Here is a 115,343-nt window from a genome sequence, read left to right as displayed (position 1 = left end):
GCCTCCACCCCGGCCTTCCGGCGACGCACCACGAACACCGCACCCGCACCGGCGACGACGGCGACGCCGCCCACGAGGCCGATCACCGGCAGCGCCGAACTCGAACCGGTCTCGGCGAGAGAGCCGGTGGCGGCGACCTCGTTGACGTCGGTCAGGTCGGTCTTGCCGCCCTGCGGCTTGGCGTCGTTCGGGTTACCGGCGTCGGAGCCGGCGCCGAGGATGTTGAAGAAGTACAGCCAGCCGTTCGGGTCGTCGGCGATCCAGCAGCCCTGGTCATCCGCGTACTCGGCGAAGCCCCCGGTCAGACCGAGGGAGTCCGGCACCTTGCCGCTGACGCTCAGCCGCAGCTGGTACGAGACCGACCCGCCGGCGTCGAGCGAGAACGCGGGGAACGTGCCGCCCTCACCGGCCGCGTTCGCGATGGTCTGCCAGGTGTGGGAGGACTTGTCGAAGACCTGGACGGTGATCTTGCCCGAGTAGTCCTTCTCGTCGTCCCAGCCGATGGCGGCGACGCCGATCAGCGGCTTGATGTCCTTGATCTCGTCGTCACCGCGGTTGGACACGTCGAACGTGAACCCGGTCCAGCCACTGCCGGCGACGATCGTCTCGGGCAGCCCCGACAGGCCGCTGTGCAGGTCGGCGCTGAGCTGGGCGGTGCTGCCGTCGTCCTCGTCGGTGCAGAGCTCGGTGTCGGCGGGCGTGCTCGCGCTGACGCTCGGCGACGGGGAGGTGACCGGGGAGCTCTCGTCACCGGCCGGAGTGCTCTCGTCGTCCGCCGGGGTGCTCTCGTCGTCGGCGGGGGTGCTGTCGTCGGCCGCGGGGGTGCTGTCGTCCGCGGCCGGGGTGCTGTCCTCGGCGGCGGGGGTGCTGTCGTCCGCGGCGGGGGTGCTGTCGTCCGCGGCCGGAGTGCTGTCCTCGGCGGCGGGCGTGCTGTCGTCGGCGGCGGGGGTGGTGTCCCCGGCCGCCGGGGTGCTCGTCGACGTGGTAGGCGTCCCGTCCGTCGCGAACGCGACCGGAGCGGAAAGCAGGGTGATCGGGGCTATGACGGCGGTCGCCGCCGCTGCCACCATGGCACGACGAAGCTTCATGAAGACCTCGGGAATCCGAAGTGCCGCGGTCCCGCAGCACTCTTGGGGGAGGCCTCCGCGTGTGGGGCGCGGGAGCGGCCCTTGGTACGCCGTGTTTGATCCGTGAAGGGGCTGAATGGTTGCCTCCGCATTCACGGAATTTTTATGTGGCCTGAGTCACACCTGGAATCGCCTTGTGAATGCGCTTTCCCACCGTCTAGAACTGTGGGTCGTGTCTGACAAGCCGTCCGAGGACCCGTCCTCGACACCGGAGTTCCCCGACGACATCTGGGAACAGTTCGCCCGCGACACCGAACGGGACATTCGCGGCTCGGCCCCCAAGGAGCCCTCCGCACGCGCCCGTCTCGTGACCGAGCGGCTGCGCCAACAGGAGGCGCGGGGTGAACTGCCCGAGGGCTGGCGCACCGGCCCGCCGATCCAGGGGACGAAGGGACGCACCGGTCGGCGCCGCAGGCTCTGGGGCCTGATCGGTGTACCCCTCGCCGTCGCCCTGGCCCTCGTCGCGATGAAACCGTCGTTGCTGCCGGGCGACCCCTTCGGCTCGGAGCCGGACTCCATCGCGGCTTCCCCCCTGCCCGCGGAAACCGCGGCTCCGACCGGTGCCCCCGCCGCCGCGGACCCCGAAACCCCCACGCTGGACGAGCCCTTCGCCGGTTCCCCCGCCCTGCGGTGGGCCGACGGCGCGTCCGGCATCGTCCTGCCGAAGGCGACCGCCGTCGGCGGGATACCCGCGGACCGGGTCGAAAAGGCGCTCCAGCTGACCAGGACGCTGCTGGTCGAAGCCAACCTGGACCCGAAGACGGTGGGCGGCGCACGCCCGGAGGCCGCCCTCGCGGTACTCGACCCGAAGCAGCCGAAGTTGCTCGACGACCTGAACCGCTCCCTGCGCACGCCCGGCGAGGACGACGACCCGCTGAGCATGTTCAGCCGCTTCGACCCCGCCGACGTACGACTCGTCGGCGACGTGATCAAGACCCGCGGCCGGATGACGTTCAAGAAGGGCGATCAGGGAGGAGTGGGTGTGCGGGCGGACTACACCTTCGTCTACCCGGTCGTCCGCGCCGACGGTTCGGTCGAGGTCACCCGCACCATCGTGCGTCGCGTCCTGGAGGTCGAACTCCTCGACCCCGCCCGTTACGTGACCACTCCCGACCGCCTGGTCGTGGTGCGCCACGACCGGGACGTCGGCAACACGGCCTGCGGGATCCACGACGGCTTTCTGCACCCGCGGTTCCGGTCGGCCGAACCCTCGGGCAGCCCGGCGACCGGCCCGACCACGGACCCGTACGACCGCAGCCGCCCGCTGGGTGCCGACGGGACGCAGCCGTGCGGAACCGTGTCACGGACCTGACGCGAGTCCCGTGCCCGGGCCGGGAGTTCGGCCGGGCGAACGGGCGGGTGGTGCGGGCATGCGAAGGGCCCCGCGGGACGGAGCCGCGGGGCCCTTCTTTCGTCAGCACCGACGTCAGGGCAGCGCCGGTGCCTGGCAGCGGCGCCGGGGGGTAGCGCCGCTTGTCCGAGTGCCCTGGCCGTCCGAGTGCGCCGGATCGGCGACCGGGCGCGTGCGGGACGCGTGCTTGGTCTCGACCTTTGGCAGTGGGGCACTGCACTCATGCTGTTGTGGGGGCGGGACTTGGGGGCTTTCTACGCATCGTGCTGGATGGCAGCGGCCTCCGCAACCGTTTGACCCGGTCTCGCTGCTTTTCCAGTACTTCTCTGGCGCTTCTCTGGTGCTTCTCTTGCCATTCCGTCGGTCGGCCCCGGGCGTCCCCGGAGCCGGCCTTCTCTTGGGTGACCGGGCTGCTGTCCCCTGCCGTCCGGTCACTTACCTGGAGCGAGGTCCCACGACGCACAGCACGATCCGTACGTCTCATCGCTCCAGTGAGCCACGCGTGGTTCTTTCGGGCCCGCCCCTGGCTGGCACGGACACCACACCAACGAAGCGCCGCTCGTCCCGGTCACGCGCCGTACGGGTGAGAGGCGGCCCGAACTCAGATCCGACCCCGGCACAGTTCGAGCAGGGTCATGGCGAGCGAGGTGCCCGGCCTGCCCAGCGCCTCGCTGTAGTGGTTGAGGATGTCCATCTCCCGGGAGAGGTTCACCCGCCGGCCGCCGGAGGTGATCCGAGCCTCCTGGACGACCGCGGACACGGCGATCCGTTCCTGGATCAGACCGATGATCCGGTCGTCCAGCGCGTCGATCCGTTCGCGGGCGCCGGTGATCACCTCGGCGGCCTCGGTGGTGTGGGCGCCGGTCTTCTCTGCGGCGGTGGCGGTCATGTCGGGGCTCCTCGTCGGACGGGGCGGATGCGGCGCCCCGGAGCGGCACGACCCGGGAAACGACAGGCGCCCCGGGCCTTGTCGGCCCGGGGCGCCTGGGAAGTCGCTTGTCAGTTGCTCAAGCAGCACGACCATGGCATCCGGCGGGCCGGTTGCCATAGGTAAAGACGAAGGTCGGGTGCGCGAGCATGGGCGTCAGTATGCCACGGGCTCCGGACGGTGTCCCCCGCCCACCCCGTTAGAATCGGTAATCACAGACCCCCGCCCGACCGCCGGAAGGCACCCCGTGTCATCAGCGACCCCCGCCCCCGACACCGTCCTGGTCGTCGACTTCGGCGCGCAGTACGCCCAGCTCATCGCCCGTCGTGTCCGCGAGGCCCGGGTCTACAGCGAGATCGTGCCGAGCACCATGCCGGTGGACCAGATGCTCGCCAAGAACCCGGCGGCGATCATCCTCTCCGGCGGCCCCTCCTCGGTGTACGCGGAGAGCGCCCCCCGCCTCGACCGCGCGCTCTTCGAGGCCGGCGTCCCCGTCTTCGGCATGTGCTACGGCTTCCAGCTGATGGCGCAGACCCTCGGCGGCACCGTCGACAACACCGGCGCCCGCGAGTACGGCCGGACGCCGCTGCACGTCTCGAAGTCCGGCTCGACCCTGTTCGAGGGCACCCCGGACGAGCAGCCGGTGTGGATGTCGCACGGCGACGCCTGCTCGGCCGCCCCCGAGGGCTTCACCGTCACCGCGTCCACGGACGTGGTCCCGGTCGCCGCCTTCGAGAACGACGAGAAGAAGCTGTACGGCGTCCAGTACCACCCGGAGGTCATGCACTCGACGCACGGCCAGCAGGTGCTGGAGCACTTCCTGTACCGGGGCGCGGGCCTGACCCCGACCTGGACCACGGGCAACGTGATCGAGGAGCAGGCCGCCGCGATCCGTGCGCAGGTCGGCGACCGGCGGGCGATCTGCGGACTGTCCGGCGGCGTGGACTCCGCGGTCGCCGCGGCCCTCGTCCAGAAGGCCATCGGCTCCCAGCTGACCTGCGTGTACGTCGACCACGGCCTGATGCGGAAGAACGAGACCGAGCAGGTCGAGAAGGACTTCGTGGCCGCGACCGGCGTGCAGCTGAAGGTCGTCGACGCCCAGGAGCGGTTCCTCACCGCGCTCAAGGGGGTCAGCGACCCCGAGGAGAAGCGGAAGATCATCGGCCGGGAGTTCATCCGGGTCTTCGAGCAGGCACAGGCGGAGATCATCGCGGACGACGGTCCCGAGGTCGCCTTCCTGGTCCAGGGCACCCTCTACCCGGACGTGGTCGAGTCCGGTGGCGGCACCGGCACCGCCAACATCAAGTCCCACCACAACGTGGGCGGACTGCCCGAGGACCTCGAGTTCGAGCTGGTCGAGCCGCTGCGCCAGCTGTTCAAGGACGAGGTCCGGATGGTCGGCCAGGAGCTCGGCCTGCCGGAGGAGATCGTCCAGCGGCAGCCGTTCCCCGGCCCCGGCCTGGGCATCCGTATCGTCGGCGAGGTCACCGAGGAACGCCTCGACCTGCTCCGTGAGGCCGACGCCATCGCCCGCGAGGAGCTCACCGCGGCCGGCCTGGACCGGGACATCTGGCAGTGCCCGGTGGTCCTGCTCGCGGACGTCCGCAGCGTCGGCGTCCAGGGCGACGGCCGCACCTACGGCCACCCGATCGTCCTGCGCCCGGTGTCCTCCGAGGACGCGATGACCGCCGACTGGTCGCGGCTGCCGTACGACGTGCTCGCGAAGATCTCGACCCGGATCACCAACGAGGTCAAGGACGTCAACCGGGTCGTCCTCGACGTGACCTCCAAGCCCCCGGGCACCATCGAGTGGGAGTAGTCCCACCGTCCGACCGGGCCCGGGGACGGTTCAGGTCCGCCTGAGCGTGCGCACCGGCGCTCCGGGCTTCCAGACCTCGGTGACCAGATACCGCTCGTCCTCGACGTAGGTCCGCACGACCTCCGTCAGCTCGGTGCGGAAGAGGTGGAACGGCTGCGGCGGTTCCACCTCTTTCACGTACGCGCTCTTCGTCTCCGGGTCGTCCACCTCGATCGCCCGCCCGCTGATCCGGACGTCGCCGCCGCCCATGCCGGTGCCGTCGCCGGGGTTGGCCTGGAGCGCGAAGCGTGGGTCGCGGCGCAGGTCGAGTGCCTTGCGCGAGTCCGGCATCATGCCCAGCCACAGCTCACCCAGCAGAAAGCGCACCTCGAGGCCGGTGGTGCGTGGTGAGCCGTCCCGGCGCAGGGTCGCGAGGGTGTGGTGCGTGAAGGCGGTGAAGCGCGCCTCGACGGTCCCGGCGAGATCGGGTTCGGCGGAGGTGAAAGCGGCCCAATTCGTATGAGCGTTCATACCGGCCAGTCTCGCGTCGATACCCGACATCTTTTGTCGTGTATCGATCGGGCGCGTCATCTTTACAAATCAACGCTGTTCACTTGCACTGACCGAGGGTAACTTCCGCCCCGTAACCCCACCCAGTGCTGGAGGACGACCACATGCACGGGACGCCCGGACCCGGGCCCACACCGCCGACGCCGCTGCCGACCGACCGGCTGCGGTTCGCGATGCCGCCGATGCACGAGTCGCTGGACGACGAGCGCAGGCATCGCAAGGAACGGCTCGCCGGCGCGCTGCGGGTCTTCGGACGCCTCGGATTCGAGGACGGGGTCTCGGGACACATCACCGCCCGCGACCCGGAGTTCAGCGACTGCTTCTGGGTCAACCCGTTCGGAATGCCGTTCAAGCACGTCACCGTGAGTGACCTGGTGCTCGTCAACTCCGACGGGCAGGTGGTCCAGGGCGGCTACCACGTCAACCAGGCGGCGTTCACCGTGCACGCCCAGGTGCACGCCGCCCGCCCCGACGTGGTCGCCGTCGCCCACTGCCACTCCGTGCACGGCCGGGCGCTGTCCGCGCTCGGCGACCTCCTGGACCCCATCACCCAGGAGAGCTGCGCCTTCTACGAGGACCACGCCCTGTACGACGCCTACACCGGCGTCGCCGTCGACGCCGACGAGGGCCGCCGTATCGCCGCTGCCCTCGGCTCCCGCAAGGCGCTCGTGCTGCGCAACCACGGCCTGCTGACGGTCGGCGACTCGGTGGACGCGGCGGCCTGGTGGTTCCTGTCCCTGGAACGGTCCTGTCAGGTCCAGCTGACGGCGAAGGCGGCCGGACGTCCCATCCTGATCGACCACAAGATGGCGGTCGCGACCCGGGAGCAGTTGGGCGGCGACCTGGTGGCGTGGATCAACTACCAGCCGATGTGGCAGGACATCAGCAGGAGCGAGCCCGACCTGCTGTCGTGACGGGTGCTCCCCGGCCCTGTGCCGACCGCAACTCCTGTGCCGACCGCGTCAGAACCCGCGCAGCACCGCGGCCTTCGTCATCGCGAACTCCTCGTCCGTGAGCACCCCGTCTCGGTGCAGCTCGCCCAACTCCCGCAGGCGTCGCAGGAGTACGTCGTGATGGTCGGCCGGGGGCGGGTCGCCCGCCGCCGGCCGGGGCGGGGCGTCCCGCCGCTCCTCGTCCTCGACGTGGGTGGGGGCCGAGGGGTGCGGCAGCCTGGCCGTGACGGCGGCGGCGACGATCGCCGTGAGCAGGTCACGGCGGGCGCTGCCCCACAGGTCCAGGGCGTACGGGTCCTTCTCGGGCGGCAGCTCGGACATCGCGGTCTCGCGGGTCGCGAAGCGCAGGAAGCCGTCCTCGTAACCGGAGTTGGGCAGCCACTCGACCCGGCGGACGTCCCCGATGCCGATGACCCGTGGGCCGGTGGCCCGCTTGACCCGGTCGGAGGTGTCGGACCAGTCGATGCGCACCTGGGTGCCGTCGAAGGAGACCGTGCCGTCCGAGGAGCGCACCGAGACCGGGACCGGCGGCCCGGGCAGGAGATAGGCCTCGGCCGGTTCGGGCGGGACCTGGTCCAGCAGGAGGCAGTGGCGGATCTCCTCCGCCACGTACTCGGCGACACCGGACCGGTCGACGTCCACCAGCAGCCGGTACGGGTCGGCCGGATCGGGCAGCCGTCCGCCGGTCGCCTGGAGCAGTGGGTCGGCGCCCTCACGCAGCCGCATACGCAGCCGCCCACGCTTGCGTTCGGGTTCGAAGACGACGCCCGCGACGGCCTCCAGCGGCACGGCGATCTCCCCGTACGTCTGCCGGAACAGCGGCACGGAGCGGTGCAGACCCGGCGTGATCCGGACCGTGCTGCCGTCGAAGGCCCAGGTCCCGTCGCGCTGGATGATCTCGGCCATGCGGAAATTCTCGCAGCCGGGTCAACACACCGGCCCGCCCTTCACCCCGCGCTGACCACAGCGGGCGACCTCGGACGGCCAGGGGTAGGGCACAATTCGCTGTCGTCGTAGGGGAGTTGCGGGGCTGGGAAGGCGGGCGTCGGACGTGGCGGTGCAGGAGGCCAGACAGGGCGCGGCAGGGGGCGCGCGGACAGGCGCCCACGGTGGACACGGAGGCGGTTGTACCTGCGGGGACTGTCCGCACGGGGCACGCGCCGGACACCGGCGGGCGGTCGCCGCGTTCCTGCTGAAACGGGACGGGTTCGCGGTGGGGGAGGGGCTGCCGGCCGGCGTCGCCCACTCGGCCTCCGCCTCCCGGCAGTGGGTCTCGGAGGAGCTGACCCAGTCCGCGGAACTCGTCGCCGAACGCGGCCGGGCCGAGGGTGAGGCCTGGCTGGCCCTGCTCTGGCGCCGAACCGCCGTCGTGGTGTGGGCGCTGGTCGTCCTGCTGCTCCTGGTGCAGGCGCTGACCGCGATCGGCGCGGGCTGGACGACCGCGCGCACCGCCGGACTCGTCTCCGCCTTCCTGGTGGCCGGGGCCCTGACCGCCGCCTCCTGGTTCCACCGCACCCGCGGCGGCGCGCTGGCCCCGGTGATCGGCGAGGACAACCGCCTGTCCACCTCCCGTGCGGTGGCGGTCGGGTGGGTGCTCTTCGTCGCCTACGCCGTCCTCGTACTGGTGGCCCGGCTGGCCGCCGCCTCCGACCCCGCGGAACGCGAGACGCTGGTCTCGGGCCTCGAACTCGCCCGTGGCACGGGCGTGGTGACCGTGCTCGCCGTGGTGTGCGGCATCGCCGTGCTGGTGCGGCGTGTGGTCGGCCTGCGGGTCCTCGGGCAACGGCTGCAGAAGGTACGCGCCGACCGGCCGAGCGCGGCCGACCTGCTGACGGACGACGCGCGCCGGGGTTCCTTCGCCGACATCCAGTACGTCGTCATCAGCACGGTGGGTCTGCTGTTCGCGGCGGTACGGCTCGCCCGGCGCCCCGATCAACTGCCGGACCTGCCCTGGGGACTGGCGGTGCTGGTGCTGGTGTCGGCCGGGACCTACCTCGCCGGGAAGTACGCGGAGGGCGGCCGCCCGGTGATCCTGTCCGTGGTACGGGCCCGGGAGGCCGGCGACCTGGACGGCCCGATCCGCACCGGCGACGACGTCGAGATCCGCGGCGCCGGATTCGTCCCCCCGGGCGGCCAGCACGCCGACCGGTTGTCCCGCATGGTCGTCCGGATCGGCGCGGTCAACGTCCGCGTCCCCCTCGTACCGGTCACCGGAGGCTTCAGCAACCCGACGGACGCGGTGCTCACGGTGCCGGTGCCGGCGGATGTGGAGCCGGGCCGGGTGGCCGTCCAGGTCGTCACCGCGGCGGGAGTGGAGACCAACCGGTACGAGATCCAGGTGACCGAGTAGCCGCCGGGTCCGCCCATATCGGAGAAACTGGGTCAGGACAGGATTGAGTGTGACTCCCCCTGTCGTACGTATCGTCCTTCAAGGAGTCACTTCACGGCAGGCGAGAGGCGGCTTGGAGCGATGACTCACGGCATGCGGACGGACACGCACTCCCCCTACCTCGACGGCGGCCGCGACTGGCGGGACACCGCCACCCGTTACGCCCTGCTTCCCCTCCGGGTCTTCCTCGGCGTGACCTTCGTCTACGCCGGGCTGGACAAACTCACCGACAGCGCCTTCCTGAAGGATTCCGGTTCCGGTTCCATCGGCGACCTGATGCGTACCGTCCGCGACTCCTCCGCCATCCCGGCCCTGGTCGACCTGGCCCTGAAGAACCCCGTCGGCTTCGGCTACGCCATCGCGTTCGGCGAGATCGCCGTCGGCCTCGGTGCCCTGTTCGGTCTGCTCACCCGGCTGGCCGCGCTCGGCGGCGCGCTGATCTCGCTCAGCCTGTGGCTGACCGTGAGCTGGGGCTCCGACCCGTACTACTACGGAAATGACCTCGCCTACCTCATGGCCTGGATCCCCCTGGTGCTGGCAGGAGCCTCCGTGCTGTCCCTGGACGCGGCCCTCCGCTCCCGGCGACGACAGCAGTCGGGCGCCTTCCGGTAGCCGTAGCCGTTGTGGTTGTCGTGGGGCGGGTCAGTGCGCGGTGTCCGTCGGTGTCCCGGCGGGTTCGGTACGGCCCGCTCCCCGGCGTCTGCGCAGGGTCCGGGTCAGGGACCCGACCGCGCCCGCCAGGAAGAGGCCGCCCAGCACCAGCGGGATCACGACGAACCAGGGCGTGTCCCAGAGGCCGCCGGCGTCTCCCGCGTAGATGACGCCCGCGAGGGTCAGGAAGGATCCGGCGACCAGCCTTCCGGGCTGGAACTCATGACGCTGCACGGCTCACCTCCGCCTGTCCCACGCCCACCTGGAGGTCGAGGTCGATCGTGCCGGTGCTCTGGACGCCGGGGGCCGGTCTCAGGGTCAGCTGCTTGTACTTGCCCGGCGCCACGTCCACGTCCTTCTGCTTCTCGCCCGGCAACTGGATGTCACCCACTCCCACGTCGATGTGCAGCCTCACTGTCATGTCCGGGGGCACGATCACCCGCACCTGGCCCACACCCACCTCGACCTCCGACTCCGCCGTCCGTCCCTGGGCGAGCCGCAGCCGCGTCAGGTCCAGGGTCCCGACGCCGGTGCCCAGGTCGTACTTCCGCTGCAGGTCGGCCGCCGCGGCGGGCCGCCACGTGGTGCGCATCCACTCGGTGCCGATGTTCTTGGGCAGCGCGGCCGAGCCCGCCAGCAGGGCAGCCGTGACGATCGCCACGAAGACCGACCCCGCGCCCGTCCGCCCCAGGAAGGCGCTGACCGCGATACCGAGGCCGAGCACGGCGAGCGCGCAGGCCAGGCCGGTCTGCAGGCTGGTGCCGAGCGGCTGTTCCTCCCAGGTCGTCCCGGTGCCGAGCCCGGCCGCGAGGAGGGCGAGGAGGAAGACCCAGCCGCCGATCCCGCGGCGACCGCGCGGTTCGGCCGAGCGCGTGGGCGGGGTGCGTATGTCCTGGCCGTCGGCCCGCGCGGTGCCGAGGCTGATGTTGACGGCCGCGGCGATGTCCCGGTCCTGGGAGTCTCCCGGACCCCACAGATAGCCCGTGCCGCCCACATGGGTGCCGTCCTTGACGATGGGGTCCCGCCACCAGGACGGGTAGGCGGCGGGCACCGGCGGCGCCTGGGCCTCCGGCGGGGCGTCGGCGACGGCCTGCGCGGCCAGCGGGTCCGTGTCGGGAGCGCCGCGGTGCCGGGACCAGTAGCCGGCACCGGCGAGCAGCAGCGAGACGATGACGGCGAAGGTCAGCACACTGCCGTTGTTCAGCAGCGTCAGGAACACCCCGCACCCGACCAGCGCGAACAGTACGGCCGTCAGTGCCTGGCCGTCGACGCGGCCGGTGAGGAGCTTGTGGACCTCGTTCTCGTCATCGTCGTCGAACGGGACGAAGAGCCACGCGAAGCCGTAGAAGAGGAGGCCGATGCCGCCGGCGACGGAGAGCACCGCGAGGGTGATCCGGAAGATCACCGGATCCATGTCGCACTGCCGTCCGAGCCCGGAGCAGACCCCGGCGAGCATCTTGTGCCGCCGGTCGCGCCGGAACCTGCGGGGAAGCTCGGGAGGGACGGGGGCGCCGGGAGTGCCCTCCGCGTCGAACGGCCCGGCCCTACCCGGCTCGGCGCTCGCGTCCCGTGCGCCGGTCGCCGCTGTCCCGTCGGTCACGCTCGCCTCCCCGGCCGGACCCGCCCCGCCGGCCCCGTCCGCCCGGCCGCCCGCACCGCGCTCCGCCGGCGCGCCCGCCTGCCCGTGCGCGCGCGGGGCCTGTTCCGCGGCGGCTGCGGGATCGGCGTCGGACGCGGTGCCCTCGTCAGGCACGGAGTCCGCGGCGTGCTGGTGCTCTGTCATGTGTCCATGGTGACGGGCGAGCCCCCGCCGCGGCAGTCGGTACGACCCTGGCCGGACCCTGATATCGCCCCTGAGTCGATGCCCGGGAGGCGTTCGACGGCCCGCCCGGCGGAGCCGTCGAAGATCAGGGGCGTCTCGGGGGACAACCCTGATGCCCCGGCCCTCCCGTCGTGTGACCATCGTTGCCATGCCGGAAGCCGCAGCAGCGCCCCTCGTCGAACCGCGGCCGCCGCGCAAGCTCTACCGCAGCAGCGACGGACGCTGGCTCGGTGGCGTGGCGCGGGGGCTCGCCGGTCACCTCGGGCTGCCCGTGATCTGGGTGCGGCTGGTCTTCGTCGGCCTGTTCATGGCGGACGGCCTCGGGGCCCTGCTGTACGCCGCGTTCTGGTTCTTCGTACCCCTCGGCGTCGGCGGCGTCGCAGGGCAGAAGCCGCCGTCCCTGGTCACCACCGAGACCCTCTCGGACGGCCGCCGCAGACTCGTCGCCCGCCGACCGGACAAGGGCCAGATCGTGGCCCTGCTCCTCATGGTCGTGGTGGCCATGGTCTTCGTGGGCAACGTGAATCTCGGCAACGGCGCGAAGGCGTATCTGTGGCCGATGGTCCTGGTCGGCGCGGGCGTCGCCCTCGTCTGGCGGCAGGCGGACAACGCCCGACGGGCCCGCTGGGCAGAGGTCGGCCGCCGTCGGCGCACGCTCACCCTGCTGCGCGCGGGCGCCGGTGTCCTGCTCGTCACCGCCGGGGCCTCCGGCATCTTCGTCCTGCAGGGCTCCGCCGCCCACCTCGACTCGGTCCTCCAGGCGGCCCTCGCGGTCCTCGTCGGCATCACGCTGCTGGCCGGCCCGTACCTGGTGCGCATGACCCAGGACCTCTCCGAGGAGCGCCTGATGCGCATCCGCGCCCAGGAACGCGCCGAGGTGGCCGCGCACGTCCACGACTCGGTGCTGCACACCCTGACCCTGATCCAGCGCAACGCGGAGAACGCGGGCGAGGTGCGGCGCCTGGCCCGCGCCCAGGAGCGCGACCTGCGCACCTGGCTCTACAAACCCGAGGGCACCGGCAAGGACGAGGCCGACGAGCCCACCACCCTCGCCGACGCGGTGCGGCGCAACGCGGCGGAGGTCGAGGACAAGCACGGCGTCCCCATCGAGGTCGTGGTCGTCGGCGACTGCCCCCTCGACGACAGAACCGGGGCGCAGATGCAGGCCGCACGCGAAGCTATGGTGAACGCGGCGAAGTACGGTGGCGAGGGCGGCGCCGTCCAGGTCTTCGCCGAAGTCGAGGGAAGGACGGTCTTCGTGTCCGTCCGCGACCGGGGCCCCGGCTTCGACCTCGACTCGATACCCGCCGACCGTATGGGCGTCAGAGAATCGATCATCGGCCGCATGGAGCGCAACGGGGGCACGGCGCGACTGCGCGCGGTACCGGACGGCGGCACGGAGGTCGAGCTGGAGATGGAGAGGGCGGAGACGTCATGAGCGACCCGACCGAGGAGAACGGCACGGCGGGAGCGGCGGAGGCGACCGCGTCCGCGACAGGCTCCGGCGCGGGCGTGGACGCGCGGCACGTGCGCGTGGTCCTCGTCGACGACCACCGCATGTTCCGGACGGGCGTCCAGGCCGAGATCGGCCGGACCGAGGAGACCGGCGTCGAGGTCGTCGGCGAGGCCGCGGACGTCGACCAGGCGGTCACGGTCATCACCGCGACCCGCCCCGAGGTGGTCCTCCTCGACGTCCACCTGCCGGGCGGCGGCGGCGTCGAGGTCCTGCGCCGCTGCGCCCCGTTGATGGCCGACGCCGAGCAGCCCGTCCGCTTCCTGGCACTGTCCGTCTCGGACGCGGCGGAGGACGTGATCGGCGTGATCCGCGGCGGCGCCCGGGGATACGTCACCAAGACGATCACCGGCACGGACCTGGTCAACTCCGTCTTCCGCGTCCAGGAGGGCGACGCGGTCTTCTCCCCACGGCTGGCCGGCTTCGTCCTCGACGCGTTCGCCTCCACCGACGCCCCGCCCGTCGACGAGGACCTCGACCGCCTCACCCAGCGCGAACGCGAGGTGCTGCGGCTGATCGCCCGCGGCTACGCCTACAAGGAGATCGCCAAGCAGCTGTTCATCTCCGTCAAGACGGTCGAGTCCCACGTGTCGGCGGTGCTGCGCAAGCTCCAGTTGTCGAACCGGCACGAGCTGACGCGGTGGGCCACGGCGCGCCGGCTGGTGTGACCGGCTGGGACCTTCACCCCCGTGGCCCAGCTCCGGGGGCCGCCGTGATCGTCGGGGGCGAAGGTTGAGCCAGGAGCGTTGATCCGCGAGGGGAAGGTGGCGGGCCAGTGGATGAGCGCCGGCACGGCCCCGGCCGGATTCCTGAGGATCGCTCCGAAGGGTTCGGTGAGCGGCTGCTCGGGCAGCTGCTGGACCGGTCCCACGAGCTGCCGCCGCAGCTCATCGCTCCGCTGGTGGCGGAAGAGGTCGCCAGGATCGGAGGCCGCGACGTTTCGATCCACCTCCAGGACTACGCGCTGATCACGCTGGTGCCGCTGCCGGGCCGGGGCCTCACGGTGGGTGCGCCGATCGCCCTCGACGGCTCACCGGAGGGGTACGCGTTCCTCGGCAGGCGCATGGTGGAGGAGGTGCAGGGCGACGGAGTGCGCGCTCATGTGCCGCTGGTGAACGGTGCTGACGAGGTCGGCGTACTGTCCATCACTCTGGACACCCTGGACGACGACGACCGTCGGCTCCTGCGGCGACTCGCGGCCCTGATCGCGGAGATGCTGATCTCCAAGAGCCGCTACACGGACCAGTTCTTCATGGCACGACGCCAGGGCCGGCCGCTGAGCCTGGCCGCGGAGATCCAGTACGCGCAACTTCCCCCGTTGGCGATGCACACGCCGCAGGTGTCGCTCGCGGCTGCCCTGGAGCCGGCCTATGAGGTGGCGGGCGACGGCCTGGACTACGCCCTCAACGACGACATCCTGCACATGGCGATCATCGACGCGATGGGGCACGGACTGGAAGCCGCGCTGCTGGCGACCCTCGCCCTGGGAGCCCATCGCCGGGGCCGGCGCATGGACGTCGGGCTCCGCGAGCTGTACGGACTGATGGACCGGAGCATCGACGGCACGTTCGGGCTGGAACAGTTCGTGACCGCTCAGATGATGCGCCTGGACGTCTCCACGGGCCACCTCCAGTGGGTGAACGCCGGGCATCCGGCGCCGCTGCTGATCCGGGGGCACCGTGTCATCGACCGGCTGGAGAGCGCGGACAGGCTGCCCATGGGCTTCGGTCTGCCCGCCCCCGAGGCCGCCACGGCTCAACTCCGCCCGCAGGATCAGGTGTTGTTCTTCACCGATGGCGTCATCGAGGAACGAGGGCCCACCGGGCAGGAGTTCCATGAAGCCCGCCTGATCGAGGCGATCGAGCAGGTGGGGCACTCCAGCAAGGGTGTCATTCAGACCGTCCGCAGGCTCGCCACCGCCCTGCAACACGCCCGGGGCGGCGTGAGCAGTGACGACGCCACCCTGTTCCTTGTCCAATGGCTCGGCCGCGCAGCAGACCACCTCGCCGAGCTCGAACTCTAGGAGCACTCCCTGTGCGGCGGTTCGTGAACACGCCTGCCACCTCACCCCACCCGCGTCGCCCCCGCGAACGGCATCTCGTCGATCGGTGCCACGCGTACCGGGGCCGACGGGTTCGGGGCGTGGATCATCTGGCCGTTGCCCACGTAGAGGCCGACGTGGCTGATGCCGGAGTAGAAGAACACCAGGTCGCCCGGGCGTAGTTCGGAGCGGGAGACGCGCTGGCCGGCGCCGATCTGGGCGTAGGTCGTGCGGGGCAGGGAGACGCCCGCGGAACGGTACGCGGCGAGGATGAGGCCGGAGCAGTCGAAGGCGGATGGGCCCGTCGCGCCCCAGACGTAGGGGCTGCCCAGCTTGGAGTAGGCGAAGGAGACGGCGGCCGCGGCACGGGAGTTGGGTGCCTCGGAGGTGGCCGTCCCGGTCGCCGCCAGGCGTTCCCGTGTGGCGACGGCGGACCGTGCCGCGCGGGTCGCGTCGCCGCCCTCCCCGTACCGGGCCCGTTCCGCGGTGGGCAGAGTGGACAGCAGCCGTCGGGCCGCGGCCAGCTTCCCGTTGACCGTGTCCTTGTGCCGCTTCAGCTCCGCCTGCCGGGACTTCAGCGAGGTCAGCTCGATGTGCGCGGCCCCACGTAACCGCTCGATCTCCCGCAGCTGTCCGCGGACGGTGGCGACGGACGTGGCCTGTCGGCTGCCGGCCCGCTCGACGAACTCGGCGCCGTCCAGGTACTGGTCGGGATCGCCGGACAGCGCGAGCTGCAGCGCGGGATCCAGGCCGCCGTCACGGTACTGCGCCCTGGCCACCGAACCCAGCGACTCCCGCGCCGAGTTCAGCTTCTCCGTCCGGCGTGCCGCCTCGTCCCGCAGCGTCGAGAGGTGCTGCTCCGCGCTGTCCGCCTTCTCCTTGGCGCCGTTGTACTTCTCCGTCGCGACCTCCGCCTCCTGGTACAGCCTGTCCACCTTCGCCTTGACCTGCGCGGGTGTCAGCTGCGGCTCGGCGTGTCCGGTCCCGTCGAAACCTGTCGCCGTCGCCGCGCCCGCGAGGGCGATCGTCGCCGCCGTGCGGGCGGTGGTGCCGCCGACCGAACGCTGCCGGGGCTTGCGGTGCGCTGCCAACTGGACTGCACGTCCTTTCGTACGACCGCCTCATCCGTACGAACGCCAAGCGGAGCGGACGTACGGCCGCCCGGGGGCGGATCTACGCGTCCGGCGGCACCCCGCACAGGGGAAGCGGACCGCCGCCGGACCTTCTCGGCGGTGGTGGCCGACTGCCGCCCCTGGCCCGGGCGGCGGTGGGGAGCCGGTCACCTGGAGGTGGACGCTAAACCTGATCGTGACGGGACGGTGACGGGATGTACGGAAGTGCCGCGAGCGGACCGTCTGGTGACCGTATGTGAGCGTGATGCGGGATGGACGCCGTCCACTTCACGCAGAGCGATGACCGAGGTGGGGAAATCAGCGGCCCGGGGGAGTCGCCAGGTGCTATGGGCCGCGTACCCGCGAGATCCGGTGCGGTGGGGAGGGCCGGTGTCAGGTGCCTCCCGCACCCCTGATTAGGCTCCGGCCTCATGGACGTACTCATCCATCTCTTCGTCGGCCTGCACATCATCGGCATCGCCTCGCTGCTCGGCGGCTTCCTCACCCAGATGAAGGCGATGGGCCAGGGCACCGCCCGCTTCGTCCCGGCGATGCTGCACGGCGCCCTGACGATGCTGGTCACCGGCGCCATCCTGGTCGGCCTCAACCAGGCCGACGACCAGCACGTCAACAACATCAAGATAGGCGTGAAGCTGGCCCTGCTGATCGTGATCCTCGGGCTCGTCTATGTGAAGCGGGACGACGAGCGGGTGGACAGGAGCATGTTCGGCCTGGTGGGCGCGCTGACCACGGCGAACATCTTCATCGCGGTGCTGTGGACGTGATCGCCGGGCGGTCGGCGGCGTAGGCCGACCGCACCGCGCCCGCCGCGACGACGGCCCAGACCGCGACCGTGATCCACAGCAGCACCTCTCCGGGCGTCTCGAACGATGGAACGTCGGCGGCGGAGGCGTCGGCGACGGACAGCGCCGCCGCCGCGGTCATACCCATCGGGAACACGGTCGCCCAGCGCCGCACGTCGTAGCGCGGCCGCGGCCACCCCACCTCCGCCACGAGCAGCACGGCGTACCAGGCCAGGTCGAGCACCAGCAGGGCGACCGTCACCGCGCGTAGGACACCGCTGTCGTCGTCGTTCCACAGGTTCAGCCGGGCACTGTCGGCGGCCAGCAGCTTCGCCCCGGCGAGCGCCGAGATGGCCAGCGCCCCGCCCGCGACCCACTGGTCGCCCCGCCCCTCGATCACCTGCCGCAGGTCGAAGTGGGCGAGGGCGAGGCCGTACACGACCAGCCCCAGCCAGAACAGCACGAGCGCGGTGTGCGCGAGCCAGGCCGCCGTCTCGGCCGCGGCGAGCGTCGCGCCGAGCACCGCGAGCCCCTGCGTGGCCACGCAGCTCAGCAACACCGCCCCGGGCATCCGCCGCCGCCAGTGCCGTACGACGAGGACGAGCAGCATCGGCCACAGCAGCGCCGCCAGCGCCAGCAGCGCCTCGGCGAGGAGCTGCCGGCCGAGGTCCGAGAACCGGGTGCCCAGCACGGTGGTGGCGGCGACCGAGGTCAGTGCGCCCGGCGTCCCGGCCTCGGCCACCCAGCCGGTCCGCTCCCGCAGCAGCCCCACGACGAAGTGCGCGGCCAGCCCCAGCCAGCCGACGCAGGCCAGGGCCAGGGTGATCCGGGAGAGCGCCTCGTGACCCGCCAGGTGCAGTCCGACCGACAGGATGCCGGTCGCCATGACGGCGGCTCCAGCCGCCGGGGAGCGCCGCGTCCACCAGGCGCGGAGGAGGGCACGAGGGGAGCGGGTGAAGCGAGGGGAGGGGGAGGCGGGTGAGGGGCTGGAGGAGGCGCTGGGGGAGGGGCCGGCCATGGGGCCGATGCTAGGAAGCGCGACGCCCGTCGCGAGCGGGGCGCGCACGCGGGCGTGGGGAAAACGCGCGGGCGCAGCACACGGAGGGCCACCCCGCGTCGGGGTGGCCCAGTCCGAGGGTGGCTCCTGGTGGGGGCGGTCAGGCCGGTCGTACCACGCTGTGGATCGCCGACTCGCCGTCGTAGTAGATCGACTCCTCGCGGACGTACGCGCCCGGCTTCGGGGCGTGGATCATCATGCCGTTGCCGATGTACATGCCGACGTGGCTGATGTCGTCGTAGAAGAACACCAGGTCACCGGGTTGGGCGGCGGAGAGGGAGACCGTGGTGCCCGCGTTCACCTGGTCGTAGGTGGTGCGCGGGAGGGTGACCCCGGCGGCCTTCCAGGCGGCCTGGGTGAGGCCGGAGCAGTCGTAGGAGCCGGGGCCGGTGGCGCCCCAGACGTACGGCTTGCCGATCTGGGCGCGGGCGAAGGCGAGCGCCTTCTCGGCCTTGGTGGCGTACGTGGCGTCGGGCGCGGCCTCGGACGACGGGGCGGACGGGGACGCGGACGAGGAACCCGTCGAGGAGCCGCTGTCCTGCTGCTGGGCCGCCGCCTCCCGGGCCTTCTGCTCCGCAGCGGCCTGCTGTTGTGCCAGCTCGGCGGCCTTGCGCTCCGCCTCCTGCTGTTTCCTCTCCTCGATCGCGGCGAGCCGCGCCTTCTCCTCGGCGGTCAGCTGCGACAGCAGGGTGCGGGCGTCGGCGAGCTTCTTCTGGACGGTCGACTTGGCCGTCTTCAGGTCGCCTTGCGACTGGGTGAGCTCCTGAAGGCTCTCCGTGGCCTCCCGGCGCTTCTTCATCGTCGCGGACTGCTCGGTGACGTAGTCGTCGACCGCGCCCTTCTCGCGACTGGTCAGCCGGCCCATCAGCTGGGTCTGGTCGAAGTAGTCCTGCGGGGAGTCCGCGAGCAGGAAGGTCGCGGTGTCGGGTGCGGAGGCGCCGGTGCGGTACTGGGCGGCGGCGAAGGAACCCAGCTCCTCCCGCGCCTCGTTGAGCTTCTGGGTGCGCTGGGCGACGTCTTCGAGGAGGGTGTCGACGCGTTTGCGCTGCTTGCCCGTCTTCTCCTTGGCCGCGTTGTAGTTGTCGGTCGCCGACTCCGCCTGGCGGTACAGGTCGTCGACCTTCTGTTCGACCTCTTCGAGGCTGGGTTTGTCGTCTACGGGCGCGGCCTGCGCCGACTGGGACAGCAGGGCGACGGAGGTGAGGGCCGCCGTGGCGAGGGCGGGGGTCCGTATGCCTGCTACGCGCGTACTCGGGGGACGCGACTTGCGGTGCGACGCCAAGGGAGGCGACTCCTTCCACGTTCCGCCTACCGAGTTAGCTGTCGGGTTCGGGCGGGAGCTGCGGAAGGGTTGCCCTACGGCCTTGTCCCACTGGGAGTCGGGCCGATTCACCCCAAGTTCGGTGGGTCCCCGGTTCCGGTCGCGCGGCGGCGCTGCGGATTCGGCGGAGGCCGCGCGGCCCGGCGAGGTTCGCCGGTGGGGGTCGTACGGCCTGTCCGGCACGGTAGCCAACTCGTGTGGCCGCTGTGAAGGTTGATGTTCGATATGCCCGATACATTTTCGTGACCTTCAGTCAGGACGTCGCCGTTTGTGGTGGATTCGGAGAGATCTGTAGTGATCTGCAGTGATCTGCGCGTTCTGGATGATCTGAAAGATCTGTGGTGACTTTTGCGCATTTCTCGCCCTCTCTGCCTGATCGGTCGCGGACCGTGACGGTGCGGACCCGCAGGGTGGGCGGGTCCCGCGGGGTGGGCGGTGTGGCCCGCGGGGAAGATCCTCGGCGTCCGTGCCCGCCGCTGGATTCCCGCGATGTTCTCGGGGTGGCGGCGGGCTGTCAGTGGGGGGTCCTAGACTCGGAGTGCGATGAGCAGCCTCTTTGATGACAGCTTCCTGGCGAACCTCCAGGCCCCTCGCGGGCACGAGGAGGGCCCCCCGCCGCCGCCCGAGGACGACCACGTACCGGAGCCCGTCCCGGACGATCTCTTCGGCGGGAAGTTCGACGTGCCGCCGGACCGGGACACCCACTACCGCGACGGCGCCCCGCGCCCGGCGGTGGACCCGGCCGCGCTCCTGGAGGGGCTGAACGAGAACCAGCGCGAGGCCGTCGTGCACTCCGGTACCCCGCTGCTCATCGTGGCCGGCGCCGGCTCGGGCAAGACCCGTGTGCTCACGCACCGCATCGCGTACCTGCTCGGCGAGCGGAACGTGCATCCGGGCCAGATCCTCGCGATCACCTTCACCAACAAGGCCGCCGGCGAGATGAAGGAGCGCGTCGAGCAGCTCGTCGGCCCGCGCGCGAACGCGATGTGGGTGATGACCTTCCACAGCGCGTGCGTCCGCATCCTGCGCCGGGAGTCGAAGAAGCTGGGCTTCACGTCCTCGTTCTCGATCTACGACGCCGCCGACTCCAAGCGTCTGATGGCCCTGGTCTGCCGTGACCTGGACCTCGACCCCAAGCGCTACCCGCCGAAGTCCTTCAGCGCCAAGATCTCGAACCTGAAGAACGAGCTGATCGACGAGGAGGACTTCGCCGCCCAGGCCGCCGACGGTTTCGAGAAGACCCTCGCCCAGGCCTACGCGATGTACCAGTCGCGGCTGCGGGAGGCGAACGCCCTCGACTTCGACGACCTGATCATGACGACGGTCAACCTGCTGCGCGCCTTCCCGGACGTCGCCGAGCACTACCGCCGCCGCTTCCGGCACGTCCTCGTCGACGAGTACCAGGACACCAACCACGCCCAGTACTCCCTGGTCCGGGAGCTCGTCGGCACCTCCGAGCACCCGGTGGACGTACCGCCCAGCGAGTACGACCTCCAGCCCGCCGAACTGTGCGTGGTGGGTGACGCCGACCAGTCGATCTACGCGTTCCGCGGCGCCACCATCCGCAACATCCTCCAGTTCGAGGAGGACTACCCGGACGCGACGACGATCCTGCTGGAGCAGAACTACCGCTCCACGCAGACGATCCTCACCGCCGCCAACGCGGTCATCGAGCGCAACGAGTCCCGCCGTCCCAAGAACCTGTGGACCAACGCGGGCGCCGGCGCGCGCATCACCGGCTATGTCGCCGACACCGAGCACGACGAGGCGCAGTTCGTCGCCGACGAGATAGACCGCCTCACGGACGCGGGCGACGCGAAGGCCGGCGACGTCGCCGTCTTCTACCGGACCAACGCCCAGTCCCGTGTCTTCGAGGAGATCTTCATCCGGGTCGGCCTGCCCTACAAGGTCGTCGGCGGTGTCCGCTTCTACGAGCGCAAGGAGGTCCGGGACGTCCTGGCCTACCTGCGGGTCCTCGCCAACCCGGAGGACTCGGTACCGCTGCGCCGGGTCCTGAACGTGCCCAAGCGCGGCATCGGCGACCGCGCCGAGGCGATGATCGACGCCCTGTCCCAGCGGGAGAAGATCAGCTTCCCGCAGGCACTGAAGCGGGTCGACGAGGCCTACGGCATGGCCGCGCGCTCCACCAACGCCGTGAAGCGGTTCAACACGCTGATGGAGGACCTCCGTACCGTCGTCGACTCCGGCGCGGGCCCGGCGACCGTCCTGGAGGCGGTGCTCGAACGCACCGGTTACCTCGCCGAGTTGCAGGCCTCCACCGACCCGCAGGACGAGACCCGGATCGAGAACCTCCAGGAACTCGCCGCCGTGGCCCTGGAGTTCGAGCAGGAGACCGCGGAGGGGGAGGCGTCCGGTTCGCTCTCCGACTTCCTGGAGCGGGTGGCCCTGGTCGCCGACTCCGACCAGATCCCCGACGAGGAAGAGGACGGCTCCGGAGTCATCACCCTGATGACCCTGCACACCGCCAAGGGCCTGGAGTTCCCGGTCGTGTTCCTGACCGGCATGGAGGACGGCGTCTTCCCGCACATGCGTGCCCTCGGCCAGACCAAGGAACTGGAGGAGGAGCGCCGCCTGGCGTACGTCGGCATCACCCGCGCCCGGGAACGGCTGTATCTGACCCGGTCGTCGTTGCGGAGCGCGTGGGGGCAGCCGTCGTACAACCCGCCCTCCCGTTTCCTGGAGGAGATCCCGCCGCAGCACGTCGACTGGAAGCGGACCGGTGCCACGTCACCGGTGTCCTCCGGCCCGGTGTCCGCGGTGGCGGCCTCGCTGTCGTCGTCCCGCTCCCGCTCCTCGGCGTCCGGGGCGTCCGGCTTCGCCACCCGCCGGAGCTCGGAGAAACCGGTGGTGGCGCTGGCGGTCGGGGACCGGGTCACCCACGACCAGTTCGGGCTCGGAACGGTCGTGGCCGTCAAGGGCACGGGCAGCAACGCCGAGGCGACGGTCGACTTCGGCGAGGAGAAGCCGAAGCGGCTGCTGCTGCGGTATGCGCCGGTGGAGAAGCTGTAGCTCTCACGCCGTCAGCCCCCGATCCAACGGTCGGGGGCTGAGGCTCACCAGGGCACAGGGGAGCCGTGGTGCTTACGTGAGGGTGCCTACGTCGGGTTGATCCCGTGGCTGCGCAGCCACGGCAGGGGGTCGACCGCCGCGCCGCCACCGGGCCGTACCTCGAAGTGCAGGTGCGGGCCGGTCGAGTTGCCGGAGTTGCCGGAGTACGCGATCGGGTCGCCGGCCTGCACGGTCGTACCGGACGAGACCCGGTAGCTGGAGAGGTGGCAGTACCACGTCTCGGTGCCGTCCTTCGCCGTCAGGATCAGCATGTTGCCGTACGCGCTGTTCCACTGCGTCCGCACGGTGCCGTCGGTCGCGGCCATCACGGTCGTGCCGTAGGAGACGGGGAAGTCGATGCCGGTGTGCACGGACATCCAGTTGATTCCGGACTGTCCGAAGTAGGCGCTGAGCCCGTGCTGGGCGACCGGCAGCGCGTACTTGGGGCGCAGCCGCTCCTTGCGGGCCGCCTCCGCGGCCGCCTGCTTCTTCTGGGCCACCTGCTGGGCCTTGAGGTCGATACGTTCCTGCGTGCGGCTGACCCGGTCGCTGAAGTCGTCCGCCTCGGCGGAGAGGGTCCGCAGCTGGGTGTCCAGCTTGCTGTTCGCGGCGGCCGGTTTCACGGCGGTGACGTCCGAGGCGGTCGCCGACGCCTCCTGGTCGCCGCCGGTCAGTGTGCCGACGGAGGCGGCGGCGATCCCGGCGACACCCATCACGCACGCCGAGGGCACGGCCACCGTCAGCAGCGCGGACCGCTTGGCGGGCATCCGGCGGCGGGACCGTGACCCGCCGCGAGAGGCGGCGCGGGGCGACGGGGCCGGGGCGGCCTCTTCCTGGTCGTCGAGGAGAGGGGCGTGAGGGGAATCAGGGGAATCAGCGGAGTGAGGGGAGTGAAGGGCGTCGGACGCGGGCGACATCTCCGAACGGCCCGGCAGGTCCCCGGTGTCGGTGAAGTCGTCCTCGGCCGGGGCCTGTTCACCGTACGTGACCTGCTCGAAGGTCGCCGTCGCCTGCTGGTCGAAGGACTCGCCCTGCGGTGCGTACTCCTCGGCGCCGGTCGCGGCGTGCGGGCCGTCGGAGTTCCACTGCGTGGCGTCGTACGCCCCGGTGTCGAAGGCCTGGGTGCCCCATTCCCACTGCTGGGTCTGGTTGGCCGGGCCGCCGGACTGGTCGGGCTGGAGCCAGGCGTTCGCGTCCCACTGGCCGCTGGTGTCGGGACCGGTGGTCTGCGTCGGGATCGCGGAGAGCTGCTGGGGCTCGCCGGTCCAGCCGGTGGTGTCGTACGCGCCGGTGTCGTAGGAGGCGTGGTGCTGCGCCGCGTATATGTCGTAGTTCAGGGCCTGGTGACCACCCGTGGACCAGGCCGACGAGTCGTACGAGCCGCTGGCGTCGCCGGGAAGGCTGCCGAAGAGGGGGTCGGACGCGAAGGTCGTCGTGGCGTGGCCGCCGGCGTCAAAACCGGTCGCGTCGAAACCATTGGCGTCAAAACCTGTGGCGTCATAGCCGCCGTACGTGGTGAAGTCGCCGTACTGGGCTTCCTGGGCGCCGTAGGACGGGTGGTGCGTGGAGGCGGCGTCGGAAGCCGGAGCCGGGGTGGTTGTGATCCCCGACGGGTGACGGTCGTTCACCAACTTCTCTTTCGCCTCGACAACAGGGGCTGCCAGAGCAGTGCGGCGACTGTACCCGGCGGTATGCGGGCACGACAATCTTCGACGGGTTTTGCGCGCGCAGGAAACGGGCAATCGGCCGTGTTTCGGGGGACTGCGGACGCGGGTTTGGCCTTGTGTTCGAAGCCTGTTCGACGTTGATGTGTGGTCGGGCGACTGATTTCCGCCGTGCGGGGCGACTGGGGCAGTCGTGTCCGTTCCCTTGCGCCGGGTTATGCGACCGTCAGTCCGCCGGCGCGCGCGGCGGTCTCCTCGCCCGGGCGGGCCGCGTCCAGAACCCGCCGTATCCCGGCCGCGACGGCGGGGTGCACCGGCAGGGCGAGATGCCCGATCCCGGTCACATGGACGTTGTCCACGGTCAGGTCGGGGTGGTCGACACAGGCGTTCTCCAGCGGGTCCATCAGATGGTCCAGGTCGCTCCAGAAGCTGACGAAGTGCGTCCGGCAGCCGGGGGAGGGCCTGGTCAGCTCTTCGAGCAGCTCCGAGCCGGGGCGCATCTGTCGCACGATCGGGTGCGCGTTCGCCAGCGGCGCCACCCGGGTGCCGGAGTGCGGGGTGCCGAGCGTCACGAGGGTGCGCACCCGAGTGTCACCGCCGAGGCGTTGTACGTAGTAGCGCGCGATCAGTCCGCCCAGACTGTGTCCGACGACATCGACCTGTTGGCTGCCCGTGCGCTCGCAGATCTCCTCTATGTGCCGCCCGAGCAGCGTCGCCGCGGTACGTATGTCGCAGGTCAGCGGCGAGTAGTTGAGCGACTCGATCTGCTGCCTGCCGTGCTGGGCGAGGCTGCGGCGCAGCAGGACGAACACCGAGCGGTTGTCGATGAAGCCGTGCAGCAGCACGACCGGTGGCTTGGCCTGCCTGGGCAGCTGGGCTGCGCCCTCCTCCGGGACGGGAACGGGGGGCACGGGGACGCGGCGCTCCTGTGTGATGCCGTAGGGGTAGAGCAGGAGGTGGCCCGCGAGGATCGCGATCTCCAGGGCTGTCGCCTTCAGCAAGGTCAGGGAGAGGGCCGCCAGTCTGCTCGGAAGCAGCCGCTGGAGCGGAAGAAGGGGCAGCGCTGCCCTCGTGACCTTCATGGCCGACCTCCTGTCGGCGCGCGGGAGGACTGCTCCGTCCCCCGTGTGCCCTTGTGGGGAGACGTGGCGGAGGTCCTCGACGGGGCGCGAGCGGGGCGGGTCGGACCGACGGCCTGGTGAGGCTCCCTGCCGGTGCGGCGGGGAGGCTCCCGGGTGTCGTGCCTTACCTGCCCTGCGTGCCCTTCGTACCCTCGTCGATGCGCCTCACCGCCGCGGCGCGCGGTCCGCGCCGCGGCGGTGAGGCGACCTCGTTGCGGCTCCCGAACGTGTCCCACCTTGTATTTTCCCCTTCGGTACCCCTCGCGAAACTGTCGGCGGCGGGATACCGGCGATAACGTTCGTTCACTTTCTCGGCTGGTGCGGTACTTGTCGGTATGGATGGATGAATCGGTAGGGATCTCGGTAGGGATCGATGGAGTCGCTTCATGGAGGCAGTGATGGGTGTGGCAGCCGGTCCGATCCGCGTGGTGGTGGCCAAACCGGGGCTCGACGGCCATGATCGCGGGGCGAAGGTGATCGCTCGGGCGCTGCGCGACGCCGGTATGGAGGTCATCTACACCGGGCTCCACCAGACGCCCGAGCAGATCGTCGACACCGCGATCCAGGAGGACGCCGACGCCATCGGCCTGTCCATCCTGTCCGGGGCCCACAACACGCTCTTCGCCGCAGTGATCGACCTGCTCGAGGAGCGGGACGCGCAGGACATCCTGGTCTTCGGCGGCGGAATCATCCCCGAGGCGGACATCGCTCCGCTGAAGGAGAAGGGCGTCGCGGAGATCTTCACCCCGGGCGCGACGACGGCGTCGATCGTGGACTGGGTGCGTGCGAACGTGCAGGAGTCCGCGGAGGCCTAGGGAGTGTCCGTCGGGGCGCGCCGGTGGACAGGGGCGGTCGCTCCCACGAGCCTCGCCTGTGCCTGTGCCTGTGCCTGTGCCTGTGCCTGGGCAGGGGCGGCGGCTCTCAGCTCCGACCGGCCCGGTCCTCAAGCGCCGGACGCGGTGACGGGGCGCACCACCCCCAGTTCCTCCTGCATCGCCGCCCGCAGCCGCAAGGTCGTGACCAGGCGCTGGAACGCCTCCGCCCAGTACCCGCCGGCCCCCGGGCTCGCGTCCTCCGTCTCGTCCGGCACCGCCACCAGCCCGTCGAGGCGGCTCGCCTCGGAGGGGTCGAGACAGCGTTCCGCCAGCCCCATCACTCCGCTGAAACTCCATGGGTAACTCCCCGCGTCCCGTGCGATGTTGAGGGCGTCGACCACAGCCCGGCCGAGCGGCGCGGCCCACGGCACCGCACACACACCGAGCAGCTGGAACGCCTCGGACAGCCCGTGGGCCGAGATGAACCCGGCCACCCAGTCGGCCCGTTCAGCGGCGCCCAGCGTGCCGAGCAGCTTGGCCCGCTCGGCCAGGGACACCGCCCCGGGGCCGCCGGCCTCGGGTGCCGCGGGCTCCCCTAGCAGCGCCCGCGCCCACCCGGCGTCCCGTTGCCGCACCGCCGCCCGGCACCACGCCGCGTGCAGTTCGCCCTGCCAGTCGTCCGCCACCGGGAGCGCCACGATCTCCTGGGGCGTACGGCCCCCGAGCCGCCCCGGCCAGGTTCCGAGCGGTGCCGCCTCCACCAGCTGGCCCAACCACCAGGACCGTTCCCCCCGCCCCGCGGGGGACGTGGGTACGACACCGTCGCACTCCATGCTCGCGTCGCACTCGTGCGGCGCCTCGACCGAAAGGGTCGGTGTGTCCCCGGTGTGGTCGACGGCCACGCAGGCCCCGGCCCGCACCGCCATCCGCGCGGCGAGGGCCGAACCGGGCAGCGCCGACAACAACTCCGCCGCCGTCGCCCGTACGTTGCGGCTGCGGTCGGTGAGCGCCTGCTCCAGGAACGACTCGTCGTCCGCCGCCAGACCGGTGCGCAGGGAGTCGAGGAACATCAGCCGGTCCTCGGCCCGCTCCGTCGCCCAGGTCGTCGCGAGCAGTTCGCGTGCGGCGGCCGGCTCACGGGCACGGATCGCGGAGAGCAGGGCGACCCGCTCGGCGAACAGTCCCTCCTGCCACAGCTGCCGGGTCTTCGCGGTGTCCTCGGGGCGCGGCAGCGTGGTGCCGCCGCCCGGGGTCGCCCGCAGGGCGAACCGCCAGTCGGGGTTCAGCCGGGCGAGCCACACCGCGCGGGGTCCCGCGAACCTCAGCGCCGACGGCCGCAGGTCCGTCCGCCCCCGAGCCGCGTCCAGCAGGGCCGGCAGCTGCTCGGGGGGAGCGGCGAAACCGCGGGCGTTGGCGGTCGCGAGCCACTGCGGCAGCAACTCCATCAGGTCCGGTGCCGTACCCCGACGGCCACCGCCGCCCGTGCCGGGGCGGTCGGCCAGCAGCATCGCCAGTCTGCGGGCCGCCGCGGGCGGCAGCGGGGGACGCGGGTCCTCGGCCACCGGTTCCGGCAGGCCGGCCGCCCGCCCCGGCCGCAGGCCGGCCCGTCGCCGTACGGTCTCCGCGGCTGCCGCGTCCAGCAGGGCGAGCGGTGCGTCCTGGCCGGGCGGACAGCCCGGTGGGGTGCGCCGCTCCGTCCCGAGCAGGGCCGCCGTGACGAGTTCCTCCCAGAGGCCCGGGGCGGGAGCGTCCACAGGAGCGGAAGTCCTGGTCATGTGTTCCTTTCCGTTCCACTCACTGGGATGCCGGGAGCGGTTGAAGGGTCACCTGGTGCGGGTGTCCGGTGAGCCGGGAGTCATGCGGGGCGGATCGGGACACCAGGCGGGGGACGAGGCGGAGCCCCGGGTGGGGCAGCGATCCTGTCAGCACAGGGACACCGCCCCGCCGGCCTCCGGCCAGGCCGTGAGCGGGGTGAAGCCGCGGTGGCCGAACTCGCCGAAGACCTTGACCGGGGCGCCACCGGACAGGGAGACCAGCCGCCACAGGCCCGGACGTGCCCGCGCGGTGGACGTCAGCGGCAGCGCCGTCTTCCCGTCGGCGTCCGCGAGCTGCCAGGAGTCGCCGTCCGGGGCCGGCACGACCCGGTCCAGGGTCACCGGTACGGAGTCCAGCCACGGGTCGTCCCTCAGGGCCTCGCCGTAGCGCGCGGCAGCCTGCGCCGGTGTCATCCCGGGCGGGCGGGCCGCCGTGGGAGCGGGCGGGGCGAACTGCTCGCCCAGGGCCGCCCGTGGTTGTCCGGCACCCGGATACGCCGACACTTCGGCGTCCAACGCCAGCCCCATCGGCAGCGCGAGCTCCGGCGCGCGGCCCGCGGCACCATAGGACAGGAGCAGCGCCGTACGGCCGGACGTGGCGCCGTACAACCAGATGCGACGGGTCGTCAGCCGGGCGTCTGCCGTGTCGTACTGGGCGAGGACCAGCCAGCTGTCGCGCAACGGCGGGCCGTCCGCCGAGGCGGGCAGGCCGACCCGGGAGCGGACCGTCGCCGCCAGGTCGTCGGGCAGCCGCTCCCGACGCAGCCAACCCTGGTCGAGGAGGTGGAGGAGGGCGCATTCCTCCAGCAGGCGCACCGGCCAGCCCGGCCCCGACGACGGGATCGCCCCCAACTCCCGCACCCGCGCGGCGAGACCGGAGGCCTGGGCGTCGACCATCCGGGCCGCCGTCTCCTCCCACTGCCCGTACCCCGCCTGCTCCGCGCCCGCGAGGCCGCCGCGCAACAGGTCCACCAGCCGTTGCTCCAACTCCGTCGCACCCGCGGTGATCCGCTCGGCCCGGCGCTCCGCCCGGCGTCGCGCCGCCTCGGGATCAGCGGAGCCGGGCGCGGCACCGGTGGCCGCCGTCTGCTTCTCCGCCGCGCGTTTCCTTCTCCCCTCCAACCACTCCCCGGCCCACTCCGGCGGCTGTCCGGCCGGCACCGCGTCGGTCCCGCCCGACCAGAGCAGGAGCAGCCCGAGCGCGTGCTTGCACGGGAACTTGCGGCTCGGACAACTGCACTTGTACGCCGGTCCGGACGCGTCCGCGATGTCCACGACCGTCTGATACGGCTTGCTGCCACTGCCCTTGCACAGCCCCCACACCGTCCCCTCCCCACAACTGCCCGCCTCGGACCACGGTCCGGCCGCGCCGAGTTTGCTGCCCGCTTTGCGTGATGCGGCGTCAGGCGCCAGTGACAGCACCTGGTCCGCACTCCAGCGCACCCCCTGCTGAGTCATGTCTTCGAAGGTAGATCCCACCACTGACAATCGGCCTTGCGAGCGCGTTTTCGCAGGTCAGATCGCATTGTCAGTGGCGTGGTGCACGGTGGACACCAGATCCGAACCGGCCGAGCTGGAGGGGGACTCAGCCATGACTGTGTCTGCAGAACCGACGTCCGCCCAGGTGCGTGAGCAGGAACCGACCGAGGCGTTGCGTCCGCATGCCGAGGACGCCTTCGCCGATGAACTCGCCGCGCTCGCCGCGCAGGACGACCGCCCGCGCCCGGCGCGCTGGAAGCTGTCGCCGTGGGCCGTCGCCACCTATCTCCTCGGTGGCACTCTCCCCGACGGCACCGTGATCACGCCCAAGTACGTCGGACCGCGCCGCCTCGTCGAGGTCGCCGTCACCACCCTCGCGACCGATCGCGCCCTGCTCCTGCTCGGCGTGCCCGGCACAGCCAAGACCTGGGTGTCCGAGCACCTCGCCGCGGCGGTCAGCGGCGACTCCACCCTGCTCGTGCAGGGCACGGCCGGGACCCCGGAGGAGGCCATCCGTTACGGCTGGAACTACGCGCAGCTGCTCGCGCACGGCCCCAGCCGTGACGCCCTGGTCCCCAGCCCCGTCATGCGGGCGATGGCCGAGGGGATGACGGCCCGCGTCGAGGAACTGACCCGTATCCCGGCCGACGTACAGGACACGCTGATCACGATCCTGTCGGAGAAGACGCTGCCGATACCGGAGTTGGGTCAGGAGGTGCAGGCGGTCGGCGGCTTCAACCTGATCGCGACCGCCAACGACCGTGACCGTGGGGTCAACGAGCTGTCCAGTGCCCTGCGCCGCCGGTTCAACACGGTCGTGCTGCCGCTGCCGGAGAGCGTCGAGGCCGAGGTCGACATCGTCTCGCGGCGAGTCGACCAGATCGGCCGCTCCCTCGACCTGCCGGCCGCGCCGGACGGCATCGACGAGATCCGCCGCGTGGTGACGGTCTTCCGTGAACTGCGGGACGGCCTCACCTCCGACGGCCGCACCAAGCTGAAGTCGCCCAGCGGCACGCTGTCGACGGCGGAGGCGATCTCCGTCGTCACAGGCGGCCTCGCGCTGGCGGCGCACTTCGGTGACGGTGTGCTGCGGGCGGGCGATGTCGCCGCGGGCATTCTCGGCGCGGTCGTCCGTGACCCGGCGGCCGACCGGGTCGTGTGGCAGGAGTACCTGGAGGCGGTCGTCCGTGAACGCGACGGCTGGACGGACTTCTACCGGGCGTGCCGCGAGGTGAGCGTGTGAACGGAGCCGGGCGGGTGCCGCCGCGCGGGAATCCGGCGGCTGGTGGGGAGTTCAGCGCGCCGATCGCGGGCGTGGACACGGGCGCGAGTGTCGGCTCGCCGGGGTCACGGAAGGAAGGAGGACGACGTGACGGGCGCTGAGGAGACCGGGGGGCGAGAGGCCGGGGTGGCCGGGCCGCTGCTGCTCGGGGTGCGGCACCACGGGCCGGGTTCCGCGCGGGCCGTGCGGGCGGCGCTGGCCGCGGCCCGGCCGCGGGTGGTGCTGATCGAGGGGCCGCCCGAGGCCGACGCGTTGATCCCGCTGGCCGCCGACGAGGACATGCGGCCACCGGTCGCCCTGCTGGCCCACGCGGTCGACGAACCCGGCTGCTCGGCGTTCTGGCCGCTGGCCGAGTTCTCCCCGGAGTGGGTGGCCATCCGCTGGGCCCTGGAGCACGACGTCCCGGCCCACTTCATCGACCTGCCGGCCACCCACACGCTGGCGTGGGGTCGGGACGCGGGGGAGCCCGGGGCGGAGAAGCCCGAAGGGGAGATGAGCGAGGCGGCCGAGGCCAGGGGGGAGGACGCCGGGCCGGACGTCCGCGTCGACGTCCGGGTGGACCCGCTCTCCGTGCTCGCGGAGGCCGCCGGTTATGACGACGCCGAGCGCTGGTGGGAGGACGTCGTCGAACACCGGGGGCCGGGCTCGGCGGACCCCTTCGCTCCGTTCGTCGCGCTGGAGGAGGCCATGGGGGCGCTGCGGGAGACGTACGGGAGCGGGGGCCACGACCGGGACCTCGTACGGGAGGCGTACATGCGGCTCCAGATGCGGGACGCGCAGCGCCGGTTCGGGGACGACGTGGCCGTGGTGTGCGGCGCCTGGCACGTGCCCGCCTTGCGGCGACGGACCACCGTCGCCGCGGACAGGGCGCTGCTGAAGGGACTGCCCAAGGTCAGGACGGACATGACCTGGGTGCCGTGGACGCACCGCAGGTTGTCGCGGCGCAGCGGGTACGGCGCGGGGATCGACTCCCCGGGCTGGTACGGGCATCTGTTCCGGGCGCCGGACCGGCCGGTCGAGCGATGGCTGACCGAGGTCGCCGGTCTCCTGCGAGAGGAGGACCGCATGGTCTCCTCGGCGCACGTCATCGAGGCGGTCCGGCTCGCCCGGACGCTCGCGGCGATGCGGGGGCGTCCGCTGGCCGGGCTGAGCGAGACGACCGACGCCGTGCGGGCGGTGATGTGCGACGGCTCGGACGTACCGCTGGCTCTGGTGCACGACCGGCTCGTCGTGGGGGACGTGCTCGGGGAGGTACCGCCGTCGGCGCCCGCGGTGCCGTTGCAACGGGACCTCGACCGGATCCAGCGCCGACTGCGGCTCAAACCGGAGGCGCGGGAACGGGAGTTGGAGCTCGACCTGCGCAAGGACACCGACGCCGAGCGCAGCAGGCTGCTGCACCGGCTGCGGCTGCTGGGTGTGGCCTGGGGCGAGCCGGTCGCCTCGCGCGGCAGCACGGGCACGTTCCGGGAGACCTGGCGGCTGAGGTGGGAGCCGGAGCTGGTCGTGCGGGTCGCGGAGGCAGGGGTGTGGGGGACGACCGTGCTCGGCGCCTCGACCGCCAGGGCGGAGTCGGACGCGGTCGCCGCGCCGGGCCTCGCCGATGTCACGGCACTCGCCGAGCGCTGTCTGCTCGCCGAACTGCCGGACGCGCTCCCCACGGTGATGCGGGTCCTCGCCGACCGGGCGGCCCTCGACGCCGACGTCGGCCACCTCGCCCAGGCCCTGCCCGCCCTGGTCCGCTCCCTGCGGTACGGCGACGTACGCGGGACGGACACCGCGGCCCTGACGGAGGTCGCCGCCGGCCTCGCCGAGCGGATCTTCGTCGGCCTGCCGCCCGCCTGCGCCGCGCTCGACACGGACGCGGCCGACGAGATGCGGCGCCATGTCGACGCGGTGCACGGGGCGGTGGGGCTGCTGGACGACGCCGCCGCACCGGACCACGGTGACCTGCGGGGGCGTTGGCACGCGGTGCTCGGGGTGCTGTCCGGGCGGGACACCGTGCCCGGTGTCATCCGGGGCCGGGCGGTGCGCCTGCTGCTGGACGGCGGGCAACTCGCCCAGGACGAGGCGGCGCGGCTGATGGGGCTCGTGCTGTCGCCGGGGACGCCGCCGGGAGACGCGGCCGCCTGGATCGAGGGCTTCGTCGGCGGCGGCTCGGGCGGCGGGATGCTGCTGGTGCACGACGAGCGGCTGCTCGGCCTGGTCGACACCTGGCTGACCGGCGTGCCGGCGGAGGCGTTCATCGACGTACTGCCCCTGCTGCGGCGGACGTTCTCGGCGTACGAGCCGGGCGTGCGCCGCACCCTCGGTGAACTGGTCCGGCGGGGACCGGGCCGACGGGCGAGTGCGGTGGCGGCCGGGCCGGGCATCCCCGGCTTCGCCCCCGAGCTCGACCATGAACGCGCGGACGCGGTCCGGCCGGTGGTCCGGCTGCTGCTGGGGCTGGACGGCGTGGAAGAGCAGGCGGGCAACGACCTGGTGGGGGTGGCGCGATGACGACCGATTGCCTGAACGGGCCGAGGGAGAGGGAGCGGGCCACGGAGGTGAGCGTGGTCGGCTACGGGAGCGGTTCGCTGGCGCAGGACCGCCCGACGACGACCGTCCCGGTGATCCCGCTCTGGGAACGGCTTCGCACGGAGGTACGGGGATGACGACCGAGCAGTACACGACGACCCAGCCGGTCGACCCGGCGCAGGAGCGGCTGCGGCGCTGGCGGCTCGTGCTCGGCGGGGACGCGGCCGACGGCACGGGCTGCGCGCTCTCGGGGCGGGACGCCGCGATGGACGGTGCGCTGGCCGGGCTCTACGGGAAGGGGGACAAGGGGCAGCAGGGCCGGGACCGTTCGGCGGGGCTCGGTGCGTCGGCGCCGTCCGTGGCGCGCTGGCTCGGGGACATCCGGACGTACTTCCCGTCCACCGTCGTCCAGGTCATGCAGCGCGACGCCATCGACCGGCTGGGGCTGTCCGCGCTGCTCCTGGAGCCGGAGATGCTGGAGGCGGTGGAGGCGGACGTGCACCTCGTCGGCACGCTGCTCTCCCTCAACAAGGCGATGCCCGAGACCACGAAGGAGACGGCGCGGGCAGTCGTCCGCAAGGTCGTCGAGGACCTGGAGAAGCGGCTCGCGACCCGCACCCGGGCCACGCTCACCGGCGCCCTGGACCGCAGTGCCCGTATCAACCGGCCCCGGCACCAGGACATCGACTGGAACCGGACCATCGCGGCCAACCTCAAGCACTACCTGCCGGAGTACCGGACGATCGTGCCGGAGCGGCTCATCGGATACGGGCGCGCGTCGCAGTCGGTGAAGAAGGAGGTCGTTCTCTGCATCGACCAGTCGGGGTCGATGGCGGCGTCCGTGGTCTACGCGTCCGTGTTCGGTGCGGTGCTGGCGTCGATGCGGTCGATCAACACGCGGCTCGTGGTCTTCGACACCGCCGTCGTCGATCTCACCGATCAGCTCGACGACCCGGTCGACGTCCTGTTCGGCACACAGCTCGGCGGCGGCACCGACATCAACCGGGCGCTGGCGTACTGCCAGTCGCAGATCACCCGGCCCGCGGACACCGTGGTCGTGCTGATCAGCGACCTCTACGAGGGAGGCATACGGCAGGAGATGCTCAAGCGGGTAGCGGCGATGAAGGCGTCGGGGGTGCAGTTTGTGACGCTGCTCGCGCTGTCCGACGAGGGGGCGCCCGCCTACGACCGGGAGCACGCGGCCGCACTCGCCGCGCTGGGCGCACCGGCCTTCGCGTGCACGCCCGACCTGTTCCCGGAGGTGATGGCGGCGGCGATCGAGAAGCTGCCCCTGCCGATACCGGAGACCGCGTGACGGCCCCCGCAGGAGGGCGACTTGTCGACCCATTGACCGGAATTCCGTCCGGACTTCGGCTAGCAAAACGGACATGACTACCCATCGGTAATGGGGGGCTTGCGCAACCTCGGGAGTCCCGTGCAAGGATCGACGACCAATAGCGGTGCGAGACGCTCCGCTTGCTTCGTCACGAGTCGTACGGCGTGCACTGTCCGTCGCGCGGAGGGACCCACACCCAGTTGATCCAGTCTGTCGCCCTCACCGGTGCCGCTCTGCGCGTGATGCGTACGGCGGCCGGGCGGCGTGTGCTGCGTGTGGTGCTGTTGGTGGGCGCGTTGTTCGCGCTCGGGTTCCTCTGCGGGGAGCAGGCGCAGGCGGCGGGCGGGGCGGTACCGGCGCCGGTCACTGAGGCGTCGCCGGCTTCGGCGGGCGGCGCCCGGTCGTTGGCGAGCGGTGCGGTCGCCGAAGTGACACACACTCCGTCTGGCTCGGTACCCGACTCACCAGCTCTGCCGGACGCGGCGACTGCGCCTGTTCTGCCGGACGCGGCGACGGCGCCTGTCCTGCCGGATCTGCCGAGTCGGTCCGCACTGCCGGACGCGCCGAGCCTGCCGGACGTGCCGGACCTGCCGAACGTGGCGAGCCTGCCAGAACTGTCGGACCTGTCAAAGCTCCCGCCCCTCCCATCTCTTCCGCCTCTGTCGTCTCTCCCGTCCGTCCCCGCTCCGCCGACGGTGCCGTCCAGGCCGACTCTGCCGCCCACGCCGACCGTGCCGGGGCTTCCGGAGGCGCCGTCTGCCCCCGTGCACACGCTGCCGGTCCCGGTCACGTCGGCTCCGCAGCCGGGCTCGTCGACGTCACCCACGGCGCCGACGCCGACGGACGGACAGACCCCCGGAGGACGTTCCGACGCGAAGACCCCGCTCACCTACGGGCCTCGGTCGAGCACGGACTTCGGCGTCCCCGGCGTCGCGACGCAGAGGCCCGGGCACCGGGCCGCCCACCCCGCGCCCGCCCCGGCGCCCCGGGGGCCCAGGCATGACCCGGGTGGTGTGCCGAGCGGCAAGGCGGCCGGCGACAGCGGTACCGGCACCCCACGGCACGGCGGCGACGCGCACGCCGTCACCTTCGACCACCGGGCGCCGCTGCGGCTCGCGCCCGGAGCCACCGTGGGCGCGGACGCCTACGGCACCCGGGACAGGCACCGGGACATTCCCGTCTCTCCGGCCTAGGTCAGGCCCTTCCCCCGTCGCAGACCTGCCGCGCGGGGGTGGACACAGGTCTGCCCACCCGTCCGGATCCCCCTCCGATCTCCGGACGCATGCCTTCGGAACTGTCCCCAAACCTCCCAGGTCCCGTAGTTCCCGTCGAGGAACGCCGGACCCCTGTGGATCTAAGGATCTGACGCACGCCATGAGCAAGCACATCCGCATGAACACGAACACCCGTATGAACACGAACATCCGCCGTTCCATCGTGATAGCCGCCGGTGTCACCGGCGCCTGGGCGCTCGGCTCCGCCGTCGCCAGCGCGGACGAACTGCCCGCGACCCCCGTCTCCGCACCGGATGCGACGACCGACACCACCACGGACGCGGTGACGAAGACCCCGGACACCGTCACCGGCACCCTCGACACCGTCACCGGCGCGGCCCACCAGGCCCACCGTGACGTCGACGCGAAGGCCGCCACGGTCACCGCGAAGGCCACCCCGAAGGCCACCGCCGCGATCCAGGGCGCCAAGGCGGCTCGTGCGGCGAAGGTCACCGGCACCGTCTCCGGCGCGGCCGTCACCCCCCAGGCCCGTGCCCACGCGGACGGCGTCGACTACCTGTTCGGCCCCCTCTCCGCCTTCGCGCCCGAGGTGGAGCGGACCCGGTCCACCGCCGACGACACGGCGACCTCCGTCACGACGGCCGCCGAGACCGCCGTCTCCTCCGTCCCGAGCCACGTCACCGGAACCGCCGGCCAGGTCGTCGGGCAGACAGTGGACGCGGCCGCCCCGCCCGTGGCGACGTCCGCCGTGGACGGAGCACTGCCGATCGCCACCGGCACCGTGCACGCGGTGACGCCGGTCGTCGGTGGCGTGGTCGCGGACGTCCCCCCGTACGCCACCGGTCTGGTCGGTCAGGTCACCGACGGCACCACGGCCGCCGTCCTGCCGCCGGTCGTGAACACCGCCGTGCACGGCGTGGTTCCGGTCGCGGGGCAGGCCGTGACGGACGCGGGCGGGCTGGCGGACGGCGTCACCCGGGACGTCCAGCCCGTCGCGACCGGGACGGTCGGCTCCGTGCCGCCGCTCGCGCACGGTGTGGCCGGTCACGCGACCGACCTGGCGTACGGCGTCGTGGGCCAGGTGGCGCCGTTCGGCCAGGGCGTCACAGGCGCCGTCCAGCCGGTCGTCGACACCGTCACCCGGACCGTGCACGACACGGTGAACGAGACCGTCCAGCCGGTCGTGCACGGCGTCGGCGGCAGCGCCACGACGCTGGCGTACGGCGTCACGGGCGAGGTCGCTCCCTTCGCGGACGGCCTGGTCGCGGAGGCGGGCCCGTTCGCGTACGGGGCCGTCGGCCAGGTCGCGCCGCTGGCGCGGGACCTCGCCGGCACCGTCCGGGCGACGGCAGGCCCGCTCGCCGGTCACGCCCTCACCGGGGCCGAGGGTGTCGCCGAGTCGGTCACCCCGAGCTACGTGCACCACGGCGACACCTACAGCGTCTGAGGCCATCGTTCTCGGATCCCTGAGGGCCCCGAGAACTCCTGAGTACGTCTGAGAACTCCGTGAGTCGGCTGCCCCGGACCGCCGAAAACCGTCGGTCGGTCCGGCCGGAATCTCACGGACAGGGCGAGCTGGTCCCCATTGGGGTGGGGATCAGCCGCCCCACGCCCCGCAGGGGCTGTTCCAAGGGGCCTCACCGGGTCAACCCCAGCCCGGTGAGGCCCTCGGCCCGCCGCCCCGATGTGGCCGCAGCGCCTCCCGAGTGCCGCCCCGGCCCCTCACGCGCGACACTCCGTGCCAGTGAGCGCGGCATCATGTGACAGGTATCACCGCTCAGGTGTGACCCGCGATTTAGAGGCCCCCCGCAAGCAGCGATAACCTGCGAGACGGACATGCCGCGCGCTCGGACACCGTGTGCGCCTCCCTTGTGACAGACGGCGGACGTCACGTTGCCCTCGCGGCACGCCCACGCAGACAACGAACCGCGAGATCACTGATAGGGACGGAAGCGCGTGGACCTGTTCGAGTACCAGGCGAGGGACCTCTTCGCCAAGCACGATGTACCGGTGCTGGCCGGTGAAGTCATCGACACGCCTGAGGCGGCCCGCGCAGCCACTGAGCGTCTTGGTGGCAAGTCCGTCGTCAAGGCCCAGGTGAAGGTCGGCGGCCGTGGCAAGGCCGGCGGCGTGAAGCTCGCCGCCACCGCCGACGAGGCGGTCGAGCACGCGACCAACATCCTCGGCATGGACATCAAGGGCCACACGGTCCACAAGGTGATGATCGCCGAGACGGCCCCGGAGATCCTGGAGGAGTACTACGTCTCCTTCCTCCTGGACCGCACCAACCGCACCTTCCTCTCCATCGCGTCCGTCGAGGGCGGCATGGAGATCGAGGAGGTGGCGGCCACCCGTCCGGAGGCCGTCGCCAAGACGCCGATCGACGCCAACGAGGGTGTGACCCCCGAGAAGGCCCGCGAGATCGTCGAGGCCGCGAAGTTCCCGGCCGAGGTCGCGGACAAGATCGTGAACGTCCTGGTCACCCTGTGGAAGACCTTCATCGCCGAGGACGCCCTCCTCGTCGAGGTCAACCCGCTGGCCAAGGTCGCCTCCGGTGACGTCATCGCCCTTGACGGCAAGGTCTCCCTCGACGAGAACGCCGAGTTCCGTCAGCCGGAGCACGAGGCCCTCCAGGACAAGGACGCGGCCAACCCGCTCGAGGCCGCGGCCAAGGAGAAGAACCTCAACTACGTCAAGCTCGACGGTGAGGTCGGCATCATCGGCAACGGCGCGGGTCTCGTCATGAGCACCCTGGACGTCGTCGCGTACGCCGGTGAGGCGCACGGTGGCGTCAAGCCCGCCAACTTCCTCGACATCGGCGGCGGCGCCTCCGCCGCGGTCATGGCGAACGGCCTGGAGATCATCCTCGGCGACCCGGACGTCAAGTCGGTGTTCGTCAACGTCTTCGGCGGCATCACCGCCTGCGACGAGGTCGCCAACGGCATCGTGCAGGCGCTGCAGCTGCTCAAGGACAAGGGCGAGGAAGTCACCAAGCCCCTCGTCGTCCGCCTCGACGGCAACAACGCCGAGCTGGGTCGCAAGATCCTCTCCGACGCCAACCACCCGCTGGTGCAGCGCGTGGACACCATGGACGGCGCGGCCGACAAGGCCGCCGAGCTCGCGGCTGCGAAGTAAGGAAGAGGGACAGACACAGCCATGGCTATCTTCCTCAACAAGGACAGCAAGGTCATCGTCCAGGGCATGACCGGCTCCACGGGCATGAAGCACACCAAGCTCATGCTGGCCGACGGCACGAACATCGTCGGTGGCGTGAACCCGCGCAAGGCGGGCACGTCCGTGGACATCGACGGCACCGACATCCCGGTGTTCGGCACGGTCGCCGAGGCGATCGAGAAGACGGGCGCGAACGTGTCCGTCCTCTTCGTGCCGCCGGCCTTCTCCAAGGCCGCCGTGGTCGAGGCCATCGACGCCGAGATCCCGCTCGCGGTCGTCATCACCGAGGGCATCGCCGTCCACGACTCGGCCGCGTTCTACGCGTACGCCGTGTCCAAGGGCAACAAGACCCGGATCATCGGCCCGAACTGCCCCGGTCTCATCACCCCGGGCCAGTCGAACGCCGGCATCATCCCTGGCGACATCACCAAGCCGGGCCGGATCGGCCTGGTCTCGAAGTCCGGCACGCTGACGTACCAGATGATGTACGAGCTGCGTGACATCGGCTTCTCGTCCGCCGTCGGCATCGGTGGCGACCCGGTCATCGGCACCACGCACATCGACGCCCTGGCGGCCTTCGAGGCCGACCCGGACACCGACCTGATCGTCATGATCGGTGAGATCGGCGGCGACGCCGAGGAGCGTGCGGCGGACTTCATCGCGAAGAACGTGACGAAGCCGGTCGTCGGCTACGTCGCCGGCTTCACCGCGCCCGAGGGCAAGACCATGGGCCACGCCGGCGCCATCGTCTCCGGCTCCTCCGGCACGGCCGCCGCGAAGAAGGAGGCCCTCGAGGCCGCCGGTGTCAAGGTCGGCAAGACGCCGACCGAGACGGCCAAGCTGGCCCGCGCCATCCTCGCCGGCTGACGCGACCCGCAACGGAAGGGCCCGCACTCCCACCGGGGGTGCGGGCCCTTCCGCATGCCCAACCGGCGCAACCCGGTTCAGTGCGGCGCGACCTGCCTCCGCCCGGCTCAACGCGGCTGCGGCAGCAGTCTCTCGGGCCCGCTCGCCGTTCCCTCCCGCAGCTTCGCCCGCAGCGACAGCTCCCGCTGCGACAGCGAACCAGGCGCCACCCTCGGCGGTACGCCCCGCACCATCACGCCCGGCGACACCGGTGGCTCGTAGTGTGTCGGCGCGGTCCGCAGCGCGAGGGCCGTCGTGCCGATCAGGGTGACGGTGAAGGCGACGGCGGCCCGGGTCCAGAAGGCGGCCCGGCGCTCACTGTCCGCCCGCACCGCCGGAGGCCGCGCGGCGCGCGGCCGCTCCAGGCAGGCCAGTTCGGCCATCCGCCGGCGCAGCTCCGCCGGGTTCGCCAGTTCCGGCAGACGCGCGGCGATCGCCTCGCGCGCGTGCAGCAGCCGGTTCGCCGTCGCCGGTGTGCTCGCCTCCGTCTCCGCCGCCGTCTCCGGCAGGCCGAGGCCGACGCCGTCGTAGAGGAGGAGCGCGCGACGGTACGGCGGCGGGAGTTTGAGGAGTGCGTCGAGCAGCGTGCGGGAGATGGCGTCGGCGGGGGGCGGCTCGGAGCGCCGGAAGCGGGGGCGCAGCCGGTGCCAGGGGGAGAGCGCGCAGTCGTACGTCGCCGCCCGCACCCAGCCCGCCGGGTCGGGGTCGCGGGCCACCTCGGGCCAGCGCTGCCAGACGAGTTGGAAGGCCCGCTCGACCGACTCGCGCGCGAGCTCGCGGCGCCCGGTGAGCAGATAGGCCTGCCGGACGAGGGCGGGTGCGCAGAACGCGTACAGCGCGTCGAAGGCCTGAGCGGGCGTCAGCGTGGGGGAGTCCGCGACCGGTTCAGGCGCGGGGCTCCGCGTCACCGGGGGTCCCTTCGGGCGAAAAAGTACATAAACATATATTGGGCGACACATCCGGGGTTCGCCTGTTACGACGATCAGGCGCGTGTCGTTGGGAGCATGACGGTCGTGATCAAGATGACCGCTTGCCGACCGCTGTTGTCGTCCCTGCTCACCCGGATGCGCGACCGACCGCCCGGAGAGGCTGCCGCCCTGCTGGCCGGCATCGTCGCCGCGGGCCTCGGCCTCTGCTTGTTCGCCTCGCCCGTGATGCTGCTGTGGATCAGTTCGCCGTATCCAGACAGCGGTCCCGGCGGCGCGCTGCATGTCGCCGCCGCGCTGTGGCTGTTGGCGCACGGCGCCGAACTGGTCCGCCCCGACACGCACTCCGGCGTCCCCGCACCCGTGGGCGTCACCCCGCTCCTGCTGTTCGCGCTGCCGGTCTGGCTGGTGCACCGGGCGGTGCGGGACGCGGCGGAAGGAGGCGAGGACCCTGGGGACATCGGGGCGATCGGGGGGATCGGGAGAGTTGGGGGAGTCGAGGGGCCGCCGCCGGTTGACGCGCGGACGGCGTGGCGAGGGGTCGTCGTCGGCTACCTCGCCGTCGGCCTGGCCGCCGCGGTGTACACCTCGGGCGGTGCTCTGCGGCCCGCGTGGATGTGGACGGTGGTGTGGCTGCCGCTGACGGTGATGGGCGCGGCCGGGTGGGGGGTGTGGAGGGCGTACGGCTGTCCGCCCGCGGTGCTGGAGAGGCTGCTGGCGCGGGTGCCGGACGGGATGCGGCGGCGGGCCCTCGAGCCGGCGGCGCGGGAGCGCCGTGGGGTCGCCGGGCGTGCGGCGGGGGCCGGGGTGGCGGTGCTGGTCGGGGGCGGGGCGTTGGCGCTGGCGGTGTCGCTGGTGTGGCACGGCGGGGCGGCGTGGGGGCTCTTCCTGCACTTGACGGAGGGGTGGTCCGGCCGGTTCGCCGTGCTGCTGCTGTGCCTGGCACTGGTGCCGAACGCGGCCGTGTGGGCGGCGACGTACGGGCTCGGGCCCGGCTTCACGCTCGGCGTCGGCCATGTGGTGAGCCCGCTCTCCTCCGCGCCCGCGCCGTTGCTGCCGCCGTTCCCGCTGCTGGCGGCGGTGCCGGACGCCGGGGCCGGTACGCCCGTGAACTGGGCGACGTCCCTGGTGCCGGTGGCGGCGGGGCTGACGGTGGGGTGGTACACGGGGCGGGGGGCGACGAGCGGTGGCGCCGGGCAGGCGGCCGCCGGGGTGGGGGACGATGCCGGACGGACGGTGGAGGCATGGTCGGGTGGCCGTACCGCCCTGACCGCGGGGGTGGCCGCCGTGTGGTGTGCGGGGCTGGTCGCGGGGCTGGCCGCGTTGGCGGGCGGGCCGCTCGGAGTCTCCGCGCTGTCCCGCTTCGGGCCGGTGTGGTGGCAGGCGGGAGCTGCGGCGCTGCTGTGGATGACGGGCCTGGCGGTACCGGTGGCGTGGGGGGTGCGGATGTGGCGGTGCCGGGGACGGAGCGGCGCGGAGAAGCCCGGGGCGACGGCGACGATCGGAAAGCCCCGGGTGAGGCCGCGAGCGGAGCCGAAGGGGGAGCCGGGAGGCGCGCCGGGGTCCATCCCGCACGCCACCCCGAAGGTCACGTACGTGACCTACCTCGACGACACCGACGACGAGCCGTACGACTTCCTCCCGGTGGAGCCGCCGGAGCCTGGCTCCGCGTCCTGAGCGGGCCCCCGTTCCGGTCGAACCCCTGGGGCTCGGCCGGTGTCGGTGTGCCGAGCCTCAGGCGTCAGTCCTCCGTGCCCAGTACACCGCGCAGTTCCTTCGGGAGGAGATCCGCGCAGGACTTCTCCGCCGCGTTGGTCAGGGCGTCGTTCGTGCAGGTGTAGTAGTCGGCGTAGACCAGTTTCGCGGTGAAGCTCGCGGCGACCAGGACGATGGCCAGGGACGCCGTGACCAGGCCGCTCACCGCAGAGGTCGTCTGGGAGCGGGCGTTCTGGGCGGGGGCCGGCTTGTCCGGGTCGGGAGTGCGGGGCTGTGCGCGCAGCGCGCTGATGCTCCAGTACATGGCCAGCGCACCGAGCGGCAGGGCCAGGTAGGGCAAGCTGAAGATGGCGAAGAAGAAGGCCCACATGCCGCTCAGTAGGGCGTACCGCGCATGGCGCTGGACCGGGTCCGTCGGGTCCCACCGGGTGCCCTTGCCCGTGCCCGGGCCCCCTCCGCTCGGGCCCTCGGGGCCCGTCCCCTGACCGCCGCCCAGACGCTCACCGAAGCCGCCGGGGGAACGGCCGGGCTGCTGGTCGCTCCACTGGTTGCCCCAGGGGGAGCCGTCACCGCCGGACCCGGGGCCCTGACCGCCCTGACCGCCCTGAGCCCCCTGCGAACCGTCGGCTCCCTCGCCGTCCGCCGGACGACGCGGCTGCCAGGGGCGGTCCGGAGTGCCCTCCGGCGGGGCGGCGAACGGGTTGTCGTCCCGGGTGTCCCCGGACGCGCCCCGGTCCTCCCCGCCACCTGCGCCCTGCGACGGCCCACCACCTGCTCCCTGCGACGACCCACCGCCGCGGTCCTGGTCGCCCGCGCCCCCGCCCGACGGGGTGCCCGCGGCGTCGGGGGGAGAGGTGGGGCGCTCCCGCAGCAGCACGCCGATGCGCTCCCCTCCCTGCGGTGACTGCGGGGGGAGCGTGAGGAGTCGCAGATGGCGGTCCGGCATCAAGTGAGCGTCTTCCCCTAGGTGATACGGCTGGCTGGCGTGAGCTGTCGCTCGGAGAACGCACCACACCACGACCGCGTTCCCGAGCCCGCCCGCCCCAGACGCTACCTCCCGCCCTCGCCCCCGTCCCGTGGGGGCCGTCCGGTGTGCCGGTATCGTTGCTGACGGTCGGCCGCTTCGTACACTTCCCCGTATCCCGGGGCGTGAAGCATTCGTACGACCGTACAAACGCACCCCCGAGAAAGGGCCTCACCGTGGCCGCCAAGCCCGTGGCCAAGCGCCTCGTCGTGCTGGTCTCCGGATCCGGTACGAACCTCCAGGCGCTGCTCGACGCCATCGAGACCAGCGGCACCGAGGCCTACGGCGCCGAGATCGTGGCCGTGGGCGCCGACCGCGAGGGCATCGAGGGGCTCGCGCGGGCCGAGCGCGCCGGGATTCCCACCTTCGTGCGGAAGGTCAAGGAGTTCGGGACGCGCGACGAGTGGGACGCCGCCCTCGCCGAGGCGGTCGCCGCGTACCAGCCCGACCTCGTGGTGTCCGCGGGGTTCATGAAGATCGTGGGCAAGGAGTTCCTGGCCCGCTTCGGCGGGCGGTTCGTGAACACGCACCCCGCCCTCCTGCCCAGTTTTCCCGGCGCCCACGGGGTCCGTGACGCGCTCGCGTACGGCGCCCGGGTCACCGGCTGCACCGTCCACTTCGTCGACGACGGCGTCGACACCGGCCCGATCATCGCCCAGGGCGTGGTCGAGATCCGGGACGAGGACGACGAGAGCGCTCTGCACGAGCGCATCAAGGAAGTCGAGCGAAGACTGCTCGTCGAGGTCGTGGGGCGGCTCGCCCGCAACGGCTATCGCATTGAGGGACGAAAGGTAGTTATCCAGTGACCGCCACCGCCGAGAGCAACAAGCGGGCCATCCGTCGCGCGCTCGTCAGCGTCTACGACAAGACCGGGCTCGAGGACCTCGCGCGCGGGCTGCACGAGGCGGGCGTGGAGCTCGTCTCCACCGGGTCCACCGCCTCCCGTATCGCCGGCGCCGGCGTCCCCGTCACCAGGGTCGAGGAGCTCACCGGCTTCCCCGAGTGCCTGGACGGCCGCGTCAAGACCCTGCACCCCAAGGTCCACGCGGGCATCCTGGCCGACCTGCGCCTCGAGGACCACCGCAACCAGCTCGCCGAGCTGGGCGTGGAGCCCTTCGACCTGGTCGTCGTCAACCTCTACCCCTTCCGCGAGACGGTCGCCTCCGGTGCCACGCCGGACGAGTGCGTGGAGCAGATCGACATCGGCGGGCCGTCCATGGTCCGCGCCGCCGCCAAGAACCACCCCTCCGTCTCCGTGGTCACCAGCCCCGCCCGGTACGCGGACGTCCTCGCCGCCGTGCAGCAGGGCGGCTTCGACCTCGCCACCCGCAAGCGGCTGGCCGCCGAGGCGTTCCGGCACACCGCCGAGTACGACATCGCGGTCTCCTCCTGGTTCGCCTCCTCCTACGCGCCCGCCGACGACTCCCCCTTCCCCTCCTTCCTCGCCACCAGCCTGGAGCGCGCGCACACCCTGCGCTACGGCGAGAACCCGCATCAGCCCGCCGCCCTCTACACCGCCGGCACGGGCGGCCTGGCGGCGGCGGAGCAGCTGCACGGCAAGGAGATGTCGTTCAACAACTTCACGGACACGGACGCCGCCCGCCGTGCCGCGTACGACCACACCGAGCCGGCCGTCGCGATCATCAAGCACGCCAACCCGTGCGGTATCGCGGTGGGCGCCGATGTCGCCGAGGCGCACCGCAAGGCGCACGCCTGTGACCCGCTGTCGGCGTTCGGCGGCGTGATCGCGGTCAACCGGCCGGTGTCGAAGGAGATGGCCGAGCAGGTCGCGGAGATCTTCACCGAGGTCATCGTCGCGCCCGACTACGAGGACGGCGCGCTGGAGGCCCTGGCCAGGAAGAAGAACATCCGCGTGCTGCGCGTCCCGGACGGCCCCGCCCACCCGGTCGACGTCAAGCCGATCGACGGCGGCGCCCTGCTCCAGGTCGCCGACCGGCTCCAGGCCGAGGGCGATGACCCCGCGAACTGGACCCTGGCGACCGGCGAGGCGCTCGGCGCGGACGAGCTGGAGCAGCTGTCCTTCGCCTGGAAGGCCTGCCGTGCGGTGAAGTCGAACGCGATCCTCCTCGCCAAGGACGGCGCCTCGGTCGGCGTCGGCATGGGGCAGGTCAACCGCGTCGACTCCGCGAAGCTGGCCGTCGAGCGGGCGGGCGCCGAGCGCGCGCAGGGCTCGTACGCCGCGTCGGACGCGTTCTTCCCCTTCCCGGACGGCCTGGAGATCCTCGTCGAGGCCGGCGTGAAGGCCGTGGTCCAGCCCGGCGGTTCGGTCCGCGACGAGCTGGTGGTCGAGGCGGCGAAGAAGGCTGGCGTGACGATGTACTTCACGGGCACGCGGCACTTCTTCCACTGACCGTCGCTCCTGGCAGGGACCTCGGGGTCCCTGCCGGGTCGGCTACCGGGGTGTGGCGGTCGGGGCGTGCTTGACGGCTCGCTCGCAGTGCGGCCAGTCGTGGAAGTCGTGGCCGCTGCTCCACAGGCGGTGCGCCGCCCGGATGTTCCACTCCGGGTCCAGCGCCTGACGAGGTGTGCCGCCCCTTTCGCGCAGGCGGGCATCGGAGATCTGGAACAGGCCCCAGTTACGGGTGCCGTTGGTGTGGGCGGCAACCTCGCCGGCACCTACGAGGTCCGGTCCCACAAGTGGATCACCGGCAGCTGCGGCTGAGCCGGACACCTGCGTGACGGTGGCCTCCGGCCTTCCCCCGATCTGGCCGGAGACCACCTCGGGCGCCACGTTCCCACCAGCGGGTCCGACGCGGAACCTGGGAAGTCTCAGGGTCACATCGCGGCCGGAGGCGTGTACTCCTTGAGGTAGTGAGCGACGCGGTCGGCGTAGCCACGAGCCTTGGGGGGAACGCCTTTCGCGGCGTTCACCTTCTTGTAGGACGTCCGGTACGAGGCGGCGAGCAGCACCCGCCGGTCGCCCGGCAGGGAGGGGTTCAACAGCGGTTCGATGGCGCAGAGGTAGCGGCCCACGGCGGGAATGGACAGCTCGGGCGTGAGCGGCGGCCGGGGTGTCTCCTTCGCGGGGACGCCGTCGTCGCTGACCCACCAGCGCAGGATGGTCGGGGTCCAGCGGGCGATGCCGTATTCACCCGCCACCGGGTCGGACAGGCCCGGGTCGAAGTTGCTCTCCGACTTGAGCAGAGCCGCGATGAGAGCCGGGGTGACCTCCGGCTGGGCGCAGTTGTGGGCCGAGTCGACGATCAGCTTGCGGTACTTCACGGGGACGCCCTTGTCCGTACGGAGCTCGGCGGCGCCGTAACCGGCGGACGTGACGCTCTCGGCGCCCGTCTCCGCGGAGATCTTCCCGCCGTCGACGGCACCGGGGGCGGCACCTGAGGCGGCACCGGGGGCGGCCGTGCCGGCGGGGTCCCACCAGGTGGAGACGGCGTAGCCGAGCGCGGCCACCACGACCGCGGCGGCCGCGGCGGCCAGGACGGCCGTACGGCGGCGCAGCGGCATCCGGGGCGGACGCGGTGAGCGGCCCGAGCCCGCCGCCGCCTCGACCCGGCGCAGCAGGGTCTCGGTGGTGATGCGGTCGGCGTGCGTGCGAGCCAGACAGTCCCGCACGATCTCCCGCCACACCTGGGGCAGTTCCGGCGACAGACGCAGCTCGTCCGTGCCCCGCGCGTACGCGGCGGCCGCGTCCCGGCGGGCCGTCGAGGTGCCGCCGGGCAGCGGGAAGGAGTCGGCCAGGACGAGGTGGGCGAGGACCCCGAAGGCCCAGACGTCGGCGGACGGACGGATCCGGCGGCCCCGTTCGCCGATCTCCGACCAGAGCAACTCCGGCGGGGTGTAGTCAGGGGTGGAGAAGGCGGGCGTGTACGCGTGGGTGCCCTCCAGCTCCGCGGCCATGTTGAAGTCGGCCAGCCGCGCCGAACCGTCCTTCATCAACAGCACGTTGGCCGGTTTGAGATCCCCGTGCACCCAGCCCGCGCGATGCAGCTGGGCCAGCCCCTCGCAGATCTGGGCGAGCAGGACCGGGCCCGCCCCGGGCCGGGGCGAGGCGCTGAGCAGGGCGGACAGTGATCGTTCCGCCTTCTCCAGGACGAGGACCGTGGCACCGTCGAGGGTCGGGCGTCCCGGGTCGTCGACGGTGAGGGTGTCGTACATCCGGATCAGTCGCGGGCGTCTGAGCCGGCGGTACAACTCGACCTCCCGCTCGATCAGTTCGCGCAGGTGGGTCAGCTGTCTGGGGGTGCCCGTGCCGGTGGGCAGGAACTTCAGGGCGACCGTGCGGGGCAGTTCCTCGCCGCCGTCGACGTCCTGGGTGCGCCGGGCCTCGTACACGCTCCCGAACGCGCCCGTCGCGATCGGCTCGCGCACCTCCCAGACGCCGACCCGGTACCCGCGGGGCACCGGCACGGCGTACGGCTCGGTCACCGTGCCCCCCGGGCTGCCGGGGCCGTCAGGACGACGAGGTCGTCCTCCCGGACCAGGTCGAAGCGGAGCGCCAGGGACACCAGGGACTCCTTCTTGCCGTTGAGCCGGGCACCGGTCTCCGCGGTGTCCGGGCCGGGCTTGAGGCGCAGCTTGACGGCCAGGTAGTCGATGTTCCACTGCACGGTGGTGCGGGACGCCGCGGGCCAGTTCGGGCGGAGCCGGTCGACGACCTGCTCGACGGTGGGCAGCGGGGCGTGCGGTTCACCGCGCAGCCGTGGCTCGCACAGGGCGGCCAGGACCGCGAAGTAGCGCTTGGTGCGGTCGACGGAGAACGCGGGCGCGGTGGTGTCGCCGTCGAGGCCGCCCTCGGCGCGCAGATAGTCGTGGCGCGGCGCCCACACGTCGATGGCCAGCAGGTCGCCCGCCGCGGGCAGCACGATCCGCGAGAACTCGAACGGCACCGGCGCGTCCAGCCGCCCCGGACCGACCTTTATGTGCTCGCCCGCGCCCTCCGGGTTCTCCACCACGTACGTCTGGTGGCCGCAGAGGTTGCTCAGGGTCCAGAAGGCGCCCTGCGCGCTGATCACGCCCGCGCGGCGGGACACCCCGTCATGCGGGACGACGAGGTCGTTCTCACGAACGGAGCGGCCGAAGGTCAACCGCTCGCCGGGCGCGAGTCGCTGTTGTGCGCGCTGGGGCTCGTCCTCCGTGGTCGGCGGAGGTACCACGATGATGCTGTACAAGGTGCTTCTCCCCGTGCCTGACGGCTACAGAGGTCAGAGTAGGGCGACGCACCAGGGCCGTGTCCCCCTCGTGCGGGTGAGACACGGCCCTTGGACAGGAATGGCGTGAACTGTTCAGTCCGGCCAACGTCCTCAGTAGCGCGGCCGGTTGAACCAGGCCTTGCCCTTGGAGTTGCCGGCGAAGACGGCGATCAGGATGCCGAGCACCAGGTGGATTATGCCCACGAGGGTGAACGGGTACAGGCCGAGGACCGCGGTGATGACACCGAACACCAGGACCGTGACCCGCAGGCCGTTGCCGCCGGAGGTGAACTTCGTCGCCAGGAAGGCCGCCCACACCAGCCAGGCCAGCGCGAACACCGAGAAGGCCCACAGCACACCGGTCGGGTAGTCGGCGATCTGCTCGAAGGCGGCGTCGTCCTTGGCCTTGTCGATGGCCACGGCGGCGAACGCGAAGATGGCCACGCCGAGGACCTGCAGACCGACGATGACCCACAGCATCACGCGGGCCGCGCTGACCGAGCCGGGCATCGTCGTCATCGGGGCGCCGACGCCGTAGGCCTGCTGCACCGGCGGGGCCTGGGGGTAGCCGTAACCGGGCGCCTGGCCCTGCTGCTGGGGGTAGCCGTAACCCTGCTGGGGCTGCTGCGGCTGGCCCTGGGGCGCGCCGTAGGGGTTGTTCGGGTCGCCGTAACTCATGGCGGTGTTTCCTCCGTTGGTTTTCAAGTGCGGGGACGACGCACAGCCGCATCGAAGGAGGAAAGTTTCTGGATGCGGCCGTCCCCCCGATGAGCTGCCCGCGGCACTGTGCATGTCATGGTTCTGCACCCTCGTCCCGCTTGTCCAGCCGCGGTCGGCAGGCGTTGTGCAAGTGCAACATGACTGATCATGAGGGGATACGGGCGGGATATGGGCGGGCGGATGCCGCACCACCCAAAGGGGCCCTGATTGGAACCCGGGACCGGTCATCCGCGAGGATGGGGCCATGACCGCCCAGATTCTCGATGGCAAGGCCACCGCAGCCGCGATCAAGTCCGATCTGACCGCCCGCGTGGCGGCGCTGAAGGAGAAGGGCGTCACGCCCGGCCTCGGCACGATCCTCGTCGGGGAGGACCCCGGTAGCCAGAAGTACGTGGCCGGCAAGCACCGCGACTGCGCCCAGGTCGGTATCGCCTCCATCCAGCGCGAACTGCCCGCCACGGCGACGCAGGAGGAGATCGAGGCGGTCGTCCGCGAACTGAACGAGGACCCGGCCTGCACCGGCTACATCGTCCAGCTGCCGCTGCCGAAGGGCATCGACGAGAACCGGATCCTGGAGCTGATGGACCCGGACAAGGACGCCGACGGCCTGCACCCGATGAACCTCGGCCGTCTCGTCCTCAACGAGCCCGCCCCGCTGCCCTGCACCCCGAACGGCGTGCTGACCCTGCTGCGCCGCTACGGCGTGGAGATCAAGGGCGCCGAGGTCGTGGTCGTCGGCCGTGGCGTCACCATCGGCCGCCCCATGCCGCTGCTGCTGACCCGCCGCAGCGAGAACGCCACGGTGACCCAGTGCCACACCGGCACCCGTGACCTGGCCGCGCACCTGAGGCGCGCGGACATCATCGTCGCCGCGGCCGGTTCCGCCCACCTGATCCGCGCGCAGGACGTGAAGCCCGGCGCGGCCGTCCTCGACGTCGGGGTCTCCCGCAGCGCCGAGGGCAAGATCGTCGGCGATGTGCACCCGGACGTCGCCGAGGTGGCCGGTTTCATCTCCCCCAACCCGGGCGGCGTCGGTCCGATGACCCGGGCGCAGCTGCTCGTCAACGTGGTCGAGGCGGCGGAGCGCAGTGTCGGCTGAGGGCACGTCCGGCAACCCGGCGTCCGGCAACCCGGCGTCCGACGACCGGGCGCCGCGGGACATCGCGTCCCCGCCCGACGGCGCTGAGAGCGTCGACCCCACCGCGAGCGGGGACGACGCCGAGACCGCCGAGCGCGTCGAGAGCGCCGAGAAGGTCGAGAAGGCAGCGGAAGTCCAGGACGTGGACGGAGCCGAGGCCGTCGACGACATCGAGGTGCGGGACCCGATCAGCGCGCCCGACGCCGAGGGGCACCCGCGCCGGGTGACCCGGCGGTTCCCGCTGTTCACCAGGGACACCGCGCGCCCCGAGGGTGGCGGCCGGGCCGCACCCCGCGACGCCCCGGCGCCCGCGAGGCAGTGGCCGATCCTCGCCGTCCTGTCGACGGTCGGACTCGGACTGCTGCTGACCGCCCTCGACCTGTTCCGCGTCGGAATCCTGCTGATCGGCGTCGCGCTGCTGGCCGGCGGGATCCTGCGCTGGCTGCTGCCGGACGTCGGCATGCTCGCCGTCCGCTCCCGCTTCACCGACATCGTCACCTACGGCGTGCTCGGCGGCGCGATCGCGTTGCTGGCGCTGATGGTGCAGCCGAACCCGTGGCTGGTGATCCCGTTCCTGAAGGACACCCTGCACTTCACGGTCAGCGGCTAGTGCCGCGGCACTAGGACGGCACGGAAGACCTTCTCCGACCTCACACACCTGACGGCGGCCCGTCCTCCTCCGGGAAGGAACGGGCCGCCGCCGTTGTTCTCACCCGGCCCGGAGGGCGTGCGACGGTGCGCCCTCTTGGCCACGATGCACCCGTGCGCCCCCGGCCCGGGAACTGAGATCCTGAGTACGCGCATCCCTGTGGGTAGCCACAACGGGGACTCGGCGGAGGGCAGCACGCACGGGGGAACGCGCGGGACAACCAGCACCAACCGGGGGGAAGAGGGGAAGCAATGCCTCGTTGGAAGGCTTTGCCGGACGAACTGGATCCGCAGGTCCGAGAGTTCGCGAGCCAGTTGCGTCGGCTCGTGGACCGCAGTGGCCTCAGCATCGCGGCGGTGGCGGACCGCACGGGCTACAGCAAGACGTCCTGGGAGCGTTATCTGAACGGCCGGCTCCTCGCGCCGAAGGGCGCGATCGTCGCGCTGGCCGAGGTCACCGGCACCAATCCCATTCATCTGACCACGATGTGGGAGCTCGCCGAACGTGCCTGGAGCCGCTCGGAGATGCGCCACGACATGACCATGGAGGCCATCCGGATCTCCCAGGCGCGGGCCGCGCTCGGCGAGTTCGGCGGCGACGTCGTCGCGCCCCCGGCCAGTGCCAAGGCGACCGGAACGGCCCGCAGAAGCGGCAGCACAACGGTCAGACCGGGCATCGCCGGACCGGCCGGGGTGGCCCCGACCGTGCCTCCCCAGCCGACGGCACCGGAGGTCCAGGACTCGACCGGCGTCGTACGGGAGATACCGCCCCCGGCCGGTACCAGCGGGACTGCGGGCGGGTCGTCCGTCGGCGGGTCGAGTGGGTCGAGCGGATCGAACGGGTCGTCCGACGGCGGGTCGCCCGGGTCGCCCGGGTCGAGCGACTCGTCCGCCGATGGGTCGACGGACTCGTCGGGAACCCCCTCCGGCGGCACCCCGGAGATATCGGCGAAGCAGAACTCCTGGGGGCTGGCGGGCTACCAGGGCCCGTCGGCGGGTGGTGGCCGACGTGCGGCCGGGGCGGCGCCGCCCGCTCCGGCCCCCTCGCCGCCGGTGCCCCCGTCGCCCTCTCCCGCGCCCCCCTCGTCGACCTCGGCGGACGGTACGGCGTGGAACCCGGCGCCGGCGGGCCCGCACGGCGGACCCCCGCAGGGGCCCCGGCCAGGTGCCCGCCCGTCCGGCGGGCCGAGCCGTAAGCAGCGGCTGACCATGTTCCTCGCGGGCGTGGTCGGTGTACTGGTCGTGGTCGCCGCCGCGTTCTACCTCACCAAGGGCGGCGACAAGAAGCAGGAAGCGGCGCCCTCGCCCTCCCCGTCCGTGAGTACCAACGCCGACCTGCCGCCCGGGGTGAAGTGCAGCGGTGCCTCGTGCACCGGCAAGGACGCGGAGAGCATGGGCTGCAGCGGCGATCTTGTGACCACCGCCAAGTCCCTGACCGTCGGCGCGAGTGTCGTCGAGGTCCGCTACAGCAAGGCCTGCGGCGCGGCCTGGGGACGTATCACGCAGGCCGCACCGGGCGACGAGGTGCGGCTGACCGCGGGAAAGACCACGCAGAGCGGGAACATCACGGTCGCCGGGGACACCATCGCGTACACGCCGATGGTGGCCGTGAAGGACGCCGGCGAGGCCAGGGCGTGCGCGATACTCGCCGCGGGACAGCAGGGATGCACCACCTGAGTCGGGGTACCCCCGCGGGTCGGCAGAAAATTTCCGGGAGCCCTACGCATGGTTCCCGGAAACCCGGGCACGCGACCCTTACCCCCACGGGAGTCCGGAGACGGAACCCCCGCACGGCGGCCGCCTTCGTCCCCCTCTCCCGGACGGGCGGCCGCCGCTTTTCGTGGACCGCACCGGGCTCTGTGGGCTGGGCCACATGGCCCCGGACGTCCGGGATCCCGGATGCGCGATAGCCTGGCCGTTGATCTCTCTTGACGCCAAGAGATCGATCAAACGTCCGGGGCAGGGACGCCCCACCGCCAGCTGTCATACGGAGAACGCCATGACCCGCACTCCCGTGAACGTCACCGTCACCGGCGCGGCCGGCCAGATCGGTTACGCCCTGCTCTTCCGCATCGCCTCCGGCCAGCTGCTCGGCGCGGACGTGCCGGTCAGGCTCCGCCTCCTGGAGATCACCCCCGCGCTGAAGGCCGCCGAGGGCACCGCCATGGAACTGGACGACAGCGCGTTCCCGCTGCTCCAGGGCATCGACATCACGGACGACCCGAACGTCGCCTTCGACGGCACCAACGTCGCCCTCCTGGTGGGCGCCCGCCCGCGCACCAAGGGCATGGAGCGCGGTGACCTGCTCTCCGCCAACGGCGGCATCTTCAAGCCGCAGGGCAAGGCCATCAACGACAACGCCGCGGACGACATCAAGGTCCTGGTCGTCGGCAACCCGGCCAACACCAACGCCCTGATCGCCCAGGCCGCCGCCCCGGACGTACCGGCCGAGCGGTTCACCGCGATGACCCGCCTGGACCACAACCGCGCGCTGACCCAGCTCGCGAAGAAGACGGGCTCCACGGTCGCCGACATCAAGCGCCTGACCATCTGGGGCAACCACTCCGCGACCCAGTACCCGGACATCTTCCACGCCACGGTCGCCGGCAAGAACGCCGCCGAGGTCGTGAACGACGAGAAGTGGCTCGCCGAGGACTTCATCCCGACCGTCGCCAAGCGCGGCGCCGCGATCATCGAGGCCCGTGGCGCGTCCTCGGCCGCCTCCGCCGCCAACGCCGCCATCGACCACGTGTACACCTGGGTCAACGGCACCGCCGAGGGCGACTGGACCTCCATGGGCATCCCGTCGGACGGTTCCTACGGCGTCCCGGAGGGCCTGATCTCCTCCTTCCCGGTCACCACGAAGGACGGCCAGTACGAGATCGTCCAGGGCCTGGACATCAACGAGTTCTCCCGCGCCCGGATCGACGCCTCCGTCCAGGAGCTCACCGAGGAGCGCGAGGCGGTCCGCGGCCTCGGCCTCATCTGAGCCGTACTCCACGGTTCTCGCACGACCCCGCACGGGCCCCGCTCCGGTTTCGGCCGGAACGGGGCCCGTGCTCCGTCCTGGGCACGTCCTCGTCCGGACCTCCCCGTTCGGATGCTCCTTGACGTTCCGGTTCCCCCGCTCCCTCCCGTCCCTCTATGCTGATTGTTTGTCAACAACACGGTGAACAAGGGTTTTCCACGCATCGGGGGAGCGGCGTGAGTACCGCATACGTGCCTCAGCAACCACAGTCGACGGACAACGGCGCCCCACCGGCGCCCTCGGCGCCACCGCACCCGCCCACTCCGCCGCACGCCAGCGAGGCGAGCCGGCTGCTGTGCGCGGGCGCCTATGTGGACTCCGGTTACCGGGACCGGGTCATCGAACAACTCCACCTCAACGAGCAGCGGATCGTCGCGCCCTCGCTCGGCTTCGACGCGGCCCGCGTCCTCGCGCACGCCCTGCGGGCCCGGCGCCAGGAGCTGCTGTGGGCGGGACTGGTGCTGTTCCTGTGGGTGGTGGGGCTGCCCATGACCGGCGGTCTGATGGCGGGTTTCATCGGACCGAGTCTGGCGCTCGCCCTGGCCGGCTGGGTCCGCGGCCGCGCCGCCGATCCGCCCGTGTACCGGCGGCTTTCGGCCTTCCTGCTCCGCTGGTGGGGCCGCCTCAGTTTCGCCATGTTCCTGGTGATCATGCTGATGGCCGCGTTCGGCGGCAAGGACGAGGACCCGTACTCGTCCCAGTACGGCTCGTCCGGCTACGACTCGTACGGCGACAGCTCCAGCGCCTCCGACTTCGTCTTCCCCAACCCCTCCCAGGTCAGCGCCATGATCGAGCCGTGGCGGGCCTGGCTCGCGTTCGGCCTGTTCGCGCTGGTCACCCTGTGCCTGGTGGCGCAGCGGGCCCAGTTCGCCAGGATGATGTCCGCCGAACTGTCCCCGACGGGATTCGCGGACGCCGCGGGTGACCCGGCGGAGCAGGCCGAGGGGCAGCGCTTCCAGCGGCTGAAGGAACGCATCCGCGTCGAACAGCACGCGCCGCTGATCATGTATCACGAGGCCCGGCCGTTCTGCGGGACGGGCGACGCCTACGAGACCTGGGTGCTGGCGGTCGAACTCCGTCCCGACGGCATGAAGAAGCAGCAGCCGATCAGCAACCGCACGGTCCTGGAGAAGATCCGCCCGCTGCTCGAACAGCTGCGGCTGCCCGCCGAGTTCGCCGGACACACCGTGCGTGACCGGCTGCGGTGGCTGGAGATCGACGAGTGCGTGTTCCTGCCCGCCGAGGGACTCATGCGGCGCGAGGAGGCGCCGTACAACGAGCGGGCCTTCGAGGAACACCGGGTCCGGGCGGTCGAGGAGGGCGCCGAGAAGCGGCGGCACTTCCTGCGCATCCGGGTCGGCGGCTGGGAGGAGGAGCTGGTCGTCACGGTGTTCGTGCGCATCCACACCCAGGGCCGCATGCTCATGCTGGAGATCGCCCCGCACGTGCTGCTGCCGGTGCGCGAGGAGTTCAAGGACGCCGACCGTGTCGCCCACGCCTTCCGCCACAACCACGTGGTCGGCAAGGCCGCCTGGGGGATCGCCCGCCTGCCCGGATCCGCGGCCCGCTCCCTGGTCACGCTGGGCAAGGGCGTCGTCTACGGCTGGCGGCTGCTGACCGGCGGATACGCGGGCGCGCTGCCCGACGGACCGGCCCTGTCGGTGCGGGAACTGGGGTCGGCGCGCGTCGGGTCCACATTCCAGGACATGGATGTGTCCCGCTACCTCAAGAGCGTGCAGGACCGGGTCGCCCACGGGGTGCGGGCCGCGCTCGAGGAATCCGGTTACCGGACCGGCGAGTTCGTCCAGAAGATCGTCAACATCAGCGGCGGCGGAGTGAACATCGAGGGCGGCGTGGAGGGCAGCACCTTCGCCGTGGGCAGCCACGCGAAGGCCTCGTCGTCCACACCCGCGGCCGCCTCGGATCCCGCCACGCCCGCCACGCCCGCCACTCCTTCCGCTACGACTTCCGGCGGCGTCGCGCCGCAGAAGGGATCCGACTCCGATGGCAACGGATGAGCCCAACGTCAGCATCAGCGGCGGTGTCTCGAAGAGCACCTTCGCCATCGGCAGCCACGCGCACGCCGAGAGCCACCACGGCACGACCCCGCCGCGCGACCAGGCCGCCGAGGAACTGCTGGCCGCCGTACGGGAGTTGCGTGCCGACCTGACCCGAGTGCGGGCCAGCGACGAGACGGCGGCGTTGGACGCGGCGCTCGCGGACACCGAGGACGAGATCACCCGCACCGGGACATCGTCGCCGTCGCGCCTCGACCGCCTGCGGCAACTCCTCCAGGACTCCCAGGCCCTGGTCGGTCTGATCGCCTCGGCCGGAGCCGTGGCCGGCCTTCTGAACATCTGAGCGCGGCCGAGGCCGCAGAACGGGGAGGGACGCGATGAGCGGGGGAGCACGGTACTGGAACGAGGAGACCCAACGCTGGGAGGACGCCGCGGGCCCAGGCACGGCACCCACCCCGGTCACGCCTCCGCCCCCGGCCCGTCCGGGGTTCGCGCCCAGGGACCCGGGCGTCGGGACGGGCTCGGTGGGCGGCGAGGAGACGGTGCGCGGTGAGGATCCCGCGTCCGGTGCGGCAGCCTCCCCCGACGGGCCCGCCCCGGCTGCCGTATCGCCGTCGCCCGCCCCCACCCCACCCCCCGCCCCCGTCGGCTGGCCGGGATCCGGCGGCCAGAACGGCTGGCACAGCCCGGTGGGTGCCGGTGCCGCTGCCGCTGATGTGGCGTGGTCCCCGACCGAGGTGTCCGGCCAGGGCCCGGCCCTGTCGCAGTCGGGAGGTGGCGGCGACGGCGCCTGGCCCGCCACGACCTGGCCGCCCGCCGGTCAGCCCGCCGTGCCCGCCCCGGCCCGGGGAATGAGCCGTCGGCTCGTGTGGTCCGTGGTGGCCGGGGCGGCCGCTGTCGGTGTCGCCGTGAGCCTGGTGCTGACCCTGGTGGTTTCCGGGGACGACAAGGACAAGCCGTCGGTCGCGGCGAGCGGGTCCGAGTCGTCACCGCCGGCCGAGGTCTCGCAGCAGAGCGACCCCGCTCCGACGGACACCGAGGAGACGGCGTCCCCGTCCCCCTCGACCTCCGCGCTCCCCGCGGGATGGGAGTGGTACGAGGACCGGGAGGGATTCCGGATCGCGCGGCCCGAGGGCTGGACTCGCGGCACGAAGGCCTCCCAGTTCGGCATGGCCGTCGTCAACTACCGCAGCGCGGACCGTGAGCACCGGCTGCAGATCTACCAGGTGGCCGAGGAGTCCCCGGCCGCCTCGTTCGACCTGTTCCTGTCCGACCAGACCGTCAAGGCGGCCGGTTTCAGGGAAATCTCCCTGGACACCCTGGATGACGGGGAGTTCATCGGCTCACGACTGGAGTACACCGCAGACAGCATCAAGGGCGAGCCCGACATCGGCACCTGGCACGTCTACGACGAGCGTTTCGTAGCGGCGGACGGCAGCATCTACGCCATAGCCGCCTACGGCCCCGACGCGAACGGCGGCGAGGACGAGTTGGAGCTGCTCACCACCGCCGTGGACCACTTCTGTCCGCCCTACGCCTGTGACCCGGCGGCGATCGACTGAGTCACGGCCTTCCACAGTTCAGATGTGCGCCTTATGTCACCTTTGTCTGAAAGGTCAGTGACACGGCGCACTTTCGGCCAGGGATTGCGCATGCAATGCCTTCCTGGGGGCATGCGATCCCGGTCCCGGTGAGTGACACACGCCTGACGCAGGGGCGCTGAACAGGAACGGAAGGCAATACCGATCATGGCGGACAGAGTGGAACTCCAGGCGCGGAAGACCATCCACGCGGACGGAGAGTGGCGTGAAGCCGTCTCCGGCGCCACGCGCGAGATCCTCGACCCCGCGGACGCCCTGCCGTTCGCCGTGGTCGCGGAAGGCGACGAGAAGGACACCGACCTGGCGGTCGCGGCGGCCCGCCGGGCCTTCGACCGGGGTGACTGGCCCGGCACACCGGTCACCGAACGCGCCGCGCTGCTGCGCCACGTCGCCGATCTCCTCGTACGCGACCGTGCCGAACTCGGTCTGCTGGAGAGCCGGGACGCGGGCAAGACCATCGAGGAGGGCTGCGTCGACATCGACTGTGTCGCGGACGCCTTCCGCTACTTCGCCGACCTGGTCGCGGGTGAGTCGCCCGGCCGGGTGGTCGACGCGGGCTCGCCCGACATCCACAGCGTGGTCGTCCATGAGCCGATCGGCGTCTGCGCGCTGATCACCCCGTGGAACTACCCCCTCCTCCAGGCGAGCTGGAAGATAGCCCCGGCGCTCGCGGCCGGAAACACCTTCGTGGTCAAGCCGAGCGAGATCACCCCCCTCACGACGATCGCCCTGATCGACCTGCTGACCGAGGCGGGGCTGCCCGCCGGAGTCGCGAACATCGTCACCGGCCCCGGCCACTCGGTCGGCGCCCGCCTCGCCGAGCACCCCGACGTCGACCTCGTCTCCTTCACCGGTGGCCTGGTCAGCGGCACCAAGGTGGCCCAGGCCGCCGCGCCGAGCGTCAAGAAGGTCGCCCTCGAACTCGGCGGCAAGAACCCCAACGTCGTCTTCGCCGACGCCTGCGCCACCGACGAGGCCTTCGACACCGCCGTCGACCAGGCCCTCAACGCGGCCTTCATCCACAGCGGCCAGGTCTGCTCGGCGGGCGGCCGGCTCATCATCGAGGAGTCGGTCCGGGACCGCTTCGTCGCCGAACTGGCCCGCCGGGCGGACCGTATCCGCCTCGGACGCGGCACCGAGGACGGCGTCGAGTGCGGCCCCCTCGTCTCCGAGCAGCAACGCGCCAAGGTGGAGGGGTACGTCGAGTCCGCCCTGAAGGAGGGCGCGGTGCTGCGCTCCGGCGGCAAGCGCCCCGAGCCGTCCCCGCAGCGGCCCGAGCAGGGCTACTTCTACGAGCCGACCGTCCTCGACCACTGCCACCGCGAGATGCGGGTCGTCCGGGAGGAGGTCTTCGGGCCGGTCCTCACCGTCGAGACGTTCCGCACCGAGGACGAGGCCGTCACCCTCGCCAACGACACCGAGTACGGACTCGCGGGCGCCGTGTGGACCACCGACGCCGGCCGGGCCCGCAGGGTCGCGGGCCGCCTGCGCCACGGCACCGTCTGGATCAACGACTTCCACCCCTACCTCCCGCAGGCCGAGTGGGGCGGCTTCGGCAAGAGCGGAGTGGGCCGCGAACTCGGCCCCGCCGGACTCGCGGAGTACCGCGAGGCGAAGCACGTCTACCAGAACCTCGCCCCGAAGCCCGTCCGCTGGTTCGGCGGCTGATCACCACCTCCGCTGGTTCGGCGGCCGAGCCCACCTCTCGGCCGCCCCTGAGCCCAGGCCCCCCGCCCAGGCCACCCCGAGCCCAGGCCACCGAAGCCCTGGCCCCGCAAGCCCCAGGAGTACCCCCCATGCCCGAGAACCCACCTGTCTACGACTATGTCGTCATCGGCGGCGGCACCGCAGGCTCCGTCATAGCCTCCCGCCTCACCGAGAACCCCGACGTCACCGTCGCCGTCATCGAGGGCGGCCCCAGTGACGTCGACCGCGACGACGTGCTGACCCTGCGCCGCTGGATGGGTCTGCTCGGCGGCGAACTCGACTACGACTACCCCACCACCGAACAGCCACGCGGCAACTCGCACATCCGGCACAGCCGAGCCCGGGTCCTCGGCGGCTGCTCCTCGCACAACACCCTGATCGCCTTCAAGCCGCTGCCGTCCGACTGGGACGAGTGGGAGGCGGCCGGCGCCAAGGGCTGGGGCGCGGTGCCGATGGAGGCGTACTACGCGCGGCTGAAGAACAACGTCGTCCCGGTCGACGAGAAGGACCGCAACGCCATCGCCCGCGACTTCGTGGACTCCGCGCAGAAGGCGCTGGAGGTCCCCCGCATCGAGGGCTTCAACAAGAAACCGTTCAACGACGGCGTCGGGTTCTTCGACCTCGCCTACCACCCCGAGAACAACAAGCGCTCCAGCGCCTCGGTGGCGTATCTCCACCCGGTGATGGACGAGCGGCCCAACCTCCACATCATGCTGGAGACCTGGGCCTACCGGCTGGAGCTGAACGGCACCCGCGCCGAGGGCGTGCACGTCCGCACCAAGGACGGCGAGGAGATCCTGGTCCGGGCCGGCAAGGAGGTGCTGCTGTGCGCGGGCGCCGTCGACTCGCCCCGGCTGCTGCTGCACTCCGGCATCGGGCCCAAGGAAGATCTGGTCAAACTGGGCATCCCCGTCGTGCACGACCTGCCCGGCGTCGGCGAGAACCTGCTCGACCACCCCGAGTCGGTGATCGTCTGGGAGACGAACGGACCCATCCCCGAGAACTCCGCGATGGACTCCGACGCGGGCCTGTTCGTGCGCCGCGACCCCGAACACCAGGGCCCCGACCTGATGTTCCACTTCTACCAGATCCCGTTCACGGACAACCCGGAACGCCTGGGCTACGAACGCCCCGCGCACGGCGTCTCGATGACCCCGAACATCCCCAAGCCCAAGAGCCGCGGCCGTCTCTACCTGACCAGCGCCGACCCGTCGGTGAAGCCCGCCCTGGACTTCCGCTACTTCACCGACGAGGACGACTACGACGGCCGCACCCTCGTCGACGGGATCAAGATCGCCCGTGAGATCGCCAAGACCGAGCCGCTGGCCGGCTGGCTCAAGCGCGAGGTGGCGCCGGGCCCGCAGGTCACCGACGACGAGGAGCTGAGCGAGTACGCCCGCAAGGTCGCGCACACCGTCTACCACCCGGCGGGGACCTGCCGTATGGGATCGGCCGACGACCCACTGGCCGTCGTCGACCCCCAACTGAAAATTCGCGGTCTGGACGGCATCCGGATCGCCGACGCGTCCGTCTTCCCGACCATGACCGCGGTGAACCCGATGATCGGGGTGCTCATGGTCGGCGAGAAGGCGGTTGAACTGATCGGAGGCGACGCCTGATGGCGCTCACTGTTCCCACCCGCAAGCCCCCCACGGACGACTCGGCCACCCCCGTCTTCTCGGTGGACGGCCTCTGGAAGGTCTTCGGACCGAAGGCCGACAGCGTCCCCGCCGACCCTGAGCTCGCCGCGCTGGAGCCCGCCGAGCTGCGTTCCCGTACCGGGTGCACGGCCGCCGTCCGGGACGTCTCCTTCGACGTGCGCAAGGGTGAGGTCTTCGTCGTCATGGGCCTGTCCGGCTCCGGCAAGTCCACCCTGGTGCGCTGCCTGACCCGGCTGATCGAGCCGACCGCCGGCACCATAGCCATCGACGGCGAGGACGTCCGGGCCATGGACCGGGCCCGGCTGCGTGAACTGCGCCGCCACCGCGCCGCGATGGTCTTCCAGCACTTCGGCCTGCTCCCGCACCGCTCGGTCCTCGACAACGTGGCCTACGGCCTGGAGATCCAGGGCGTCGGCCGCGCCGAGCGCCGGGCCCGCGCCAAGGACATCGTCGCCAAGGTCGGCCTGGAGGGCATGGAGCAGCGCCGCCCGGGCCAGCTCTCCGGCGGCCAGCAGCAGCGCGTCGGACTGGCCCGCGCGCTCGCCGTCGACCCCCAGGTCCTGCTGTTCGACGAGCCGTTCAGCGCGCTCGACCCGCTGATCCGGCGCGACATGCAGGAGGAGGTCGTACGGCTGCACCGCGAGGAGGGCCGCACGATGGTCTTCATCACCCACGACCTCAGCGAGGCACTCAAGCTGGGCGACCGCATCGCGCTGATGCGCGACGGACAGGTGGTGCAGCTGGGCACCCCGGAGGAGATCGTCGGCTCGCCGGCCGACGACTACGTACGCGAGTTCGTCCGGGACGTTCCCCGCGAGCAGGTCATGACGGTCCGTACGGCCATGCGTCCCGGGGACTGCGGCAACTCGGCGCACCCGGGCGCGCTCGCCGCGGACGCCGTGGTCGCCGAGGCCATCAGGGTCGTCGCCCGCAGCCACGAGCCGGCCTGCGTCGTGGAGGACGGCCGGTGTCTGGGGGTCGTCGATCACGAACGGCTCCTGGATGTCGTGGCCGGAACGGAGCTCGGCAAGGAGGCTGTCTGACATGGCAACGGTCACCGCAGCCGCCCCCCGGGTCTCCCTTCCCGGCGTTCTCAAACGACGTGCCGTCGCCAAGCTCGCCCTGCTGGCCCTCGCCGCCGCGATCCTCGTGCCGCTGGCGAACGCCCGCTGGGCAAGCGGAAGTTGGCCCGGCGCGCTCACCGTCGACCTCACCGAGCCGCTGACCAAAACCAGCGACTGGATCATCAACAACCGGGACAGCCACCCGCTGTTCCTCTACTTCTTCGGCTACATCAGCAACGCGGTGGTGCTCTCCGTACGCGCCGTGTACCTGGTGCTGCTCGGCGTCGGCTGGGCCGGGGTCACCGCGATCGGCGGGCTGGTCGCCTGGCGGGTCGCCGGAGTGAAGCTCGCCGCCGGCACCGCCGCCGCGTTCCTCGCCTGCGGGCTGCTCGACATGTGGATCCCCACCATGCAGACGCTCGCCCTGATGGTCGTGGCGGTCCTCGCCTCGGTCGTCGTGGGTGCCGTGCTGGGACTCGCCGCCGGGCTGTCCGACCGGATGGACCGCATCCTGCGTCCGGTCCTGGACACCATGCAGGTGCTGCCCGCCTTCGCCTACCTCCTCCCGGTGGTCCTGGTCTTCGGCATCGGCGTCCCCGCGGCCGTCCTGGCCACCGTCGTCTACGCCGCCCCGCCGATGGCCCGCCTCACCTCGCTCGGCCTGCGCGGCGCCGACAAGGGAGTGCTGGAGGCGGTCGAGTCGCTGGGCTCCACCGCCCGCCAGCGCCTGCTGACCGCCCGGCTCCCGCTGGCCCGCAAGGAACTCCTGCTCGGCCTCAACCAGACGATCATGATGGCGCTGTCCATGGCCGTCATCGCGTCGGTGATCGGCGCCGGCGGCCTCGGTGACCGGGTCTACCAGGCCCTCGCCTCCGTCGACGTGGGCGCGGCCCTGGCGGCCGGCATCCCGATCGTGCTGCTCGCCGTCGTCCTCGACCGCATCACGTCCGCGGCGGGCGAGCGGTCCGACGACACCGGGCGATCGGGCCGCGCGGGATGGGCGTACGCGCTCCTCGCCGCCGTCGCGGTCGCCGTGGCCGGACGGCTGCTGGGCCGTCTGGACTGGCCCGAGACCTGGACCCTCAACATCGCCGAGCCGGTCAACCGGGTCGTCGACTGGATGACCGCGCACCTGTACTCCGGGGTCCCCGTGGTCGGCGGCACCGCCGACTGGGCGGGCCACTTCACCACCTGGGTCCTCGACCCCGTCCGGGACGGCTTGCAGGGGCTGCCCTGGTGGTCGGTGCTGCTCATCGTCGCCGCGCTGGCCTGGGTGATCGGCACCTGGCAGACCGCGCTCACCGCGGTCCTCGCGATGGCCGGCATCGGTGTCCTCGGCGTGTGGAAGCCGTCCCTGGACACGCTGTCCCAGGTGCTGGCGGCGGTCGCCGTCACCCTCGTCCTGGGATTCGCGACCGGTATCACGGCGGCCCGCAGCGAACGCTTCGAGCGGATGCTGCGGCCCGTCCTGGACGTCTGCCAGACCATGCCGCAGTTCGTGTACCTGATCCCGGTCGTCGCCCTGTTCGGTGTCGGCCGTGCCCCCGCCGTCGCGGCGGCCGTGGTCTACGCCCTGCCCGCCGTCGTCCGCATCACCGTCCAGGGGCTGCGTCAGGTCGACCCGGCCGCGATGGAGGCGTCGCGCTCGCTGGGCGCCAGCAGCGGCCAGCAACTGCGTCAGGTGCAACTCCCGCTGGCCCGGCGGTCCCTGCTGCTCGCTGTCAACCAGGGCGTGGTCCTGGTCCTCGCCGTCGTCATCATCGGCGGCCTGGTCGGCGGAGGCGCGCTCGGCTACAACGTGGTCTTCGGCCTCGCCCAGGGCGACCTGGCGACCGGTCTGGTGGCCGGCGCCGCGATCGTCTGCCTCGGCCTGATGCTCGACCGGGTGACCCAGCCGACCGAACGCCGCGCCAGGAAGGGAGCGTGACATGCGACTTCGTACGCATGCCGTAGTGGGCTCCCTGCTGCTGGTGACCGTGACCGGCTGCGGTGCCGCCGACATGACCAAGCAGGCCTCGCCGTTCGCCAACGCCCAGGGCTCCAAGACCGTGACCCTCTCGGTCCAGTCCTGGGTGGGAGCGCAGGCCAACGTGGCCGTGGCCCAGTACCTCCTGCAACACAAGCTCGGCTACCGCGTCGACACCGTCCAGGTCGACGAGGTGCCCGCCTGGGACGCGCTCAGCCAGGGCCGCGTCGACGCGATCCTGGAGGACTGGGGCCACCCCGAGCAGGAGCAGCGGTACGTCAAGGACAAGAAGACGATCGCGCGGGGCGGTGGGCTCGGCGTGACCGGGCACATCGGCTGGTACGTCCCGACGTACTTCGCCAAGCAGCACCCGGACGTCACCAACTGGAAGAACCTCAACAAGTACGCCTCCCAGTTCCGTACTCCGGAGAGCGGCGGCAAGGGCCAGCTGATGGACGGCTCGCCCTCCTACGTCACCAACGACCAGGCGCTGGTGAAGAACCTGAAGCTCGACTACCAGGTCGTCTTCGCCGGTTCGGAGGCTGCCCAGATCACCCAGATGAGACAGTTCGCCAAGGAGAAGAAGCCCTTCCTGACGTACTGGTACGCCCCGCAGTGGCTGTTCAAGAAGGTCCCGATGACCGAGGTGAAGCTGCCCCCCTACAAGGAGGGCTGCGACGCCGACCCGGCGAAGATCACCTGCGCCTATCCGCACACCCCGCTGCAGAAGTACCTCAACACGGACTTCGCGAAGGACGGCGGCAAGGCGGCGGCCCTGCTGAAGAAGTTCAACTGGACGACCGAGGACCAGAACGAGGTCTCCCTGATGATCGCCGACCAGAAGATGTCGCCCGAGGACGCGGCGAAGAAGTGGGTGGACAGCCACGAGTCCACCTGGAAGGCGTGGCTGTCCTGAGCCCTATTACCGCAACCGCGCGGCGATCTCCCGCAGTGCTCGGGCGGTCTGCCGCTGGAGTCCCGGTCCGAACGTGACCCGGGTGGCCCCTCGTGCGCCGAGTTCGGCGGGCGAGGGGCCCTCGCCGATCTGCGCCCCCGCGTTGACCGGACCCTGGATCCCGGCCCGCAGCAGCGGCAGGACGTCGGGCGGGGCGTCGATCGGGTACACGCAGTCGGCGCCGGCGGCGACGTACAACGCGGCCCGCTCGATGGCCCGGTCCGGATCGGCGACTCCGTGGGCGAAGGTGTCGATGCGCGCGTTCACGAAGAGCCGGTCGGCCGCCGCGGACCGCACCTCGGCGAGCCAGTCGGCCTGGGCTCGCGGGTCCTTGAGGACACCGTCGACGGAGTCCTCCAGGTTGCATCCGACGGCTCCCGTCTCCAGAAGTCGCTCCACCAGTTCCTTCGGCGGCAGCCCGTACCCGCTCTCTACGTCCGCCGACACCGGCACGTCCACTGCCCGGACGATCCGCGCGACGGCCGCGAACATCTCGTCGGCCGGAGTCTGTCCGTCCGCGTAGCCGAGGGAGGCGGCGACTCCGGCGCTGGGCGTCGCGAGCGCCGGGAAGCCGGCGTCGGCCAGCACCCGGGCACTGGCCGCGTCCCAGGGGCCCGGCAGGACGAGGGGATCCCCGGGAAGGCGGCCTCGGTGCAGTCTCCGGAACGTCTCGACCTTGCTCACGGCGTGTAACCCCCCGGCGGGATCCGGCGGCCGACCATCACCCGGTTCCAGTTGTTGATGGCGACGATCAGCCCGACGAGGTGGGCGAGTTCGACGTCGTCGAAGTGCCGGGCGGCCCGGTCGTACACCTCGTCGGGCACGAACCCGTCCGTCAGGAGGGTCACCGCCTCCGTCAGCGCCAGCGCGGCCCGCTCCCGCTCGTCGAAGGCGTCCCCCGCCTCCTCCCAGGCGGCCAGCAGACCGAGCTGCCGCTCACCCACCCCGTGCTCGCGGGCGATCGTGAGGTGCATGTCGAGGCAGAACGCGCAGTGGTTGACCTGCGAGGCCCGGATCACCACCAGCTCGGCGAGCGCGGGGTCGCCGAGGCCCTTCTTCGCGGCGGCACTGAGGGCGGACATGGCCCGGCCGATCGCCGGGTCGAGCAGCCGGGTGCGAACGGTCACTTGTACTGTCCTGGGTGGTAGTGGCCCGGCACCCGGCGGCAGGTCACGCCGAACCGGTTCCAGGCGTTGATCACGGTGATCGCGGCGATCAGCCGGGCCAGCTCCGCCTCCTCGAAATGCTTGGCGGCCTTCTCGTACACCTCGTCCGGTACGAAGCCGTCCGTCAGGACCGTCACGGCCTCCGTCAGCTCCAGCGCCGCGAGTTCCTTCTCGGTGTAGAAGTGCCCGGACTCCTCCCAAGCGCCGAGCTGGATGATCCGCTCGACGCTCTCCCCGGCGGCGAGCGCGTCCTTGCTGTGCATGTCGAGGCAGAACGCGCAGTGGTTGATCTGCGAGGCGCGGATCTTCACCAGCTCCAGCAGTTTCGTGTCGAGCCCCTGCCCGGCCGCCGCGTCCAGCCGGACCATCGCCTTGAACACGTCCGGGGCGAGCGTGGCCCAGTCCAGGCGGGGGGTGTGCTCAGGGGCGTACTCGGCGGTCGTCATCGTGTCGCCGTTCGTCGTCATGTTCTCGACCCTAGGAGCAAGGCAGCCCAGAGGTATGGTCCATTCCCATGGCAAAACCCTGGGCCACTTTCGGCGTCGACCTGCACCTCGAACCGACCGGTTCCGGCCTGCGCAGGAGTCTGACCGACGCGTTGCGGGAGGCGGTCCGCTCCGGCCGGCTGGCCCCCGGTACCCGGCTGCCGTCCTCCCGTGCGCTCGCCGCCGACCTGGGCATCGCCCGCAACACGGTCGCCGACGCGTACGCCGACCTGGTCGCCGAGGGCTGGCTGACGGCCCGGCAGGGTTCGGGAACGCGGGTCGCCACCGGGGCGGCGCCTCGCACGACCCCCGGGCGGCGGGACACGGTGCCCGGGCCGCCGACCGGTGCGGCACGCCGGCCCCGCGCGTCCGCCCGGCCCGCGTACGACCTGCGTCCAGGCTTCCCCGACCTCGCCTCGTTCCCGCGTACGCAGTGGCTCAGGGCCGCGCGCCGCGCCCTGACCGCGGCCCCGTACGACGCCTTCGGCTACGGCGACCCCCGCGGCCGCGCGGAGTTGCGTGCCGCGCTCGCCGGTTACCTGGCCCGGGCGCGGGGAGTGCGCGCCGACCCCGAACGGATCGTGGTGTGCGCCGGGTTCTCGCACGGCCTGAAGCTGCTCGGTACGGTCCTGCGGGCCCGCGGGGTGCGCACGGTCGCCGTCGAGTCGTACGGCCTCCGCGTCCACAAGAAGATCCTGGGCGCGGCCGGCCTCACCACCGCCCCGCTGCCCTTCGACCGGCTGGGCACGGATCCCGGGGAGCCGGCCGACGCGGGCGCCGTCCTGCTCACCCCCGCCCACCAGTTCCCGATGGGCGTGCCCCTGCACCGCGACCGGCGCGCGGTCGTCGTCGACTGGGCGCGGCGCACCGGCGGTCTGGTCCTGGAGGACGACTACGACGGCGAGTTCCGCTACGACCGTCAGCCCGTGGGCGCCCTCCAGGGCCTGGACCCGGACCGCGTGGTCCACCTGGGCACGGCGAGCAAGTCCCTCGCCCCGGGCCTGCGGCTGGCGTGGATGATGCTGCCGTCCCACCTCGCCGAGGAGGTCGCGGAGGCGAAGGGCGGCGTCGACACGTGCGGCGTGACGGACCAGTTGACGCTGGCCGAGTTCATCACGTCCGGGGCCTACGACCGTCACGTCCGCGCGGCCCGCCTGCGCTACCGCCGTCGCCGGGACGCCCTGGTGGCCGCCCTCGCCGCCCGCGCCCCCGAGGTGCACGTCACCGGCATCGCGGCCGGCCTGCACGCCGTCCTCAGGCTGCCGCCCGGCAGCGAGCAGTCGGTCGTCCAGGCGGCCGCCTGGCAGGGCCTGGCGGTCCACGGCCTCGCCCGCTACCGGCACCCCGACGCGATCGCCGAGCAGTCCATGGACGCACTGGTCGTCGGGTACGCGACACCGCCGGACCACGCGTGGTCGGGGGCCCTGGACGCCTTGTGTGCGGCACTTCCCGGATAATCGCTAATTTAGCATTACGACGTGCGGTTCGGCGGATAGAGTCGCCCCATGACCAATATCGATGCGATATCCCGTGTGGCGCTGAAGAAGATTACCCCCGACGTCTCCGCGGCCATGGGCGCGCTGCACGGCGCCGCCGTTTCCGCGGCCCAGGACGCCAAGGTCGAACCGGAACTCCTGGAGCTGATCAGGATCCGCGCCTCACAGCTCAACGGCTGCGCGTTCTGCCTCGACATGCACACCAAGGACGCCCGCGCCCAGGGCGAGACCGAGCAGCGGATCTACGCGCTCAACGCCTGGCGGGAGACCCCCTTCTTCTCCGGACGGGAGCGCGCCGCACTGGCGTTGACCGAGGCGGTGACGCTGGTGCAGGACGGTCACGTTCCGGATGAGGTCTACGCCGAGGCCGCGGAGGTCTTCGACGAGGGGCAGATCGCCGCGCTGATCTGGGCGGCCACCGTCATCAACGCCTACAACCGGATCGCGATCGCGACCCGGATGGTGCCGGGGGCTTATCAGCCGGTGCCGAAGAAGAACTGAAGGAAAACCGAATTCGGGCATCTTTTGTCGCGCCGGGTCGAATGAGGCGGAGAAATACGAGTCTCATTCGGCCCGGCGTGTGCCGTCTCCGGCTCGGTGTATATCGTCTCCGGCCCGACGTATTCCGTCGCGGGTCCGGGAATCAGCGTGCCATCCGGGGATCTGCGTTCCGTCCGGTAGTCAGCTTTCCTTCCGGGAATCAGCGTTCCGGCAGTGGCTCCATGATGCCGTCCAGCCAGGTCCGCCATTCCGGGGCCCGCACCGCCGGTGCCGCTTGCATCGTCCCTGCCGTCCAGCCCGTCACGGGCCGGATGCCGTGCAGTGCGTTCACCAGCCAGACCTCACGCCCGTCCAGTTCGGCCACGGTCCGCTCCCGGTGGGCGACGCGGGTGCCGGTGCGCGCCGCCTGTTCCTGGATGAGTCCGACGGTGACGCCGGGCAGCACGGGCAGCCGTGGCGGGGGCAGACACAGGGTGTCGTCCTCCCACCACAGCACGCTGGCGGTGGCCGCCTCCAGCACCACTCCGGAGTGCGCGATCAGCACCGCCTCGTCCGCGCCCTCGCCGGACGCCCGCCGCCGGACGCGGGCCAGGGCGTCCAGGTCCGGGCCCTTGCGGCGGGGGACGGTCCGTGGATCGGACTGTCCGGCCGCGCACACCCGTACGCCGGAGCCGAGCGGCGGCGCGTGCCGCAGCAGCAGCCTCAACTCCAGTGACCCGGCGGCGAGTTCGACGCGGGGAAACCACTCACCGGTACGCGGCAGGGCCGCCGTCATGCCCTGCCAGAACTCCACCAGCCGGTGCAACGACGGCCCTCCGCACTCGCCGCACGCCCGCAGGAACCGCTCCCGGTGCCGCTCGAAGCCCCGCACCCGCCCGTCCCGCACCAGCCACGAGTCCGCGACGAGCAACCTTCCCCCGACCGCCGGCCCCGTCGCCGCCGACCACCCGGCCGCCGCCCCGGGGCCCGCCGCGGCGCCCCGCCCCGCCGCACGGGCCGCCGCCGGCCCCTCGCCGGGCGTCCACCTCAACAGCCCTTCCGCGACCGCCGTTCCGATCACCGCAATCCCCTCCTCAGTACTTGCCGCCGGCCACCACGGGCGCCCCGCCGCGCGGCCCGTAGGGCGCGTGTTCCAACCATGATCCGCACCATGGCAGCACCGGCGCGAGGGCCGCGGCCGTCCGCTGCTTCACCCGGACGACGCGCCGCCGCGGCCGCAGATGGTCCAGCGCCTCCCCGGCGGCGGCGCTGTTGAACAGGGCCGCCTCCCGCCGCACCACGGCGAACTCGGCGACCGCCCCCGTAGCCCCCGCCGTCCCCGCGGCGACGGCGCTCGCGGCCGCCGCCGCGTCCGCGATCCCGCTGTTCATTCCCCGCGCCCCGAACGGCGGGAAGAGATGCGCCGCCTCCCCCACCAGCAGCACCCTCCCGTGCGGGTCGGTGAACGAGGCCGCGACCTTGCGCAGGAAGCGGTACGTCGACACCCACAGGACGCGCTCGGCGTACCCGTCGCCCACGACCGACGGCAGCCACCGGCGTACCGCCTCCTCGGTGCCGAACTCCTCCTCCCGGTCGTCGTCCCGGCACTGCAGGTCGACCTGGAAGCCCCCGGTGAACGGCACCCGCATCACACTGCGTCCGCCCGCCCCCGGATGCTCGTAGTGGAAGACCCGCTCCAGCGGCAGCTCGGCGCCCGGGATGTCGGCGACGTCGACGACCACGTGGAAGCCCTCGCCCTTGGTGCCCTCCATGGCGATGTCCAGCGAGCGGCGGAGCGTGGAGCGGGCACCGTCGGCGGCGATCGCGTACCCGCCGGTCCACACCTGTCCGTCCTCGCCGGTGATCCTGACCCCGTGTGCCGTGGAGCGCACGTCCCGCACCCGGGCGTCCCACACGAACTCCACCCCGGCCCGCTCACAGGCGTCCCGCAGGAAGCGCTCGGTGTCCACCTGGCGCAGGCTGGTGAAGGGCGGAATTCCCGACGGGGGCGGGTAGGTGCGGGAGTACACCTCACGGCCCCGGTACAGGGTGCGCCGGGTGTGCCAGGTCCGCCCGTAGGAGGTGATCTCCTCGGCGAGCCCCGGCTGCATCCCGTCGAGCAGGCGGAGGGTCTCCCGGTGCACGAACAGCGCCCGGCTGCCCGGCCGTTCACGGTCCTTCGGGTTGGCCTCCAACAGGACGACCGGCAGCCCGTGCGCCCGCAGCCCGAGGGCCGCCGACAGTCCCACGGGGCCGGCGCCGACGACCATGACGGGGTTCATGCGTGCGCGCCCTCGGCCAGCATGCGGGTGATCTCCAGCCGCTTCACCTTCCAGGTGGCGGTCATCGGCAGCTCCTCGAACCGCCACTGCCGCGGCTCGGCCATCGCGGGCAGATCGGCCGTGGCCTCCCGCCAGCGCTCCGGGTCCAGCGGCTGTTCGCCCCGCACGCACACCACGGGCACCGGTTCCTGGTCCGCGCCGGGCACGATGACGACCTCACGGAGTTCCTCAAGCCGCTCCATCAGCGCGTCCTCGACCTCCAGGTTGCTGTGCACGGCGTCGATCTGGTCGACCTCACGGTCGATCAGATGCAGGGTGCCCAGGCGACTGAGGTACCCCATGTCGCCCATCTGCCACCAGCCGTCGTCGAGTTGGCGTTCGTACTGCTCCCGGGCCCCGAGATAGGTGAGGATGCGGCCCCGGGTGCGCGCCTCGATCCGGCCGGCCGTGCCGGGAGCCGCCCGCCGCCCGTCGGAGCCGGTGACCCGGACCCGGGTGAAGCCGGGGATCTGGATCCCGACCCGGCGGCCGTCCGCGCGGGCGGCACTGCGCCGGGTGAACCACTGGAACGCCACCGGTCCCGTCTCGCTCTGCCCGTACAGCTGGACCAGATAGGGCGTACGCCGCTTCGAGGCGTCAAGGAGCCGCCGTACGGTCCGCGGGTGGATCGCGTCGAACGTGGAGCCGTACGCCTTGACCCTGGACAGCGGCGCGCCGGGTGCGTCGGCCAGCTCCTCCCACAGCACGAAGGTGTTGGGATGCGTCTCGACGATCCCGGGCCGGTGCCGCACCAGCAGCGGCGCCACCCGCCCCGGATCGGGGTCGGTGATCAGCAGCAGCGGGCTGCCGAAGTGCAGCAGGACACCGAGCAGATGGTAGAAGCGCGAGTGCACGAACGACATGTGCAGGGCCGCCGTCTCGCCACGCGTCGGCCAGCCCATCGCCTGCTGCGGTACGAGCCGGTTCCACATGGTGTTCGCGCAGTGCACGGCGAGCTTCGGCACCCCGGTGGTGCCCGAGCTGTGGGTGATCAGCGCGGGTTCACGGGGGTGGAGCCGTACCGGGGCGGGCGGCTCGGCGCCCGCGTACTTCTCCAGCGGCTCGGCACCGGGCGCGTCGTCCACGGAGAGGGTCCGCCACACGTGCGCGGACACGTCGACGTCCTGGAGAGGGCCCTCCAGTTTCGCTCTGTCGGTGATCAGCCAGGGCCGTCGCAGACGCGCCAGCAACTGCCCCACGACGGGACCGGCGAGACCGGGCGAGAGCAGTACCGGCACCGCGCCGATACGGGAGATCGCGCAGGTCAGCAGCACGATGTCGACGTTGTCCGTCTTGTGTACGGCCACCTGCTCGGAGGGCCGTACGCCCGCCTCCCACAACCGTCCCGACAGCTCCTCCACGACGTCGGCCAGCATCGGGTAACTCAGGTCGACCCCGAGGGACGGATTGACGTCCAGCGGCCGGTCCAGGGTGACGAAAACGGCACCGTGGCGGTCGGCCGCCCGCCGGAACACCGGGCCGAGATAGAACCCGCGGTCGGCGAGGAGGGGTTGGCCGGGCCGGGGCGGGGCGAGGAGACGTTGTCCGGGCATGACGCCCTTCCTTTCTGCACGGTCCGCCATGGTCACCACGCGCCCCGGCGGACCAGGTGACGGCGGAGCTTGCCGGTCGGGGTACGGGGCAGGGACGGGACGAAGCTGACGCTCCGGGGGACCTTGAAGGCCGCCAGGTGCTCCCGTGCCAGGCGGATCAGGTCGTCCTCCAGACCGGTCGACAGGGGCGAGACGGGGACGACGAAGGCACGCAGCCGGCTGACGCCCTCCCCGTCCCTGACCGCCACGACCGCGACCTCCCGGACCGCCTGATGGGTCCGCAGCACCGCCTCCACCTCCAGCGGCGACACCGTGATGCCGCCGACCATCTCCATGTCGTCGGCGCGGCCCAGGTGCCGGTAGGTGCCGTCCGGTTCGCGGCAGGCCCGGTCACGGGTGGCCAGCCACCCCCCGACCAGGGCACGGTCGGTCTCCTCGGGCCGGTTCAGGTAACCGGGGGTCACCGACGGCCCGCGCACCCACATCTCGCCCTCCGCCCCGTCCGGCACCGGAAGACCGTCAGCGTCGCGCAGCTCCACCTCGAAGCCGGGCACGGGACGGCCGACGGTGCCGGGACGGTTGTACTCGAAGCTGTTGGCGCAGAAGGCGTGCCCCGCCTCGGTGGAGCCGATCTGCTCCAGGACCGGCGCGCCCAGCAGCTCGGAGACCTGCATCCCCAGCCCCAGCGGCAGACCCTCACCGGCCGACACCGCGGCACGTACCGACGCGAAGCAGGCCTCGTGCCCGGTGCCCCGGTCGGCCACCAGCGCGGCGTACGCGGACGGCACGGAGTAGAGCAGGGTCACCCGGTGCCGGGCCACGAGCTCGTCGACGGCGGCCGGGGTCGGACGCCGGTCCACCAGGACCGCCGACGAGCCCGAGAACAGCGGGAAGACGAAGGCGTTGCCGAATCCGTAGGCGAAGTACAGCTTCGACACCGACAGCGTGACGTCGTTCTGCGTGATCCGCAGCAGCCGCCGGGCGATCAGGTCGTGGTACGTCCGCGGATCGCCGTGCCGGTGCGGCACCCCCTTGGGCCGGCCCGTGGTGCCGGACGTGTACTGGAGGTACAGCGGGGCGTGCGCGTCCACCGGGTGGGCGTCGGCCGGTTCGGCGGTGGGCGTGAGTGCGAGTAACTGGTCGGCGCCGAGCCGCGCCCGGTCGCCGAAGCGGTTCTCCAGCCCCGGCCCGGTCACGCACAGCACGGCCTCGGTGTCCTCGGCCATGAACGCGTGCTCGGTCGCGGGCAGTTCCGGGTTGACCAGCACCGCCACGGCCCCGAGACGGGCGGTGGCGAGGAAGGCCGTCACCCAGGCGATGCCGTCCGGCAGGGCGAGCAGCACCCGGTCGCCGGGGCGCACACCGTGCTCGGCGAGCACGGTGGCCGCGCGGGCCGCGAGATCGTGCACCTCGCCATGGGTCCAGACCCGGTGGCCCTGGTGGAAGGCGGCCCGGCCGGTCCATCCGCGCCGCTCGGTGAGCGCGGCGAGATACACGGCGAGGTTCCCGGGGGTGTCCGCGTCGGCCGGAGCGAACGCGCGCCGGGAGCTCAAGGCTCGGGGAGCCGTGGCCTGGCCGGCCGTGGATTTGGGCGTCACGGCCTGGCTGGTAGTGGGCTTGGGGGTCGTGGACTTGGGGGTCGTCATCGCACGGGCTGTGCCGTGCAGGTCCGCTGCGGTCTTCATCGGGCGGGCTCCTCGCTGGCGGTCCGCGGCATTCTCGGACTGATCTGCTCCTGCTGCTCCCGGATCCGGTCGACCGTGTGCTCCCGCAACGCCCGCATCTGCGCGGCCGTCTTCAGCAGCATCTCGTCGTACTCCGCGACCGGGTCCGAGTCGAGGACGATCGCCCCGCCGGCGCCGAGGTGCATCAGTCCGTCGGCGAGTACGGCCGTACGGATCACGATGTTGAGATCCGCGCCGCCACCGCACCCCAGATAGCCGAGGGCCCCGGAGTACACGCCCCGGGCCTCGGTCTCCAGCGAGTCGATGATCTCCATCGTGCGCAGCTTCGGCGCGCCGGTCATGGAGCCGCCGGGGAAGCAGGCGCGCACACAGTCCACCGCGTCCGTGTCCGCACGCAGCCGGCCCTCGACGGTGGAGACGAGCTGGTGCACGGTGGCGTACGTCTCGGTCGCCATCAGCCTGGGCACGCGCACGGTGCCGGTCCGGCAGACCCGGCCCAGGTCGTTGCGGAGCAGGTCGACGATCATCAGGTTCTCGGCGCGGGTCTTGGCGTCCGACGCCAGCGCGTCCCGGAGCCTCGCGTCCTCCGCCGCTCCCTCGCCGCGGGGCGCGGTGCCCTTGATCGGTCTGGCCTCGGCCACCCCGTCCCGGGTGATCCGCAGGAACCGCTCGGGGGAGGAGCCGGCCACGTCGAGGTCCTTGAACCTCAGGAACGCCGCGTACGGCGCCGGGTTCACGCGGCGCAGCACACGGTAGAACTCGTACGGGTCCGGCGGAGCGGGCAGCCGGGCGGCGTCGGTCAGACAGATCTCGTAGCTGGTGCCCGCCCGCAACTCCCGCACGCAGGCCTCGATGTCCGCGAGGTAGGTCGCCCGGTCGCGCACCAGCCAGGGCTCGGCGGCGATGAGGTCGGGAGTGGTGGTGGCAGCGGCGGGAGCGGGCGCCGACCGGGTGTCGGAGGCCGGGCCCGGGTCGGCCTGCACGCAGCTGAGTTCGGCGAGGGTGCCCTCCAGCCAGTCCGCGGCCTCCCGCGCCGCCTGCGGGGAGTCCTCCGCCAGGCAGACCGCGTAGGTGAAGCCCTCCTCGTGGTCCACCGCGACCAGCCGGTCCGCGAACAGCCAGCAGGCGTCCGGGACGTCGGACGAGTGCCGGTTCGGTGAGCCGCAGTCGGCCTTCGTCTCGTACCCGAAGTAGCCGACGTAGCCGCCGGTGAAGTCGAAGGGCAGCCCGGTCGCGTCCACCCGCCGGTTCGCCAACTGCCGCTTCAGATAGTCGAAGACGCTGGCCGTGACCTTGCGCGTCGGCCGTCCCGCCCGCTCGATCTCGCAGCGCCCGGCGTCCACGTCGTAGCGCACGAACTCGGCGAGCGGCCCGCTGTCGTCACCCAGGAAGGAGAACCGGGACCGGCCCGGCTCGACCAGCGAACTGTCCAGCCAGAACGCCCGCTCGGACGCCGCGTACATCCGGGTGAAGGCGGCCTCCGCGTCGACCGCGCCGGCGACCCGGCGGGTGTGCAGGCGGTAGGTGGCACCGGCGGCCCGCCGGGGGCGGGGGATGGAGACACCGGACGGGCTGGAGGTGGCGACGGCCGAGGACGTGTCCGGGGCCGTGTCCGACGCCGTGGCCGTCGGTGTCGCGCCGTCTGCGGGTGCCGCGGCGGCTCGGGTCGCGGTGGCCGCGGAGCGGGGGATCGCCACCTCGGTCGGCGGGACGGCGGTGTTCTTCGTACGAAGCTTGCGGGCCCGTTCCGCGGTGAGGTTGCGGAAGTTCACGAGCATGCGGTGGCCGTACTCCGTGAGCACGGACTCCGGGTGGAACTGCACGCCCCACAGCGGCCGGGTGCGGTGCCGCAGGCCCATGAGCACGCCGTCCTCGGCCCAGGCGGTGGCCTGCAGGGTGAGGGGCAGGGGCTCGCGCACGGCCAGCGAGTGGTAGCGGACCGCGGTGAAGGCCTGCGGCACCCCCTGGAACAGGTCCAGTCCGTCGTGCCGGACGGTGGTCAGATGCCCGTGCCGGGGCTCCGGGGCCGGCTCCACCCGGCCGCTCGCCTCGAGCGCGATGCCCTGGTGGCCCAGGCAGACGCCGAGCACGGGGATCGGGGATCCGGCCAGCACCCGGGCGCTGATGCCGAAGTCGCGTGCCTTCGCCGGATGCCCCGGGCCCGGCGAGACCACCACGTTGTCGAATCCCGCGAGATCCGGAACCGCGTCGGCGGGGGCGTCATTGAGGATCACCACCGGCTCTTCGCCGTTGACCTCGGCGATCAGCTGGAACAGGTTGTACGTGTACGAGTCGTAATTGTCGATGAGCAGGGTCTTCACCCGCCCACCTCCCTTGCGTCGTTCTCTGGCCTACGCGGTCCGTTTGTGCCGTCCGCGGAGCGCCTGGAGCGGTGGATACAGCCATTTCTTGAAGAAACGCTGAAGGCGCGGCATCAGAATCCAGGTGACGAGAGCCGTCACGCACAGACACAAAAGCAGCGTACGAATGAACGGATTGAGATCGCCGAGATAGGGGAGCACGATCACGTTGAACAGGAGCACCGGCGGGAACACGGCGCTCATGTTTATGAACCAGAGCTTCCATTTCGACGGCGGAGCCGGAGGTGCCGGAGGTGTCGCAGGCCGCTCGCTCTGGGCCTCGAACCACACCTTCGGACCCCGGACGCTCCGACGGCCCGTCTGCCGGGCGAACCCCGCCGCGCGCAGGTCCCACTGCGCACGGACGGTCGAGTTCTCCCAGGCCAGGGCGGTGCCTTCGCTGGCGAAGCGATAGACGACATGCCACTCCGCCTCTCCGTCGACAAGAACGCCACCCCCCAGGAAGCCGTGCTGCTGCGCGCTCGCGGCCAGCATGGCCCACCCCCAGGAGTGGAAGTCACCCTCATGGCCCGGCACCACGTGATAAGCCACGGTCACGGTGACGGGATTACTGGTCACGTCGTCGAGTACGGAAAGATCCCCGGCCCCGTTCAAATATTCAACGAAGATTTTCGACTGTCCGAAACGTGGCTCTTCATACGCTTTCGGAGCCCTTGGCGTCTTGTGTCGACCGATACTCGCGGTAACTTTTGCCAAGTGCCGGGAAGTGCTTGCCGGGCGGTCGGGAAAGGCTGCACGATCGCCCGAGAAAAGAAGTCACCGCCCAATCCTCTTTACCCACGAATAGGCAGCGGTACGGCATCACGGGGCTTTCCGGCCGCCTCCCGGCACCTCAGGGCGTCACGGCCTCCCGCGCGTCGACCGCCGACGGTGCCTCCCCGAACCGGGCCAGCGCCAACGCGCCGGCGACCGCGACGAGGAACCCCAGCACCGCGACCCACCCCAGGCCCTCCCGGGTGCGATCCCCGAGCCAGATCACCCCGACGGCCGCCGGACCGACCGTCTCGCCGATCACCATGCCGGCCGTGGCCGCCGTGACCGAGCCCGAGCGCAGCCCCGACGTCAGGGACAGGAACGCCGCCGCGCCCCCGACCAGCAGCGCGTACACCGCCGGATTCCGCACCAGGTCCGAGACCGCGAGCGTGTCGATCAGCCGTACCGCCACCTCGACCACCCCGAACCCGAACCCGGCACCCAGGCCGAGTACCGCCGCCCGCCCCCGCTTGGGCAGCCGCCCCCCGTTCAGCCCGAGCAGCAGCACCGCGAGAGCCGTCCCGAGCAGGGCATACTGCAACCCCGCGGGCCCGCCCCGGTCACCCTCCGTGCCGGACGCGATCCCCAGCAGCGCCAGCCCCGCGCACACCACGCCCACCGCACCCCACTCACGTCCGCTCAGCCGCACCCGCAGCAGCCGCGCCGCGACCACCGCCGTCACCGCGAGGCTGGACGCCAGTGCCGCCCCGACCGCGTAGATCGGGATCGACCGCAGGGCGGCGACCTGGAACAGGAACCCGAGGCCGTCCAGCGCCAGGCCGGCCAGGTACCGCCACTGCCTGACCGCCCGCAGGAACAGCGTCGCCTCCCCGACGCCACCCCCGCCGGTGTCCGCCGCCCGCGCCGCCACCGCCTGCAACACCGTCGCCGTACCGAAGCAGACCGCGGCACCGAGCGCGCACACCATTCCAAAGAACACAAAGCGACTGTAGGGGAGGTGCGAGCGGCTGCCCGCCCGGTCGCGCCCTCCCGTCGCTCTCTGAACTGTCCGGTCTCTAAACTGTCCGGCGACATCGGACACGGGCCGTGCACCGGGCCCGACCAAGGGGGAGACACGAACATGGCGGACACACGTCGGCAGCTTCGCTCGGGAACGGTCGCGCTCGGCGGCGTGGGCCTGCTCGCCATGGCCCTGACGGCCTGTTCCTCGGACCCCGACAAGCGCTGCGTCGACCGCGACAGCTACACCCTCTCCAAGGGCTACAAGGTCGTCAGCGACAAGAACTGCAAGTCCTCCACCCGCGTCAACGGCACCTACTACTACGGCGGCAAGAAGAAGGGCGGCTGGGTCAAGGGCGGCTCCTTCACCAAGCCCGGCAAGAAGTCCGGGTCGGGCGGTTCGGGCGGCAGCGGCGGAGTGGACCGCGGCGGCTTCGGCGACAGCAGCGGCGGCAAGGGCTCCGGCGGCGGCTGACCGACCGTCCGTAACCCCGCCACGCGTCCGAAAGCCACCCGCGACCCGCGACGGCTGACGGCCGTCCGCAACCCCAGCCACCACTTATCCGAAAGCCACCCAGAAGGCCCCGCGTGGAACGCCACACCATCGAGCCCCGCCCCGGCTGGCAGCAGACCGTGGAGGAGCAGGGGCTCGTCTACCCGCTCACCCGCTACCCCGACGACTCCCTGCGCCCCTACTGGGACGAGAGCGCCTACTACTCCTTCACCCTCCCCGAGGTCGAGGCGCTGGAGGAGGTCGTCGAGGAACTCCACCGCATGTGTCTGACGGCGGCCGGGCACATCGTCGCCGAGAACCGTTTCGCCGACCTCGGCATCACCGACCCGCGGGTGGCCGAGACGGTCGCCGAGGCCTGGCGCCGCCGCGCGGAACTCCCGTCCGTCTACGGCCGGTTCGACCTCCGTTACGACGGCACGGGCCCGGCGAAACTGCTGGAGTACAACGCCGACACCCCTACCTCCCTCGTCGAGGCCGCCTCCCCCCAGTGGTTCTGGATGGAGGAACGCTTCCCCGGCGCCGACCAGTGGAACTCCCTCCACGAACGACTGATCGCCGCCTGGAAGAAACAGGCCACCCTCCTCCCGCCCGGCAGCCCCCTCTACTTCGCCCACTCCTCGGCCGATGAACTCGGCGAGGACCTCATGACGGTCGCCTACCTGAAGGAGACCGCGGAGCAGGCGGGCCTGGACACCGACTGGATCGCCATGGAGGAGATCGGCTGGGACCCCCTGTCCGGCCGCTTCGTCGACAACCAACTCCGCTTCATCCGCAGCTGCTTCAAGCTCTACCCCTGGGAGTGGCTCACCACCGACCGGTTCGCCGACCACGTCCTGGACACCCTCGACAACGGCGGCGGGACGGGCAGCACCCTGTGGATCGAACCGGCCTGGAAGATGCTGCTGAGCAACAAGGCGCTGCTGGCGATCCTCTGGGAGTTGTATCCGGGCCACCCGAACCTGCTTGCCGCCCACCTGGACGGACCGCGGGAGCTGGCACGGACGACCGGCTACGTGGCCAAGCCCCTGCTGGGCCGAGAGGGCGCGGGCGTCACGATCCACCAGCCGGCCCCCTCGGCCCCCGCCCCGACCCCGCGCGAAGACGCCTGCTGCTACCAGGAGTTGGCCCCGCTGCCCGACTTCGACGGCAACCACGTGGTCCTCGGCGCCTGGGTCGTCGAGGGCGAGTCCGCGGGCCTCGGCATCCGCGAGTCCTCGGGCCTGGTCACGGACGAGTACGCCCGTTTCCTGCCCCACGTGGTCCGCTGAGGAGCCGTCGAGGACCGTCGAGGAGCCGTCGGAAAACGCGTTGCCGGGCCCGGACCGGCCGCGTTACGGTCGCCCCACTCTGAGGAAACAGAGCTCTCTGGAACCATCGCCGCAGAACGGGAGCAGGCCCACGCACAGCGCGTGGCGTCATGGAGGGGCGGCATCCGTATCAGGCATGCCCTCCGGAGGAACCTCCCCATGAACATCGGCCTCGGCCTTCCCATCGACGACCCCGCCCAGCTCCCCGCCTGGGCCCGGCGCGCGGACACCGGCCCCTTCACCACCCTCGGCCTGCTGGACCGGCTCGTCTACGACAACCCCGAGCCCCTCGTCACCCTGGCGGCCCTCGCCGGCGCCACCTCCCGCATCCGGGTGCAGACCGAGGTGCTGCTGGCGCCCCACCACAACACCGCGCTGCTGGCCAAGCAGACCGCGACCCTCGACCGCCTCTCGGACGGCCGCTTCACCCTCGGCATCGGCGTCGGCGGCCGCCCGGACGACTGCCGCGCCGCCGGCATCGACCTGCACCGTCGAGGTCAGCGCCTCGACGAACAGATGACCCTGCTGCGCCGCGCCTGGTCCGGCAAGCCCTACGGCGACGACATCGGCCCCATCGGCCCCGCGCCCGCCCGGCGCGGCGGCCCCGAGGTGCTGTTCGGTGGCTTCGCCCCGGCCGCGCTCGAACGGGTCGGCCGCTTCGGCGACGGCTTCCTCGGCGCCGCGCTGCCGCCCCGTCACATGTCGGAACTGTTCCGCAGTGTCGAGGCGATCTGGCAGAAGTACGACCGCCCCGGCCGCCCGCGCCTGGTCGCCCAGGTGAGCGTCGCCCTCGGCCCGCAGTCCACCGTGGACCTGGCCCGCCGCAACCTCCGCGGCTACTACGAGTTCACCGGCCACGCCGCCTCCATGGAGAACGGACTCCTCACCACCTCGGACCAGATCCGACAGACCGCCGACGCCCTGTTCGACATCGGCGCCGACGAGGTCATGCTCTACTGCTGGGCCCCCGACATCGACCAGATCGACCGCCTCACCGACGCCCTGTTCTGACCGCGCGCGGATCCTCCAGACGGCGGCGCTCCGCGTCCCCCCTCCCTCTCATCTCACCGCTCGCATGGTGGACGCGGAACCGCCGCCCCCCGGCGTGCCCGGTAGGCTGGCCGACAGGCCGTGACTGGCGCGCTGGGATGGGACGGACCATCGGGGAGCGGCCTGCGAGAGTGACAAGTGCCGTGCGCCTGGGCCGACCCGTGAACCGTGACCGCTTCAAGCCACGCCGCCCGGAGGCCGCCATGTCAGAGCAGCAGCCCCTCTCCAACGAGTCCACCGCCTACCGCGCGGCCCTCGACGTGATCCGCGCCGTCGAGCCGCGCGTGGCCGACGCCATCGGCCAGGAGGTGGCCGACCAGCGCGAGATGCTCAAGCTGATCGCCTCCGAGAACTACGCCTCCCCGGCCACCCTGCTGGCCATGGGCAACTGGTTCAGCGACAAGTACGCCGAGGGCACCGTCGGCCGCCGCTTCTACGCGGGCTGTCGCAACGTCGACACCGTCGAGTCCCTCGCCGCCGAGCACGCCCGGGAACTCTTCGGCGCCCGGCACGCCTACGTCCAGCCGCACTCCGGTATCGACGCCAACCTCGTCGCCTTCTGGTCCGTGCTCGCCGCGCGCGTGGAGGTCCCCGCGCTGGAGAAGGCCGGCGCCCGCCAGGTCAACGACCTCTCCGACGCCGACTGGGCCGAACTCCGTCAGGCCTTCGGCAACCAGCGCATGCTCGGCATGTCCCTGGACGCCGGTGGCCACCTCACCCACGGCTTCCGCCCGAACATCTCCGGCAAGATGTTCGACCAGCGCTCCTACGGCACCGACCCCGCCACCGGCCTCCTCGACTACGAGGCCCTGCGCGCCACCGCCCGCGAGTTCAAGCCGCTGATCATCGTCGCCGGCTACTCGGCCTACCCCCGCCTGGTGAACTTCCGGATCATGCGGGAGATCGCCGACGAGGTCGGCGCCACCCTGATGGTCGACATGGCCCACTTCGCCGGACTGGTCGCCGGCAAGGTCCTCACCGGCGACTTCGACCCGGTTCCGCACGCCCAGATCGTCACCACCACCACCCACAAGTCCCTGCGCGGTCCCCGCGGCGGCATGGTCCTGTGCGACGACTCCCTCAAGGACCAGGTCGACCGCGGCTGCCCGATGGTCCTCGGCGGCCCGCTCCCGCACGTCATGGCCGCGAAGGCGGTGGCGCTGGCGGAGGCCCGCCAGCCCTCCTTCCAGGACTACGCCCAGCGCATCGTCGACAACTCCCGCGCCCTCGCCGAGGGCCTGACGCGCCGCGGCGCCACCCTCGTCACCGGCGGCACCGACAACCACCTCAACCTGATCGACGTCACCTCCTCCTACGGCCTCACCGGCCGCCAGGCCGAGGCCGCCCTGCTCGACTCGGGCATCGTCACCAACCGCAACGCCATCCCCGCCGACCCCAACGGCGCCTGGTACACCTCCGGCATCCGCATCGGCACCCCCGCCCTGACCACCCGCGGTCTGGGCACCGCCGAGATGGACGAGGTCGCCGGTCTCATCGACCGCGTCCTGACCACCACGGAGCCCGGCACCACCAGCAAGGGCGCCCCCTCCAAGGCCCAGCACGTCCTCGACCCGAAGATCGCGGACGAGATCTCCCGCCGCGCCACCGACCTCGTCGCCGGCTTCCCCCTGTACCCGGAGATCGACCTCGGCTGACCCGCCTCACCCGGTCCTGGTGCCTGTCGCGGCACTAGAGATCGATCAGCTCCTGGCGTGGCTCCTCCCGCGGCGGTCCGGCACCCGGCCGGGCCGCCGCGCGGCGCATCCAGAGGGTGCCGCCGACCCCGGCCAGGACCCCCACGACGAGCCCGGTGACCGCCGGCCGGGCATCGTCGGCCGCCCACCACCCGGCGCGCTCACCCGCCGCCCGCCCGGCAGCCCCGTCCCCGGCGGGCAGCCCCGCCCGCTGCACCTGGTCGAAGACCGAGCGCGAGGCCCGGTGCCAGCGGATGTCGTCGTCGGGCACTTCCGGCGCCGGATCCGTACGCACCCACGGCGTGCCGTCCTCGGCCAGGAACAGCTGGTCCTGCCGCTCCATCGCCACGTCGCCGCCCGGCGCCGAACCGGTCTGCGGCCAGCCTCCGACACCGGTCAGCCCCCACAGCACAGTCATCCGCACCGGCGGATACCTGCCCTCGGCCCAGTCCTCGGGCACCCGCTCCGTCCCGGTGTACGTCGGCTGGAGCAACGCCCAGAGGCGATCGAAACCCGGCTCACCGGAACGCACCGTCGCCGTCCGACCCGAACCGCCCGAGATGATCACGGCCATGTCCGGCACGTCCCGGCCCGGCCCCTGCGGGGCGGCGTCGGCCACCGGCACCCCGAACAGGCCGACCGCCGCGACCACCGGCACCAAGACCCCGACACGCGCCCCTTTACCTCTGCCCCGCCCCGTCATCCGCCCTGTCCCCCTCCCGCGTCCACCCCCTGATTGGTACACCGCTCCCGGCCGATCGGATCCCACCTGTGTCACATCTGTTTCCGACCAGTTCCGGATCGGCCCCCGACACCTGAGAGAATGGTGAACATGGCTTCTGATCGCCCACCCGTCGCCCAGCACCCTCAGGGGAATGGCACCGCCGTGCATCGTCGTCCGCGAGTGCTCTCCGGCATCCAGCCGACCGCAGGCTCGTTCCACCTCGGCAACTACCTCGGCGCCGTCCGCCAGTGGGTGGCCCTGCAGGAGTCCCACGACGCGTTCTACATGGTCGTCGACCTGCACGCGATCACGATGCCGCAGGACCCCGCGGACCTGCGCGCGAACACCCGGCTGGCCGCCGCCCAGCTCCTCGCGGCCGGTCTCGACCCGGAGCGCTGCACGCTCTTCGTCCAGAGCCACGTCCCGGAGCACGCCCAGCTGGCCTGGGTCATGAACTGCCTCACCGGATTCGGCGAGGCGTCCCGCATGACCCAGTTCAAGGACAAGTCCGCCAAGCAGGGCGCCGACCGCGCCAGCGTCGGCCTGTTCACGTACCCGATCCTCCAGGTCGCGGACATCCTGCTGTACCAGGCCCACGAGGTCCCCGTCGGCGAGGACCAGCGCCAGCACATCGAGCTCACCCGTGACCTCGCCGAGCGCTTCAACGGCCGTTTCGGCGCGACCTTCACGGTCCCGAAGCCGTACATCCTCAGGGAGACGGCGAAGATCTACGACCTCCAGGACCCCTCGATCAAGATGAGCAAGTCGGCGTCCACGCCGAAGGGCCTCATCAACCTCCTCGACGACCCCAAGGCCACCGCCAAGAAGGTCAAGAGCGCGGTCACCGACACCGACACCGTGATCCGCTACGACGCCCAGGACAAGCCGGGTGTGAGCAACCTGCTCAGCATCTACTCGACGCTCACCGGTGCGGGAATCGCCGAACTGGAGGAGAAGTACGTCGGCAAGGGCTACGGTGCGCTGAAGACGGATCTGGCCGAGGTCATGGTGGACTTCGTGACGCCGTTCCGGGAGCGCACCCAGCAGTACCTGGACGACCCGGAGACGCTCGACTCGATCCTGGCGAAGGGTGCGGAGAAGGCGCGCGCCGTCGCCGCGGAGACGCTGTCGCAGGCCTATGAGCGGGTCGGATTCCTGCCCGCCAAGCACTGAGGAGCCGGCGCGCACGCGTCTCACTGGGCAGAGCGCCGCACATCACGGTGACTGCGCCTGCCCACACCACAGCCGTGGCCGTACAGTCGATAGCCGGGCGGCTGAGAACAAAACCGACACTGGATCAAGCCGACACGACGACAGGAGATGACGTGGGGACCGTAACGATCGGCGTGTCGATCGCGGTCCCGGAGCCTCACGGCAGCCAGCTCCAGGAGCGGCGTGCGGGCTTCGGCGACGCCGCGGCTCATGGCATTCCCACGCACGTCACCCTGTTGCCGCCGACGGAGGTGGACGCCGCGCTGCTGCCCGCGATCGAGGCCCACCTCGTCGAGGTCGCGGCCGCCGGACGCCCCTTCCCGATGCGGCTGTCCGGCACCGGCACCTTCCGGCCTCTGTCGCCCGTGGTCTACGTCCAGGTGGCCGAGGGCGCCGAGGCCTGCACCTGGCTGCAGAAGCAGGTCCGGGACGCCTCCGGTCCCATGGCGCGTGACCTGCAGTTCCCGTATCACCCGCACGTCACGGTGGCGCACGGCATCGAGGACGAGGCCATGGACCGGGCCTTCGAGGAGCTGGCCGACTACGAGGCCCAGTGGCCCTGCACCGGCTTCGCGCTCTACGAACAGGGCGCCGACGGCGTGTGGCGCAAGCTGCGCGAGTACGTCTTCCGGGGCGCGGTCGTGCCCCCGCAGGCGGCCCGTCTGGAGCGGGGCTCCCTGCCCACCAGCCAGCTGTGACGACGGTCACAGCGGCAGCCGCCGGAACACCGTCCGCGGCAGGTGCCGCAGCGCCGACATCACCACCCGCAGGGTGCCCGGCACCCACACCGTCTCCGAGCGCCGGCGCAGCCCCAGCTCGACGGCGGCCGCGACCGCCTCGGGGGTCGTGGTGAGCGGCGTCTCGGGAAGTCCCGAGGTCCTCTTCGACCGGACGAATCCGGGGCGTACGACCATGACGTGCACGCCCGTGCCGTGCAGCGCGTCGCCCAGGCCCTGAGCGAAGGCGTCCAGGCCGGCCTTGCTCGAGCCGTAGATGAAGTCGGTGCGGCGGGCCCGCTCCCCGGCCACGGAGGACAGCACCACGAGCGATCCGTGGCCCTGGTCCTGCAACGCGCTCGCGGTGACCAGTCCCGCCGACACCGCGCCCGTGTAGTTGGTCTGCGCGACCCGCACCGCGCCGGACGGGTCGCGCTCGTCGTGGGCCTGGTCGCCGAGGATCCCGAAGGCGAGCAGCGCCATGTCGATGTCGCCCTCGGCGAACACCTTGCCGAGCACGACCTCGTGGGAGTCGGGGTCGAGCGCGTCGAACGCGACGGTGTGCACGTCCGCTCCCAACGCGCGCAGCTCCGAGGCGGCCGCCTCCAGCGCGGGCGTCGGCCGCCCGGCCAGCCACACCGTACGGGTGCGGCGGGCGATCAGCCGGCGCGCGGTGGCCAGCGCGATCTCGGACGTACCGCCCAGGACGAGCAGGGACTGGGGAATGCCGAAGGCGTCCTTCACGACAGCTCCTAGAGATTGCCTGATGGGCTGGAGGGCTGGAGGGCTGGAGGGCTGAATGGCTGGAGGGCTGAGGGCTAGAGGGCGAGACGCCGGGACAGGTCCGAGGTGAACACCCCGCGCGGGTCCAACTCCGCGCGCAGTGACCGGAAATCGTCCAGTCGCGGGTACATCGCGGCGAGCAGGTCGGGCCGCAGCCGGGAGTCCTTGGCGAGACAGACCCGCCCGCCGGCCGTGGCCACCTCCTCGTCGAGTTCGTCGAGGAAGGCGCCGAGGCCCGGCAGCCCCGCCGGGATGTCCAGGGCCAGCGTCCAGCCCGGCACGGGAAAGGACAGCCAGCCCGGATCGGCGTCCCCGAAGCGTTTGAGGACGGTGGGGAAGATCGGGCAGCGGCGCTCCGAGACCCGGCGCACGATCCGGCGTACGGCGTCCTCCTGGCCGCGGCCGACGACGAACTGGTACTGCACGAAACCGCCACGGCCGTAGCTCCGGTTCCCGTGCGGGACCCCGTCGAGGGGGCGGAAGAAGCCGGAGATCCTCCGGAGTTCGCCGGTACGCGCGCGCGGGGCCGTGCGGTACCGGAGTTCGTTGTAGAAGCCGACGGTCGTCCCGCCGAGCAGACCCTCGGGGAGGAAGGCGGGGGCGGCCGGGAGACGGGCGGGGCGGAAGGCGGGCGGCTGCCTCCGCGCGCGGGCGGTTTTCGGCAGCGCCTGGGACGGAACGTGGTTTCCGCGGGTCAACACCCCGCGGCCGGTCGCCGTGCCGCGCGCCAGGAGGTCGATCCAGGCGACCGAGTAGCGGTGGTCGGTGGCCGTCAGACGCGCCATCAGGTCGTCGAGGTCCCGTGCGCGTTCGGTGTCGACGGACATGAACGAGGTCTCGACCGGCTGGAGTTGGACGGTCGCGGTGAGGATCACGCCGGTCAGGCCCATGCCGCCGGTGGTCGCGTCGAACAGGGGCGTGCCGCGTCGGACGGTGCGGACCTCGCCGTCGGCGGTGAGGAGTTCCAGGGACAGGACGTGCCGGGAGAAGGAGCCCGAGACATGGTGGTTCCCGCCGTGGATGTCCGCGCCGATCGCGCCGCCGACGGTGACGTACCGGGTGCCGGGTGTCACCGGCACGAACCAGCCGAGCGGCAGCAGGACGTCCGTCAGCCGGTGCAGGCGGACGCCCGCGTCGCACAGCACGATCCCGCTGCTCGCGTCGATCACGTGCACGCGGTCCAGGCCCGTCATGTCGAACACCGCGCCGCCCGCGTTCCGCGCCGCGTCCCCGTGCGCCCGCCCCAGGCCCCTCGGAATGCCGCCACGGGCCCCGCAGTCCCGGACGGCGGCCGCGGCCTCCTCGTAGGTCCGGGGGCGGATCAGCCGGGCGGCGGTGGGGGCGGTGCGGCCCCAGCCGGTGACGGAGACGGTGTCGGCAGGCATGACCGTGACCGTATCGCCCCTTTGTGGTGCATCAGTTTTAAAACATTCCCACCCTCCCCAAAATGGGTGGTTAGTGGGATGTCACCCAATATTGCTGGAGATCCAGCGGGATGGGCGTGAACGGTTCCGCGTTTCCGGGGTAACAGAACTCTTGTCTTCCGTGACCGGGCGGGAGTTGAATCGTGAGCTGACCAGGGCAGAGTCGGATCATGGACTGGCTGAAGAAGCTCCCCGTCGTCGGGCCGCCGCTGGCGCGCCTGATGGCCACCCACGCGTGGCGGTCGTTCGAGCGCCTGGACCGGGTGAAGTGGACCCGGCTGGCCGCCGCGATGACCTTCACCAGTTTCGTCGCGCTCTTCCCGCTGCTCACGGTGGGCGCCGCCATCGTCGCCGCCGCCTTCGGCGAGGACCGGCAGAACGACCTCCAGCGCAAGATCGCCGAGCAGGTCCCCGGCATCGCCGACCAGCTCGACCTCGACGGCCTGGTGGAGAACGCCGGCACTGTCGGCCTCATCGCGGGCGCCGTCCTGCTGTTCACCGGCATCAGCTGGGCCGGTTCGATGCGCGAGTGTCTGCGGGCGGTGTGGGAACTGCCGGACGAGGAGGAGAACCCGATCCTGCGCACGGCCAAGGACACCGGGATCCTCCTCGGGCTCGGCGGTGCCGTGCTGGCCACGCTCGTCGTCTCCACCGTCGCCTCCGCGATGATCGGCTGGACCACCGACCTGCTGGGCGTCGACCGGGCCGGCTGGGGCAGCGTCCTGCTGCGGATCACCGCGTTCCTGGTCGCCGTACTCGCGGACTTCCTGCTGCTCCTCTACGTCCTCACGCTGCTGCCCGGCGTCGAGCCGAGGCGGCGCCGCCTCTTCGTGGCCGCGCTGACCGGCGCGGTCGGCTTCGAGTTGCTGAAGCTGCTGCTGAGCGGCTACATGCAGGGCGTCGCGGCGAAGAGCATGTACGGCGCCTTCGGGGTGCCCGTCGCCCTGCTGCTGTGGATCAACTTCACCTCGAAGCTGGTGCTGTTCTGCGCCGCGTGGACGGCGACGCAGAGCAAGGAGGTCGAGCTCACGGACGAGCCCGACGGCGTACCAGATCCGGCAGCGGCCACCGGCGGTTGACCAGGAACGCGGCGCCCGCGATCAGCACCAGCACCCCACCGGTGATCGCCAGCGCGATCCCCATGCCCCCGGAGCCGCCCCCGGTCGTTGCGCTCGAGACCGGCTTCGCGGACGGCTTGGACGAGGCACCGCCGGTGTCGGCGCCCCCGGCCTGCCCGGAGTCGTTCGCGCCCGGCTGGGCACTCGCCCGGGCCGAGCCCTTCGGCGGCACCAGCTCGCCCACCGGCTGCACCTTGCCGACCGCCTTGAAGCCCCAGTCGAAGAGTTTGGCGGTTTCCTTGTAGACCTCGTTGTGCTCGTTCTTCTCCGGGTTCATGACCGTGACCAGCAGCACCTTGCCGCCCCGTTCGGCGACTCCGGTGAAGGTGGCGCCCGCGTTGGTGGTGTTGCCGTTCTTGACGCCCGCGATCCCCGGGTAGACGGAGACGTCCAAGTCGCCGGACAGCAGCCGGTTGGTGTTCTGGATCTCGAAGGTCCCCCGGGTCGTCCTGCCCTTGTTCTTGCCCTTCTTGACCTTCGTCGTCTCGCCCGGGAACTTCGCGGTGACCGTCGAGCAGTACTCGCGGAAGTCCTTCTTCTGCAGTCCGGAGCGGGCGAACAGCGTCAGGTCGTACGCGGAGGAGACCTGCCCGGGGGCGTCGTAGCCGTCGGGGCTGATGACCTGCGTGTCGAGGGCCTGGAGTTCCTCGGCGTGCGTGTTCATCTCCTTGACGGTGGCGTCGATGCCGCCGTTCATCTGCGACAGCACGTGCACGGCGTCGTTGCCGGAGCGCAGGAAGACACCGAGCCACAGGTCGTGGACCGTGTATGTCTCGTTCTCCTTTATCCCGACCATGCTGGAGCCGGCGCCGATACCGGCCAGGTCGGAGGGGACGACCTTGTGCTTGTCGGTCTTCGGGAACTTCGGCAGGACCGTGTCCGCGAACAGCATCTTCAGGGTGCTCGCCGGGGGGAGCCGCCAGTGCGCGTTGTGCGAGGCCAGCACCTGGCCGGATTCCGCGTCGGAGACGATCCACGAGCGCGCGGTGAGGTCCTTGGGCAGGACCGGGACCCCAGTGGCCAGATTCACCTGTGTCCCGGCCTGGCCGAGGCGTTCACCACCGACGGACGACATCCGCGCCGGGGGAGTGGCCGTCGGACTCCCGGAGGGACTGCCGGACGGCTTGCCCGAGGGGCTGCTGGAGGGACTGCCGGACGACTTGCCCGAGGGACTGCCGGACGGGCGGCCACCGGGGGACGGGGCGGGCGCCGCGTACGACAGGGGCGCGGTCAGCGCGAGGGACGACAGGACTGCGGTGGTGACCAGCAGGGATCGCCTGGCGGTCTTCTTGGGTGCGGACACGGTGAGGAACGTACATGGCACGGGGCGTGAAGTCCCGCCACCCTCCCCACCCCGGGAACGGAACCGGACACCGGGCGGCGATACTGGACCCATGAAGCTCAGCCGCCCCGTCTCCTGGTTCCTGCTCGCCTTCGGGGTGTGGAGCTGGGTCATCTGGGTCACTTTCGTCAAAAACCTGGTCAAGGACAGCAGCGGGCTCGCGTTCGACGACGGCCACCCCACGGCGTACTTCTGGGTGCACCTGACGCTGGCCGTCGTCTCCTTCGTATTGGGGACGGTCGTCGGCGGCATCGGGTTGCGCGGAGTCCGCGCACTGCGCCGTACGTCATAGCCGACCGGCCCGACCGCCCAACTACGGGGGACACAAGACCGTGGTCATACTTTTTGTCCTGCTCTTCCTGGTCGTCCTCGCCGTGCTGGTGACGGCCAACTGGTACCTGTGGAGACGCCTGTTCCGCGACACGACCCGGGCCCCCGGCCCGGTGCGCCGCGCGGGCGCGGTGTTGATCGCGGGCGGCTGGGTGCTCGCGATCACGGCCCTCGTCGCCGAGCGCACCGGTGCACCCTTCTGGCTCCAGCGCACCCTGGCCTGGCCGGGCTTCCTGTGGATGGCGCTGTCGATCTACCTGCTGCTCGCGGTGGCGGTGGGTGAGGTCGTACGGCCCCTGCTGCGACGGTTCCTGGAGCGTCGGGCGGGCGCCGGGACGGCCGTACGACAGCCGGAGCCCGACCGGGTCCCGGAGCCGCAGCCGGTCCCGGCGGGGTCGGCGGGGTCGGCGCCCCTGCCGGAGCAGGACGACGAGAAGGGCCCCGAGCCCCTCCCCTCCCGCCGTCTCTTCGTCTCCCGGGTGGTCGGCGGCGCCGCCGCCACGGCCGCCCTGGGGACCGTCGGCTACGGCACCTACGGCGTCCTGAACGGCCCCACGGTCAAGCGGGTCACCGTGCCGCTGGCCAAGCTTCCGCGCGCGGCGCACGGTTACCGGATCGCGGTGGTCAGCGACATCCATCTGGGCCCGATCCTGGGCCGGGGCTTCGCCCAGCGGGTCGTCGACACGATCAACGGCACCCAGCCCGACCTGATCGCGGTCGTCGGCGACCTGGTGGACGGCAGCGTGAAGAACCTGGGCCCGGCCGCGGCGCCCCTGGCCCAGCTGAAGGCCCGCCACGGTTCCTACTTCGTCACCGGCAACCACGAGTACTTCTCCGGCGCCGAGCAGTGGGTCGAGGAGGTCCGCCGGCTGGGCCTGCGCCCGCTGGAGAACGACCGGACCGAACTGGCCCACTTCGACCTCGCGGGCGTCAACGACGTGGCGGGCGAGAGCGAGGGCCAGGGGCCCGACTTCGCCAAGGCGCTCGGCGACCGGGACACGGCACGCGCCTGTGTGCTCCTCGCCCACCAGCCGGTCCAGATCCACGACGCCGTCGAGCACGGCGTCGACCTCCAGCTCTCCGGCCACACCCACGGCGGCCAGCTCTGGCCCGGCAACTTCATCGCGGCGGCCGCGAACCCGACCGTCGCCGGTCTGGAACGCTACGGCGACACGCAGCTGTACGTCAGCCGCGGCGCCGGCGCGTGGGGTCCGCCGACCCGGGTCGGCGCGGAGTCGGACATCACGGTGATCGAACTGGCCTCGCGGCAGGCCTGAGCGCGGGGGGCCGGCGGGCGGCCTGTGGGAGCGCTGTGAAACCTGGTCGAAACCCGCTTGCGTAAGTTCTTTCTCAACTCGAACAAAACCCCCTTCCCCCGGATGAAACTCCTGTGGTTAGGTGACCTGCGCCGCCGGGGGGAGCGGCATATGCGCTGTGGTCCGCCGAGGGGCCCGCGAAGGGCCTTGGGAGGACACACCGATGCGATCGGTTCGCATACGGATCCTGGCGACGCTGCTCGTGCTGGCCGCCGTCGGAGTGGGCGGCTGGCAGTTGCTGCCGGACGACTCCGCCGAGAACCGGACCATCCTGGTCGGTACCAGCGACTCCGTCACGTCGCTCGACCCGGCCGGTGCCTACGACGCCGGCTCCTGGGCCTTGTTCAGCAACGTCTTCCAGTCGCTGCTGACCTTCGAGCCCGGCGGCGCCTCTCCCGTCCCGGACGCGGCCGACCACTGTGCCTTCGTCGGCAGCGGCCTGCGTACCTACCGCTGCGAACTGCGCGAGGGCCTCACCTTCCCCGGCGGCCGCAAGGTCACCGCCGCGGACGTGAAGTACTCCTTCGACCGGGTCAAGAGGATCAACTCGCCGGTCGGCCCCGCCTCCCTCCTCGACACCCTCGAATCGGTGAGCGCGAGGGGCCGAACCGTCACCTTCCAGCTGTCCTCGCCCGACTCCACCTTCCCCTTCAAGGTCGCCACCGGGGCCGGCTCGATCGTCGACCCGACCAAGTACCCGGCCAACAGCCTGCGCACCGGCACCGACGTCGACGGCACCGGACCGTACGAGCTGACCGCGTACACGAAGGGCAAGAAGGCGGTCCTCGCGCCCAACGGCCACTACAAGGGCGCCCTCAAGAGCACCGGCCGGCCCGTGGAGCTGCGCTACTACGCCGACGGTGAGAAACTCGACGCCGCCTGGAAGACGAAGCGGATCGATGTCGCCACCCGGCAGCTGCCGCCGAAGGTCCTGGCCGGACTGAACGCCAGCGACCCGGACCAGCGCGTCTCCGAGATCGACAGTTCCGACACCCGCAACCTGTACCTCAACACCCGCTCCGGCTCACCGCTGCACGACCCCCGCGTCCGGCAGGCCATGGCCTGGCTGATCGACCGCGACCGGCTGGCGGCCACCGTGTACGACGGCACCGTGGACCCGCTCTACTCGCTGATCCCGGCCGGCATCACCGGCCACACCACGTCGTTCTTCGACCGCTATCCCAAGCAGGACCCCAAGAAGGCCCGGAAACTGCTCACCCAGGCCGGGGTGACCCTGCCGGTCCGCTTCACCTACGGCTACGGCACCGGCAGCGGTGCCGCCGCCCAGGAGGCCGCGGAGATCAAGCGGGAGCTGCAGGCGAGCGGCCTGTTCGAGGTCACCGTCAGGGGCTACGAGTGGACCGACTTCCAGAAGCGCTGGGCGAGCGGTAAGCTCGACGCGTACGCGGTCGGCTGGGTGGCCGACTATCCCGACCCGGACACCTTCGGTGCGCCGCTCGTCGGCTCCGACGGCTCGATGAACACCGGTTACCGCAGCAAGACCGTCGACAAGCTGATTCGGGACAGCCGACGGTACGCGGACCGCGGCGAGGCGAGCGAGGACTTCCGCGAGCTGCAGCAGACCGTGGCGGAGGACGTGCCGGTGATCCCGCTGTGGCAGGCCAAGGAGTACGTGGTCACCACCGAGGCCGTTGGCGGCGGGCAGTACCTGACGGACGGCACCGGGGTCTTCCGGCTCTGGCGCCTCGACTGGATCTGACGCGATCTCGCCGTACGGGGGAGGTGGACGCCGTCAGCCAGCTCTCCGCTGACCGGCCTTGAGGACAGCGTCGACGTCGAGGGTGATCTCGCCGCCGATCGAACCGGGCAGGGTGACGACCTCGCCGGGGGAGTACGGGCGGTGGTTCTCGTAGTCGTCACCGGCGGGGTCGCTGAGCACGTGGAGACGCTGGTGCTTACGGTCGACGATCACGTAGACCGGGATCTTGGCGCCGGCATAGGCCTTGACCTTGGCGCGCAGGTCGGTCTTCCAGTTGCTGGAGGTGACCTCGAGGACCAGCCGAAAGGACACCGGGTCGTAGCAGTTGTTCTCGATCAGGTGTTCCTCGATGTCGGCGTCAACGACGACGAGGTCGGGGATGGCGTAATCCTCGGCGCCGCCGGGGAGCCAGAGGCCCACGCCCTGGAGCACCTCCGTTTCCCCATCACCGAGACCGGCGGCGAGGAAGGGGCGCATGAGCCTGCTCAGGGCGCGAGCGTGCGCGGCGTCCGGGGGCGGGGACACGAGGATCTGGCCTGCGATGATCTCGACTCGGTAGCCCGGATTGCGGTCCATGAGCCGGTTGGCTTCCGCCGTCAGCGGACGGTCGCCATGGGGCCGCTCGACGGATGCTGCGGACATCACGTGCCTCCCGTGGTCTGGTGTCGAGAGCATCATCGGAGGCAGGACGGATGTCGGGCGTCCCGTTCGGACGGTCTCACCCGAAAGTGATCACTCGGCCTGCCGAGCCTTGCCCGCCCCCGGATCCGGCATCGCCTTCGTCATCCCCGGCAGGAAGTCCGTGAACAGCTCGTGCACCTCCCGCACGAGCGGCCGCAGCACCCGGAACCGGGCGAGCGACACACCCCGGGCGGTGAGCCGGGCCCCCCGCTCGGCGAGCCGGTAGCTCCGCTCCCGTCCCTCGGTCCGGTCGAAGATCCAGTACAGCACCAGCCCCATCTGCGCGAGCCACATCAACTCGGGGAGCACGTCCCGCAGTTCCTCCGGAACCTTCGTCTTCGTGGCGTCGGCCAGCACCTGCCGATGGACGCTGATCGCCGCCTCCCGAGCGTGTTCCGACTCGGGGGAGAAGGGGCTGAGCGGACTGTCCGGATCGGCGGCGTTCTTGAAGAACTGCACCGCGAACTCGTGGTACGGCGTGGCGATGTCCAGCCACGCCTTCAGCACACCCGCGAGCCGGGCCTCCAGGCCGGTCTCCCGGGCCAGGACCTCCTGGACCGCCGCCTGCTGCTCGGCCGCGATCCGGTCGTAGAAGCCCTGGATCAGGTGCTCCTTGCCCGCGAAGTAGTAGTACGCGTTGCCCACGGAGACCCCGGCCTCCTGGGCGATGGCCCGCATGGTCGTCTTGTCGTAGCCCCGCTCCTGGAACAGCCGCATCGCGGTCTCCAGGATCAACGCGCGGGTCTGCTCGGACTTGCTCGGGGTACCGCCCTTGTCGGGGCCGTCTTGGTTCGCAGGCACGGTAAGAGAGCCTAACGAGTGGGACAGGTCCCGCTGTCGCGGGCCGGTGGGGCCCGGTCCTGGCGGGGTGCGCTGTGACCGGGGCCGAGCGCGGGGCGTGGCACCGGGGCTGCACGGCGTATGCCGGTGTGCCGGTCCCGGGGTCGGTGCCGTCGTACGTTCGTCCTGCTCCTGACGGGGGTCGCCTGGAGTGGGCGTGCGTCACGTCCTGCGTGCGAGCGCCGGTCGCTTGCTGTAGTCCGTGAAGCCGAGGACGTTCCCCCACGGGTCGGCGATCTCGACGGTCCACCCCGTCGACACGGAGAACGGCTCGTCGAGCAGGTCGATCCCGGCACCGGCCAACTCCCGCGCGGCCACCCGGGCGTCCGGTACCTCCAGCCACACGCGTGCGGCGGGCCAGGCCGGTGGTCGCGGCCCGAGTCCCTCTTCCTGGCGCAACAGGATCCCGGGCGTCTCACCCCCGACCTTCAGCAACGCGATCCCGCCCTCGTCGAACCGGAACCCCACCACGAACCCGGCCCGCTCGTAGAAGCGGACGGCGTCGGCGAGGTCTCCGACGGGGAGCAGGAGGTTGTCGAACCCGAGCAGCTCGTACGATCCGTCGTCTGACATGTCGTCAGATTAGGTGGCGATCACCGGCCGCGCGCAGAGGGCTGACCGTGGGGCGCGGCGAGGTCACCCGTCGGGGTCAGCGGCGGACGCGGCCGAGGGCCGTCGGAACGGTGGTCGTCCGACGGCCCTCGGCCGCTTGCGGCGCGGGTGAGCGGCGGGGGCCCTGCGTGGGCCCCCTTCCCCTCACCCGATGGCGATACGTGTCGGCCAGTAATCCGACTTGCCGATGATCTCCGTACCGGACCCCGACAGTGTGGACTTGCTGCCCGGATGGAACCGCACGGAGCCGTCGGACCGTACGGCCCAGATGTCGGGGACCGAGTCGCCGTTGGCGTCGGGCGTGCCCATGAGCAGCGGAACGCTGTCGCTGGACCAGCCGGAAGCGCCGTACTCGGTGTCCAGGCCGCCCGCGGAGTTCGCGGCGGAGGCCAGCGAGTTCAGGTCGGTCCCGCCACCGCTCGCGGCGATGCCCTTGCGCAGGATCAGCCGGCCTGACGCGTCCGACCGGAAGACGATGTCGGCGACGGAGTCACCGCTCACGTCCATGACCGTCACCAGGTCCCGCTCGGTCCAGCCCGAGTCTGACAACCGGATCGCCTGGTCGATGGTCGCCCCGTGGTAGCCGGTGAGGGCCCACAACTCGTCACCGAGCGTGGCCAGGAAGTCCGTACGGCCGTCACCGGTGATGTCGCCCGCGGCCATGATCTGGGTCAGCGCGGAGGGGTTGGGGGCACCCGCGGGAAGCAGGATCTCCTGACGACGGTCGATGTTGACAGCCCCGTAGCCGTCACCGGGATACACCCAGAGCTTGCCCCCGACCCGGACGACGAGGTCCTGGAGACCGTCGCCGCCATAGATGTCGCCGTTGTGGGTGATCAGCGCCCCCTTGAAGTGGCCGTTCGGCACGGCGTCGTAGGGAGGCAGGTTGTCGCCGTTGGGATCCTTCTTGCGGTTGACCTGGTAGGCGCCCGGCATCGAGTAGTCCAGGTCTCCGGTGCCCTTGGCGAGGTTCGTCGTGGCCTGCGAGGGATAGAGGGCGAGGTTTCCGGCCGCGGTGACCACCATCATGTCGGGCAGCTGGTCGCCCGTGAAGTCGCCCGCCTTGTCGGCCTGATCGCGCGGGGTGACGTAGAAGAAGTACTTGGTCGGCTCGGAGACGTTGTCGGAGCTGTCGACGGCCCGGACGTAGAGGACGTTGGGGCCGGCGGCGGGCGGCTTGGCATCGTTGATGACGGCGCTGACGCTGGTGGCGGTGCCGTTGGCGCGGCCGAGGCTGCCGGTGTAGGTGGGCGAGTTGTAGCCGTATTCGTAGCGGACGACGTCGGAGTTCACGGCACGCACGGTGAAGGAACCGGCGGTGCCGAACTTCTTCGTGGACCAGATGGCGTCCTCGGCCTTGTTGCCGAAGCCGTTCTCGCTGCCGTCGGCGTTGGGGAAGTCGGTGGAACTGACCTTGGGCGGGCGGGGCGCGGTGGTGTCCAGGACGAACCGGCAGGGCGTCTTCGGGTACCAGCCGGAAGTCGTGCCGGCGTCGTCGACCGCCCGTACCCGCCAGGAGTACGTGGCGCCGCTCTTCAGCTTGCTCGTGGAGAACTTGTCGGTGGTCGCCAGAGCGGAGTCGGTGTCACCACCCGCGGAGACCTTGCCGGTCGACTTCAGCAGGTCACCGGTTGCGTCCCACTGGCCGGTCTGCCACAGGTCGAAGTCGAAGTAGTCGAGGTTCTTGTCCTTGTCACCGGCCTTGGCGGTGAAGGTCAGATCACCGGAGCCCATGCGTACGTACGGCTTCGTGGTGGTGCACTTGCCGTCCGGGCCAAGGTCGAGGGAGTTGGACACGATCGACGGCTTGCGGTTGTAGACGAGTTCGAGCACCGGCGCGTAGTCGCCGTTGGCCTGGAACTTCTTCCACGCGTACTGGGTGTTCTCGTCCCGGGCGCGCAGACCGAAGGTGATCCTTTCCTCGCCCCGGTCTGCGGCTTTCTGGGCGCCCTTCTTCACGTCGAAGGTCTCGAAGGCGTCGCGGCAGCCGGACTTGTAGCCGTGGGCGAAGCTCTTGGTGGCCAGCTTGTTGCCGTCGTGCAGCCTGGGCGCGTTCTTCCAGTTGGTGTGCGCGTTGATCCCACTGGTGAGATGGACGCTCATGGAGCGGGACTGGCACGACCACGAGTAGGTCTCCAGCATCCGCAGCCTGGCACTGGTGATCTTGGTGCCCTTGAGATCCTTGTCGAAGGAGATGTTGAAGTACGACCGTGACGTGCCCCAGGTGTCGGACTCGAACCCGACCCGGGCGTCGTGGGTGCCACCCTTGTTGAAGCCCTTGCCGTTGTAGAACGTGGCGTTGGGGTGCCGGTTGTAGGCGGTGGTCCAGTTCTGGATGTGCTTCTTGACCGACGGGTCGATGAAGACCGGGTAGGTGGTGGCCGGGTCGCTGAGGAAGTCCTGGTCGGGAGTGAGCAGCCACTTTCCGGTGGCCAGGTCGGTCTCGACGACTTGACCGCGGGAGTCGGGAGAGGGCCCGTCCAGTGAGGGCAGGCTCAAGGTGGCGGCGGAGCCGCTCTGCGCGGGGGCCGGGGTCGGTTCGGCAGGCACGGACGGCAGCGGCGATTCGGCCGGGGTCACTTCGGGGCCGTCGGTCGCCGACGGCAGTACCTCGACGTCGGTGTCGCTCTGTTCGTCGGACTCGGCGGCGTCCTCGGTGGGAGTGGCGCTGTCGGTCGGCGACGGGTCGTCCGCGTCCGGGGAGCCGGGGGTCTCGGGTGCGGTCGGTTGAGCCGTGGCGCCCACGCCGCCGTCGGTGACGGCCGGTTGCCCGCTGTTGTCCCACATCAGCGGAGTGGCGGACACCGCGACCTCCTGGTCGTCGGCGTTCGTCGCGCTCACGATCCCCGACAGGGGATCGAGGTGGAAGGTGAGGCGGGTGGAGTGGAGCCCGTACACGAGCTGCTGAACGTGGGGGTCGGCGGCTGCCTGGCGGTTCTTCAGAACCACGAGTTGCCCGAAGCCGTCGTCGTCGGCGGTGAGTACGAGGTCGCCTCCCGGGAAGATCTCCGGGTACAGCGCACGGCTGCCGTCGATGATCGGGGTCGGCACCGGGCCGGGCCAGGTGAGCTGTATCGGGTACTCGCCGGCCTCACCGACGTAGAGCGTGACGAGGGGAGTCTCGGTGCCCTCCGCCGCGGCTTGCTTCACCAGGGACACGCGCCGCACGGCCGAACGGGAGGAGCGCTGTCCGTCGCGTCCGCCGGAACCGGCCGAGAACACCATCCGCGTGTTGGTGGCCGCCGGTTCCCATCCGGCCTCGGTGCGACGCAGACTCGGGTCGATCTTCTTCCACTCGCCGCCCACCTTGGCCTGAATGGGCGAGGAGTACAGCCGCTTGGTCATGAGGCCGTCGGGGCGCGCCCAGGTCGTGGAGCGCGCGCTGCGCGCGGCCGTCACCTCGACGTTCTTTCCGGTTCGTACCGCCCGGGTGAGAGCGGTGGCTTCGGTGACGGTCTTCCCTGGCCGGTCGTGGCCACCGCCGTCGGGTGTGTTCTTGTCGTCCAGCCGGATCCCGGCGTACACGACGCCGGTTGTGACGACCGTGGCGGCGAGCAGCACCGCGCCGGCTCGACCTCCGGTCGTACGGCGCCAGTTGCGCGTCATCGGACGTGTTCCCCTTCCCCCTTGTTCCCCCTCGGCCTCGGCGCACGACAGGGTGCGGCCGGGCCAGCCGATGATGACCCATGGGGGAACTGTCGTCACCCTGTGAGTATTTGTGGCCCGCTCTCCGTACAGGAGGGAGGCGGGGACAGGGGGACGCGTCGAAGGGGTGTGCGGTCGGGTAAAAGTGGCAAATGGCCTTGCCTGAAAGGGAGTTGGGGGCGGTTTGTCGCGTCATTACTTTCGATTGTGCATTCGATTGCATTCGTAGGGTAACGATCCGCTACGTGCAGTGACGATCATCACATCACCTCATCACCTCTGGCATTCCTCCACAGCGTGATCACAGAATCTACGCTGCCTGATGAGTCGTCACGCGTGGTCCGTCACCGGCCCCGCTTCAAGTGGTCCGGGGGGACCCCGTCGTGTTCGATCGACTTCCGCATGCCCGCAGACGCCGCCTGGCGCGCACCGCCGTGCCGGTCACCGCCGCCGCGCTGCTGATGGGGCTGCTGCCCGCGCAGGCGCTGGCGCTGCCTCCGGATCCCGCCAAGGAGGAGGTCGGGCGGGAGTCGCTCGTCCTGGAGGAACTCGACCAGGAGAAACCGGTTCCGAGCACGGACTCCAGTACAGACCTGGAGACGCTGCGGGCCGACGTTCCCAAGGACCTGCTCGCGGCGCCCGCCAACACGACGACCCCTCCCGCCGGAACGGGCTCGGTCGTCTTCGGCTCGACCACGACGACGGCCTCGGTCCGCCCTGCTGCCGCGGACCTGGCGCAGGCAGCGCTGAGCCCGGCGGGTAGCCTGCCCGTCAGCCTCGGCCAGGCTACGGACCAGCCGGCGCCGAAGGGCACCTGGAACGTCACGATTCCCGAGCGCGCCTCCGCCCTGGGGCAGGGCGTCGACGGTGCCGTCATGGTCGTGGAAGCCCCCGCCACCGGAGCGGTACCGGTCTCGGTCAAGCTGGACTACTCCAGGTTCCGGAGCATCTACGGCGCGGACTGGGCATCCCGCCTGCGCTTCGTGCAGTTCCCCGACTGCTACCTGACCACGCCGGACGACGAGGCCTGCCAGACGTACGAGGAACTGGAGACGACGAACGACGCGGCGTCGACGTCCCTCACCGCGACGGTCGACCCGGCGGCCGAGGGCACCGTGACACCTGCCTCGGCGACCTCCTCGACCTCTCGGAACTCCGGCGCTGTCCAAGCGGCTTACCGCGAGTCCGCCTCGGCGGTTCCTGCCGCGGGCCCGGGCGGCAGTACGGCGGTAGTCGGCGCCGTCGACTCCGGCAACGGTGGCGGCGGCACCTTCAAGGCGACGCCCCTCGCCTCGGACGGCAAGTGGGAGGCAGGAGGATCGTCGGGCGCGTTCACCTGGTCGTATCCACTGACCGTGCCCAGCGCCCCCGCCGGCCCCGCTCCCAAGATCTCCTTCGACTACAACTCGCAGACCGTGGACGGCCGTACGGCGGTCTCCTCGCCCCAGGCCTCCTGGATCGGCGAGGGCTGGTCCTACGATCCCGGCTCCATCGAGCGCCGCTACCGCTCCTGCCAGGACGATCGCAAGACCCTCAAGGCCGGCACGCCCAACAACACGGCCAAGAAGGACAAGACGCCCGACATGTGTTGGGTGTCGTACAACGCGGTGATGTCGCTGGGCGGCAAGACCACCGAACTGGTCCGGGACGCCGCCTCCGGCAGCGACCCGGAGAAGGATACGGAGCTCTACCGTCCTCAGCAGGACGACGGCACTCGGGTCGAACATCGCGTCGGCGGCACCAACGACGACAACAACGGCGAGTACTGGGTCGTCACCACCACTGACGGCACCCAGTACTACTACGGACAGAACAGCGTCGGCGGTGGCCACGCCACCACCAACTCCGTCTCCACCATCCCCGTCTTCGGCAACCACCCTGACGAACCCTGCCACGCCACCGCCTTCGCCGACTCCCGATGCGGCGCGGGCAAGCAGCAGGCCTGGCGCTGGGGCCTGGACAAGGTCGTCGACATCCACGGCAACACGATGATCGTCAACTGGAACCAGGAGACGAACTACTACGCCGTCCGCAAGAAGTTCAAGTCGCCCGAGAAGTACGACCGTTACGCCTACCCGTCCTCCATCGAGTACGGCATGCGCCCGGACAGCCTGACCAAGCCGTCCGCGACCGTGAACTTCGGGGTCAAGCAGCGGTGCCTGAAGTCGGAGACGGCGTGCACGGCGGCCAACTTCGCCAAGACGGACGATCCCGGCGTGTACCGCCCCTGGTGGGACACCCCCGGCAACCTCAACTGCAAGTCGACGTCCAAGCTCTGCCCGCCCTTCCCGTCGTTCTGGACGCAGTTGCGCCTGGACACGGTGACCACGAAGGCGGCCCGCGCGGGGCAGACGGGCCTCGGACCGGTCGACAAGTACACGCTGCGGCAGTCCTTCCCCGAGGACTGGTACGACACCGCTCCCGGCCTGTGGCTCAACTCGATCACCCGTACCGGCTACGCCCCCGGCGACACGACCGGCACCGTCCAGTCCAAGGACGGCATCAGCTTCGGGCACTACACGGTCGGCTCCGAGTCACCCCTGCACACCCGGCTCCTGGACCGCCAGCTGCCCAACCTCGTACTGAAAGGCAAGACCGACCAGCGCCCCGGCTTCACCCGTCCCCGCATCGGAGTCGTCTCCACCGAGTACGGCGGCGACATCGAGGTGGAGTACACCGGTGGCTGCGCCTCCGAACCGGCCGAGGACAAGGGCAGGAGCAACGGCACCTGCTACCCGGTCCGCTGGTCACCGGACGGCGACGAGAAGACGCCCGCGAAGGCGTGGTTCAACAAGTACGTCGTCGACTCGGTCACGGAGACCGACAAGGTCACGTCGCACGGCGAGCCGGTCGTCACGAAGTACGCCTACTCAGGCGCGGCCTGGGCGAAGAGCGACGACGAGTTCACCCGGCCCGCACTGCGCACCTACAGCGACTGGCGCGGCTACCGTCAGGTCACGGTCAAAAAGGGCGGCAAGTCCACCTCCGACGTGGGGGTCCCACCGTCCCAGTCGCAGTCCGTGACGCGCTATTTCCTTGGCACCGGCGGCGAGGTCAAGGACTCCACCGGTACGTACACGCTCCTGTCGGACGATGCACCCCAGTACGCCGGCATGACAGCCGAGGCCATCACCTACGTCGACTCCGACGGCACGATCCAGAAGCGCTCTCTGAACTATCCCTGGTCCAAGCAGACCGCCTCCCGCGCCCGTGAGAACGAGGACGCGACCACCGCGGACCCGCTGCTTGCCCACCGCACCGGTATCAAGCGATCCGACGAGATACAGCACGTCGGCGAGAGTTGGCGGGCTGTCCGCACCCTCACCACGCCCGATGACACCTACGGCCTCCCGGTCCAGGTGGAGTCGGCCGTCGTCCGACCGAGCGGCAGCTCCGAGGTCCTGTCCGACCAGACCTGCACCAAGACGTCGTACCTGCACAACACGACGGCATGGCTGATCGGCCTCCCCAAGGAGCAGCGCACCACCGCCACATCCTGCGCCGGTTACGACACGGCCGACCCGGCGACCAGGCTCAAGTCGGCGGCCCAGTACACCTACGACAAGTCGACGTTCGGCGCGACGCCGACGAAGGGCGACGTCACCTCGGTGGCCGAAGTCGACGGGTCGGGCACCGCGTACTCCGTCGTCACCGGCACGACGTATGACGACCTGGGCCGCGTCCGTACGGTCACCAAACCGGGTGCCGGCACCAGCGAGACGCGGTACACGCCGGACACCGGCGGCCCGGTCACCGAGACGAAGGTCATCAACGCCAAGGGCCAGAGCGTCAGCACGACCTTTGATCCGGGCCGCGGTCTGCCGCTCGTGCTCACCGATGCCAACGGCCGCGTGACACGTACCGAGTACGACGCGCTCGGCCGCCTGGTGAAGGGCTGGTCCCCCTCACGTTCCTCGGGCGGCAAGTCGCCGAACGTGGTCATCGACTATCAGCCGGCCATCGCCACCCCCAGCGAGAACCGCCCGGCCGCGGTGACCGTCGACACGCTCAAGGACGACGGCTCCTACGCCCGCGGCGTCACCCTCTACGACGGTCTGATGCGTGAGGTCCAGACGCAGACCGAGGCCCACGGCCCCGGCAGGATCATCGTGGACACCGACTACGACGACCACGGCCTGGTCGTCGAGAAGACCGGCGGCTACCTGGCGAAGGACGAGCCGAGCACAGAGCTCTTCGCACCGCGATCCGAGTCCCTGATCCCCAGCTCGACCCAGTACCGCTACGACGGCCTGGAACGCGAACACCGGGCGTCGGTCTACCACGGCGGCGCCTACAAGTACGCCACGTTCCACTATTACGACGCGGTCAGCACGACGGTGAACCCGCCGGGCTCGACGGCCCCGAAGACGAGGACGTACGTCGACGCCCTCGGCCGGGTCACCTCCGTCAAGCACTTCACCCAGGGTGACGCGTCCACTGCTGGACGCACGACGACGTACGAGTACGACGCCCGGGGCAACCGCAGCAAGGTCACGGACCCGGCGGGCAACGCCTGGTCCTACACCTTCGACGCCCGCGGCCGGGTGACCTCCGCCACCGACCCCGACACGGGCACTACGAACACCTGGTACGACGCCGCCGACCGCCCGAACCGCGTCAAGAACGCACGCGGGCAGGAGACCTTCACCGAGTACGACATCCTCGGCCGCGCCCGCTACGTCCGGCAGGGCTCGGCGACTGCGACTCCGGTCAAGGAGTACAAGTACGACGAGGCACCCGGCGGCATCGGCCAGCCGTCGGAGTCCATCCGCCACACGGACACCGGCGACTACGTCAACCGCGTCACCGGCTACGACACGGACTCCCACATCACCGGCAGCGAGACGGTCATCCCGGCGAACGCGATGACGACGGGCCTGTCCGGTACGTACGCCTACTCGTACACCTACACCCCCACAGGCAAGCCCCAGTCCGTCACCCTTCCGGCCAAGGGCGGCCTGGCTCAGGAGAAGGTCGTCACCCGCTACAACGGCGACGGCCTGACGGAGTCGACCTCGGGCCTGACCTGGTACACGGCAGACGCCACTTACTCCCCCTACGGGGAGGCGCTGCGCACCGTCTCCGGCGCCCAGCCCTACCGCGTCTGGACGACGAACTTCGTCGACCCGCACACGGGCAGCCTCCAGCGCACGGTCACCGACCGCGAGACAGCGGGCCCGAACCGCATCACGGACAGCTCCTACTCCTACGACGCGAGCGGCACGATCACCTCCAACGCCCGCGCGCTGACCGACTCAGGCGGTTCGACGTGGGACACCCAGTGCTTCACGTACGACGTCATGGGTGAACTGGCGCACGCCTGGACGTCGAAGATTGTCCGGGCCGGCAACGGCACCGGCTGCAAGTCGGCGAACGGCACGACGTGGGGCCCGCGCACCACGTACGCCTTCTCCTCGGGCCCGGTGGCGGACGCCCCGGACGCGGAAGCCGACGCGACAGCCCCCGACTCGTCCCTCTCCTCCACGCTCGCGGCGGCGGCCCCGGACGCGGCCACGGTGGCCACGGGAGCGACGGCCTACCGCCAGTCGTACACCTTCGACTGGCTCGGCAACCGGGCGAAGACGACCGAGCAGGACCCGGCGGACGCGACGAAGAACGTCACCTCCACATACGGCTACGGCAAGACGGTCGCCCCCAATGGCACGGCTCCGTCGTCCACGACCCAGCCGCACACGATGACGTCGATCGCGTCCAGCGCGACCGGCAAGGGCAGCACCTACACGTACGACGCGATGGGCAACACGGAGACCCGCGACCTCCCGGACACCACCCAGAACCTGGTCTGGTCCCCGGACAACAAGCTGGAGTCCATCACCGACGACGGCAACAAGACGACGTACGTCTACGACGCCGACGGCAACCGCCTGCTGGAGAACTCGCCGACGGGCTCGACCCTCTACCTGGGCGAGACCGAACTGACGACGAACACGACAGGCACGATCACCCGGGCGTCCCGCTCCTACGCCCAGGCCAGCGCACCGACGGTGGTCCGCACGGCAACTAACGGTTCGACGACCGGACACAAGCTCAGCGTCCTGATCGCCGATCACCTCGGCACCGCGAACACCTCGGTGGACGTCGCAAGCGGCCAGACCGTCACCCGCCGCTCCTTCAAGCCATACGGCGATATCCGCGGCGCCAAGCCGACCACCTGGCCCAACAAGCGCAGCTACCTCGGTGTGGGCATCGACGACGCCGCCACTGGTCTGACACACATAGGCGCCCGCGAATACGACCAGAACTCGGGTCGATTCCTTTCGGCGGACCCGATCATCGACATCGCTGATCCGTTGCAGATGAACGGGTACGCCTATTCCAAGAACAGCCCCGTATCGCTTTCCGATCCGACCGGTCTGCGACCGGACGGCATCTGCGGTGGAAACACCTCAACCTGCGTTCCCAGTGACTCGGCGTCCGGGGCGAGCGTCAATTACAACGAATCCTGGACCTATAAGGGGACAGGCTGGAAGTGGCAGACGTACACCGAGAACAAGAAGGGCAAGCGGTACTACACCACCGCCGGCGTCAACTGGGGTCATGTCATTTATCTTCGCCCCAAGAAGGTGACGTGGACGGACTGGCTCGAAGTCGCCGGGGTGATTACTGGTTTCAGCGCCCCGTCCGATGCGGCGTACGGATACCAGGACATCAAGAACGGGGACTACCAGAACGCTGTCCTGGATGCGGCTTCGCTCATCCCGTACGTGCCTAATTTCCGGTCAGCCAAGCCCAAGCTGAAAGACTGCAAGTGCTTCCTGGCCGACACGGACGTCCTCATGGCGGACGGCAGCACGAGAGACATCGAAGACGTCACCGTCGGCGACATGGTCCAGGCCACCGACCCGGAAACCGGCGAAACCGGCCCTCGCAAGGTGACCCGCCTCATCCGCACCGAGGGAGACAAGTACTTCAACGAGCTGTCCATCGCCACAGAGGACGGCATCGAGAAGCTCACAGCAACGCACGAGCATCCCTTCTGGTCCCCGTCCGAACACGACTGGATCACAGCCGGCGACCTCAAGCCGGGCATGACCTTGCTCACCGACGACGGCGACACCGTCATCGTCACGGCCAACCGCTCGTTCACCAAGCAAGCGCTGACCTACAACCTGACGGTTGACGATCTGCACACGTACTATGTGCTGGCGGGCGAGACTCCGGTACTTGTTCACAACAGCAACGGCTGTCCCACTGGGAGGTTGTCGGATCCCCTGCCCAGGGGGATGAACAATAAGATCGCTTCGGCCTACGACGACGTGAGGGCAGGGCGGATTCCTTCGCACGATACGTACGGGGGACGTGAACACCCGTGGTGGGCAGGTTCTAAGGAGTACCGCGTGCCGGGCAGGCCTGAAACTGACAGAATCCTGGAAAAGGAGCTGCCGAACGGCGTCAAGGTATACGGCTGGACGTCCACGCATTACACGAAGATTCAACGCTTCAGTGCACCCCATTTCCCTGACTCGGGGTGGAATTAGTAGCTCTATTGGTTAACTGGTGCAGCGACTTGATTGTCGCTGCACCAGTTCCGGTTTGGGGATTAGGCGTGGCTGGCGAACTGCCCGTAGTGGGCAAGGCGGGCTTTCCGCTGTACGTGGTTTCGGATGAAGAGTCCGGGAGGGTGCTTGTTGCCGCTGAAGGAGTGGAGGGGTTTTTCGTCGCCCCGGAAGCAGAGTCGCCGGAAGTGGCCTTCCTGAGGGCCCATGAGGTCGAACAGGGTAGGCGGAGGGTCGAAGATGCAGTGATGGCGGTCATGAATCGTCAACGGGAGAAGATTGGCGAGTACTTCATTGGTCGGGCTGTGCTCGGAGACCCTGGCGTAGGGGAGCCAGGCGGAAATATTCCAAGAGTCGCTTTCCGGTTCTTTGGTAATCGTTGCGAGTATCCCGAAGCTGAGAGAATTTGGCCGCGTTGGGCATCAGGGGTTGCCCTGGAGAAGGGTGAATGGATTCGGTGGCCAGCGAACCATCAGGCCGCATGGCTGCACGTTGTTCAGAATTCCTGGTTCGCTTCGAATCGTAGGGCTGCTCGCTATGGAGTGGAGGACGTTGTCCACTTGGACGGTGGGCAAATTTCCACGAAGTCGGGGTTCTACTGCGCACTGGGCGAGGCGGTCAATGGCCCGGGCGGGTACTTTGGATCGAATCTTGACGCTCTCGCGGACTGTATTTCTTCGAGTTTCGGCGAGGGGCCCCTGGCGAGGATTATTTGGCGGAACTTTCAGACGTCTCAAGAATACCTTGATCATGCCTTCTTGGATTCGATTATGAAACTAATGCGAGAATTCCGCGTAGATCTCGCCACTTGCTGACTTTGGGGCGCGTGCGCGAGCAAATATGACGCCCCGCCAGATGGCATCTGGCGGGGCGTCTGGGCGGGGTGACGGCAGTAGTTGACGGCAACGTCAGCGGACGGCGGCTCCGACGAGGGGTGGTTCGTCGCCGTCGTCGGGCTTGCCGGTGATCTCGGCGGGGTTGCGGAGGGCGTGTCCGAGGAGGTCGATGGCGTCGCGTTGGAGGCGGAGCCTGACGTGGGCGTAGACGGTGGCGGTGACGCCGATGTGGGCGTGCCCCAGCAGCTCCTTGATCACAACGAGTTCCACTCCTTGTTCCAGGAGGAGGGTCGCGGTCGAGTGGCGGAGGTCGTGGAACCGGATGCGGCGAAGTTTGGCCCGGCGGAGAAGGGTGTTGAAGTGCCGGGTCAGGGTGGACCCTTCGAGCGGGGCACCATCGGGGCGAGTGAAGACGTAGCCGCTGTCCTTCCAGCCCGTCCCCGCCGCTTCGCATTCCTGGAGTTGTCGGTCGCGGTGCTGTGTGAGGGAGCGCTGGCACGGTGTGGGCAGGGCGATGCGCCGTTCTGAGCTCTTGGTCTTGGTCGGCAGGGCAGTCAGGCCGCTGGAGTTGGTGCGCTGGAGGGTGCGTCGGATGCTTGCGGTTCCGCCGACGAGGTCGAGGTCTTCCCAGCGCAGGCCGAGGAGTTCGCCCTTGCGGAGTCCGGTGTGGAGGGCGAGTTCGAACAGGGCGTGCAGCCGGTGGCCCTGGGCGGCGGTGAGGAGCTGGCGGGCTTCGTCGGTGGTGAGGGGTTCGAAGCGGCGGGGGCGGGGTGTCCCGATGCGGACGTTGCGGGCGACGTTGCGCGGGATTTCCTCCTCGCGTACCGCGTGCTCCAGGGCGGACTTGAGGACGGAGTGCACGTAGGCCAGGGTCAGCGGTGAGAGCCGCCTTGCGCAGCATTTTCCGGCGGCGCAGCAGAGGGGCTCATCGCGGTCGGCGTCGAGGCCGCGGGTGCAGCACTGGCAGGTGGTGCGGAGCTGGTTGAGCCAGGTGCGGACGTCCTTGGCGGTGAGCTTGCCGAGCTTCTTCCGTCCCAGGCCGGGGATGAGGTAGAGCCGGGCGACGGCGGTGTAGCGGGTGTGGGTGGTCTCGCGGAGCTGGTGAACGGCGGCAGCGTCGAGCCAGTACGTCAGGTACGCGGCCACGCTGCCCAGCGCGGACGGGACGGGGAGGCCGCGGTTGCTGGCGGCGATCTTCTCGGTGAGCTTGGCCAGGGCTTCCTTGCGGGTGGTGCCGTAGACGCGGACGCGCTTGCGGGTGTTGCCGGGGGCGAGGACGTATCCGGCGGCTTCCCAGCGGCCGTCCTTGCGCTGATAGACGGTTCCGTCGCCGTTGGCGCGCACGCGGCGGGAGGCGGGGGTGTCGCGGGGCGTGGTCATTAGGCGGCGTCCTGTTCGAGGCGGGTTCGGATGAAGTCGGTGAGGACGCGGGCGGGTATGCGGCGGGTGCGGCCGAGGGTGATCGAGGCGAGCTGGCGGGTGCGGAGCAGGTCGTAGACGGCGGTGCGTCCGAGTTGGAGGCGCTCCATGACCTGGGGAACGGTGAGGAGTTCGGTGCCGGCGGTCACGCCGCACCTCCCGCCTGGACGCCGCCGGTCGACCGGCGACCGGGGTGACCGGGTCGGTGACCGCCGGAGTGACCGAGGCCATTCGGTCGACGTCCGTCGGCCCGGGTAGGCCGCCTGGCTTCCAGGAGGTCGGCGAGGTGGGCGAGTTCCGGCAGGAGGCCGGTCCCGGCGTACTGCCAGTGCGAGATGACGAGGATCGTGTCCGCGCCGCCGCGCTGACCGGCCGTGTCGGCACAGTGACCGGCGATCAGACCACTGCGGTCATCGCGGTCACCGTGCCGGTCAGTGACCGGCTGCCCGCCGGTGGACACGTTGCTGCCGACGGCCGTCTGCTCTGCGCGCGGGCCGACGGGGGCCGGAGAAGCGGCGTCAGGTTGGCGGGTGCGCCAGGCGGTCCGCTCCGCGCGGAGGTGGGCGAGGGTGGTGGAGTAGTGGCGGGTGCGGGTGGAGAAGTGGCCTCGGAAGCCGAGCATGTGGGCCCATTGCCGCAGGCGGAGGTGGGCGTGCTGGGGCCTGGTGGCGAGGTGCCAGGCCGTGTGGATCATGCGGCGGGCGTGGTCGGTGATGTCGTACTGGGCGAGTTCGGCGAGTAGGCGGAGGCGGCGGTCGAGGGTGCCAGTGGTGGTCTCGGCGCCCTTGGTGGCGTACTTGGCGATGTAGGCGGCGACGTGCCGGTCGGTGACCGGTGCGTCGCCGGTGAAGTCCGTGCCGCGTACCGGCCGGACGTCGATCTGCCGCCCGAACCGGAACCCCAACCGCCCGACTCGAGGAGCCTCCCGGGACCCGGGCGCGCTCTCGGCGGACTGCCGCGGCTGGCCTTCGTGGTGGACGCGGGTGCGTGCGGCGGCGGCGCGGACGGCGTGGTCGAGGAGCTGGGTGGTGGCCCAGGCGGGCGGTTCGCTTGTGGGGCCGGTGGGTCCGTCGAGGCGGATGACGGCGTGGAAGTGGACCTGGCCGCGTTTTTGGTACTCGGCGACCTTGGCGTGGCGTGGTGCCGCAGGGTGCGCTGGGTGAGCCCGGCGGCTTTGGCGATCTCCCGTCGCAGGTGGGTGGTGAAGCGCGCCCACAGGGCGGTGGCATGCGCGTTCCACAGCACCGCGCCCGCGTAGTCGTAGCGCTTGGGGTCGAGCGGGGTGCCGAGGATCAGGTCGCCGTCGGCATGCCGGGCACCGCAATGGCAGTGGCCGGTGTCGGGCTGGTTGTGGACGGGGCCGAAGCCGGGGGCGGTAAGGGTGGCGAAGACGCGCGGGTGTGCGGCGACGCTGGTGGGGACGGTCTTGCCGCCGCGCAGTCCGGCGGCGATGAGTTGGTAGGTGTCGTAGCGGTAGACGGTCGAGCAGGCCTGGCAACGCGTCGCGCGGCGGTTGCCGCAGCGGACCAGCAGCTCACCCGCCGGGAGTCGGCCGGAGTCGAAGTGGTCGAGGACCTGGCCTGTGGCGGTGTCGATGCGGGTGCGCTGTCCGGTGAGGCGGATCGGGAGTGCGCAGCCGCCGAGGGTGCCGATCTGGCGTGCCAGCGGTGCGAGGTGGCCGGTGGCGGCGAGCTTCGCCAGCCTCCCGGTCAGCCTGGCCCGGCGCTCCAGCGCCGACCGCCCAACGGACGCCGGGTCGGTGGCGTTCGCCGGGCCGGTCGGCGTGGTGAACGCCGATGACAGACGCGTGCGAGCGGGAGCGGTTGTGCAGCAAGGGAATTGGAGCTGTGCGGACATGAGCGGATGAGCCTTTCGGCGGAAGGCGGAACGTGAGGAGGGGCGGCGCGGGGTGCGCGGGCAGGCCGAAGCGATCGGCTCACAGGGGAACGGGCGCCTCGTAGATGGGCGCGGACGCCGGACCCGCTGGGGTGGGTCGGCGTGGGCGCGGTGGTGATCACCGGCGGGTGCGTGACGTTAACATCGGCCCACCGGCGCATTCAAGTGCATCCCTCCTCATTCCTTTCTGTGGGTGGCATGGCGCGGGTAGTGTGGGGCCGGTCTCCCGGTTTGGTCAGACCGGAATTGGCTGATAGTGGGCGCGGAAAGGCAGGGGTGACCCGGTGGTTGCGGGGCGGCGCGGGCGCAGGCCTGCGGGCGGTGGAGTTCCGTTGACGTTCGAGGTCATCGCCGAGACCCTGCGGGAGCAGATCCGCTCCGGCGGGCTGAAGCCGGGGGACGCACTGCCGACGCAGACCGCGTTGATGCGGGAGTTCGGGGCCTCCAGCCTGACCGTGCAGAAGGCCATGGCCCTGCTGAAGCAGGACGGCTGGGCGGTCTCCCGCCCCGGTAAGGGTGCCTTCGTCGCCCACCACGACCACCGCGCCGATACTGATGACCTCGATCGCCCGGAGGTGACCGCACCCGCAGGTGGGACGGCGGCCCACGTCGAGGCGTTGGAGCAGGCGCTGGCCGACGCCGTCGAGCAGCTCGCCGACCTCCGTGCCCGCGTCGAAGCCCTGGAATCGGGTGGCACCGAGCGAGGCCGCTGAATCACCGTCCCAGGGCGGCGCGAGGAACGTGCGTTCAGATTTTCTCTGCGAGGTTCAAGGCGGGTCCCGCCCGTCAGGGCTGGCCGTCGTCGCCGACAAACCCCGCCGTCGGGCAAGCAGCCGACGCCCGTTCTGGGTGCCAGCGGGCGGCCGGACTCAGGCGTGAGCGGGGCTCAACCTGGTGCTCCCGGGAGCAGGTTGTGGGCGTGGAGTCCCTGCGCATCGCACAGCAAGTTGTCGCCTACGACCGCCCTACGGCCGGATCGTACGCACAGGGGCTGGCCAGGGGGCCGTCCCTCATGTTTGTCGCCGGTCTCACCGAGGGCGGTGGCCAGCTTCGCCTCCGGCGGGGAGCGAAGCTCCCCGCCACCCGTCGGGGGCCGCCCCCTCCCGCCCCGGCCCCGCGCCGCCAGACTGGGCGACGCACCAGCCCGGCCGTACGCTGCCTCTCCCGCTCGGGCCCGATCCTGCCGAAAGAAGCCGACCCTGCGACCGCCTCGGCAGGTTACCGCCGGTTTGCGGGTGGCGCCGTGGCGTCAGGACGAAGGGGGGAGTACGGGGGGTGCGACGCTGGAGTGGCTGCGATCGCGGCGACGGCACACGACCTGAACTACGAAGTCGCGCTCTCGCACCCCGTGCCTTATATCATCGGCGCTATGGACAGCGGGCGGTACTCGATCGAGATCGAGCCGGAGGTGCGGCTGTGGCTGGAGAACATTCCCGCCCATCACTACAAGCAGGCCGAACGCGTCGCCGACCTGCTCGCCGAGCAGCCCACCACGCTCGACGAACCGCACTCCCGCCACCTGGGCGGCAAGCTCCGCGAGCTGCGCTTCCGCCTGGGCGATGCCCATCAGCGGATCACCTACTGGCTGGCGCCCGGCCGACGTGTCGTGCTGCTCACCGTGTTCCGCAAGACCAAGATGCGCGAGCAGGCCGAAGTGGACCGCGCCCACGCCGCACAGCGATTGTGCGAGACAGAGCATGAAGCCGCCGCCGAGCACGACCTCTACAGCCGCGACCTCAAGGAGAACCGATGAACCACAGCGAATGGAGGACCCGTCGCCACCGCCAGCTGCTGGGCGAACACCTGGACGCCGACCCCGAGTACGACCGGGTCTACGAAGAGGCCGGCCTCGCCATGACGTTGGGCAAGGCCGTCTACGACCGGCGTAAGCAGCTGGGCCTGAGCGAGGCCGACCTCGCCGAGCGCATGCACGTCGACGTCGATGACATCGAAGGCATCGAGACGGCCACCGAGCTGCCGCCCATCGCGGTCATCATGCGCCTGGCCCGCGCACTGGACCTCACGGTGGACGTGCACCTCGCCGGCGGAGACGAGCCCACCGTCACCATCGTCGCCCCAGCGGCCTGAGGCGGGGAGGAACCATGCAGGACCCGCCTTCCGCGCTCGCCCGTGAGCTCGGGCAACTCGTCCACGACCGGCGCATCGAGCTCGGGCTGTCCCAGGCCGAGCTGGCCGAGCGGTGCGGGATGAAGCAGCCGCAGATCTCCCGCTTCGAAGGCGGCGGGACCGTGCCCACGCTTCCCCTCCTGCGCCGCCTGGCGCAGGCTCTCGGCGCCGACCTGACCATCAGCCTCACCCCGCACGACAAAGCCGCTTGACACGCATTCGGAATTCCTGGAATTCCCCAGGCGGTGTAGACCACTGACGGCAGTAGTGACGGCAACACCAGCAGACTCCAGCGCACAAGCACGAACATTCGGAGACTGTCAAATCGCCAGCTGACCAGCAAACTTGCAGGTAGGAGCGGCCTGGCCTGCACACGTACTATGTGCTGGCGGGCGAGACGCCTGTTCTGGTTCATAACTCAAACTGCCAGTTCTGGTCGCAGACCGACTACAACGGTCAGCGTATTTATCAGCGGGATGATCTGGTGAATCCGGACTATTTCTCACCTGCGGACAAGTACGGTCGAAGCAATCTCAAGAGAATGCAGCAGGGGCTGGCCCCGATGAGCCCGGACAACAAGCCGCTGAACCTTCATCACATGCTCCAGACGCAGGACGGGCCGATCGCCGAGGTGACGCACTCCATGCACTTCGGGAACTATAATCAGCTGCATTGGAAGGCGGGCACCAAGATCCCCAGCGGAATCGATCGCGACGCCTTCAATGCCTGGAAATCCCAGTACTGGAAAGACAGAGCGGCAGGATTTGGTGGATGATGAGCGCTGTCGACGCGGGTGAGCGAGTGATCCAGCTGGTTCGCGAGAACGACGACATCGCGAACCATGCCGACGGCTGTGACGCAGGGACGATGACCGCCGCTGAGAGTGATCTGGGTGTGGCTTTCCCTCCTTCGTACCGCCGTTTGATCGAAGAGTTCGGGACCTGGGATATCGCTGGCGAGGAATTCCTCGGCGTATATCAGACGCCCGCGATGGGGCAGAAACTGTTGGGTTCCGTAACGGAGACTCAGGATGCTCGAAGTCAATACGGAATGCCATCCGATCTGATCGTTGTAATGTTCGATGGAATGGGTGGCCTGATCGTCCTCGATTCCTCTCAAGTGGATCAGGAAGGTGAGTATCCCGTCCTCGTCTGGAACCCCGGAGTTGTCGACCGTGAGAGCATGGAGCGGCTCGGGGATGATTTCGGGTCCTTCGCGTTCGCCCTGTGTCAGCGAGCCGTAACGCGCTGGCGAGATTCTGGATGAAGCTGAAATCAAGAGAAAAGCGAGAAGCCTCGTCAGTGTTTTCTGGCGAGGCTTCTGCCGTTCTTGACGCTGAGGTTCAAAGGGTGGGGTGAGGCTTACGGAGGCTTCAGCGCGAGTCCGGTCTCGGCTATGAAGCCGTTGAGGATCTCGGGTCGGCGTTGGATGCCGCGTAGGCGGATCTTCTCGAGTGGGGTGAGGTCGTCGATCGTGCGGGTGCGAGGTTGGCCAGGGACTTCTTCAGGTCGGCTAATACGCCTTCGACGCGGTTGAGGTCGGGTGCGTAGGGCGGGAGCTTGACGATGGTCAGCCAGTCGCTGTTGCGGTCGCAGAACTCCCGCAAGGGCTTGGCGTGGTGGGTGCCGGCGTTGTCCCACACCATGATCAGCAGGGCAACCGCTCCGCGCGTGGACATCGCCCAGCCGGCAGGGAAAGCCCCCGGCCCCCTTGGAGGCCAGGGACGCGCTGCGGCCTTCGCGCAGGCGGCGGCGTGCCAGGCGTACGCCGACTTTCGCGACACCCATACCTGCGGGCCACCTCCGGCGGCCGCACCCCCTGCTCGAACATCTCCGCGGCATTGAAACGCACTGCTTCACGCTTCGCCCGCCCCGCGGCGGTCAGACCGCCGCCATTCGCATACTTCATGACGAGGAAGTAGCACCATCAACGCCCGCTGTCACCGCACCCTTTCAACCTCAGAAGCCGTATCTCAACCGAACGTGATCCCTTGATTCCTGCTGGTCAGGCATGGTTTCGCTCGGGTTGAGGGAGGCATCGCGACGTCTTGTGTCC

Annotated in this window: 93 protein-coding genes, 2 pseudogenes and 2 riboswitches (1 of these 97 running past the window's edge); of the genes and pseudogenes, 54 read left to right on the top strand and 41 right to left on the bottom strand. The window is 71.0% G+C overall.

Annotation, left to right across the window (positions count from 1 at the left end; all coding sequences use genetic code 11):
* A protein-coding gene (locus ABZ027_RS15550) for an LAETG motif-containing sortase-dependent surface protein (RefSeq protein ID WP_356768365.1) crosses the window boundary here: on the bottom strand, positions 1-1,088 show its 5' portion. The gene continues 4 nt to the left of window position 1, outside the view; only the first 1,088 of its 1,092 coding nucleotides appear in the window; its start codon is at positions 1,086-1,088; its stop codon lies beyond the left edge, outside the window.
* Between the two features lie 211 nt (positions 1,089-1,299).
* On the opposite strand from ABZ027_RS15550, the gene ABZ027_RS15545 reads away from it, so the two are divergent.
* Positions 1,300-2,439 (top strand): hypothetical protein, encoded by a 1,140-nt coding sequence (locus ABZ027_RS15545; protein ID WP_356768363.1) that lies wholly within the window; start codon positions 1,300-1,302, stop codon positions 2,437-2,439.
* Between the two features lie 640 nt (positions 2,440-3,079).
* On the opposite strand, the gene ABZ027_RS15540 is transcribed toward ABZ027_RS15545, so the two are convergent.
* Positions 3,080-3,367 carry a chorismate mutase gene (locus tag ABZ027_RS15540; RefSeq protein WP_356768361.1) on the bottom strand — a complete coding sequence of 96 codons (288 nt, stop codon included), beginning with the start codon at positions 3,365-3,367 and terminating at the stop codon, positions 3,080-3,082.
* Positions 3,368-3,653: 286 nt separating this feature from the next.
* Here ABZ027_RS15540 and guaA point away from each other — a divergent pair, with 286 nt between their 5' ends.
* The gene (guaA, locus tag ABZ027_RS15535) at positions 3,654-5,225 is read left to right on the top strand and encodes a glutamine-hydrolyzing GMP synthase (RefSeq protein ID WP_356768359.1); all 1,572 of its coding nucleotides are present in this window, start codon (positions 3,654-3,656) and stop codon (positions 5,223-5,225) included.
* 30 nt (positions 5,226-5,255) lie between these two features.
* Here the strand turns inward: guaA and ABZ027_RS15530 are convergent, their stop codons facing one another.
* Complete coding sequence (locus ABZ027_RS15530; protein ID WP_356768357.1) at positions 5,256-5,735, bottom strand: pyridoxamine 5'-phosphate oxidase family protein; 480 nt, start codon at positions 5,733-5,735, stop codon at positions 5,256-5,258.
* Positions 5,736-5,878: 143 nt separating this feature from the next.
* Between ABZ027_RS15530 and ABZ027_RS15525 the strand changes: the two genes are divergently transcribed.
* Positions 5,879-6,688, top strand: a complete 810-nt coding sequence (locus tag ABZ027_RS15525; protein WP_356768355.1) for a class II aldolase/adducin family protein — start codon at positions 5,879-5,881, stop codon at positions 6,686-6,688.
* A gap of 48 nt (positions 6,689-6,736) precedes the next feature.
* Here the strand turns inward: ABZ027_RS15525 and ABZ027_RS15520 are convergent, their stop codons facing one another.
* Positions 6,737-7,633 (bottom strand): DUF4429 domain-containing protein, encoded by an 897-nt coding sequence (locus ABZ027_RS15520; RefSeq protein ID WP_356768353.1) that lies wholly within the window; start codon positions 7,631-7,633, stop codon positions 6,737-6,739.
* Between the two features lie 145 nt (positions 7,634-7,778).
* Between ABZ027_RS15520 and ABZ027_RS15515 the strand changes: the two genes are divergently transcribed.
* Positions 7,779-9,077 carry a hypothetical protein gene (locus ABZ027_RS15515; RefSeq protein ID WP_356768351.1) on the top strand — a complete coding sequence of 433 codons (1,299 nt, stop codon included), beginning with the start codon at positions 7,779-7,781 and terminating at the stop codon, positions 9,075-9,077.
* A gap of 120 nt (positions 9,078-9,197) precedes the next feature.
* On the top strand, positions 9,198-9,728 hold the full coding sequence (locus ABZ027_RS15510) for a DoxX family protein (RefSeq protein WP_356768349.1): 531 nt from the start codon (positions 9,198-9,200) through the stop codon (positions 9,726-9,728).
* A gap of 30 nt (positions 9,729-9,758) precedes the next feature.
* Here ABZ027_RS15510 and ABZ027_RS15505 read toward each other — a convergent pair whose 3' ends face one another.
* Both ABZ027_RS15505 and ABZ027_RS15500 read right to left on the bottom strand, forming a co-directional pair.
* Positions 9,759-10,001, bottom strand: a complete 243-nt coding sequence (locus tag ABZ027_RS15505; RefSeq protein ID WP_356768347.1) for a hypothetical protein — start codon at positions 9,999-10,001, stop codon at positions 9,759-9,761.
* Positions 9,988-11,550, bottom strand: coding sequence for a PspC domain-containing protein (locus ABZ027_RS15500; protein ID WP_356768345.1), 1,563 nt, complete (start codon positions 11,548-11,550; stop codon positions 9,988-9,990). Before ABZ027_RS15500 ends, ABZ027_RS15505 begins: the two co-directional genes overlap by 14 nt.
* Positions 11,551-11,737: 187 nt before the next feature.
* Between ABZ027_RS15500 and ABZ027_RS15495 the strand changes: the two genes are divergently transcribed.
* From ABZ027_RS15495 to ABZ027_RS15485, 3 genes are all read left to right on the top strand, one after another.
* A complete protein-coding gene (locus ABZ027_RS15495) occupies positions 11,738-13,027 on the top strand; it encodes a PspC domain-containing protein (protein ID WP_356768343.1) in 1,290 nt (429 codons plus the stop codon).
* The gene (locus tag ABZ027_RS15490) at positions 13,024-13,770 is read left to right on the top strand and encodes a response regulator transcription factor (protein ID WP_356768341.1); all 747 of its coding nucleotides are present in this window, start codon (positions 13,024-13,026) and stop codon (positions 13,768-13,770) included. Before ABZ027_RS15495 ends, ABZ027_RS15490 begins: the two co-directional genes overlap by 4 nt.
* A gap of 107 nt (positions 13,771-13,877) precedes the next feature.
* The gene (locus ABZ027_RS15485; protein WP_356768339.1) at positions 13,878-15,125 is read left to right on the top strand and encodes a PP2C family protein-serine/threonine phosphatase; all 1,248 of its coding nucleotides are present in this window, start codon (positions 13,878-13,880) and stop codon (positions 15,123-15,125) included.
* Positions 15,126-15,166: 41 nt separating this feature from the next.
* Here the strand turns inward: ABZ027_RS15485 and ABZ027_RS15480 are convergent, their stop codons facing one another.
* Positions 15,167-16,234, bottom strand: coding sequence for a C40 family peptidase (locus ABZ027_RS15480; RefSeq protein ID WP_356768337.1), 1,068 nt, complete (start codon positions 16,232-16,234; stop codon positions 15,167-15,169).
* A gap of 452 nt (positions 16,235-16,686) precedes the next feature.
* Between ABZ027_RS15480 and ABZ027_RS15475 the strand changes: the two genes are divergently transcribed.
* Positions 16,687-17,040, top strand: coding sequence for a hypothetical protein (locus ABZ027_RS15475; protein ID WP_356768335.1), 354 nt, complete (start codon positions 16,687-16,689; stop codon positions 17,038-17,040).
* On the opposite strand, the gene ABZ027_RS15470 is transcribed toward ABZ027_RS15475, so the two are convergent.
* Both ABZ027_RS15470 and ABZ027_RS15465 read right to left on the bottom strand, forming a co-directional pair.
* On the bottom strand, positions 17,018-18,076 hold the full coding sequence (locus ABZ027_RS15470) for a tellurite resistance/C4-dicarboxylate transporter family protein (protein ID WP_356768333.1): 1,059 nt from the start codon (positions 18,074-18,076) through the stop codon (positions 17,018-17,020). The genes ABZ027_RS15475 and ABZ027_RS15470 overlap by 23 nt on opposite strands.
* A gap of 139 nt (positions 18,077-18,215) precedes the next feature.
* Positions 18,216-19,397: an NlpC/P60 family protein gene (locus tag ABZ027_RS15465; RefSeq protein WP_356768331.1), complete on the bottom strand. Its 1,182-nt coding sequence runs from the start codon at positions 19,395-19,397 to the stop codon at positions 18,216-18,218.
* A gap of 7 nt (positions 19,398-19,404) precedes the next feature.
* Positions 19,405-19,573: riboswitch (cyclic di-AMP (ydaO/yuaA leader) on the bottom strand.
* 406 nt (positions 19,574-19,979) lie between these two features.
* On the opposite strand from ABZ027_RS15465, the gene pcrA reads away from it, so the two are divergent.
* Positions 19,980-22,466 carry a DNA helicase PcrA gene (gene pcrA, locus ABZ027_RS15460; protein WP_356768329.1) on the top strand — a complete coding sequence of 829 codons (2,487 nt, stop codon included), beginning with the start codon at positions 19,980-19,982 and terminating at the stop codon, positions 22,464-22,466.
* A gap of 86 nt (positions 22,467-22,552) precedes the next feature.
* Here the strand turns inward: pcrA and ABZ027_RS15455 are convergent, their stop codons facing one another.
* Entirely contained in the window at positions 22,553-24,133 is a 1,581-nt protein-coding gene (locus ABZ027_RS15455) for a M23 family metallopeptidase (RefSeq protein ID WP_356768327.1), read from the bottom strand.
* Between the two features lie 251 nt (positions 24,134-24,384).
* The gene (locus tag ABZ027_RS15450) at positions 24,385-25,251 is read right to left on the bottom strand and encodes an alpha/beta fold hydrolase (RefSeq protein WP_356768325.1); all 867 of its coding nucleotides are present in this window, start codon (positions 25,249-25,251) and stop codon (positions 24,385-24,387) included.
* Positions 25,252-25,688: 437 nt separating this feature from the next.
* On the opposite strand from ABZ027_RS15450, the gene ABZ027_RS15445 reads away from it, so the two are divergent.
* Positions 25,689-26,105 (top strand): cobalamin B12-binding domain-containing protein, encoded by a 417-nt coding sequence (locus ABZ027_RS15445; RefSeq protein WP_356768466.1) that lies wholly within the window; start codon positions 25,689-25,691, stop codon positions 26,103-26,105.
* Positions 26,106-26,233: 128 nt separating this feature from the next.
* Here ABZ027_RS15445 and ABZ027_RS15440 read toward each other — a convergent pair whose 3' ends face one another.
* Together ABZ027_RS15440 and ABZ027_RS15435 are read right to left on the bottom strand one after the other, a co-directional pair.
* Positions 26,234-27,880 carry a DUF5691 domain-containing protein gene (locus ABZ027_RS15440; RefSeq protein ID WP_356768323.1) on the bottom strand — a complete coding sequence of 549 codons (1,647 nt, stop codon included), beginning with the start codon at positions 27,878-27,880 and terminating at the stop codon, positions 26,234-26,236.
* A gap of 147 nt (positions 27,881-28,027) precedes the next feature.
* Positions 28,028-29,377 (bottom strand): SWIM zinc finger family protein, encoded by a 1,350-nt coding sequence (locus ABZ027_RS15435; RefSeq protein ID WP_356768321.1) that lies wholly within the window; start codon positions 29,375-29,377, stop codon positions 28,028-28,030.
* A gap of 133 nt (positions 29,378-29,510) precedes the next feature.
* On the opposite strand from ABZ027_RS15435, the gene ABZ027_RS15430 reads away from it, so the two are divergent.
* The 8 genes from ABZ027_RS15430 to sucD all read left to right on the top strand — a co-directional run bounded on the left by ABZ027_RS15430 (position 29,511) and on the right by sucD (position 39,806).
* A complete protein-coding gene (locus tag ABZ027_RS15430) occupies positions 29,511-30,641 on the top strand; it encodes an AAA family ATPase (protein ID WP_356768319.1) in 1,131 nt (376 codons plus the stop codon).
* 126 nt (positions 30,642-30,767) lie between these two features.
* Entirely contained in the window at positions 30,768-33,176 is a 2,409-nt protein-coding gene (locus tag ABZ027_RS15425) for a DUF5682 family protein (protein ID WP_356768317.1), read from the top strand.
* Positions 33,173-33,331, top strand: coding sequence for a hypothetical protein (locus ABZ027_RS15420; protein ID WP_356768315.1), 159 nt, complete (start codon positions 33,173-33,175; stop codon positions 33,329-33,331). Before ABZ027_RS15425 ends, ABZ027_RS15420 begins: the two co-directional genes overlap by 4 nt.
* A complete protein-coding gene (locus tag ABZ027_RS15415; RefSeq protein ID WP_356768313.1) occupies positions 33,328-34,509 on the top strand; it encodes a VWA domain-containing protein in 1,182 nt (393 codons plus the stop codon). Before ABZ027_RS15420 ends, ABZ027_RS15415 begins: the two co-directional genes overlap by 4 nt.
* A 785-nt stretch (positions 34,510-35,294) precedes the next feature.
* Positions 35,295-35,723 carry a hypothetical protein gene (locus ABZ027_RS15410; protein WP_356768311.1) on the top strand — a complete coding sequence of 143 codons (429 nt, stop codon included), beginning with the start codon at positions 35,295-35,297 and terminating at the stop codon, positions 35,721-35,723.
* A gap of 181 nt (positions 35,724-35,904) precedes the next feature.
* Entirely contained in the window at positions 35,905-37,212 is a 1,308-nt protein-coding gene (locus ABZ027_RS15405) for a hypothetical protein (protein WP_356768309.1), read from the top strand.
* Positions 37,213-37,721: 509 nt separating this feature from the next.
* Positions 37,722-38,900 carry an ADP-forming succinate--CoA ligase subunit beta gene (gene sucC, locus ABZ027_RS15400; protein ID WP_356768307.1) on the top strand — a complete coding sequence of 393 codons (1,179 nt, stop codon included), beginning with the start codon at positions 37,722-37,724 and terminating at the stop codon, positions 38,898-38,900.
* Positions 38,901-38,921: 21 nt separating this feature from the next.
* Positions 38,922-39,806 (top strand): succinate--CoA ligase subunit alpha, encoded by an 885-nt coding sequence (sucD, locus tag ABZ027_RS15395; RefSeq protein WP_356768305.1) that lies wholly within the window; start codon positions 38,922-38,924, stop codon positions 39,804-39,806.
* A 107-nt stretch (positions 39,807-39,913) separates the two neighbouring features.
* Here sucD and ABZ027_RS15390 read toward each other — a convergent pair whose 3' ends face one another.
* The gene (locus ABZ027_RS15390) at positions 39,914-40,804 is read right to left on the bottom strand and encodes a sigma factor-like helix-turn-helix DNA-binding protein (protein ID WP_356768303.1); all 891 of its coding nucleotides are present in this window, start codon (positions 40,802-40,804) and stop codon (positions 39,914-39,916) included.
* A gap of 45 nt (positions 40,805-40,849) precedes the next feature.
* Between ABZ027_RS15390 and ABZ027_RS15385 the strand changes: the two genes are divergently transcribed.
* Positions 40,850-42,448: a DUF6350 family protein gene (locus ABZ027_RS15385; RefSeq protein WP_356768301.1), complete on the top strand. Its 1,599-nt coding sequence runs from the start codon at positions 40,850-40,852 to the stop codon at positions 42,446-42,448.
* A gap of 64 nt (positions 42,449-42,512) precedes the next feature.
* Here the strand turns inward: ABZ027_RS15385 and ABZ027_RS15380 are convergent, their stop codons facing one another.
* Entirely contained in the window at positions 42,513-43,433 is a 921-nt protein-coding gene (locus tag ABZ027_RS15380; protein WP_356768299.1) for a hypothetical protein, read from the bottom strand.
* 254 nt (positions 43,434-43,687) lie between these two features.
* Here ABZ027_RS15380 and purN point away from each other — a divergent pair, with 254 nt between their 5' ends.
* Entirely contained in the window at positions 43,688-44,317 is a 630-nt protein-coding gene (gene purN / locus ABZ027_RS15375) for a phosphoribosylglycinamide formyltransferase (RefSeq protein WP_356768297.1), read from the top strand.
* A complete protein-coding gene (gene purH / locus ABZ027_RS15370; RefSeq protein WP_356768295.1) occupies positions 44,314-45,882 on the top strand; it encodes a bifunctional phosphoribosylaminoimidazolecarboxamide formyltransferase/IMP cyclohydrolase in 1,569 nt (522 codons plus the stop codon). Before purN ends, purH begins: the two co-directional genes overlap by 4 nt.
* 42 nt (positions 45,883-45,924) lie before the next feature.
* Here the strand turns inward: purH and ABZ027_RS15365 are convergent, their stop codons facing one another.
* From ABZ027_RS15365 to ABZ027_RS15350, 4 genes are all read right to left on the bottom strand, one after another.
* Complete coding sequence (locus tag ABZ027_RS15365) at positions 45,925-46,263, bottom strand: hypothetical protein (protein ID WP_356768293.1); 339 nt, start codon at positions 46,261-46,263, stop codon at positions 45,925-45,927.
* 44 nt (positions 46,264-46,307) lie between these two features.
* A complete protein-coding gene (locus ABZ027_RS15360) occupies positions 46,308-47,915 on the bottom strand; it encodes a protein kinase (protein ID WP_356768291.1) in 1,608 nt (535 codons plus the stop codon).
* On the bottom strand, positions 47,912-48,658 hold the full coding sequence (locus ABZ027_RS15355) for an FHA domain-containing protein (protein ID WP_356768289.1): 747 nt from the start codon (positions 48,656-48,658) through the stop codon (positions 47,912-47,914). The genes ABZ027_RS15360 and ABZ027_RS15355 overlap by 4 nt, the downstream gene beginning before the upstream one ends.
* 132 nt (positions 48,659-48,790) lie before the next feature.
* Positions 48,791-49,357: a hypothetical protein gene (locus ABZ027_RS15350; protein WP_356768287.1), complete on the bottom strand. Its 567-nt coding sequence runs from the start codon at positions 49,355-49,357 to the stop codon at positions 48,791-48,793.
* Between the two features lie 286 nt (positions 49,358-49,643).
* On the opposite strand from ABZ027_RS15350, the gene ABZ027_RS15345 reads away from it, so the two are divergent.
* The 12 genes from ABZ027_RS15345 (at position 49,644) to ABZ027_RS15290 (ending at position 65,146) form a co-directional block, all read left to right on the top strand.
* Positions 49,644-50,498: a bifunctional methylenetetrahydrofolate dehydrogenase/methenyltetrahydrofolate cyclohydrolase gene (locus tag ABZ027_RS15345; RefSeq protein WP_356768284.1), complete on the top strand. Its 855-nt coding sequence runs from the start codon at positions 49,644-49,646 to the stop codon at positions 50,496-50,498.
* Positions 50,499-50,679: 181 nt separating this feature from the next.
* Positions 50,680-51,147 carry a DUF3017 domain-containing protein gene (locus ABZ027_RS15340; protein WP_356768464.1) on the top strand — a complete coding sequence of 156 codons (468 nt, stop codon included), beginning with the start codon at positions 50,680-50,682 and terminating at the stop codon, positions 51,145-51,147.
* Between the two features lie 290 nt (positions 51,148-51,437).
* Positions 51,438-52,862: a DUF2690 domain-containing protein gene (locus ABZ027_RS15335; protein ID WP_356768282.1), complete on the top strand. Its 1,425-nt coding sequence runs from the start codon at positions 51,438-51,440 to the stop codon at positions 52,860-52,862.
* Positions 52,863-53,184: 322 nt separating this feature from the next.
* Positions 53,185-54,174, top strand: a complete 990-nt coding sequence (locus tag ABZ027_RS15330; RefSeq protein WP_356768280.1) for a malate dehydrogenase — start codon at positions 53,185-53,187, stop codon at positions 54,172-54,174.
* Between the two features lie 215 nt (positions 54,175-54,389).
* A complete protein-coding gene (locus ABZ027_RS15325; RefSeq protein WP_356768278.1) occupies positions 54,390-56,231 on the top strand; it encodes a hypothetical protein in 1,842 nt (613 codons plus the stop codon).
* Positions 56,218-56,574 (top strand): hypothetical protein, encoded by a 357-nt coding sequence (locus tag ABZ027_RS15320; protein WP_356768276.1) that lies wholly within the window; start codon positions 56,218-56,220, stop codon positions 56,572-56,574. Before ABZ027_RS15325 ends, ABZ027_RS15320 begins: the two co-directional genes overlap by 14 nt.
* Positions 56,575-56,608: 34 nt before the next feature.
* Positions 56,609-57,793: a hypothetical protein gene (locus ABZ027_RS15315; RefSeq protein ID WP_356768274.1), complete on the top strand. Its 1,185-nt coding sequence runs from the start codon at positions 56,609-56,611 to the stop codon at positions 57,791-57,793.
* Positions 57,794-57,979: 186 nt separating this feature from the next.
* Positions 57,980-59,500, top strand: a complete 1,521-nt coding sequence (locus ABZ027_RS15310) for an aldehyde dehydrogenase family protein (protein WP_356768272.1) — start codon at positions 57,980-57,982, stop codon at positions 59,498-59,500.
* Positions 59,501-59,628: 128 nt separating this feature from the next.
* On the top strand, positions 59,629-61,158 hold the full coding sequence (locus tag ABZ027_RS15305; RefSeq protein WP_356768270.1) for a GMC oxidoreductase: 1,530 nt from the start codon (positions 59,629-59,631) through the stop codon (positions 61,156-61,158).
* On the top strand, positions 61,158-62,243 hold the full coding sequence (locus ABZ027_RS15300; RefSeq protein WP_356768268.1) for a glycine betaine/L-proline ABC transporter ATP-binding protein: 1,086 nt from the start codon (positions 61,158-61,160) through the stop codon (positions 62,241-62,243). The genes ABZ027_RS15305 and ABZ027_RS15300 overlap by 1 nt, the downstream gene beginning before the upstream one ends.
* A gap of 1 nt (position 62,244) precedes the next feature.
* Positions 62,245-64,191, top strand: coding sequence for an ABC transporter permease subunit (locus tag ABZ027_RS15295; RefSeq protein ID WP_356768266.1), 1,947 nt, complete (start codon positions 62,245-62,247; stop codon positions 64,189-64,191).
* Position 64,192: 1 nt separating this feature from the next.
* Positions 64,193-65,146: an ABC transporter substrate-binding protein gene (locus ABZ027_RS15290; RefSeq protein WP_356768264.1), complete on the top strand. Its 954-nt coding sequence runs from the start codon at positions 64,193-64,195 to the stop codon at positions 65,144-65,146.
* A gap of 6 nt (positions 65,147-65,152) precedes the next feature.
* Here ABZ027_RS15290 and ABZ027_RS15285 read toward each other — a convergent pair whose 3' ends face one another.
* From ABZ027_RS15285 to ABZ027_RS15275, 3 genes are read right to left on the bottom strand one after another with little or no spacing between them, the layout of a single operon-like run.
* Entirely contained in the window at positions 65,153-65,869 is a 717-nt protein-coding gene (locus ABZ027_RS15285) for an isocitrate lyase/phosphoenolpyruvate mutase family protein (protein WP_356768263.1), read from the bottom strand.
* Entirely contained in the window at positions 65,866-66,312 is a 447-nt protein-coding gene (locus tag ABZ027_RS15280) for a carboxymuconolactone decarboxylase family protein (RefSeq protein ID WP_356768262.1), read from the bottom strand. Before ABZ027_RS15280 ends, ABZ027_RS15285 begins: the two co-directional genes overlap by 4 nt.
* The gene (locus ABZ027_RS15275) at positions 66,309-66,818 is read right to left on the bottom strand and encodes a carboxymuconolactone decarboxylase family protein (RefSeq protein ID WP_356768260.1); all 510 of its coding nucleotides are present in this window, start codon (positions 66,816-66,818) and stop codon (positions 66,309-66,311) included. Before ABZ027_RS15275 ends, ABZ027_RS15280 begins: the two co-directional genes overlap by 4 nt.
* Before the next feature lie 47 nt (positions 66,819-66,865).
* Here ABZ027_RS15275 and ABZ027_RS15270 point away from each other — a divergent pair, with 47 nt between their 5' ends.
* Both ABZ027_RS15270 and ABZ027_RS15265 read left to right on the top strand, forming a co-directional pair.
* Positions 66,866-68,293, top strand: coding sequence for a PLP-dependent aminotransferase family protein (locus tag ABZ027_RS15270; RefSeq protein ID WP_356768258.1), 1,428 nt, complete (start codon positions 66,866-66,868; stop codon positions 68,291-68,293).
* A 48-nt stretch (positions 68,294-68,341) separates the two neighbouring features.
* Positions 68,342-68,833: a carboxymuconolactone decarboxylase family protein gene (locus tag ABZ027_RS15265; protein ID WP_356768256.1), complete on the top strand. Its 492-nt coding sequence runs from the start codon at positions 68,342-68,344 to the stop codon at positions 68,831-68,833.
* Positions 68,834-69,032: 199 nt separating this feature from the next.
* Here ABZ027_RS15265 and ABZ027_RS15260 read toward each other — a convergent pair whose 3' ends face one another.
* From ABZ027_RS15260 to ABZ027_RS15230, 7 genes are all read right to left on the bottom strand, one after another.
* Positions 69,033-69,893 (bottom strand): aminotransferase class IV, encoded by an 861-nt coding sequence (locus tag ABZ027_RS15260; protein WP_356768254.1) that lies wholly within the window; start codon positions 69,891-69,893, stop codon positions 69,033-69,035.
* 13 nt (positions 69,894-69,906) lie between these two features.
* The gene (locus ABZ027_RS15255) at positions 69,907-71,094 is read right to left on the bottom strand and encodes an FAD-dependent monooxygenase (RefSeq protein ID WP_356768252.1); all 1,188 of its coding nucleotides are present in this window, start codon (positions 71,092-71,094) and stop codon (positions 69,907-69,909) included.
* On the bottom strand, positions 71,091-72,686 hold the full coding sequence (locus ABZ027_RS15250; RefSeq protein WP_356768250.1) for an AMP-binding protein: 1,596 nt from the start codon (positions 72,684-72,686) through the stop codon (positions 71,091-71,093). Before ABZ027_RS15250 ends, ABZ027_RS15255 begins: the two co-directional genes overlap by 4 nt.
* Positions 72,687-72,718: 32 nt before the next feature.
* Positions 72,719-74,371 carry an AMP-binding protein gene (locus ABZ027_RS15245; RefSeq protein ID WP_356768248.1) on the bottom strand — a complete coding sequence of 551 codons (1,653 nt, stop codon included), beginning with the start codon at positions 74,369-74,371 and terminating at the stop codon, positions 72,719-72,721.
* Complete coding sequence (pabB, locus tag ABZ027_RS15240) at positions 74,368-76,692, bottom strand: aminodeoxychorismate synthase component I (RefSeq protein ID WP_356768246.1); 2,325 nt, start codon at positions 76,690-76,692, stop codon at positions 74,368-74,370. The genes ABZ027_RS15245 and pabB overlap by 4 nt, the downstream gene beginning before the upstream one ends.
* Before the next feature lie 30 nt (positions 76,693-76,722).
* Positions 76,723-77,310 carry a hypothetical protein gene (locus tag ABZ027_RS15235; RefSeq protein ID WP_356768244.1) on the bottom strand — a complete coding sequence of 196 codons (588 nt, stop codon included), beginning with the start codon at positions 77,308-77,310 and terminating at the stop codon, positions 76,723-76,725.
* A 274-nt stretch (positions 77,311-77,584) separates the two neighbouring features.
* A complete protein-coding gene (locus ABZ027_RS15230) occupies positions 77,585-78,433 on the bottom strand; it encodes a DMT family transporter (protein WP_356768462.1) in 849 nt (282 codons plus the stop codon).
* Positions 78,434-78,586: 153 nt separating this feature from the next.
* On the opposite strand from ABZ027_RS15230, the gene ABZ027_RS15225 reads away from it, so the two are divergent.
* The 4 genes from ABZ027_RS15225 (at position 78,587) to ABZ027_RS15210 (ending at position 82,991) form a co-directional block, all read left to right on the top strand.
* A complete protein-coding gene (locus ABZ027_RS15225; RefSeq protein ID WP_356768242.1) occupies positions 78,587-78,940 on the top strand; it encodes a hypothetical protein in 354 nt (117 codons plus the stop codon).
* Positions 78,941-79,053: 113 nt separating this feature from the next.
* Positions 79,054-80,247, top strand: coding sequence for a glutathionylspermidine synthase family protein (locus ABZ027_RS15220; protein ID WP_356768240.1), 1,194 nt, complete (start codon positions 79,054-79,056; stop codon positions 80,245-80,247).
* A 198-nt stretch (positions 80,248-80,445) separates the two neighbouring features.
* Positions 80,446-81,297, top strand: coding sequence for an LLM class flavin-dependent oxidoreductase (locus ABZ027_RS15215; RefSeq protein WP_356768238.1), 852 nt, complete (start codon positions 80,446-80,448; stop codon positions 81,295-81,297).
* Between the two features lie 110 nt (positions 81,298-81,407).
* A riboswitch (ZMP/ZTP riboswitch) is annotated at positions 81,408-81,498 on the top strand.
* Positions 81,499-81,539: 41 nt separating this feature from the next.
* The gene (locus ABZ027_RS15210; protein WP_356768236.1) at positions 81,540-82,991 is read left to right on the top strand and encodes a glycine hydroxymethyltransferase; all 1,452 of its coding nucleotides are present in this window, start codon (positions 81,540-81,542) and stop codon (positions 82,989-82,991) included.
* Positions 82,992-83,025: 34 nt separating this feature from the next.
* Here ABZ027_RS15210 and ABZ027_RS15205 read toward each other — a convergent pair whose 3' ends face one another.
* On the bottom strand, positions 83,026-83,604 hold the full coding sequence (locus tag ABZ027_RS15205) for a hypothetical protein (protein WP_356768460.1): 579 nt from the start codon (positions 83,602-83,604) through the stop codon (positions 83,026-83,028).
* A 258-nt stretch (positions 83,605-83,862) separates the two neighbouring features.
* Between ABZ027_RS15205 and trpS the strand changes: the two genes are divergently transcribed.
* Together trpS and ABZ027_RS15195 are read left to right on the top strand one after the other, a co-directional pair.
* The gene (trpS, locus tag ABZ027_RS15200; RefSeq protein ID WP_356768234.1) at positions 83,863-84,927 is read left to right on the top strand and encodes a tryptophan--tRNA ligase; all 1,065 of its coding nucleotides are present in this window, start codon (positions 83,863-83,865) and stop codon (positions 84,925-84,927) included.
* A 152-nt stretch (positions 84,928-85,079) separates the two neighbouring features.
* Positions 85,080-85,664 (top strand): 2'-5' RNA ligase family protein, encoded by a 585-nt coding sequence (locus ABZ027_RS15195; RefSeq protein WP_356768232.1) that lies wholly within the window; start codon positions 85,080-85,082, stop codon positions 85,662-85,664.
* A 6-nt stretch (positions 85,665-85,670) separates the two neighbouring features.
* On the opposite strand, the gene ABZ027_RS15190 is transcribed toward ABZ027_RS15195, so the two are convergent.
* Both ABZ027_RS15190 and ABZ027_RS15185 read right to left on the bottom strand, forming a co-directional pair.
* Entirely contained in the window at positions 85,671-86,426 is a 756-nt protein-coding gene (locus tag ABZ027_RS15190) for a decaprenylphospho-beta-D-erythro-pentofuranosid-2-ulose 2-reductase (protein ID WP_356768230.1), read from the bottom strand.
* A 74-nt stretch (positions 86,427-86,500) separates the two neighbouring features.
* Positions 86,501-87,850, bottom strand: a complete 1,350-nt coding sequence (locus ABZ027_RS15185; RefSeq protein WP_356768228.1) for an FAD-binding oxidoreductase — start codon at positions 87,848-87,850, stop codon at positions 86,501-86,503.
* A 209-nt stretch (positions 87,851-88,059) separates the two neighbouring features.
* Between ABZ027_RS15185 and ABZ027_RS15180 the strand changes: the two genes are divergently transcribed.
* Positions 88,060-88,968, top strand: coding sequence for a YihY/virulence factor BrkB family protein (locus ABZ027_RS15180; protein WP_356768226.1), 909 nt, complete (start codon positions 88,060-88,062; stop codon positions 88,966-88,968).
* On the opposite strand, the gene ABZ027_RS15175 is transcribed toward ABZ027_RS15180, so the two are convergent.
* Entirely contained in the window at positions 88,916-90,310 is a 1,395-nt protein-coding gene (locus ABZ027_RS15175) for a D-alanyl-D-alanine carboxypeptidase (RefSeq protein WP_356768224.1), read from the bottom strand. The two genes, ABZ027_RS15180 and ABZ027_RS15175, sit on opposite strands and share 53 nt — an antisense overlap.
* Positions 90,311-90,401: 91 nt before the next feature.
* On the opposite strand from ABZ027_RS15175, the gene ABZ027_RS15170 reads away from it, so the two are divergent.
* The 3 genes from ABZ027_RS15170 (at position 90,402) to ABZ027_RS15160 (ending at position 93,715) form a co-directional block, all read left to right on the top strand.
* Complete coding sequence (locus tag ABZ027_RS15170; RefSeq protein ID WP_356768222.1) at positions 90,402-90,641, top strand: hypothetical protein; 240 nt, start codon at positions 90,402-90,404, stop codon at positions 90,639-90,641.
* 40 nt (positions 90,642-90,681) lie between these two features.
* Entirely contained in the window at positions 90,682-91,956 is a 1,275-nt protein-coding gene (locus tag ABZ027_RS15165) for a metallophosphoesterase (protein WP_356768220.1), read from the top strand.
* Positions 91,957-92,158: 202 nt separating this feature from the next.
* Positions 92,159-93,715: an ABC transporter substrate-binding protein gene (locus tag ABZ027_RS15160; RefSeq protein ID WP_356768218.1), complete on the top strand. Its 1,557-nt coding sequence runs from the start codon at positions 92,159-92,161 to the stop codon at positions 93,713-93,715.
* Between the two features lie 33 nt (positions 93,716-93,748).
* On the opposite strand, the gene ABZ027_RS15155 is transcribed toward ABZ027_RS15160, so the two are convergent.
* The 4 genes from ABZ027_RS15155 to ABZ027_RS15140 form a co-directional block, all read right to left on the bottom strand.
* Entirely contained in the window at positions 93,749-94,357 is a 609-nt protein-coding gene (locus ABZ027_RS15155) for a Uma2 family endonuclease (protein ID WP_356768216.1), read from the bottom strand.
* Between the two features lie 90 nt (positions 94,358-94,447).
* Positions 94,448-95,197 carry a TetR family transcriptional regulator gene (locus ABZ027_RS15150; RefSeq protein WP_356768214.1) on the bottom strand — a complete coding sequence of 250 codons (750 nt, stop codon included), beginning with the start codon at positions 95,195-95,197 and terminating at the stop codon, positions 94,448-94,450.
* Between the two features lie 201 nt (positions 95,198-95,398).
* A complete protein-coding gene (locus tag ABZ027_RS15145; protein WP_356768212.1) occupies positions 95,399-95,809 on the bottom strand; it encodes a VOC family protein in 411 nt (136 codons plus the stop codon).
* Between the two features lie 183 nt (positions 95,810-95,992).
* Entirely contained in the window at positions 95,993-99,454 is a 3,462-nt protein-coding gene (locus tag ABZ027_RS15140) for a DNRLRE domain-containing protein (protein ID WP_356768210.1), read from the bottom strand.
* A gap of 500 nt (positions 99,455-99,954) precedes the next feature.
* Here ABZ027_RS15140 and ABZ027_RS15135 point away from each other — a divergent pair, with 500 nt between their 5' ends.
* Positions 99,955-106,992 (top strand): polymorphic toxin-type HINT domain-containing protein, encoded by a 7,038-nt coding sequence (locus tag ABZ027_RS15135; RefSeq protein ID WP_356768458.1) that lies wholly within the window; start codon positions 99,955-99,957, stop codon positions 106,990-106,992.
* A gap of 68 nt (positions 106,993-107,060) precedes the next feature.
* The gene (locus ABZ027_RS15130) at positions 107,061-107,825 is read left to right on the top strand and encodes a barstar family protein (protein ID WP_356768208.1); all 765 of its coding nucleotides are present in this window, start codon (positions 107,061-107,063) and stop codon (positions 107,823-107,825) included.
* Between the two features lie 93 nt (positions 107,826-107,918).
* Here ABZ027_RS15130 and ABZ027_RS15125 read toward each other — a convergent pair whose 3' ends face one another.
* The 3 genes and pseudogenes from ABZ027_RS15125 to ABZ027_RS15115 form a co-directional block, all read right to left on the bottom strand.
* A complete protein-coding gene (locus tag ABZ027_RS15125) occupies positions 107,919-109,226 on the bottom strand; it encodes a tyrosine-type recombinase/integrase (RefSeq protein ID WP_356768206.1) in 1,308 nt (435 codons plus the stop codon).
* Entirely contained in the window at positions 109,226-109,414 is a 189-nt protein-coding gene (locus tag ABZ027_RS15120) for a helix-turn-helix domain-containing protein (RefSeq protein ID WP_356768205.1), read from the bottom strand. Before ABZ027_RS15120 ends, ABZ027_RS15125 begins: the two co-directional genes overlap by 1 nt.
* A gap of 194 nt (positions 109,415-109,608) precedes the next feature.
* A pseudogene (locus ABZ027_RS15115) lies at positions 109,609-111,122 on the bottom strand (replication initiator); the annotation flags it as partial.
* Positions 111,123-111,493: 371 nt separating this feature from the next.
* Here ABZ027_RS15115 and ABZ027_RS15110 point away from each other — a divergent pair.
* The 6 genes and pseudogenes from ABZ027_RS15110 (at position 111,494) to ABZ027_RS15085 (ending at position 114,554) form a co-directional block, all read left to right on the top strand.
* Positions 111,494-111,874: a winged helix-turn-helix domain-containing protein gene (locus ABZ027_RS15110; protein ID WP_356768203.1), complete on the top strand. Its 381-nt coding sequence runs from the start codon at positions 111,494-111,496 to the stop codon at positions 111,872-111,874.
* Positions 111,875-112,530: 656 nt separating this feature from the next.
* Positions 112,531-112,914 (top strand): type II toxin-antitoxin system RelE/ParE family toxin, encoded by a 384-nt coding sequence (locus ABZ027_RS15105; RefSeq protein WP_356768456.1) that lies wholly within the window; start codon positions 112,531-112,533, stop codon positions 112,912-112,914.
* Positions 112,911-113,249 (top strand): helix-turn-helix transcriptional regulator, encoded by a 339-nt coding sequence (locus ABZ027_RS15100; protein ID WP_103815984.1) that lies wholly within the window; start codon positions 112,911-112,913, stop codon positions 113,247-113,249. The genes ABZ027_RS15105 and ABZ027_RS15100 overlap by 4 nt, the downstream gene beginning before the upstream one ends.
* Positions 113,250-113,278: 29 nt before the next feature.
* Positions 113,279-113,500 (top strand): annotated as a pseudogene (locus ABZ027_RS15095) (helix-turn-helix transcriptional regulator); the annotation flags it as partial.
* 170 nt (positions 113,501-113,670) lie between these two features.
* Positions 113,671-114,063 carry an HNH/ENDO VII family nuclease gene (locus ABZ027_RS15090; RefSeq protein WP_356768201.1) on the top strand — a complete coding sequence of 131 codons (393 nt, stop codon included), beginning with the start codon at positions 113,671-113,673 and terminating at the stop codon, positions 114,061-114,063.
* Positions 114,060-114,554 (top strand): SMI1/KNR4 family protein, encoded by a 495-nt coding sequence (locus tag ABZ027_RS15085; RefSeq protein ID WP_356768199.1) that lies wholly within the window; start codon positions 114,060-114,062, stop codon positions 114,552-114,554. The genes ABZ027_RS15090 and ABZ027_RS15085 overlap by 4 nt, the downstream gene beginning before the upstream one ends.
* Positions 114,555-114,681: 127 nt before the next feature.
* On the opposite strand, the gene ABZ027_RS15080 is transcribed toward ABZ027_RS15085, so the two are convergent.
* Positions 114,682-114,966, bottom strand: coding sequence for a transposase (locus ABZ027_RS15080; protein ID WP_356768197.1), 285 nt, complete (start codon positions 114,964-114,966; stop codon positions 114,682-114,684).
* Positions 114,967-115,343: the final 377 nt, after the last annotated feature.

Source organism: Streptomyces sp. NPDC006332 (assembly GCF_040612855.1).
Lineage (GTDB): Bacteria > Actinomycetota > Actinomycetes > Streptomycetales > Streptomycetaceae > Streptomyces.
Note: the sequence above shows the minus strand (reverse complement) of the source record. Positions and strands in the feature narration are given on the sequence as shown.

Bases quoted from the DNA above. Each gene is read 5' to 3' on its own strand.
- ABZ027_RS15495 (WP_356768343.1), top strand. From the start codon at position 11,738: ATGCCGGAAGCCGCAGCAGCGCCCCTCGTCGAACCGCGGCCGCCGCGC.
- ABZ027_RS15335 (WP_356768282.1), top strand. From the start codon at position 51,438: ATGCCTCGTTGGAAGGCTTTGCCGGACGAACTGGATCCGCAGGTCCGA.
- ABZ027_RS15245 (WP_356768248.1), bottom strand. From the start codon at position 74,371: ATGAAGACCGCAGCGGACCTGCACGGCACAGCCCGTGCGATGACGACC.
- ABZ027_RS15305 (WP_356768270.1), top strand. From the start codon at position 59,629: ATGCCCGAGAACCCACCTGTCTACGACTATGTCGTCATCGGCGGCGGC.
- ABZ027_RS15445 (WP_356768466.1), top strand. From the start codon at position 25,689: ATGGGTGTGGCAGCCGGTCCGATCCGCGTGGTGGTGGCCAAACCGGGG.
- ABZ027_RS15230 (WP_356768462.1), bottom strand. From the start codon at position 78,433: ATGGTGTGCGCGCTCGGTGCCGCGGTCTGCTTCGGTACGGCGACGGTG.
- ABZ027_RS15135 (WP_356768458.1), top strand. From the start codon at position 99,955: ATGGGGCTGCTGCCCGCGCAGGCGCTGGCGCTGCCTCCGGATCCCGCC.
- ABZ027_RS15385 (WP_356768301.1), top strand. From the start codon at position 40,850: ATGACGGTCGTGATCAAGATGACCGCTTGCCGACCGCTGTTGTCGTCC.
- ABZ027_RS15500 (WP_356768345.1), bottom strand. From the start codon at position 11,550: ATGACAGAGCACCAGCACGCCGCGGACTCCGTGCCTGACGAGGGCACC.
- trpS (WP_356768234.1), top strand. From the start codon at position 83,863: ATGGCTTCTGATCGCCCACCCGTCGCCCAGCACCCTCAGGGGAATGGC.
- ABZ027_RS15315 (WP_356768274.1), top strand. From the start codon at position 56,609: ATGAGCGGGGGAGCACGGTACTGGAACGAGGAGACCCAACGCTGGGAG.
- ABZ027_RS15475 (WP_356768335.1), top strand. From the start codon at position 16,687: ATGGACGTACTCATCCATCTCTTCGTCGGCCTGCACATCATCGGCATC.
- ABZ027_RS15350 (WP_356768287.1), bottom strand. From the start codon at position 49,357: ATGAGTTACGGCGACCCGAACAACCCCTACGGCGCGCCCCAGGGCCAG.
- sucD (WP_356768305.1), top strand. From the start codon at position 38,922: ATGGCTATCTTCCTCAACAAGGACAGCAAGGTCATCGTCCAGGGCATG.
- ABZ027_RS15345 (WP_356768284.1), top strand. From the start codon at position 49,644: ATGACCGCCCAGATTCTCGATGGCAAGGCCACCGCAGCCGCGATCAAG.
- ABZ027_RS15100 (WP_103815984.1), top strand. From the start codon at position 112,911: ATGAACCACAGCGAATGGAGGACCCGTCGCCACCGCCAGCTGCTGGGC.
- ABZ027_RS15490 (WP_356768341.1), top strand. From the start codon at position 13,024: ATGAGCGACCCGACCGAGGAGAACGGCACGGCGGGAGCGGCGGAGGCG.
- ABZ027_RS15420 (WP_356768315.1), top strand. From the start codon at position 33,173: ATGACGACCGATTGCCTGAACGGGCCGAGGGAGAGGGAGCGGGCCACG.
- ABZ027_RS15160 (WP_356768218.1), top strand. From the start codon at position 92,159: ATGCGATCGGTTCGCATACGGATCCTGGCGACGCTGCTCGTGCTGGCC.
- ABZ027_RS15140 (WP_356768210.1), bottom strand. From the start codon at position 99,454: ATGACGCGCAACTGGCGCCGTACGACCGGAGGTCGAGCCGGCGCGGTG.
- ABZ027_RS15225 (WP_356768242.1), top strand. From the start codon at position 78,587: ATGGCGGACACACGTCGGCAGCTTCGCTCGGGAACGGTCGCGCTCGGC.
- ABZ027_RS15530 (WP_356768357.1), bottom strand. From the start codon at position 5,735: ATGAACGCTCATACGAATTGGGCCGCTTTCACCTCCGCCGAACCCGAT.
- ABZ027_RS15255 (WP_356768252.1), bottom strand. From the start codon at position 71,094: ATGAACCCCGTCATGGTCGTCGGCGCCGGCCCCGTGGGACTGTCGGCG.
- ABZ027_RS15330 (WP_356768280.1), top strand. From the start codon at position 53,185: ATGACCCGCACTCCCGTGAACGTCACCGTCACCGGCGCGGCCGGCCAG.
- ABZ027_RS15155 (WP_356768216.1), bottom strand. From the start codon at position 94,357: ATGTCCGCAGCATCCGTCGAGCGGCCCCATGGCGACCGTCCGCTGACG.
- ABZ027_RS15145 (WP_356768212.1), bottom strand. From the start codon at position 95,809: ATGTCAGACGACGGATCGTACGAGCTGCTCGGGTTCGACAACCTCCTG.
- ABZ027_RS15430 (WP_356768319.1), top strand. From the start codon at position 29,511: ATGACTGTGTCTGCAGAACCGACGTCCGCCCAGGTGCGTGAGCAGGAA.
- ABZ027_RS15415 (WP_356768313.1), top strand. From the start codon at position 33,328: ATGACGACCGAGCAGTACACGACGACCCAGCCGGTCGACCCGGCGCAG.
- ABZ027_RS15205 (WP_356768460.1), bottom strand. From the start codon at position 83,604: ATGGCCGTGATCATCTCGGGCGGTTCGGGTCGGACGGCGACGGTGCGT.
- ABZ027_RS15170 (WP_356768222.1), top strand. From the start codon at position 90,402: ATGAAGCTCAGCCGCCCCGTCTCCTGGTTCCTGCTCGCCTTCGGGGTG.
- ABZ027_RS15290 (WP_356768264.1), top strand. From the start codon at position 64,193: ATGCGACTTCGTACGCATGCCGTAGTGGGCTCCCTGCTGCTGGTGACC.
- ABZ027_RS15390 (WP_356768303.1), bottom strand. From the start codon at position 40,804: ATGTGTCGCCCAATATATGTTTATGTACTTTTTCGCCCGAAGGGACCC.
- ABZ027_RS15510 (WP_356768349.1), top strand. From the start codon at position 9,198: ATGACTCACGGCATGCGGACGGACACGCACTCCCCCTACCTCGACGGC.
- ABZ027_RS15295 (WP_356768266.1), top strand. From the start codon at position 62,245: ATGGCAACGGTCACCGCAGCCGCCCCCCGGGTCTCCCTTCCCGGCGTT.
- ABZ027_RS15320 (WP_356768276.1), top strand. From the start codon at position 56,218: ATGGCAACGGATGAGCCCAACGTCAGCATCAGCGGCGGTGTCTCGAAG.
- ABZ027_RS15085 (WP_356768199.1), top strand. From the start codon at position 114,060: ATGATGAGCGCTGTCGACGCGGGTGAGCGAGTGATCCAGCTGGTTCGC.
- ABZ027_RS15540 (WP_356768361.1), bottom strand. From the start codon at position 3,367: ATGACCGCCACCGCCGCAGAGAAGACCGGCGCCCACACCACCGAGGCC.
- ABZ027_RS15185 (WP_356768228.1), bottom strand. From the start codon at position 87,850: ATGCCTGCCGACACCGTCTCCGTCACCGGCTGGGGCCGCACCGCCCCC.
- ABZ027_RS15270 (WP_356768258.1), top strand. From the start codon at position 66,866: ATGGCAAAACCCTGGGCCACTTTCGGCGTCGACCTGCACCTCGAACCG.
- ABZ027_RS15105 (WP_356768456.1), top strand. From the start codon at position 112,531: ATGGACAGCGGGCGGTACTCGATCGAGATCGAGCCGGAGGTGCGGCTG.
- ABZ027_RS15265 (WP_356768256.1), top strand. From the start codon at position 68,342: ATGACCAATATCGATGCGATATCCCGTGTGGCGCTGAAGAAGATTACC.
- ABZ027_RS15125 (WP_356768206.1), bottom strand. From the start codon at position 109,226: ATGACCACGCCCCGCGACACCCCCGCCTCCCGCCGCGTGCGCGCCAAC.
- ABZ027_RS15310 (WP_356768272.1), top strand. From the start codon at position 57,980: ATGGCGGACAGAGTGGAACTCCAGGCGCGGAAGACCATCCACGCGGAC.
- ABZ027_RS15525 (WP_356768355.1), top strand. From the start codon at position 5,879: ATGCACGGGACGCCCGGACCCGGGCCCACACCGCCGACGCCGCTGCCG.
- ABZ027_RS15520 (WP_356768353.1), bottom strand. From the start codon at position 7,633: ATGGCCGAGATCATCCAGCGCGACGGGACCTGGGCCTTCGACGGCAGC.
- ABZ027_RS15250 (WP_356768250.1), bottom strand. From the start codon at position 72,686: ATGCCCGGACAACGTCTCCTCGCCCCGCCCCGGCCCGGCCAACCCCTC.
- ABZ027_RS15450 (WP_356768325.1), bottom strand. From the start codon at position 25,251: ATGAAGGTCACGAGGGCAGCGCTGCCCCTTCTTCCGCTCCAGCGGCTG.
- ABZ027_RS15405 (WP_356768309.1), top strand. From the start codon at position 35,905: ATGAGCAAGCACATCCGCATGAACACGAACACCCGTATGAACACGAAC.
- ABZ027_RS15275 (WP_356768260.1), bottom strand. From the start codon at position 66,818: ATGACGACGAACGGCGACACGATGACGACCGCCGAGTACGCCCCTGAG.
- ABZ027_RS15080 (WP_356768197.1), bottom strand. From the start codon at position 114,966: ATGTCCACGCGCGGAGCGGTTGCCCTGCTGATCATGGTGTGGGACAAC.
- ABZ027_RS15440 (WP_356768323.1), bottom strand. From the start codon at position 27,880: ATGACCAGGACTTCCGCTCCTGTGGACGCTCCCGCCCCGGGCCTCTGG.
- ABZ027_RS15300 (WP_356768268.1), top strand. From the start codon at position 61,158: ATGGCGCTCACTGTTCCCACCCGCAAGCCCCCCACGGACGACTCGGCC.
- ABZ027_RS15215 (WP_356768238.1), top strand. From the start codon at position 80,446: ATGAACATCGGCCTCGGCCTTCCCATCGACGACCCCGCCCAGCTCCCC.
- ABZ027_RS15210 (WP_356768236.1), top strand. From the start codon at position 81,540: ATGTCAGAGCAGCAGCCCCTCTCCAACGAGTCCACCGCCTACCGCGCG.
- ABZ027_RS15470 (WP_356768333.1), bottom strand. From the start codon at position 18,076: ATGGCCGGCCCCTCCCCCAGCGCCTCCTCCAGCCCCTCACCCGCCTCC.
- ABZ027_RS15380 (WP_356768299.1), bottom strand. From the start codon at position 43,433: ATGCCGGACCGCCATCTGCGACTCCTCACGCTCCCCCCGCAGTCACCG.
- ABZ027_RS15435 (WP_356768321.1), bottom strand. From the start codon at position 29,377: ATGACTCAGCAGGGGGTGCGCTGGAGTGCGGACCAGGTGCTGTCACTG.
- pcrA (WP_356768329.1), top strand. From the start codon at position 19,980: ATGAGCAGCCTCTTTGATGACAGCTTCCTGGCGAACCTCCAGGCCCCT.
- ABZ027_RS15180 (WP_356768226.1), top strand. From the start codon at position 88,060: ATGGACTGGCTGAAGAAGCTCCCCGTCGTCGGGCCGCCGCTGGCGCGC.